This window comes from Rahnella sp. ChDrAdgB13 (genome assembly GCF_017655185.1).
GTDB lineage: Bacteria > Pseudomonadota > Gammaproteobacteria > Enterobacterales > Enterobacteriaceae > Rahnella > Rahnella contaminans.
Map to the genome: position 1 here is coordinate 57672 of NZ_JAEMGT010000012.1, position 83501 is coordinate 141172.

73 protein-coding genes and 2 pseudogenes (1 of these 75 only partly in view) are annotated in these 83501 nt (G+C 53.5%); 42 read left to right on the forward strand and 33 right to left on the reverse strand.

Annotated features, from left to right (window positions below; all coding sequences use genetic code 11):
* Positions 1 to 4827: pseudogene (locus J8X26_RS04920) on the forward strand (MG2 domain-containing protein) (it extends 1214 nt beyond the left edge of the window).
* Positions 4828 to 4886: 59 nt separating this feature from the next.
* Complete coding sequence (gene pbpC, locus J8X26_RS04925) at positions 4887 to 7256, forward strand: penicillin-binding protein 1C (RefSeq protein WP_244370344.1); 2370 nt, start codon at positions 4887 to 4889, stop codon at positions 7254 to 7256.
* A gap of 38 nt (positions 7257 to 7294) precedes the next feature.
* On the opposite strand, the gene J8X26_RS04930 is transcribed toward pbpC, so the two are convergent.
* The 4 genes from J8X26_RS04930 to J8X26_RS04945 all read right to left on the reverse strand — a co-directional run bounded on the left by J8X26_RS04930 (position 7295) and on the right by J8X26_RS04945 (position 12329).
* A complete protein-coding gene (locus J8X26_RS04930; protein WP_152327531.1) occupies positions 7295 to 8386 on the reverse strand; it encodes a fimbrial protein in 1092 nt (363 codons plus the stop codon).
* Positions 8387 to 8396: 10 nt separating this feature from the next.
* On the reverse strand, positions 8397 to 10928 hold the full coding sequence (locus J8X26_RS04935) for a fimbria/pilus outer membrane usher protein (protein ID WP_208950325.1): 2532 nt from the start codon (positions 10926 to 10928) through the stop codon (positions 8397 to 8399).
* Positions 10929 to 10990: 62 nt separating this feature from the next.
* Positions 10991 to 11677, reverse strand: a complete 687-nt coding sequence (locus tag J8X26_RS04940; protein ID WP_165061006.1) for a molecular chaperone — start codon at positions 11675 to 11677, stop codon at positions 10991 to 10993.
* A 97-nt stretch (positions 11678 to 11774) separates the two neighbouring features.
* Positions 11775 to 12329, reverse strand: a complete 555-nt coding sequence (locus J8X26_RS04945) for a fimbrial protein (protein WP_152327528.1) — start codon at positions 12327 to 12329, stop codon at positions 11775 to 11777.
* A 652-nt stretch (positions 12330 to 12981) separates the two neighbouring features.
* On the opposite strand from J8X26_RS04945, the gene ompR reads away from it, so the two are divergent.
* Together ompR and envZ are read left to right on the forward strand one after the other, a co-directional pair.
* Positions 12982 to 13701, forward strand: a complete 720-nt coding sequence (gene ompR, locus J8X26_RS04950) for a two-component system response regulator OmpR (protein ID WP_009635740.1) — start codon at positions 12982 to 12984, stop codon at positions 13699 to 13701.
* On the forward strand, positions 13698 to 15059 hold the full coding sequence (gene envZ, locus J8X26_RS04955; RefSeq protein WP_152327527.1) for a two-component system sensor histidine kinase EnvZ: 1362 nt from the start codon (positions 13698 to 13700) through the stop codon (positions 15057 to 15059). The genes ompR and envZ overlap by 4 nt, the downstream gene beginning before the upstream one ends.
* A gap of 353 nt (positions 15060 to 15412) precedes the next feature.
* On the opposite strand, the gene J8X26_RS04960 is transcribed toward envZ, so the two are convergent.
* From J8X26_RS04960 to J8X26_RS04990, 7 genes are all read right to left on the reverse strand, one after another.
* Positions 15413 to 15892 (reverse strand): type II toxin-antitoxin system VapC family toxin, encoded by a 480-nt coding sequence (locus J8X26_RS04960; RefSeq protein ID WP_208950297.1) that lies wholly within the window; start codon positions 15890 to 15892, stop codon positions 15413 to 15415.
* Positions 15889 to 16101 carry a plasmid stabilization protein gene (locus J8X26_RS04965; RefSeq protein ID WP_152327525.1) on the reverse strand — a complete coding sequence of 71 codons (213 nt, stop codon included), beginning with the start codon at positions 16099 to 16101 and terminating at the stop codon, positions 15889 to 15891. Before J8X26_RS04965 ends, J8X26_RS04960 begins: the two co-directional genes overlap by 4 nt.
* 113 nt (positions 16102 to 16214) lie before the next feature.
* On the reverse strand, positions 16215 to 17837 hold the full coding sequence (pckA, locus tag J8X26_RS04970) for a phosphoenolpyruvate carboxykinase (ATP) (RefSeq protein WP_208950298.1): 1623 nt from the start codon (positions 17835 to 17837) through the stop codon (positions 16215 to 16217).
* A 239-nt stretch (positions 17838 to 18076) separates the two neighbouring features.
* Positions 18077 to 18961, reverse strand: coding sequence for an Hsp33 family molecular chaperone HslO (gene hslO, locus J8X26_RS04975; RefSeq protein ID WP_152327523.1), 885 nt, complete (start codon positions 18959 to 18961; stop codon positions 18077 to 18079).
* Positions 18962 to 18982: 21 nt separating this feature from the next.
* Entirely contained in the window at positions 18983 to 19387 is a 405-nt protein-coding gene (gene hslR / locus J8X26_RS04980; RefSeq protein ID WP_152327522.1) for a ribosome-associated heat shock protein Hsp15, read from the reverse strand.
* A gap of 24 nt (positions 19388 to 19411) precedes the next feature.
* Positions 19412 to 20101 carry a GMP/IMP nucleotidase gene (yrfG, locus tag J8X26_RS04985; RefSeq protein ID WP_152327521.1) on the reverse strand — a complete coding sequence of 230 codons (690 nt, stop codon included), beginning with the start codon at positions 20099 to 20101 and terminating at the stop codon, positions 19412 to 19414.
* A gap of 122 nt (positions 20102 to 20223) precedes the next feature.
* Positions 20224 to 22365 (reverse strand): intracellular growth attenuator family protein, encoded by a 2142-nt coding sequence (locus tag J8X26_RS04990; protein ID WP_208950299.1) that lies wholly within the window; start codon positions 22363 to 22365, stop codon positions 20224 to 20226.
* A 442-nt stretch (positions 22366 to 22807) separates the two neighbouring features.
* Between J8X26_RS04990 and nudE the strand changes: the two genes are divergently transcribed.
* The gene (nudE, locus tag J8X26_RS04995; protein ID WP_152327520.1) at positions 22808 to 23365 is read left to right on the forward strand and encodes an ADP compounds hydrolase NudE; all 558 of its coding nucleotides are present in this window, start codon (positions 22808 to 22810) and stop codon (positions 23363 to 23365) included.
* Between the two features lie 97 nt (positions 23366 to 23462).
* Here the strand turns inward: nudE and mrcA are convergent, their stop codons facing one another.
* On the reverse strand, positions 23463 to 26021 hold the full coding sequence (gene mrcA, locus J8X26_RS05000) for a peptidoglycan glycosyltransferase/peptidoglycan DD-transpeptidase MrcA (RefSeq protein WP_208950300.1): 2559 nt from the start codon (positions 26019 to 26021) through the stop codon (positions 23463 to 23465).
* Between the two features lie 121 nt (positions 26022 to 26142).
* On the opposite strand from mrcA, the gene pilM reads away from it, so the two are divergent.
* From pilM to trpS, 11 genes are all read left to right on the forward strand, one after another.
* A complete protein-coding gene (pilM, locus tag J8X26_RS05005) occupies positions 26143 to 26982 on the forward strand; it encodes a pilus assembly protein PilM (RefSeq protein ID WP_208950301.1) in 840 nt (279 codons plus the stop codon).
* Positions 26982 to 27545 (forward strand): PilN domain-containing protein, encoded by a 564-nt coding sequence (locus J8X26_RS05010; protein ID WP_208950302.1) that lies wholly within the window; start codon positions 26982 to 26984, stop codon positions 27543 to 27545. The genes pilM and J8X26_RS05010 overlap by 1 nt, the downstream gene beginning before the upstream one ends.
* Positions 27542 to 28399 (forward strand): DNA utilization family protein, encoded by an 858-nt coding sequence (locus J8X26_RS05015; RefSeq protein ID WP_208950303.1) that lies wholly within the window; start codon positions 27542 to 27544, stop codon positions 28397 to 28399. Before J8X26_RS05010 ends, J8X26_RS05015 begins: the two co-directional genes overlap by 4 nt.
* A gap of 32 nt (positions 28400 to 28431) precedes the next feature.
* Complete coding sequence (hofQ, locus tag J8X26_RS05020; RefSeq protein WP_374101267.1) at positions 28432 to 29655, forward strand: DNA uptake porin HofQ; 1224 nt, start codon at positions 28432 to 28434, stop codon at positions 29653 to 29655.
* Between the two features lie 348 nt (positions 29656 to 30003).
* Positions 30004 to 30525 carry a shikimate kinase AroK gene (aroK, locus tag J8X26_RS05025; protein WP_104923635.1) on the forward strand — a complete coding sequence of 174 codons (522 nt, stop codon included), beginning with the start codon at positions 30004 to 30006 and terminating at the stop codon, positions 30523 to 30525.
* Positions 30526 to 30581: 56 nt separating this feature from the next.
* Positions 30582 to 31664, forward strand: coding sequence for a 3-dehydroquinate synthase (gene aroB / locus J8X26_RS05030; RefSeq protein ID WP_152327514.1), 1083 nt, complete (start codon positions 30582 to 30584; stop codon positions 31662 to 31664).
* A gap of 129 nt (positions 31665 to 31793) precedes the next feature.
* A complete protein-coding gene (locus tag J8X26_RS05035; protein ID WP_208950305.1) occupies positions 31794 to 32843 on the forward strand; it encodes an SPOR domain-containing protein in 1050 nt (349 codons plus the stop codon).
* Between the two features lie 80 nt (positions 32844 to 32923).
* A complete protein-coding gene (dam, locus tag J8X26_RS05040) occupies positions 32924 to 33739 on the forward strand; it encodes an adenine-specific DNA-methyltransferase (protein WP_152327512.1) in 816 nt (271 codons plus the stop codon).
* Positions 33740 to 33788: 49 nt separating this feature from the next.
* Positions 33789 to 34466: a ribulose-phosphate 3-epimerase gene (rpe, locus tag J8X26_RS05045; protein ID WP_208950306.1), complete on the forward strand. Its 678-nt coding sequence runs from the start codon at positions 33789 to 33791 to the stop codon at positions 34464 to 34466.
* Positions 34459 to 35157, forward strand: coding sequence for a phosphoglycolate phosphatase (locus J8X26_RS05050; RefSeq protein WP_165061035.1), 699 nt, complete (start codon positions 34459 to 34461; stop codon positions 35155 to 35157). The genes rpe and J8X26_RS05050 overlap by 8 nt, the downstream gene beginning before the upstream one ends.
* 1 nt (position 35158) lies before the next feature.
* Positions 35159 to 36175: a tryptophan--tRNA ligase gene (gene trpS / locus J8X26_RS05055; RefSeq protein ID WP_152327509.1), complete on the forward strand. Its 1017-nt coding sequence runs from the start codon at positions 35159 to 35161 to the stop codon at positions 36173 to 36175.
* 81 nt (positions 36176 to 36256) lie between these two features.
* Here trpS and J8X26_RS05060 read toward each other — a convergent pair whose 3' ends face one another.
* From J8X26_RS05060 to nirB, 5 genes are all read right to left on the reverse strand, one after another.
* Positions 36257 to 37975, reverse strand: coding sequence for a ShlB/FhaC/HecB family hemolysin secretion/activation protein (locus J8X26_RS05060; RefSeq protein WP_374101266.1), 1719 nt, complete (start codon positions 37973 to 37975; stop codon positions 36257 to 36259).
* A gap of 88 nt (positions 37976 to 38063) precedes the next feature.
* Positions 38064 to 39221, reverse strand: coding sequence for a collagen-like triple helix repeat-containing protein (locus tag J8X26_RS05065; RefSeq protein ID WP_208950308.1), 1158 nt, complete (start codon positions 39219 to 39221; stop codon positions 38064 to 38066).
* 239 nt (positions 39222 to 39460) lie between these two features.
* Entirely contained in the window at positions 39461 to 40843 is a 1383-nt protein-coding gene (gene cysG, locus J8X26_RS05070) for a siroheme synthase CysG (protein WP_208950309.1), read from the reverse strand.
* A 60-nt stretch (positions 40844 to 40903) separates the two neighbouring features.
* Positions 40904 to 41254: a nitrite reductase small subunit NirD gene (nirD, locus tag J8X26_RS05075; RefSeq protein WP_152327505.1), complete on the reverse strand. Its 351-nt coding sequence runs from the start codon at positions 41252 to 41254 to the stop codon at positions 40904 to 40906.
* On the reverse strand, positions 41251 to 43803 hold the full coding sequence (gene nirB, locus J8X26_RS05080; RefSeq protein ID WP_165061048.1) for a nitrite reductase large subunit NirB: 2553 nt from the start codon (positions 43801 to 43803) through the stop codon (positions 41251 to 41253). The genes nirD and nirB overlap by 4 nt, the downstream gene beginning before the upstream one ends.
* 222 nt (positions 43804 to 44025) lie before the next feature.
* Between nirB and J8X26_RS05085 the strand changes: the two genes are divergently transcribed.
* From J8X26_RS05085 to J8X26_RS05120, 8 genes are all read left to right on the forward strand, one after another.
* Positions 44026 to 45309: a cytosine deaminase gene (locus J8X26_RS05085; RefSeq protein ID WP_165061051.1), complete on the forward strand. Its 1284-nt coding sequence runs from the start codon at positions 44026 to 44028 to the stop codon at positions 45307 to 45309.
* 145 nt (positions 45310 to 45454) lie between these two features.
* Complete coding sequence (gene ppiA, locus J8X26_RS05090) at positions 45455 to 46021, forward strand: peptidylprolyl isomerase A (protein WP_152327502.1); 567 nt, start codon at positions 45455 to 45457, stop codon at positions 46019 to 46021.
* Positions 46022 to 46161: 140 nt separating this feature from the next.
* A complete protein-coding gene (locus J8X26_RS05095; protein WP_208950310.1) occupies positions 46162 to 47685 on the forward strand; it encodes a helicase HerA-like domain-containing protein in 1524 nt (507 codons plus the stop codon).
* A 241-nt stretch (positions 47686 to 47926) separates the two neighbouring features.
* On the forward strand, positions 47927 to 49132 hold the full coding sequence (locus J8X26_RS05100) for an aldose 1-epimerase family protein (RefSeq protein ID WP_208950311.1): 1206 nt from the start codon (positions 47927 to 47929) through the stop codon (positions 49130 to 49132).
* Between the two features lie 96 nt (positions 49133 to 49228).
* A complete protein-coding gene (locus J8X26_RS05105; protein WP_152327499.1) occupies positions 49229 to 49399 on the forward strand; it encodes a YhfG family protein in 171 nt (56 codons plus the stop codon).
* A complete protein-coding gene (locus J8X26_RS05110) occupies positions 49389 to 49991 on the forward strand; it encodes a putative adenosine monophosphate-protein transferase Fic (protein ID WP_152327498.1) in 603 nt (200 codons plus the stop codon). The genes J8X26_RS05105 and J8X26_RS05110 overlap by 11 nt, the downstream gene beginning before the upstream one ends.
* A gap of 92 nt (positions 49992 to 50083) precedes the next feature.
* Positions 50084 to 50659 carry an aminodeoxychorismate synthase component II gene (locus J8X26_RS05115; RefSeq protein WP_152327497.1) on the forward strand — a complete coding sequence of 192 codons (576 nt, stop codon included), beginning with the start codon at positions 50084 to 50086 and terminating at the stop codon, positions 50657 to 50659.
* A gap of 122 nt (positions 50660 to 50781) precedes the next feature.
* On the forward strand, positions 50782 to 51996 hold the full coding sequence (locus tag J8X26_RS05120) for an aspartate aminotransferase family protein (protein ID WP_165061078.1): 1215 nt from the start codon (positions 50782 to 50784) through the stop codon (positions 51994 to 51996).
* A gap of 188 nt (positions 51997 to 52184) precedes the next feature.
* Here the strand turns inward: J8X26_RS05120 and J8X26_RS05125 are convergent, their stop codons facing one another.
* Positions 52185 to 54260, reverse strand: a complete 2076-nt coding sequence (locus J8X26_RS05125) for a YccS/YhfK family putative transporter (RefSeq protein WP_208950312.1) — start codon at positions 54258 to 54260, stop codon at positions 52185 to 52187.
* A 61-nt stretch (positions 54261 to 54321) separates the two neighbouring features.
* Positions 54322 to 54954 carry a cAMP-activated global transcriptional regulator CRP gene (gene crp / locus J8X26_RS05130; protein ID WP_013573634.1) on the reverse strand — a complete coding sequence of 211 codons (633 nt, stop codon included), beginning with the start codon at positions 54952 to 54954 and terminating at the stop codon, positions 54322 to 54324.
* A gap of 362 nt (positions 54955 to 55316) precedes the next feature.
* Here crp and J8X26_RS05135 point away from each other — a divergent pair, with 362 nt between their 5' ends.
* Positions 55317 to 55724, forward strand: a complete 408-nt coding sequence (locus J8X26_RS05135) for an OsmC family protein (protein ID WP_101077441.1) — start codon at positions 55317 to 55319, stop codon at positions 55722 to 55724.
* 1 nt (position 55725) lies between these two features.
* On the opposite strand, the gene J8X26_RS05140 is transcribed toward J8X26_RS05135, so the two are convergent.
* Positions 55726 to 56637, reverse strand: coding sequence for a LysR substrate-binding domain-containing protein (locus J8X26_RS05140; protein ID WP_208950313.1), 912 nt, complete (start codon positions 56635 to 56637; stop codon positions 55726 to 55728).
* A gap of 204 nt (positions 56638 to 56841) precedes the next feature.
* Between J8X26_RS05140 and J8X26_RS05145 the strand changes: the two genes are divergently transcribed.
* Together J8X26_RS05145 and J8X26_RS05150 are read left to right on the forward strand one after the other, a co-directional pair.
* Positions 56842 to 58032 (forward strand): MFS transporter, encoded by a 1191-nt coding sequence (locus tag J8X26_RS05145; RefSeq protein WP_208950314.1) that lies wholly within the window; start codon positions 56842 to 56844, stop codon positions 58030 to 58032.
* A 15-nt stretch (positions 58033 to 58047) separates the two neighbouring features.
* Entirely contained in the window at positions 58048 to 59232 is a 1185-nt protein-coding gene (locus tag J8X26_RS05150; protein WP_208950315.1) for an amidohydrolase, read from the forward strand.
* A gap of 5 nt (positions 59233 to 59237) precedes the next feature.
* On the opposite strand, the gene J8X26_RS05155 is transcribed toward J8X26_RS05150, so the two are convergent.
* The 9 genes and pseudogenes from J8X26_RS05155 to yiaK form a co-directional block, all read right to left on the reverse strand.
* Positions 59238 to 60107, reverse strand: coding sequence for a phosphoribulokinase (locus J8X26_RS05155; RefSeq protein WP_013573636.1), 870 nt, complete (start codon positions 60105 to 60107; stop codon positions 59238 to 59240).
* A gap of 137 nt (positions 60108 to 60244) precedes the next feature.
* Positions 60245 to 60946 (reverse strand): L-ribulose-5-phosphate 4-epimerase, encoded by a 702-nt coding sequence (gene araD / locus J8X26_RS05160; protein WP_152327491.1) that lies wholly within the window; start codon positions 60944 to 60946, stop codon positions 60245 to 60247.
* Positions 60940 to 61800, reverse strand: coding sequence for an L-ribulose-5-phosphate 3-epimerase (locus J8X26_RS05165; RefSeq protein WP_165061092.1), 861 nt, complete (start codon positions 61798 to 61800; stop codon positions 60940 to 60942). Before J8X26_RS05165 ends, araD begins: the two co-directional genes overlap by 7 nt.
* On the reverse strand, positions 61797 to 62456 hold the full coding sequence (gene ulaD / locus J8X26_RS05170) for a 3-keto-L-gulonate-6-phosphate decarboxylase UlaD (RefSeq protein ID WP_208950316.1): 660 nt from the start codon (positions 62454 to 62456) through the stop codon (positions 61797 to 61799). Before ulaD ends, J8X26_RS05165 begins: the two co-directional genes overlap by 4 nt.
* On the reverse strand, positions 62449 to 63978 hold the full coding sequence (locus tag J8X26_RS05175) for an FGGY-family carbohydrate kinase (protein ID WP_208950317.1): 1530 nt from the start codon (positions 63976 to 63978) through the stop codon (positions 62449 to 62451). The genes ulaD and J8X26_RS05175 overlap by 8 nt, the downstream gene beginning before the upstream one ends.
* A gap of 9 nt (positions 63979 to 63987) precedes the next feature.
* On the reverse strand, positions 63988 to 65325 hold the full coding sequence (locus tag J8X26_RS05180; protein WP_165061100.1) for an MFS transporter: 1338 nt from the start codon (positions 65323 to 65325) through the stop codon (positions 63988 to 63990).
* A 108-nt stretch (positions 65326 to 65433) separates the two neighbouring features.
* Positions 65434 to 66407 (reverse strand): annotated as a pseudogene (locus J8X26_RS05185) (DUF4862 family protein).
* Positions 66408 to 66459: 52 nt separating this feature from the next.
* Positions 66460 to 66927, reverse strand: coding sequence for a YhcH/YjgK/YiaL family protein (locus tag J8X26_RS05190; RefSeq protein WP_208950318.1), 468 nt, complete (start codon positions 66925 to 66927; stop codon positions 66460 to 66462).
* Positions 66928 to 66938: 11 nt separating this feature from the next.
* Positions 66939 to 67937: a 3-dehydro-L-gulonate 2-dehydrogenase gene (gene yiaK, locus J8X26_RS05195; protein WP_152327484.1), complete on the reverse strand. Its 999-nt coding sequence runs from the start codon at positions 67935 to 67937 to the stop codon at positions 66939 to 66941.
* A gap of 300 nt (positions 67938 to 68237) precedes the next feature.
* Here yiaK and J8X26_RS05200 point away from each other — a divergent pair, with 300 nt between their 5' ends.
* A complete protein-coding gene (locus J8X26_RS05200; protein WP_152327483.1) occupies positions 68238 to 69044 on the forward strand; it encodes an IclR family transcriptional regulator in 807 nt (268 codons plus the stop codon).
* A gap of 2 nt (positions 69045 to 69046) precedes the next feature.
* On the opposite strand, the gene J8X26_RS05205 is transcribed toward J8X26_RS05200, so the two are convergent.
* Together J8X26_RS05205 and J8X26_RS05210 are read right to left on the reverse strand one after the other, a co-directional pair.
* On the reverse strand, positions 69047 to 69292 hold the full coding sequence (locus J8X26_RS05205) for a YheU family protein (RefSeq protein ID WP_165061109.1): 246 nt from the start codon (positions 69290 to 69292) through the stop codon (positions 69047 to 69049).
* On the reverse strand, positions 69289 to 70284 hold the full coding sequence (locus tag J8X26_RS05210) for a hydrolase (RefSeq protein ID WP_208950319.1): 996 nt from the start codon (positions 70282 to 70284) through the stop codon (positions 69289 to 69291). The genes J8X26_RS05205 and J8X26_RS05210 overlap by 4 nt, the downstream gene beginning before the upstream one ends.
* A 100-nt stretch (positions 70285 to 70384) precedes the next feature.
* On the opposite strand from J8X26_RS05210, the gene J8X26_RS05215 reads away from it, so the two are divergent.
* Entirely contained in the window at positions 70385 to 70987 is a 603-nt protein-coding gene (locus J8X26_RS05215) for a LysE family translocator (RefSeq protein WP_152327480.1), read from the forward strand.
* Positions 70988 to 71047: 60 nt separating this feature from the next.
* Here the strand turns inward: J8X26_RS05215 and J8X26_RS05220 are convergent, their stop codons facing one another.
* A complete protein-coding gene (locus tag J8X26_RS05220; protein ID WP_208950320.1) occupies positions 71048 to 72964 on the reverse strand; it encodes an ABC transporter ATP-binding protein in 1917 nt (638 codons plus the stop codon).
* Positions 72965 to 73093: 129 nt separating this feature from the next.
* Between J8X26_RS05220 and kefG the strand changes: the two genes are divergently transcribed.
* From kefG to slyD, 4 genes are all read left to right on the forward strand, one after another.
* Positions 73094 to 73648, forward strand: a complete 555-nt coding sequence (gene kefG, locus J8X26_RS05225; RefSeq protein ID WP_101077422.1) for a glutathione-regulated potassium-efflux system ancillary protein KefG — start codon at positions 73094 to 73096, stop codon at positions 73646 to 73648.
* Positions 73648 to 75456, forward strand: coding sequence for a glutathione-regulated potassium-efflux system protein KefB (gene kefB / locus J8X26_RS05230; protein ID WP_152327478.1), 1809 nt, complete (start codon positions 73648 to 73650; stop codon positions 75454 to 75456). The genes kefG and kefB overlap by 1 nt, the downstream gene beginning before the upstream one ends.
* 78 nt (positions 75457 to 75534) lie before the next feature.
* Positions 75535 to 75738 (forward strand): YheV family putative zinc ribbon protein, encoded by a 204-nt coding sequence (locus tag J8X26_RS05235; RefSeq protein ID WP_104923594.1) that lies wholly within the window; start codon positions 75535 to 75537, stop codon positions 75736 to 75738.
* Between the two features lie 200 nt (positions 75739 to 75938).
* Positions 75939 to 76544, forward strand: a complete 606-nt coding sequence (slyD, locus tag J8X26_RS05240) for a peptidylprolyl isomerase (protein ID WP_152327477.1) — start codon at positions 75939 to 75941, stop codon at positions 76542 to 76544.
* A 70-nt stretch (positions 76545 to 76614) separates the two neighbouring features.
* Here slyD and J8X26_RS05245 read toward each other — a convergent pair whose 3' ends face one another.
* A complete protein-coding gene (locus J8X26_RS05245; protein WP_112288598.1) occupies positions 76615 to 76833 on the reverse strand; it encodes a protein SlyX in 219 nt (72 codons plus the stop codon).
* Positions 76834 to 77124: 291 nt separating this feature from the next.
* Between J8X26_RS05245 and fkpA the strand changes: the two genes are divergently transcribed.
* The 9 genes from fkpA to J8X26_RS05290 form a co-directional block, all read left to right on the forward strand.
* Positions 77125 to 77988 carry an FKBP-type peptidyl-prolyl cis-trans isomerase gene (gene fkpA, locus J8X26_RS05250; protein WP_208950321.1) on the forward strand — a complete coding sequence of 288 codons (864 nt, stop codon included), beginning with the start codon at positions 77125 to 77127 and terminating at the stop codon, positions 77986 to 77988.
* A gap of 264 nt (positions 77989 to 78252) precedes the next feature.
* A complete protein-coding gene (locus J8X26_RS05255; protein ID WP_165061123.1) occupies positions 78253 to 78975 on the forward strand; it encodes a transcriptional regulator in 723 nt (240 codons plus the stop codon).
* Positions 78972 to 79364 carry a sulfurtransferase complex subunit TusD gene (gene tusD, locus J8X26_RS05260; protein WP_208950322.1) on the forward strand — a complete coding sequence of 131 codons (393 nt, stop codon included), beginning with the start codon at positions 78972 to 78974 and terminating at the stop codon, positions 79362 to 79364. The genes J8X26_RS05255 and tusD overlap by 4 nt, the downstream gene beginning before the upstream one ends.
* Before the next feature lie 22 nt (positions 79365 to 79386).
* Positions 79387 to 79746, forward strand: coding sequence for a sulfurtransferase complex subunit TusC (gene tusC / locus J8X26_RS05265; protein ID WP_152327475.1), 360 nt, complete (start codon positions 79387 to 79389; stop codon positions 79744 to 79746).
* Between the two features lie 13 nt (positions 79747 to 79759).
* Complete coding sequence (tusB, locus tag J8X26_RS05270; RefSeq protein WP_208950323.1) at positions 79760 to 80047, forward strand: sulfurtransferase complex subunit TusB; 288 nt, start codon at positions 79760 to 79762, stop codon at positions 80045 to 80047.
* 143 nt (positions 80048 to 80190) lie between these two features.
* Positions 80191 to 80565 (forward strand): 30S ribosomal protein S12, encoded by a 375-nt coding sequence (gene rpsL / locus J8X26_RS05275; protein WP_013573668.1) that lies wholly within the window; start codon positions 80191 to 80193, stop codon positions 80563 to 80565.
* Between the two features lie 96 nt (positions 80566 to 80661).
* Positions 80662 to 81132 carry a 30S ribosomal protein S7 gene (gene rpsG / locus J8X26_RS05280; protein WP_005969574.1) on the forward strand — a complete coding sequence of 157 codons (471 nt, stop codon included), beginning with the start codon at positions 80662 to 80664 and terminating at the stop codon, positions 81130 to 81132.
* A 96-nt stretch (positions 81133 to 81228) separates the two neighbouring features.
* The gene (gene fusA / locus J8X26_RS05285; protein WP_152327473.1) at positions 81229 to 83343 is read left to right on the forward strand and encodes an elongation factor G; all 2115 of its coding nucleotides are present in this window, start codon (positions 81229 to 81231) and stop codon (positions 83341 to 83343) included.
* 71 nt (positions 83344 to 83414) lie between these two features.
* A partial coding sequence (locus tag J8X26_RS05290) for a GTP-binding protein (RefSeq protein WP_002436303.1) occupies positions 83415 to 83501 on the forward strand: 87 nt, incomplete at its 3' end.

Consider the following 83501-nt stretch of genomic DNA (forward strand, 5'->3'; position numbering starts at 1 on the left):
GGCGCAATCCACGCCGCTGAATATTCAGCTGAACGAAGCCGAAAGCGACTATCAGCCGCAGTTCAGTTTCCGCTTCGATGCACCGGCGCACCGCGCCATGCTGGTGGAGATCGACAATGTGCTGACGTCTTCCGGCGGCTATAAAATGCCGGAAAAAGTCTACCGCATTGTTGAAGTCCCGGATTATCCAAAGTCTCTGCAATTTATGTCGCAGGGTTCGCTGCTGTCGGTGAACGGTGACAAACAAATCAGCGTGGCCGCGCGTAACGTGCCGGGAATGCGTCTGGATATCAAACGCGTAATCCCGAGCCAGCTGCAACACATCGTGTCATTTAAAAGCCGTGAATATTCGTCGGCGGAATTTAACCGTCTGAATGACGAGTATTTTACCGAGCATTTCAAATATCAGACGGCGGTAAATAACGACAAGCCGGGTGAAGTGAATTATCAGGGCGTCGATCTTTCCCGTTATCTGTCCACCGATCCGAGTTCGCATCGCGGCGTATTCCTGCTGACGCTGTCGGAATGGGATCCGAAGAAGAAAGAAGAAAAACCTGCGACCGATGACGACGGTTATCAGTATCAGGATGACGATCAGAGCGAAGACGAAGCGCCGGTCGGCGATTCCCGCTTTGTGGTGGTTACCGATCTGGGGATTATTGCCAAGCGTTCGCAGGATAAAACCCGCGACGTATTTGTGCAGTCAATTCATAGCGGTACGCCGGTCAGCAACGCCAAAGTGTCGGTTATCGCGAAAAACGGCGTCACGCTGCTGACGCAAACCACCGGCGCTGACGGACATGTGCGTTTCCCGGCGCTGGATGTTTATACCAGCGAACGCCAGCCGGTGATGTTCCTGGTCGAAAAAGAGGGCGACGTATCCTGCCTGCCGACCGCAATAATGACCGCGGCCTCGATTTCTCGCGGTTCGACGTGGATGGCGAAGAAACCCCGAACGACCCGCGCACGCTGAGCAGTTATCTGTTCTCCGATCGTGGTGTTTATCGTCCGGGTGACACTTTCAACATCGGTCTGATCACCCGCGCCGCTGACTGGAGTATGGGCCTGGCCGGTGTTCCGGTGCGCGCTGAAATTCATGACCCTCGCGATAAGCTGATGAGCACAGTTCCGCTGACGCTTGGTGCCAGCGGTTTCAACGAACTGAGTTATACCACCGACGACAATTCACCGACCGGCGAATGGAACGTTTATCTGTACCTGATCGGCAAAGACAACGAATCTTCCGTGCTGCTGGGCCACACCTCAGTCAACGTGAAAGAGTTCGAGCCGGACCAGTTGAAAGTGAAACTGCAACTGACGCCGGAACGTAACCAGGGCTGGGTGAAACCGACGGAATTGCAGGCCAATATCGACGTGCAAAACCTGTTTGGTACACCAGCGCAGGATCGCCGCGTGACGTCGAAACTGACGCTGCGCCCGATGTATCCGAGTTTCGACGCGTTCCCGGACTATGCGTTTTACGAGAATCGCCAGAACAGCGACGGGTTTGAAACCAATCTGGAAGACCGCACGACTGGCGAAAAAGGCACGGCGAATATTCCGCTGGATCTGAAATCTTATGCCGATGCGACGTATCAGCTGCAACTGCTGTCAGAAGCCTTTGTGGCCGGTGGCGGGCGTTCAGTCTCTGCGACCGCACGGGTTCTGGTTTCGCCGTACGATTATCTGATTGGTGTGAAACCGGACGGCGATTTGGGGTACATCAACCGCGGCGCGGTTCGTCATCTGAACGTGATTGCCGTTGATCCGACCCTGAAACAGATTGCCCTGCCTGCGCTGAAAGTGGCGCTGATTGAACAGAAATACATTTCGGTTCTGACTAAGCAGGATTCCGGCGTTTATAAATATCAGTCGAAAATGAAGGAAGTGCAGCTTTCGGAACAACCGCTTTCGCTCACCGCGCAGGGCAACGACCTGACGCTGGCAACCGACAAACCGGGGGATTTCGTGCTGGTGGTAGAAGACGCGCAGGGCAAAGTGCTTAACCGTATTGCGTATACCGTCGCGGGCAACGCCAACCTCAGCCGTTCGCTGGATCGCAACGCCGAACTGAAGCTGAAACTCAATCAGGCGGAATATCAGCCGGGTGAGGAAATCGAGGTTTCCATCAACGCGCCTTATACCGGCAGCGGGCTGATCACCATCGAGAAAGATAAAGTTTACAGCTGGCAGTGGTTCCACACGGATACCACCAGTTCCGTGCAGAAAATTCGTGTGCCTGCGGGCATGGAAGGGAACGGCTACATCAACGTGCAATTTGTGCGTGATGTGAATTCCAATGAAATCTTTATGAGCCCGCTGAGTTACGGCGTGATGCCGTTTAAGATCAGCACCAAAGCGCGCCAGAACTATCTGGAAGTGGATGCGCCGGAAGTTATTAAGCCGGGCGAAAACCTGGCGATGACCGTCATGACTGATGGCCCGCAGCAGGTAGCATTGTTTGCCGTGGACGAAGGCATTTTGCAGGTGGCGCGTTATCGCCTGAAAGATCCGCTGGAGTATTTCTTCCGCAAACGTGAGCTGGGCGTGGAAAGTTCGCAAATCCTCGACCTGATCCTGCCGGAGTTCAGCAAGCTGATGCAGCTGGCGGCAGCGCCGGGCGGTGACGGCGGTGAAGGGCTGGATCTGAACGTCAATCCGTTCAAACGCAAGCGCGACAAACCCGTGGCGTACTGGTCGGGTATTACCGAAGTGAACGGCGAGAAGCAGTTTGATTATCAGGTGCCGGATTACTTCAACGGTAAAATCCGCGTGATGGCGATTTCCGTCACACCGGACAAAATCGGCAAAGCGCAAACCTCGGCGACAGTGCGCGATAACTTCATCATGACGCCAAACGTGCCCGCAATGGTCGCGCCGGGCGATGAGTTTGATGTCAGCGTCGGCGTGAGCAATAACCTCGAAGGACTGAACGGCAAGAGCGTGGCCATCTCCGTGCATCTGGCGGTGCCGCCGCAGCTGGAAGTGGTCGGTAAAGCGGATCAGAACCTGTCTCTGGCTGAAAAACGTGAAGGCGTGATTAATTTCCGTCTGCGCGCCAAAGCCGTGCCGGGCGATGCGCCGCTGGTCTTTGAAGCAACGTATGCCGATAAAACCAGTCGCCGCACCATCAGCACATCGGTTCGCCCGGCCATGCCGTTCCGCACGCAGTCAGTGATGGGGCGTATGAGCGGCAGCAGCCAGAACGTCGATAACCTGCGTCAGATGTTTGATGCCTATGCGGTGCGCAAAGCTGCGGTTTCCAACTCTCCGCTGGTGCTGACCAACTCTCCGCTGGTGCTGACCAACGGGCTTTCACAGTATCTGGCGGATTATCCGTATTACTGTTCTGAGCAGATTGTCAGCCGTTCGATTCCGATGATCCTCGAAGGTCAGCATCCGGAAATGAAAGGTTCGCTGAGTCAGGCGGATACAAGCAAAAAACTGAAAGACATGCTGGCGATCCTGCGTTCACGTCAGAACGACAGCGGCGCGATTGGCCTGTGGCGTTCGTCGCCGCAAACTGATCCGTTCGTCACACCTTACGTGGTGCAATATCTGCTGGAAGCCAAAGTTGCGGGCGTTGCATTACCGGCCGGTATGCTCGATGAAGCCAATGCGGCACTGCGCGAGCTGGCGGCCAGTCAGAGTGATGATTTGTACTCGCTGCGTCTGCGTCTGCGTGCCTGGGCAGTTTATCTGCTGACGCGTCAGGGTGAAATCACCACAAGTTCGCTGGCGTCGGTGCAGGACACGTTGCAACAACGCTATCCGGACACCTGGAAAACCGATCTCAGCGCGCTATATCTGGCCTCGTCCTATCGCATGCTGAAAATGGATGATGAAGCCAATACCTTGTTGCAGCCTACGTGGAAGCAGCTGAGTAAGGCGTATGACAAAGCCTGGTGGACGCAGAGTTACTTTGATCCGCTGGTTCAGGACGCGACGCGTTTGTATCTCATCACGCGCCACTTCCCGGAAAAAGTCTCCGCCATTCCGCCGCAGGTACTGGAAAATATGGTTAAAGCGCTGAAAGAGGAGCGTTATACGACCTATTCTTCGGCGATGAGCATTCTGGCGCTGGAGAGTTATTCGGCCGAAGTTGCGGCGCAGGCTACGGCACCGGACGCGCTGAAAATCACGCAGATCAGCAAAACCAAAAATGTTGAACCTCAGCTGATTTCCAGCGTTCAGGGGCTGTTTGCGAAAGCCAATTTCACGGCCGATGCGAAGGCATTACGCGTGGAAAATGGTAACGACGCACCGGCGTGGTACGTGGTGACGCAGGCCGGTTATGACCTCGCCGCGCCGAAGAAAGCCATTTCGCGCGGGCTGGAAATTACCCGTGATTACACCGATGAACAGGGTAAACCGGTCACACAAATTACGCTGGGACAGAAAATCAACGTACACCTGAAAATCCGCGCCAATTCGAAAGAAGGGCAGGATAATCTGGCGATTGTCGATTTGCTGCCGGGCGGATTTGAAGTGGTACAGCAATCGGCACCGGAACCGGAATCTGACAGCAGCGATGAGAGCAGCGATGCAGAAGCTTCTGCATCCTGGCAGTCACCGCTGGCAGCCTCTGGCTCGACGTGGGCACCGGATTACAGCGACATTCGCGAAGACCGCGTGGTCATTTACGGCAGCGCCAGCACCGATGTGCAGGAGTTTGTGTATCAGATCAAAGCCACCAACACCGGCAGTTTCATCATCCCACCGGCGTATGGCGAAGCGATGTATGACCGCGAAGTTCAGGCGCTGTCCGTCAGTGATCAAAAACTGGTGGTCGTCCCGGCAGATGAACCGGCTGTAGCTAAAAAATAATAGACCGCAGACTACGCCCCCGCTGTTTTGGCGGGGCGTAACTGACGCTGAGTAGCAAGATGAACACCACTCCTCCTTTTTTCAAAACAGCCAAACGCCTTCTGCAAAATATCGCCATGGCGGTTTTCTTACTGGCGCTGCTGCTTCTTGCGTGCCGCCTCTGGCCGCATCCGCCGCTTTCTCAGGGGCAACCTTTTTCATCCGTCTATTATGACCGGCAGGGTACGCTGATGCGCATCACGCTGGCGAATGACGATCGTTATCGCGTCTGGACGCCGCTGGAACAGGTTTCGCCGCTGGCGGTAAAAGGCCTGTTGCTGCACGAAGATCGCTGGTTTTACGTCAATCCGGGTTTCAATCCGTTCAGCCTGATGCGGGGTTTCTGGCGCAGTTATGTGGCGGGCGGAAAAATGCAGGGCGGTTCGACCATCACCATGCAACTGGCGCGGATGCACTGGCATCTCAATACCCGAACGCCGTCGGGCAAAATCATGCAGGTTTTACGCGCGATCCAGCTGGAACTGAGTTACTCCAAGCACGATATCCTCGAAGCCTATCTGAACTACGCGCCCTATGGCCGCAACATTGAAAGCATCGGCGCGGCCAGCCTGATTTATTTCGACAAAGCCCCGAAAGACCTGACATTGCCGGAAGCGCTGACGCTGGCCGTTTTGCCGCAATCTCCCAGTTACCGCATCGACGCCAAAACCGGCGTGCTGGGCACGGCACTGACGCAGGCGCGTAACCGGCTGTTTGGCCGCTGGCAGGCGCATTACGCGACCGACAGCAGCCAGATTTCATTGTTCAAACTGCCGCTGGCGCTGCGTCAGCCGGAGCAGATGCCGTACATCGCCCCGCACTTTATCGAGCAGCTTCGCCAGCAAAATCAGCAGATGGTTCAGACCGATAACCGCGTGGACACCACGCTGGACGCCGGTTTACAGCGGTTGATCGAGCGGCAGGTCAACGCCTTTATCACGCGCAATGAAAGCCGCGGGATCCATAATGCCGCCGCCCTGCTGGTGGATACCCGCGACATGGGCGTGCGGGCACTGGTGGGATCGGCGGATTATTATAACCGTGAAATTCAGGGGCAGGTGAACGGCACGAACGCCAAACGTTCGCCGGGCTCGGCGCTTAAGCCTTTTATTTACGCGCTGGGAATGGAGCAGGGCGTGTTGCATCCGATGACCATCCTGAAAGATGTGCCTTCGGCGTTTGGGGCTTATGCGCCGGAGAACTTTGACCGCCGTTTTCTCGGGCCGGTGACGGCGACCGACGCCCTGAACTTCAGCCGCAATATTCCGGCGGTGTACGTCGCTTCACAGCTGCGGCAGCCGACGTTCTACCAGTTTCTGCGGTTGTCCGGCATCGCGGATATGTCGAGCGAAAACCATTACGGCCTCTCGCTGGTGCTGGGCGGCGGTGAAGTGACGATGCAGGAACTGGCAAAACTGTATGCGCTGCTGGCGAACCGTGGTGTGCTGCAACCGCTGCGGATGCAAAAGAGCGATCAGGCTGTCGCGACGCCGGTCAGATTGCTCAGTGAGGAGGCCAGCTTTATGACGCTGGACATGCTGCGTCAGCACCGTCGCCCCGGTGATACGCTGGCTCAGCAGCCTTCCTCGTTGCCGGTTTACTGGAAAACCGGCACCTCGTGGGGGTTCCGAGATGCCTGGAGCGTGGGGATTTTCGGGCCGTACGTTCTGGTGGTCTGGGAAGGTAATTTCGACAGCAAAGGCAACAACGTCTTTGTGGGCGCTGAAGCCGCTGCACCGCTGTTCTTCAATATCATCGACAGTATTAATGCCAGCTATCCCGCTTTGCAGGAACCCCGGCATCCGTTCCCGAAACAGCTAAAACGGGTAGACATCTGTCTCGCCAGTGGGGATTTACCGACGCCGTGGTGCCAGCAAAAAGGCAAAACCTGGTTTATTCCCGGAAAATCACCGATCAAGGTCGATACGGTTTATCGCCCTGTCAGGCTGGATAAGCTGACCGGTGAAGTCGCGTGTCCGCCTTATGAAGAAAACGAAACCCGTACGGAAGTGTTCGAGTTCTGGCCGTCAGATCTGGCCAATGTGTTCGCTCAGGCGGGGCTGCCAAAGCGCAAACCACCGGTGAACCACTGTAAAGATGAGGGCGTGGAGGTCAGCGGAAATCCGCCACGCATTACGTCTCCCCTCAAAAATACGGTCTACACCCTGCGGCAATCGCAGCAAGGACGCGACAGGATTTCGTTTAACGCGGTGACGGATGCGGACAGCAAGACGGTCTACTGGTTTGTCGATGATATTTACCTCGGTAGTTCCGCCAGTAAATCGGCCATCGACTGGCGGCCCATCAACAACGGGCAATATCGAATCCGCGCCGTCGACGATCATGGCCGCGCCGACAGCCGGTTAATCAGTATTGAGATTTTGAATTAAGAAAGGAAAACAGGCAGCGGGGACGCTGCCTGATTTAATTAACGGATATCGACTTTTAGCGTCGCCGTCGCTTCGAATTCGCCGGTATCGAGTTCACCGCCCACCAGATTGATTGGGAATGCGGTGAGGGTGACTTTACCCAACCCATTCTGATTCATGGGTAAAACGCCTTGTGCGAAGGGCATGTAGGTTCCACCGGCATCCTGCACCACAATCCCAATATCTGCCTTGTTATCGGAAGGGCGGCGGCGTGCAATCAGGTAATATTGATTCTCAACGTCCTGCCCCTCCAGAATCATCTCTAACTTATCGTTGTTGGGGATGACCGGTAACCCGCTTTTTGTGCAGTCATATTTGATATCAAAAGTTACAGGCCGGAAACCGTCAGGTGGCGTATTTATCTTAGTAAAACGACTAGCCTGAATTGTGCCAAACCTGACGGAGATAATTTCTCCCTGATTGATCTCACAGTTTTGTGGCACCGTAATTGTTCCGCTGAGATATAAAACTGCTACTGGCGATCCCAGCGGGGGAGCCGTTGTGTTTACCGTTGCCGAAGAGGCATAAACCCGGGCAATTTCAATGCGTGGAATAGTGAGTTCGCCAATAAAAGGTGTCGTAATGTAAAGGTCTACTTTGCCCTGCGAACCGGTGTTCAGGTTATCTTGTGTGCTTTGTTGAGCACAGATACCGGTGTTTTCCTTATCCCAATGATGTGTCCCGTCACTGACGGCTTTGCTGGTAGGAACGGTAACATTGCCATTTTTAGGGATGGCGACTTGGGTCATAACGTCAAGATGATCATTGATTTTGAAGTAGTCAGTGGTGTGACCTAGTGGCAACGAGGTTTGCAGACTGTACATTATCAGCACGCCATTCGCGCCTGATGCATCTGCCGCTGAACAGTTACAGCTAATTTGGTAGTTCTCCTGACTGCTGTTCATTGGCTCAGTGATAATGCTGCCTCGTGCATTCTCATTGCTACTCAGGTCACGCAGAATAGAATTTTCATAAGTTGCCGCACTGCCATTCCTGGGATCGCAGGTTGCCGATCCGGCGAATGCGGACAATCCATAGAGGCCTGAGAACCCCAGTATCAGTGCAAACAAAACGTTTTTTCTGTGGTTCATGTTTTTATCCTTAAATGCATGAGGCCGTGACGGATTGCACCGATGACGCAACGGACTTCAAATTTATGCTGGCTTTGCACTGCTGGTTTGCCGCAATACCCCACTTCACATGTAAATCCACCTGTTCGCCCGTTTTTATTCCGGAGAGATAAAGGACGCCGCCATCATCTACGATGTTTTCCAGCGATTGATCTTCACTGACTGCGACGGCACCGAAAGGAACCGTCGTGCCGTCATTGCGTACCAGTTTGATTAAGGCGCGCACACCTATGTGGGCATCAAAATGTGCCACAACCATTGCACCTTTATTGGGAATGACTAATTCAGATGTGTTAGTCACATCGACTTCATCAGGGAGGGTCGTTGTGTCGAGAACGATGCGATTTTCGGTATAAGACGTGAGATATGGAACGACCGCGTAGCCACGCCAGTCTGTTCTGAGGCCAGGAAGATTTTGTACTCTTGCCCCACTTGCCCCATTAGCATCAATCAGGGCAAAAGAATCGCCCAAAGGTTGGGATAGCGTAACGCCATGGGCATGGGCAACGACGCCACCGGCAATGCCGTAACTGATTTGCTGCGAATCGTTGTCGTAATAATAACCGGTGTTCAGCGTGCCGTATGATGAACGATAGGAAGCATTAATATTGCTGCTGTCGGTTTCTCCCTGCTGGGTATGACTCTGCTGCAGTGAGTAACTGAGACGATGATCGTCCAGAGCGGTGCCGCTGAGTCCGATTTGCTGGCGTGTTTCACCCTCTTTATCGTGCGTAATATTATAAGTTGCCCAGCTTTGTGGCAGCCACCGGCTTAACGGAACGCGAATATTCAACGCTATCTGTTGATCGTTATCTTCTCCGTCAAGCTGGCTGTAGGAATAGGACAGGTTATAGCTGATTCCGTTAAAGGTAGAGTTCATTCCGAGGGAAATATTTTTCTCTTTGTTGCTATCACGCCAGTAGTCCTGCTGGTAGGCCGATGCATACATACTTGCGCCTTCCCACAGCGCCTGATTAACACTGACCTGATATTTGCTGCGCTTATGGCTATCTTGCGTTGCGTTATCCTGAGACTGATTCGCTTCATCAAAATCGTAGAAACCACTGGTGGAATAGCGGTAACTGGCAACGGAGAAGTTCGTATCCGTCGTCTCGATATTTTTAGAATATTGAATACGATAAGACTGGCCGCTGCTGTTTTGATTGTTATCCAGCGTAGTTTGAGCCTGCGTGATATCGACAGAAACTGAACCTAAAGACAGTAAGCTGAATCCGACCCCCGCCATCCCGGAAAGATAATCTGGTGATAATAACGAACCGGCATACGTGGTGATCTCATTTGACACTCCGTAAATCGCCGTGCCCTGAGCAAAGTCCGGCTTTTTGTCGCCATTATTATTTGAACGATAGCGCCCTGCGGTGCCGCTGTATTTTAGGCGTCCCGGACGTTGCATTACCGGTACGGCTGAAAAAGGCAGATTAAATCTGCGCTCAGTTCCGTCGGCTTCTGTAATTGTGACTTCCAAATCGCCGCTGTAAGAAGACGGATAAAGGTCGTTAATTTCAAATGCACCAGGCGCGACATAGCTTTGATAAATAATATATCCATCCTGACGGATGGTGACTTCAGCGTTAGAGTTCGCAATCCCCCGGATCGTGGGTGCAAAACCTCTCTGACTGTCCGGCAGCATATTGTCATCGGAAGCGAGCTGAACACCGGTGAATTGCAGGCTGGGGAACAGATCGCCGGGCGTGGAGCTTTCGCCGATCAGGAACTGGGATTTAAGGCTTTTGATATCACGCTGAGCATAAGTGGAAATGGCATCCCAACTTTGCTGGCCGTCACTATTGCTGTAAGTGCTGTAATTTCGAAAGCGCCATGGCCCCAGATTTACTCCGTTTTGCATATTCAGGTATTGGCTGGAATCATCGCTGCCATTTTTATTTTTTCGCTGAGCCCCTGAAAAGGCATAGTTAGAAAATAAAACGGGAACACCGTCATCCCATCTTTTGGGATCGACATACCCGCTGGCTTTCTGATCCATTGCGGCTTGCGGAATACTGACATCAAGCCGCATCCGGTTAAAATCGAATTTAGCCGCTGCTGCTGGAATGTACTGTGCCAGAGGAGCCAGAGGCGCATCATGTTGATGATTGACCAGTGAAGGAAATGCATCCACCCTGACGTTCAGGGCTCTTAGTAAATCGGGGGTGATTTCCGGCGACAATGAGCCATCGGGCATCTGGTCATAACGAATTTCTTGCTGGAGTGCCTGCTCAAGGTTTACGTAAATAACAGTGTTGTAAACACCTGCCACCTGGGCCTTATCGCTTTTGGCAAAAATCGAGAGGTCCACGTCGTCAGTCTGTTGCCCGTTATGTTCGAGTAGTTGCGGGTCAAAATAGACATCCTCTGCCCGTGCAGCATCAATAATCAACGCCGTCATCGGGAAAGTACAGCCCACGAATAACGTGAAGATATGACGTTGCAGGCGGGCGCAGTTTCCCAGTTTTTTTGCAGTCGGAGAACTATCCATTGTCATTGTCACTGAGTCCCTGAAGAGATTTCTGAAGCAGTTAAAATGTCAGGTGAAACGTTAAGTAATCAGAGCGTTCTCTTTTCGGGAGTTGTATCGCCGCCGTAATCATTAATTGCGCTCCACTCAACGGTATTGCCGGTGTTATTCGCGGGTAGTGTCACGTTGAGTTGGCCTCCAGGGGCAATCATGTCTGTATCCTTTAATACGGTATTGCCAACGGTCAGGTAGCTGAACACGACGTAATAAGGTGAAGGGTTAGTGATTAGAAGCTGACCGCCGGAACGTGCGAACGTCAGCAACTTGTAGGCGTCATAAGGCTTTCCCTGTAATTTTTCTGGGCGGTAAAAAAGTTTTATTCTGGTCTTAATAACTAATCTTAATTCGTTAGTGTCATTTTTTGGGGTAGAGGGAATAGCGCGTACATTAATATAAAATATGGATTCTTTATCTTGCGGTAATTCCCCTCCTGTATATGAAATACGAAGGTTGTTTTCATCATTGGCATTCAGGCGAAAAAGCGGAGGGGTGACAACAAACGGGCCGCGTGTTTTACCGTCTCCATTATCAATCCATGACTGAATCAGAAACGGTTTGTTTTCCGATTTGTTGCTAAGGGGCAATGAAGCTTCTTTTTTATTGGCATCATAAATAACCCGGGTGCGCCCGACAAGAATCCCACCACCATAACTTAGCTGAATAGAAAGGAAAAATAGAAGAGTTAACTGAATTAGCCGTTTGATTGCATTGCGCATGTGATTAATCGATCCAGTAATGAATAGGCGTTACATTTTTTTTCATAATAATTAATCTGGCAGGCTCACTGACTGAGCCTGCCAGTTTCATAGCGGATTAACGATAATCGAGGGTGACGTTGACACTGGCATCAGCCGGGCCCGGAATGATGTCATCCGGACTTTTGAAAGACTGATAGTTTGCGAGCAAATTGACATCCATTGTTGCTGTTTTTATATCGTAAGTGATCGTCGGTAATGTATTCAGCAGCATAACAGCTTTAGTATTAGCATCCATAATTTGAATACCTACACCATCTGCCATCGTATCGCCGAAGCTATTGCCTAATTTCACAAGGTTAGGATGAGTTGCATCAACAGCTTCAGCTTCAAGCCATATGCGGAAATGTGGAAGAGGGTCACCCTCTTTTTGTGCTACAGGACAGTTAGCCAGCGGAAGAGTGAATGGAATATTTGGGGAGGTATCGCCAATCTCCCTAAATTGAGCAGCTGAATATGTCCCTAACGGAACGTCAACGTCATTGCCCCCATTAATAACACATGCAGTTTTAATAATTGCGCCAGAGAAGTTGATTCGCCCATCAATTGCATAGCTATTCCCGGCTAATGCCAGAAGTAACCCACCTACCATGAGTTTGTATGTCGTTTTCATTGTTGCGTCCATTCTGAAATAAAACGTTGAAGGTTATTCTGCGGAGTTTATCAGGATTTGCGTAATATTACTGATCAAATTTACGCAGAAAAACATTCTATCAAGTGTTTTATGTATTGGGTAGTACGCATTACTCAGTTGAATTACACGCTGTTTTAAAATCGATCAATTATATTCATATGGATGATCGTTAGTGCTTTCTAATTCAATTAATTTATTGTTTGTTTTAACGATAAATACGCTGTGTATATATTCTAAAGAAACAATTAATATGTTCTCTTTAAACAAATAATTTAATCATATTCCAATGGTCTTGAGACGGTTTAAAGTAAACCGGGGAGCATTAATAGCGTTTTTTACAGATCTTTTTAAGAATGAAATCTTTCATTAAAATCTCACGTTTTTTCGATACAGAAAGCAGATCGGGTGGTTTTTAACCATAAGACAGAAGGGAAGGAGGGATTCACTTCTGCCTTGCCCAGGGAAAACCCAACTCAGGAGGCAGAAGATTGCTCTGATATTGTTGATAAATTAGGAAAACCATATCCATTGTTACAATTTCGTCTAGAATATATACCAATAAACGCTGTCTGTTTTGATTGATATTTCTAACAATACAAGCTTCAGGCATTCACGCCTTTGGGAGAGTTACATGCAAGAAAATCACAAGATTCTGGTGGTCGATGACGATATGCGCCTGCGCGCACTTTTGGAGCGTTATCTGACTGAACAGGGCTTCCAGGTGCGTAGCGTTGCCAATGCTGAACAGATGGACCGTTTGCTGACCCGTGAGTCATTCCATCTGATGGTTCTGGACTTGATGTTGCCTGGCGAAGATGGTTTGTCTATCTGCCGCCGCCTGCGCAGCCAGAGTAACCCGATGCCGATCATTATGGTCACGGCAAAAGGCGAAGAAGTTGACCGTATCGTGGGCCTCGAAATTGGTGCCGACGACTATATTCCTAAGCCGTTTAACCCACGTGAATTGCTGGCCCGTATCCGTGCGGTACTGCGTCGTCAGGCGAACGAGCTGCCGGGCGCGCCTTCTCAGGAAGAAGCCGTGATTTCCTTTGGTAAGTTCAAGCTGAACCTCGGTACCCGCGAGATGTTCCGTGAAGATGAGCCTATGCCGCTGACCAGCGGTGAATTCGCCGTACTTAAAGCGCTGGTGAGCCATCCGCGTGAGCCGCTGTCCCGTGACAAGCTGATGAATCTGGCACGTGGACGCGAATACAGCGCGATGGAGCGTTCTATCGATGTGCAGATTTCCCGTCTGCGTCGCATGGTAGAAGAAGATCCGGCGCATCCGCGTTATATCCAGACCGTCTGGGGCCTGGGCTACGTATTTGTGCCGGACGGCAGTAAGGCATGAGACGAATACGCTTTTCACCGCGTAGCTCGTTTGCCCGAACACTGTTATTAATCGTCACCTTGCTGTTCGTCAGCCTGGTGACGACCTATCTGGTGGTGCTGAACTTCGCCATTCTGCCAAGCTTGCAGCAGTTCAATAAAGTCCTGGCGTATGAAGTCCGTATGCTGATGACCGACCGGCTGCAACTGGAAGATGGCACGTTGCTGGCCGTGCCGCCTGCGTTTCGTCGCGAGATTTACCGCGAACTGGGCATTTCGCTTTACACCAACTCTGCGGCTGAGGAGAGCGGCCTGCGCTGGGCGCAGCACTACGAATTCCTCAGCCAGCAGATGGCGCAACAGCTTGGTGGCCCGACGGATGTGCGCGTTGAGGTCAACAAAAATACCCCGGTTGTGTGGCTGAAAACCTGGTTGTCGCCTGACATCTGGGTACGCGTTCCTCTTACCGAAATCCATCAGGGCGATTTCTCCCCGTTGTTCCGCTATACGCTGGCGATTATGTTGCTGGCCATTGGTGGTGCGTGGCTGTTTATCCGCATCCAGAACCGACCCCTTGTCGAACTGGAGCATGCGGCTTTACAGGTCGGGAAAGGCATTATTCCGCCGCCATTGCGGGAATACGGCGCTTCCGAAGTGCGTTCCGTGACGCGTGCCTTTAACCAGATGGCTGCCGGTGTGAAGTTGCTGGCTGATGACCGCACGCTGCTGATGGCCGGTGTAAGCCATGACCTGCGTACGCCGCTGACGCGTATCCGCTTAGCAACAGAAATGATGAGTGATGGTGACGGTTATCTCGCCGAGTCGATAAATAAAGACATCGAAGAGTGCAACGCCATCATCGAACAGTTCATTGATTATCTGCGCACCGGGCAGGAGATGCCGACGGAGATCACCGATCTCAACGGTATTTTGGGTGAAGTGATTGCCACCGAAAGCGGCTACGAACGTGAAATTGATTCCGATCTGGCCGACGGTGAATTGCTGGTGAATGCGCATCCGTTGTCCATCAAACGCGCCGTAGTGAATATGGTGGTGAACGCCGCCCGTTACGGGAATGGTTGGATCAAAGTCAGCAGCGGACGTGAACTACAGCGCGCATGGTTCCAGGTAGAGGATGATGGCCCGGGGATTGAGCCGGACCAACTCAAACATCTGTTCCAGCCCTTCGTGCGTGGCGAAAGTGCCCGTACTACCAGCGGAACCGGCCTGGGGCTGGCGATTGTGCAGCGTATTATTGATGCACATTCCGGGACTCTGGATATCGGCCGCAGTGACCGCGGTGGATTGAGGATCAGGGCGTATCTGCCATTACCGGTGGAGATGCTGCAGAAAGCTGCCGTAACCGTTACGGGTTCTTAAATTGGAAGAGTGGACGTTTCGGTTTTTCACTTGCAGTGATCGCTTGACGCACTGCGCCGAAACCGACAAGAGTGGGCCAGGACGGCCCCTCTCTTGACTCTCCGCGTCTTTTTACAACCCGCGCTGTCGCTCGCAAAGTCTGTTTCAGCAACTTCGGTTATTGCCGCAGCGGCAAGCTTTCGCGGCAATCGCAGGAGTTTCTGAAACATAGCCAGCGAGCGATAGCGCGCAGTGAAAGAACCGATGATTCTGAAGAGGCGCGGCGATAGGCGCCTTTTGAGGCCGGTGTCTTGACCTAAAGGCCCGTTTGGGAGCCAGCCCTGGTTATTGCGGGATAAAACGCCTGCCTGCGTTTAACTTTTCCGACTCATCACATAATATTCCGCGGCTTCCTCCCGCCATCTTGGCGTCTCCGCCACATCCCACGGATTCACCAGCATAATGCCGGTATGCGCAAACCGGTCATGGTGGTCTGTTGCCAGGCTGGCCTGGTGTTGCAGGCAAATCGCTGCCAGTTGCATCTCGCGTTCAGTCATCGCCACGTGCGCTTGTTTTGATAAAGCCGCTACGCGCACGTAATGCAGTGCGCTGGCGGCATCGAATGACAACAGGCGACCCTTAAAATCCTGATTCAGCATGCCGAGCAACGCATCGGCAAACGCGGTTTTCGGGGCGTCTTCGGGTAAATTTTCCACCCAGGTAAAAAGTTCGGCGACCGTGAGGCTGGTCAGGTAAAGCTGAATGGCATCCTGTGCATCGAGCCACTGGAGAACGGTCTTCTGTGGTTTGCGGCTGATTATCTCAAGGATGATGGCAGTATTGAGAATAATCATTTGGGCGGCAGCTCCAGCGGCGTTGTATTCAGCGTGGCAAAACGCTGGCGGAGCTGGCTGCCGAGGCCAAAATCAGGGGGCGTGCTGGTCAGTGCCTGCTTCAGAATTAAACGCGCCTCCTCTTCCATTGAATGGCCTTTTTTGGCGGCGGCAATGCGCAGCAATTCCTTCACTTCGTCATCCAGATTGCGGACAGTCAGGGTAGCCATGTGAAATTCCTGTGAGAGCAGTGGAAGCATTGCTGTCATTCTGGAATGTGGCCGGGAGGGATGCAATAAAAAAAGGCGCGGAAGCCCGCGCCTGTGAAAGCAGAGATTATCGCTTAACGTTGCGGGCCTGCGCTCACCAGCGCTGCGCCTGCCGGTGTGTCCGTATATTTATCAAAGTTATCGATAAACAGCTGGGCCAGATGTTCGGCTTTTTCCTGCCACTGCTCGCGGCTGCCGTAAGTATTACGCGGATCCAGAATATGGCTGTCGACGCCCGGCAGTTCGGTTGGCACTGCCAGATTGAACAACGGCAGCGTGAAGGTTTCGGCGTCGTCGATAGTCCCGTTCAGAATCGCATCGATGATGGCGCGCGTGTTTTTCAGGGAAATACGTTTACCCGTGCCGTTCCAGCCGGTATTGACCAGATAGGCCTGTGCGCCCGCCGCTTCCATGCGTTTTACCAGCACTTCGGAATATTGCGTCGGATGCAGCATCAGGAACGCAGCGCCAAAGCAGGCAGAAAACGTTGGCGTCGGTTCATTGACGCCACGCTCGGTGCCCGCCAGTTTCGCCGTAAAGCCGGAGAGGAAATGGTATTGCGTCTGGGATGCGGTCAGCCGCGAAACTGGCGGTAATACGCCAAACGCATCAGCCGTCAGGAAAATCACTTTACTGGCATGCCCGGCTTTCGATACCGGTTTCACAATGTTCTCAATGTGATATAGCGGGTAGGAAACGCGGGTATTCTCGGTTTTACTGTTGTCATCAAAATCGATTTTGCCGTCGGCGCTGACCACCACGTTTTCCAGAAGCGCATCACGTCTGATGGCACCAAAGATTTCCGGCTCCGCTTCTTTGCTCAGTTTAATGGTTTTAGCGTAACAGCCACCTTCGAAGTTGAAGACGCCGTCGTCGTCCCAGCCATGTTCGTCATCACCGATAAGTTTACGTTTTGGATCGGTGGATAACGTGGTTTTACCTGTGCCGGAAAGGCCAAAGAAGACGGCCACATCGCCTTTTTCACCCACATTGGCAGAGCAGTGCATCGACGCGATCCCCTGCAAAGGCAGCAGGTAGTTCATGACGGCAAACATGCCTTTCTTCATTTCGCCGCCGTACCAGGATCCGCCGATAAGCTGGAGACGTTCGGTCAGGTTGAAAGCGATGAAGTTTTCGGAGTTCAGGCCCTGTTTCTGCCAGTCCGGGTTGGTGCATTTCGCGCCGTTCATCACGATAAAGTCAGGCTCGAAACCTTCCAGTTCACTGTCCGTCGGGCGGATAAACATGTTTTTGACGAAATGCGCCTGCCAGGCCACTTCCGTAATGAAGCGGACTTTCAGTCGGAAATTGGCGTTCGCACCGCAGAATGCGTCGACGATAAACAGGCGTTTTCCTGAAAGCTGATGGGTGACCAGCGATTTCAGTGAAGCCCAGATTTCCTGAGAAAGCGGTTTGTTATCGTTCTTTCCTTTGCCCTGATCGGCCCACCACAGCGTGTCACGGGTGGTGTCATCGCGGACAATGTATTTATCTTTCGGCGAGCGGCCGGTAAAAATGCCGGTATCGACATTCACGGCGCCCAGCTCCGTCACCTGCCCGCGTTCAAAGCCTTCCAGACCAGGCGCTGTCTCTTCTTTGAAAAGAAGATCGTAATCAGGGTTATAGACGATTTCGCTGTTCTGATGGATCCCGTAACGGGCGAGTGTTTCGGCGGTGACCCCGATAGTGGTAGGCATTTCCCTGCTCCTTGGCCTGAATTAGAAACCCCAAAGCCTGAAGCATTAGGGATAAACTAGTTGTAATTGTAGGTATTTATCGCTTTTGAACCGCGATAGAACTCAAAGAATAACGGGAGATGTGAATATTTTTCCATAATTGTGATGAAAAACTCGAAATATGTGCAACGTTGGTTATATATAAGCAATAAAAAAGGGACTTTTCGGTGAAAAGTCCCTCAGATAGCGTGGGTTAACAATCAGTGAATATGATCATTTCCCGGATGAACGTCGCCGTCCGCTTTCAGGGTAGCCAGATCCATCGCGTCAAACTCGTAGTCTGATCCGCAATAATCACAGTGCATTTCGATTTTCCCGTCAGCTTCCAGCATTTCCAGAATTTCTTCATCAGGCAGCGTCAGCAGGGCGCCGGCGCAGCGTTCGCGCGAGCAGGTGCAGCGGAAACAAACGTCCTGCGGCTCATACAGGGTGACTTCTTCCTGATGATAAAGACGATAAAGCACTTCGTTGGCCGGCAGGGTGAACAGCTCTTCTGCTTTGATCGTAGTGGTCAGCTGAGCAAGATGGCTGAATTCTTCCGGATCAGTATCTTCGGCTGGCAGCACCTGCAACAGCATGCCGCCTGCGGCTGGCTGGCCTTCAATTTCACCGGTACGGATAAAAATGCGGGTCGGCAGCTGTTCGGACTGCATGAAGTAGTTTTCCAGACACTCCGCCAGATTTTCGCCTTCCAGGCCGACGACGCCCTGATAGCGCTCGCCCACGCTTGGGGAAATGGTGATCACCATGTAGCCGTTGCCAATCATCTCTTTCAGCGAGCTGCCTTCAGCGATATCACCTTGCAGGCGCGCAATACCGCGCAGTTCCTGACGGTTGTTCCCGTTGATCACCGCCAGTTTCAGCGGGCCATCGCCTTGCAGCTGAACGGTAATGTCGCCGTCAAATTTCAGCGTGGCAGTCAGCAAGCTGGTAGCAACCAGCATTTCGCCCAGAAGATTACGGACTTCTGCCGGGTAATCGTGACCGGCAACGATCTGCTGGAAGGTTTCATTGAGCGCGACCAGTTCACCGCGGACGGCGTGGTTATTGAACAGGTAACGGTGCAGTTGGTCATGATTGGACATAGTTTTCTCTCTCAGTGGCGATCACTCTTGATCGCCATATTTAAATTTGATCAGGTTGCGGCGTTCCTTTTTATCCGGACGTCTGTCCGGATGCGGCATCGCATTCATTTTCCGCGCTTCCGAGATTTTCTCCCGGCTGACGATGCTCGCGTCGGTTTCCTGATAAAGCGTCTGTGCTTCTTCCGCACTGCGGCGCTGAGTCGTCAGCCCCAGCACAATGATCGTTTTGGTGTCATTTCCCTGACGAAGGGTGATTTCGGCATTCAGTTCCATCAGCTTGCTGGGTTTTCCCCGCTGGCCGTTGTAATGCACTTTGCCGCCGTCAATCATCTCGCGTGCCAGCGCGCGGGTCTTATAAAAACGAGCCGCCCAAAGCCATTTATCGAGACGTACTGCATTAGCGTCTTCTTCCGTTTTGCCTTTCATTTTTCTCCCCTGAACATGCCGGTATTACCTGGCCGGGCCTGCCACGGGGTCAATCGAAGGCAACAGGCTGCGGAAGTCATTAATCGAGGGATAATCCTGAAATGACTTGTTTGCCAGGGTGGAATCCGGATTTTCTATACCCAGACAATAGCGGATACCGAAGGTTTTTGCCGCTTTCAGGATAGGTTCGCCGTCGTCGACAAATAATGTTCTCTCAGGATTAAAACCGGTCTGTTGTTGCACCGCGGACCACAACCGCTGATCTTCCTTCGGATAACCAAATGTGTGGGTGGAAAGTAATAAATCAAGGTGCTGATCCAGACCGGTATGTTCAATTTTAACCGAAAGGCTGTGCGGATGCGCATTGGTCAGCAAAATGGTGTGGCGTCCGGACTGTCGCAAATGGGTCAGAAAAGGCACCGTATCGTCGCGTAAACGTGCGTTTTTGCCGATGTTAGTGGTCATCTGGTAGATATCAAGATCTAACCGTTCGCTCCAGTAATCAAAGCAATACCAGTTCATGGTGTGCTGAACGGCGAGGTATTCGTCATGAATAATCCGGCGCGCATTCTCCAGCGGAATGGCGCGTTGCTGGCTGAGCGCCAGCGGCACATCCTGCAACCAGAACTGGCTGTCGAAGGCCAGATCCAGCAGCGTGCCGTCCATATCAAGTAAAACGGTGTCGATGTTGTTCCAGTCAAAATCAGGGGGCATGACAACTCCATGTCCTGGCGGCTGGATGCAAATCGGGCGGCGCAGGAACGAATGATGAAAAGCAGGGAAGGGTGTCAGGGTAACATAATCACTCACGGTGGCGCAGCGCCACCGTGTGTTTTTCAGCCGGGATTATGGACCGGCATCGGCATCAGCGTGGGGTGAAAGCAAGAGTTGTAATATTGCTGAATGTCGTCGATACGGCGTTTATCTTTCACGAAGCGGCGGACAAACAGCAGGGTATTCACCAGCAGGATCCCGATGAGCAGGAACAGCAGTAAACTGGTGCCCAGATAGCGCCATAGCGTCGAAATATCCGGCTCGCTGTGCAGTGAAATATGGCGGGTGCCGTTTGCATCAATGCTGATACTGGTAATCACGCCCTGCGCGCTGAACGGTGTATGCAGCAGCAGTGACGAGAGATGTTGCAGCTGTTTCCACTGATCCTGCGCCGGATTTCCGGATAACCCGGCTGGGGGCACCGGCATTTCAATAAGCTGGTGTCCTTCATCATTGCTGATCAAAAAGCCTCCCGGCGGCGGGCTGTTCAGGCTGTCAGCGGAGCGGCGGGTTTCCTGAATGAAGAACGAAGACGTTGCGTTGTTAACCAGCTCACTCAGCGACTGCGCGCTGACCGGGCGCAGCAGGACATTAATCCCCTGCAAAGAACCGGCTTTCGCGCGTTTGACTAATGCGTTCCAGTTACTGGAGTTACCCAGATTGACCAGCGCATTTTTCAGACGCACACAGTCATTGCTCTTGCCGCACAGCGTTTCGGTTTTCAGAACGATATCCGCGAAATCATCGAGCAGGATCATGCCGGATTTTTCAATGGCAGTCGCCAGTTGCGGGTTGATGTTCTGCTCCGGGCTTTCTCCCGGATGCATCTGGTTATTGACCGTGGTCTGCAACGCGGTAGCGGCATCAATAATTTCGGACTGCGGAACCGGCAACGGCGTCGCGGTATTCCAGTAAATCCCGGAGCAGTCAAAAGGCATATAACCGGAGGCTGTCCGGTTGGCGGACGGCGGCACATAGCACATGCCGGTTCCCTGAACTTTCAGGGTATCGCCGACGCGCAATGCGGTTTTTTCCAGTTCCTGCACGCTGTTGACCTGAGAGCTTTGTGCGCCCTGAAGCCACGCGACGCTGAGCTTTAAAGGCAATCCGAGCGGGACATAAACCAGTAAAACCAGCAGCAGGAGGAAAGCGCAGGTGGCCAGCACCAGATTTTTACCCCAAAGCTGGAGCGGAAATTTTTTCACTTCTTCATGCAGCGACAGATAGCTTCCCTGTCGGACAACCTGGCTGTTCATATACACTTCTACGTCGGTCGGTTGCCCTAAGTCACGGCCGATATAAGGCTGCCAGTGCGGCGGATAAACCAGATCGACAGCGCCCAGTGAAATGTTACTGATATCGCCCTGTTTGGATTCACCAAACAGACCCCAGCGTTTAGGTAAGCCGCGCAGGCAATGGATTTCCTTACGGTTTTTACCTAAACGTTCGGACACCAGCCGCCAGATGACCCATGCCACCAGACAGGCAGTAAGCGTCAATAACCAGGGCAGCAACATGACCGGGCTTTGCAGCGTGATAAATAACAGAAGAAGCGCGCCGGAGATAGCCAGCGCTTCTTTCACGCCGTTCGAACGGGTCAGCGCGTGCTCTTCCCGCGTTTCCCGTCGCACTTTCACCAACTCGATATGTTCGCTTTCTTCATGACGAATCGAAGCATTTTGCGGTTGTGAGGGGATAACGGCAGAAACCGGCGTGGAGCCTTCGTAAACGTGATCAGCCAGCGTGTGACCATTGAGCGAGATCACCAGCGGCATGGTTTGGGTTTTGATGAGCTCGACCTGATTTTCCTGGGCAATATATTGTTCCCAGAAAGGCGGAAGATGGATTTCAGTGGCGTCCAGAAAGTAACGCCACTTGTTGGGATCTTCGCTGGCGACGCCATAACGTGTAATCGCCCGCGTCAGGCTGTAGACGTTTTCACTTTTGGTGGTCAGCGTGAGTTTATCGCGCAGGATAATCAGATTATTGCGGTGGGTAATCGGCGTCTGGCCGAGCCCTTCATTCTGACGAAGATAGCGTTCGACGGCATCGCGCTCTTTCTGTGAAAGTTTCCGCTGGCTGGGTGTGGGGAATCGCACGACGGACTCGTCGCGTTGGCGACGACGCATTAAAAGCCAAAAATAAGACCCTGTGGCAATGATTGCGATACACAACAAAACCAGTGTCACGACTACTGTGCTCATCCGATCCCCGTTCAGACGTGGGTGACTTACGTCAACTCTGTGAAAGTATTATACATAAACGAAATGCACATTCTGCGCGCAGCGGCCTTTTTGGTAGGAATTTTATTATTATTTGCCTGAATGGTGTGCACAAAAACACCAATGTAAAGGATACCGGCAATTGTGAAGTTCAGGGTATCGGTATAATCCTATTTTGATGTGGGTGTGTTTTTGTTAAAGCAAAAGTGTGACACCGGTAAGTCAACGCGTCTTTTTTAAACCGGGCGGGCGTGCTTTTTAAACAAAAATTCTTGCTAAAGGGATCGGAGGCACGGATGTTATTCTGTAAATATTGCGATTCTGACCCGCATTAACGCACAATGACTTCTGCAAGCGGCTTTTTAATCGTAAAACGAACCCATTAGAACGCCTCTGGTCAGGTGAATAATAAGCTGGGGATGAAATGACACAACACCTGCAAAAACCGAAAATCCTGAAGGTGGAAACCGTTGCCCGTTCGCGTTTGTTCACCATTGAATCCGTCGAACTGGCTTTCAGCAATGGCGCCGGGCGTGTCTATGAGCGCATGCGCCCTTCAGAACGTGAAGCGGTGATGATTATCCCGGTCATTGACGATGAACTGGTGCTTATCCACGAATATGCCGTGGGCATCGAAAGTTACGAACTGGGATTTCCGAAAGGGCTCATTGATGCCGGTGAAGGCGTGCTTGAAGCGGCGAACCGCGAACTGATGGAAGAGGTGGGCTTTGGCGCGCGGCACTTTGATGTGCTGGCAAAACTGACCATGGCTCCGTCGTATTTCTCGAGCCGCATGAATATCGTCATCGCCAAAGATTTGTATCTGCAAAGCCTCGAAGGTGATGAGCCGGAACCTTTGCCGCAAACCCGCTGGCCGGTTTCGCGCATGATGGAACTGCTGCAACATCCTGATTTTTGCGAGGCACGTAACGTCAGTGCGCTATTCCTCGCGCATGATTTCCTGACGCGTAACGCGCGCTAAACGGGAACTGCATCCAAAAAAAAAGCCGGTCGTGCATTATGCAGACCGGCTTTTTATTATCCGGCGGTTTATGCCGGACAACTTATCTTTCACGCCATCAGAACAGTTCGTGTTCCTGACCATTATCCATAATGGTTGTCCCGACCTCATGAACCGCATGTTCCGTCGGCTGCGTTCCGTCGATGAAGTATTCCGGACGGCTGTTACCACCGCCGTCGGACAACTTACCGGTGCTCTTATCGATGGTCACCGTGACAATGCCCGGAGGCGGCGTCTGCGGTTGTTCAGGTACGCCTTCCAGCACGGATTTCATGTAATCATCCCACGCTGGCTGGGCGCTCTTCGCACCACCTTCATAGCCTGAAATCTGATCCGGGATCGCGCCGGAAGCCGTCGTGCGGCCTAAATCACGGCGATGATCGTCAAAACCAATCCAGACAGACGTTACTACTTCAGGGCCACCGTATCCGGAGAACCAGGCATCTTTCGAGCTGTTGGTCGTACCGGTTTTGCCGCCGATATCATGACGTTTCAAATCACGGCCTGCGCGCCAGCCTGTCCCCATCCAGCCCGGTTCCCCGAAGATGTTGGAGTTCAGGGCGTCGCTGATCAGGAATGACAGTGGTGCGCTGATAACGTGTGGTGCGTATTGCTGCGCGGCATCAACCTGCGGCGAGTTCGGCGGAACCTGTTCCAGCTGCGGCGTTGGTACACTAGCATTGTTGTTGGACGTAGACGTTGCCACGTTTTCAACATTGTCATCCGACAGCACGGCAGATTTCTGCGTTTCGCCGTAAATCACCGGAATATTACAGGTGCGGCAGGCAATTTTCGGTTTCGCTTCAAACTGCACCTGACCGGATTCATCCACAATTTTGGTGATGAAATACGGATCAACCAGGAAGCCGCCGTTGGTCAGCGTCGCATAACCACGCACAACCTGGAGCGGTGTGAATGAAGCCGAGCCCAGCGCCAGTGATTCAGAATGAACGATGTTCGCCGCCGGGAAGCCGAAACGTTGCAGATATTCTGCCGCGTAATCCACACCCATCGCACGCATCGCACGCACCATTACCACGTTCTTGGATTCACCCAGACCCTGACGTAAACGGATCGGGCCGTAATACGTAGGCGGTGAGTTTTTCGGACGCCAGTCCGTGCCTGCACCGGCATCCCAGCGGGTAATCGGCATGTCGTTGAGGATAGTTGCCAGTGTCAGGCCCTTATCCATCGCGGCGGTATACAGGAACGGTTTGATGTTTGAACCGAGCTGACGCACCGCCTGATTAGCACGGTTAAATTTGCTCTGGTTGAAGTCAAAACCGCCGACCAGCGCTTCGATTGCACCGTCCGTTGAGTTCAGGGAAACAATGGCCGAGTTGACGTCAGGAACCTGTGCCAGCCACCAGTCATCACCCACTTTACGTGCCCAGACTTGCTGACCGGGCTGAACCACGTCGGAAACGCGTTTCGGCGTCGGGCCCTGCGCGGTGTCACTGCGGTAAGGACGCGCCCAGCGCATGCCGCTAAATGGCAGGCTGATCACGGCGCGATTCGACATCGTGGCAGTGGCCTGAGCGTCATCCGTTGCCGTGATAACCGCCGGGAACAGCGGGCCATAAACCGGCAGCGTTTTCAGAGACTGAACAATCTTGTTCTCATCCCACGCGGGCTCGCCGACTTTCCACAGCTGATTTGACGCACCGCGGTAACCATGGCGCATGTCGTAGTTCATCACGTTGGTGCGCAAAGCTTCCTGCGCGGCCAGCTGCGTTTTTTTGGTGATGGTGGTGTAGACCATATAACCGTCGTTATAGGCGTTGTCGCCATAACGTTTCACCATTTCCTGACGCACCATTTCCGTCAGATACGGCGCGGAGAATTCAATGTGCGGGGCATGATAGTTCGCCACCAGCGGCTCTGCGCGTGCCTGATCGTACTGCGCCTGCGTGATGTATTTCTCATCAAGCATACGTGCCAGCACGGTATTGCGGCGTGCCAGAGAACGGTCATGGGAATAAAGCGGGTTGAAGGTTGACGGCGCTTTTGGCAGGCCAGCAATCACCGCCATTTCACTGAGCGTCAGTTGGTCGACGTTTTTACCGAAGTAAACCTGCGCTGCGGCACCGACGCCATAGGCGCGATAACCGAGGTAGATCTTGTTCAGATACAGCTCAAGGATTTCATCTTTGGACATCATCTGTTCGATACGGATGGCCAGAAAAGCTTCCTTGATTTTACGGGTCAGCGTGCGTTCGGGGCTGAGGAAGAAGTTACGGGCTAACTGCTGAGTAATAGTACTCGCGCCCTGTGAGGCGTGACCAGACACCAGCGCAACGGAAGCCGCACGGAAAATACCGATCGGGTCCACGCCGTGATGCTCATAGAAACGACTGTCTTCTGTTGCGATAAACGCATGCACCATCTCCGGTGGGATTTGGTCAAGTTTCAGTGGGATACGGCGTTTTTCACCGTACTGGGCGATCAAATCACCTTCAGCACTAAAAACCTGCATCGGTGTTTGCAAGCGCACGTCTTTAAGCGTGGCGACGTCGGGAAGCTGAGGCTCGATATATTTATACAAACCGAAGATCGAGGCCGCTCCCAGCAAAATGCAACACACTGCAAGAATCAATAAATACTTTACGAACTTCACCTGAGATTTCCCATTAAGTGTCAATTGGGCAGTTTATAAACAACCGCGCGGTAGTATAAAGGCAAGCCAGCAACATGGATACGTTCTTTTATTTACCTGACAATATGGAGATTGAACGAAAATGCGACTACAAGCATGGCAGGTAGGTCTGGATATTCAAGCCGGTTTCGCCCGTGCGATTGCCGTTCAGCGGCGGCGGCATGGCTGGCAATTACGTCACTGGTGGCAACATCCCTTGCCCGATTTCACATTGCGGGAGGGGATATTACATGAGAGCGCGCCGCTGATCGCCATTTTATCGTGCTGGCGAAAAACTCTGCCGGCATTGATTTCGTTGCGAATAAGTCTTCCGGCACAACGGATTATGCAACAGCGGCTGGCCGTGCCGGACAGCCGTTTACGCGAACCCGCCCGCAGTGCATTTATCTTTGCCAGTGCCGCAAAGCAGTTCCCGCTGAGCATAGAACACCTGGTAATGGATTACCGCGCAGACCCTCAGGGTGATAATCAGATTGTGGTGACGGCGGCCCGGCAGCAGGAAATTGAGCAGTGGATAGCCTGCATGGCCCAGGCGCGTCTGTTTCCCGATATCATCGAACTCGCACCTTGTGCGCTGCACGTTGCCGCGCATGCCGCCGGGCTTCCGGGTGATGCGTTGCTCGTCCATCCGATGGACGACGCTTTTCTGTGGGCTTCTCCGCACAGCCTGCCTTTTCAGTTTGGCCTGTTTTCTCACGGAGAAATCGAAACTGAATCCTCCCTGTTAGAAAAAGTACGTGCTCAATATCGCGCAGCCTCATTGTGCAGCCGTGACGTGTTTTTCAGTGGTGAATCACCGCAACCACTGATGCAGAACTGGTCGCCACTGAGTGCCATCGGCCAGCTCTCTGCGCCGCTTCCGGCCAACCCGGGTGCATTTGCCCCCGCCGTCGGGCTGGCGCTCAGGCAGGCTGATTACTGATGCTGCAAGTTAACTTCATGCCGTGGCGCCAATTGCGCCGTCAGCGTCTTTTGCGCTACTGGCTCAGGTTTTTCGTTTGCGTACCCGTCTGTGTGATGTGCGGCGTTTTTGGTCTGTCGCTTTTTATCCTTCAGGAGCGAACCCTGTTGCAGATGCATTTATCTGCTCTGACTTCCTGCGCGCAAAAATTGTCTGTTCAGCAACGCCGCGTGACCTTGGCGCTGGCTGAGCACAAAGTCATCGCCGAAAAACGTGCCGCGAGCCAGCAGCGCCGACAGGCCAGTCTGAACGATCTGCAACTTCTGGTGCTGCTGTCGGCACAGATCCCGGCGGAAGTCTGGCTAAGCGAGCTGACAGAGCATCAGGGGCAACTGACGTTAAAAGGAGAGGGGCGTTTTTATCACGATATTCTGGCCTTCAGCGAAGCGCTGACCGCCAGCCCGTTGCTGAGGGATGTTCATCTGTCGAACGTTGAGCAGCAACCGAACCATACGCTGAGTTTTGTGCTGACAACCCGTTTTCAGCCGCAGAATGCTGCGCCGGTTGGTGGGGCGTTGCCATGATGATGACATTCTCCGCGCGCCTCGAACCGCTGATGGAAAAACCGGGCTGGCAACGTCTTATTGCACTGGCAGGATGCACACTGGTGCCCGTTCTGATGTGTTATCAGTTTTTGCTCCGGGGTTTATGGCTGGAGCAAACAGAATTAAAGCAGCAAACCGACGCGCAGCAACTGACGGTTTCGCGGGCGCAGGCGGCATTATTACGCGCTCCGGCGCTGGACAGCATTGAGCCTTCGCTAAAGGAAAATACGCCGGAGCAAAAGCAAAGCTTGCCGCTAGAGCAGCAATTTTCGCAGCCGCTAAAAGATGCACAGGCCACGCTGATCCGCTGGCAACCTGCGGCAGAAATGTCAGCAGCGCCACAGGGAGAATTGCAGCTCAAATTATCCTTCAGCGGCCTGATGAATTTTCTGTCAGCACTCCAGCAGCAGCCGGAACAGCCCGCATTCAGTGAACTGATTTTGCAGTCTGCCGGAGGTGAAATGACAGCGTCCGTTTTACTGACACAAACGACGGGTCTGGAATCTCTTCCTGAAAATGCAATCACTGCGGTAACGCAGCGAGATCCTTTCGCTGCGGCCGTTTCATCGTCCTGCACAACCGCCGTTCAACCGCTTTTGTGGCGGTTAAGCGGCATCTCTTATGCCGGTGAGCAGCTTTCCGGCTGGCTGCTTTCGCCGGAGGGGCGATGGATACGTGTTGAAACGGGCACACAGCTCGGCACGCCTGCGTGGACCATCGACAATCTGGACAACTCACACGCTGAGCTCAGCATGGCGGATCCCCGCTGTGGCGAGCAGCGGCAGACACTTTGGCTTGGCAAAAACACGAATTCTCCAGGGAAAGGAAATTAATGAAAAACATCGGTTATCTCTTCGCAGGGTTAATGCTCTGTTTCAGTGGGGTGAAAGCGGCAACGCTGCCACCGGTTTCGCTCGAATTTCAGGCCTCTCCGGTTGCGATGGTATTGCAGGCACTTGCGGAAACGCGGGAGTTAAATCTGGTGATAGCGCCTGGTGTCGACAGCCAGATCAGCGTGAAGCTGAAAAATGTCCCCTGGCAGCAGGCGCTGGACATCATTTTGCAAATGAGCCATCTCACCAGTCAGTTACAGGGGAATGTTTTACTTGTGTCACCGGTTATCGATCCGCTTGTGCAACAGCAGCAGCGTCAGGACGCCGCAGATCAAAGGGCGCAGCAAAGCCCCGTTATCAGCCTGACAGTGCCGTTGAAATATGCCGATGCAAAAGAAGTTGCGCTCAGCCTGAACGCGCAAAAAGGCTCACTGCTTTCCGCCAAAGGCAGCGCCACCGCCGATCCCCGCACCAACACACTTTTATTACGTGATACCCGCGAAGCGCTGGATGTCGCAGAACCTTGGGTCAGGGAGATGGATTTGCCGCTACAGCAGGTGCAGCTGGCTGCGCATATTGTCACGATGAACAGCGAGAGACTGCGTGAGCTGGGCGTTCGCTGGGGGTTCAACGGTGAGGAAGCCATCACCAAAGCGGTACGTGTCAATAATTTCAATATGGGACTGCCGGTGGAGAACCCGATGTTTGCCGCAGGTTTTAATCTGGCGCACATCAGTGGCCGAATTCTGGATCTGGAACTCACGGCGCTTGAGCAGGAAGATAAGGTGGATATCATCGCCAGCCCGCGCCTGCTGACCGCGCACATGCAAACCGCCAGCATCAAACAGGGCACTGAGATTCCGTATCAGGTTTCAAGCGGCGCAAGCGGCAGTACTTCGGTTGAATTTAAAGAGGCGGTACTCGGCATGGAAGTGACACCGAAGATTCTTCGCGACGGGCGTATCGAGCTGGCGCTGCAAATCAGCCAAAATATGCCGGGGCGAAGCATCAAACAGGCCGAAGGCGAAGCGCTGGCAATTGATAAGCAGGAAATTAAAACGCAGGTGACGGTCAGAGATGGGGAGACCCTTGTTCTTGGCGGGATTTTTCAGCGAAAAAACCAAAAAACAGACACCAAAGTGCCGGTGCTGGGCGACATTCCCGTCGTCGGTTCCTTGTTTAAACACCAGTACACGAATGAACAGCGGCGCGAGTTGGTGATTTTTATCACTCCGACCTTAATCCGCACCCAATAAACGGGTATTCTGACTTAACTGAAATTGCACAATAACGTTGAGCGCATGCAACTTTTTGTGTCGTGAGAGACTTCTGAGTTTGACGCTGCGGTCGATTTAGCTTACAAGGGTTACCGAATTGAGCACCGTGATCTTTTTATTACGACAGACACGCCGATAAAAACGTACGGTTTCCCTCCTGCGGCGTGCAAAGTGATTTATTCGGTTGCCAAACTACCAAGAGTGTTGAGATAATTTTTTTCTGATCTCGCACTATATCGCTCATGAGGTTTCAGTTTAGGTCCCGCCGCTAATTTGATTGGCGGGGCGGGTTATCATCAACGAATTGTCTTAGTAATACCGAAAAACATGGCAGAGAAACGCAATATCTTTCTGGTTGGGCCTATGGGTGCCGGCAAAAGCACTATTGGTCGACAGTTAGCTCAGCAACTCAATATGGAGTTTTTCGACTCCGATCACGAAATTGAGCGACGTACCGGAGCTGATGTGGGCTGGGTATTTGATTTAGAAGGCGAAGACGGATTCCGCGACCGCGAAGAAAAAGTGATCAACGAACTGACAGAAAAACAGGGCATTGTTCTGGCAACTGGTGGGGGTTCCGTTAAATCACGTGAAACCCGTAACCGTTTGTCAGCGCGTGGCGTTGTCGTCTATCTTGAAACTACCATCGAAAAACAACTGGCGCGTACACAACGCGACAAAAAACGTCCATTATTACAAGTGAGTGCTCCGCCACGTGAAGTGCTTGAAGCACTGGCGAAGGAACGCAATCCTTTGTATGAAGAGATTGCCGACGTCACTATTCGTACCGATGATCAAAGCGCCAAAGTCGTTGCTAACCAGATTATTAACATGCTGGAAAGTAACTGATTATTGGTTCCGGTCATTGCCTGAGGGTGTCAGCTAAAAAGGTTACAAAGCACGACATGGAGAGGATTACCGTAACGTTAGGGGAGCGAAGCTACCCCATTACGATTGCTGCCGGATTGTTCCACGATCCGGCTTCTTTTATGCCGGTAAAGGCAGGCGATCAGGTCATGATAGTGACCAATGAAACGCTTGCTCCTCTCTATCTGGACGCTATCCGTTCAGTTCTGGAGCAGGCAGGCGTTCGTGTTGATCAGGTGATACTGCCTGATGGTGAACAATACAAATCCCTGACTGTTCTGAATGACGTGTTTTCCGCGCTGCTCGAGAAGCCGCACGGACGTGATACCACGCTTGTCGCCCTTGGTGGCGGCGTAGTCGGTGATTTGACCGGCTTCGCTGCTGCCAGTTATCAACGCGGTGTGCGCTTTATTCAGGTGCCAACCACATTGCTGTCTCAGGTTGATTCTTCCGTCGGCGGTAAAACGGCGGTAAACCATCCACTCGGAAAAAACATGATCGGCGCGTTTTATCAACCTGCGTCGGTGGTGGTTGATCTCGACTGTCTGCGAACGCTGCCTGCCCGTGAAATGTCATCGGGTCTCGCGGAAGTTATCAAATACGGCATTATTTTGGATGCCGATTTCTTTGTCTGGCTCGAAGACAACATGGACGCATTACTGGCGCTGAATATGAACGCGCTGGCATATTGCATCCGTCGTTGCTGCGAGCTGAAAGCTGAGGTTGTGGCTGCCGATGAACGCGAAAACGGTATGCGCGCCTTACTGAATCTGGGCCATACTTATGGCCATGCTATTGAAGCAGAAATGGGTTATGGCAACTGGCTGCACGGCGAAGCCGTCGCGGCAGGTATGGTGATGGCGTGTTATACCGCGCATCGCCTCGGGCAATTTAGCCTGGGGGACATCGCGCGGGTCAAGGCGTTGTTAATCCGCGCGGGATTACCGGTTGCAGGCCCGCAGGTCATGGAAGCGCAGTCTTATCTGCCGCACATGATGCGTGATAAGAAAGTACTGGCTGGCGAGCTGCGTCTGGTTTTACCTAAAGCAATTGGTCAGTCTGAAGTGCGCTCCGGCGTATCGCATGAAATGGTGCTGGCTTCGATTGAAGATTGCCGTTAAGACTGCGGCCATGCTTTTGGCCAGATAACGACCGATTTTACCAATGCCCAGCAAAGCTTTATTTTTTAGTCAGGATAGTTGCTCCGCGTAAAACCTGTTTCAGGTTTTTAGCCGGGTTGGAGGTTTTAGATGGATGATTTAACACCGGAAGACGATCTCAAACCAGACACCAGCGATCGCCGCCCACCGCGCGCGCGCAAACCGTCTCCTTCCATTCCAAAGGTTCCTGTGAATCGTCAGTACGTGATGATCGGCATTGGTATTGTGGTGCTGATATTACTGATTGTCGGCATTGGTTCCGCCATGAAGTCGCCAGCGACTACCTCATCCGCGCAGCAGAACAACGGGCCTAAAGACATCAATCTTGCGGGCAACGACCTTGCGGGCAACAATGCGGCCGCACCGGCTCAGCCTTCGGCGCAAGCACAGGCGAATACGGCGCAGGCGGCTAACGGCCAGCAACCTCAGAGCATTGGTTTACCGCCAGTTTCTTCTACACCGACTGAAGCGCAGCCTCTGCCAGATAACGGGCAGAAAGAGCGTGTCGATCTGCCAGGCGATATGGGCGATGCTTTATCTTCCCAGCAGAATCAGGTGGATGGCGTAGCGCAAGGCAGCATGACACCCGCTGCCCAGTCACTGACCTCTTTACCGACAGCCCCGGCTACGGTGAACGGTTCGGCGCGGACTCAGATGCCTGCTGCCTCTCAGTCTTCAGCAACGCATACTCGCCCTGCACAATCTGCGCGTAATACTCAGCCTGCACATACCGCGAAACCGGCTGAACACAAACCGGCGTCGCAGACCGCGAAGTCTCAGCCTCAGGCGACGAAATCTCCTGCGACACATCCGTCAGCAGCACCGGCTGTCTCAGCCCCTGTTGTTGCTTCCGGCAGCGCATCGATGATTAAGTCTGCTCCGGGTTCGCACTTTACCCTGCAATTGAGCGGCGCTTCTCAGTCCAGCACGTTGAATGCATTCGCAAGACAGCAGGGCCTGAAAAATTATCTGGTTTATCAGACAGCCCGCGACGGGAAGCCGTGGTTTGTGCTGGTCAGTGGTAACTACGCTTCTTCCGCTGAAGCTAAACGTGCCATTTCCAGCTTGCCTGCGGAAGTTCAGGCGAAAAAACCGTGGGTCAAACCTGTACATCAGGTACAGCAAGACCTGAAAAAATGAATCTGATCTCAACGCGATTTGCTGTCTAAAAACAGGATACAATCCGCGGCTGTGAATTGTATAAGTAGCTAACTGACGGCATGAAGAAGAACCGCGCGTTTTTGAAGTGGGCTGGCGGCAAATACCCGCTGATTGATGACATCAGACGTCATCTACCAGCGGGAGATTGTTTGATAGAGCCTTTTGTTGGCGCGGGTTCGGTATTTTTGAATACCGAGTATGACGCTTATATTCTGGCGGACATCAACAGCGACCTGATCAATCTCTATAACATCGTGAAAATGCGTACCGAAGAATTCGTACGCGACGCCCGTGTGCTTTTCACGCCTGAGTTTAATGAATCAGATCGTTTTTACGCACTGAGGGCTGAGTTTAATGCCAGCAGCGATCCTTATCGTCGTTCGGTACTTTTCCTCTATCTCAACCGCCATTGTTACAACGGTCTTTGTCGTTATAACCTCAGTGGTGCGTTTAATGTCCCGTTCGGACGCTATAAAAAGCCGTATTTCCCTGAAGAAGAGCTCCACTGGTTTGCGGAAAAAGCCCGCAATGCGGTGTTTGTTTGCGAGCATTATCAGGACACTTTGCTGAAAGCGCAGTCTGGCTCGGTGGTGTATTGTGATCCCCCTTATGCACCGCTTTCGGCGACGGCCAATTTTACGGCGTACCACACCAACAGTTTTAGTATGGAAGATCAGCGCAATCTGGCGCGGCTGGCGTATCAGCTTTCCCATGAGAATAATGTGCCGGTGCTGATTTCCAACCATGAAACACCGCTGACGCTGGAATGGTATGCAGAGGCGAAACAGCTGCACCGCGTCTCGGCGCGCCGGACGATCAGCAGCAAAGTGGCTCAACGCAGCATGGTAAATGAACTTTTAGCGTTATATCGCTGATTACCGGCTAGCCGGTGATTTTCGGGAACCTTATCGTTTGGAGAAGCGGATGAAACAGTTTTTGATTGCACCGTCCATTCTATCGGCTGACTTTGCCCGCCTGGGTGAAGACACGGCGAAAGCATTGGAAGCTGGCGGAGATGTCGTCCATTTTGATGTGATGGACAATCATTACGTCCCGAATTTAACGATGGGGCCGATGGTCCTCAAATCATTACGCAATTACGGCATCACGGCGCCTATCGACGTGCATCTGATGGTGAAACCGGTCGATCGTTTGATCCCGGATTTCTCAGAAGCCGGGGCGTCTTACATCACTTTCCACCCTGAAGCCTCCGAGCACGTTGACCGCTCGCTGCAACTGATTAAAAGCCACGGCTGTAAAGCAGGTCTGGTTTTCAATCCTGCTACGTCCCTAAGTTATCTGGATTATGTTCTGGATAAACTTGATGTGATCTTGCTGATGTCCGTCAACCCGGGCTTTGGCGGTCAGTCATTTATTCCCGGAACGCTTGATAAATTGCGTCAGGTTCGCAAAATTATCGATGACAGCGGTTACGACATTCGCCTTGAAATTGATGGCGGCGTGAAAGCCGAGAATATCCGCGAAATCGCCGCAGCCGGTGCAGACATGTTCGTCGCCGGTTCCGCCATCTTTAACCAGCCTGATTATCGCACCGTGATTGACCATATGCGCAGTGAACTGGCTAAGGTCTCCCATGACTGAGCCTCTTGTTGCACGCGGCATTGCGTTCGATTTAGACGGCACGCTGGTCGACAGCGCGCCGGGCCTTTCCGAAGCGATTGATCTGGCGCTGCGTGATTTTGGCTTACCGGCCGCAGGCGTTGAGCGCCTGAGCACCTGGATTGGTAACGGTGCCGACGTGATGGTTGAACGCGCGGTTCGCTGGGCAGAAGGTGATTTGTCACCAGAGTTCCTGCAAAAAGTGCGCGATAAGTTTGACCACTACTACGCCGATACCGCCGCTTCAGGCAGCCGTTTATACCCGCAGGTGAAAGAAACGCTGGCTGCGCTGGCGGCTCTGGATCTGCCATTAGGGCTGGTCACCAACAAACCCACGCCGTTTATCGCGCCTCTGCTTGCCTCACTGGGCATCGACAGCTATTTCTCGCTGGTGATTGGCGGCGATGACGTCGTGGTGAAAAAACCGCATCCGGCACCGGTCTATCTGATGCTGGGAAAACTCGGTCTGCGTGCCAGTGAAATGGTATTTGTTGGCGATTCCCGCAACGATATTCAGTGCGCTCAGGCGGCGGGCTGCCCGTGTGTGGGCATGACTTACGGCTATAACTACGGTGAATCTATCGCGCTGACGAAACCCGATCGCGTGCTGGATCATTTCGCCGACCTTTTGCCCACTCTGGGGCTGTCATCTTTAAAAGATCAGGAAGCATAAAATGAGTAAACCCATCGTATTTAGTGGCGCACAGCCTTCCGGTGAACTGACCATTGGCAACTACATGGGTGCGCTGCGTCAATGGGTTCATATGCAGGACGATTACGAATGCATTTACTGCATCGTCGATTTGCATGCGATCACCGTACGCCAGGATCCCGCTCAGCTGCGTAAAGCGACGCTTGATACGCTGGCGCTGTATCTGGCTGTCGGCATTGATCCGAAGAAAAGTACCATCTTTGTGCAGTCTCATGTTCCTGAGCATTCCCAGCTGAGCTGGGCGCTGAACTGTTATACCTATTTCGGCGAGCTGGGTCGTATGACGCAATTCAAAGACAAATCAGCGCGCTACGAAACGTCTAACAGCGAAAGCATCACCGCGGGTCTGTTTGATTACCCGGTGCTGATGGCCGCCGATATTCTCCTGTACCAGACTAACCAGGTGCCGGTCGGTGAAGACCAGAAACAACATCTGGAGCTGAGCCGCGATATCGCCAGCCGCTTCAATGCCCTGTACGGTGATGTGTTTACCGTGCCTGAGCCGTTTATTCCGAAATCTGGTGCGCGCGTGATGTCGTTGCAGGAACCGACTAAAAAGATGTCCAAGTCCGATGACAACCGTAAAAACGTGATCGGCCTGCTGGAAGATCCGAAAGCGGTGTCCAAAAAAATCAAAAGTGCGATGACCGACTCCGAAGAGCCGCCTGTCGTACGTTATGACGTGAAAAACAAGCCGGGCGTTTCTAACTTGCTTGATATTCTGTCCGGCGTGACCGGCAAACCGATTCCGGAACTGGAAGCCCAGTTCGAAGGCCAGATGTATGGTCATCTGAAAGGCGCTGTCGCTGAAGCGGTTGCCGGTATGCTGACCGAAGTGCAGGAACGTTATCACCGTTTCCGTAACGACGAAGCTTACCTGCAGGAAGTGATGCGTGAAGGCGCTGAGAAAGCCCGCGCGCGTGCAAAAGTGACGCTGGCAAAAGCCTATGAAGCTATCGGTTTTGTGACCGCGCCTTAATCGCTGAGTCTGTTTGAAAATGAAAAGCCACGCCTTTCGGGACGTGGCTTTTTTGTTTGGGGTTGCCGGGTGAAGAACGCGTTAAGAACCGGCGCTGAAGTTGTAGGTAAACGTTGCGTTGTAGCGCCAGTCGCGGGAATGGCTGTCGAGCGGTACATCACCAATGGCCCGTGCGGCTTCGACCGATAACGTGTAGTGACGGTTATCGCCAAACATCACGTCAATCGCATAAGACGACAGATTCTGTTTCGGTAATCCGGCCTGATTGAATTCGGTGTGCGCACCGTCGATCACCGTGTAAGGCTGAATGGTTTTCAGCCAGATTCCCTGTTCCAGATTGTGGATATAGCGCAGCTCCACCTGGCCGCCGACGCCGTAATCGCCTTGCGCATCGCTGTCCGGATAGCCGCGCCCGTAATGCAGCGCGCCGAAATTCACCCGTTCCGGCTCCGGCAAATCATTGTCTGACCAGTCTCCTTCAACTGACGTACTGAGCCGCCATTTTTTGTCGAACAGATACGCTGCATCGCCGTTGAATTTCCAGCGGGTAAACGACAGATCGGCATTTGGCGTGGAATTCGTCGCGCCCAGCCCGTCGATCCCCTGGCGGACGTTAAATTTCGTGCTCCAGTAGGACTGGTCATATTCGCGATAACCGGCCAGTGTGATTTCTGCCGCCGGGTAGCGTATGCGCTGATTCACTTCCGGCAGCCGCACGCGCTGGTTTCCCAGACTTGCCTGCAAATCGTAATCATATTTTTTGTCAAGATAATCCAGCCCGCCGCTGATCGTCCACTGTTTTTTCCGTGTCAGCTCTAACGGATAACTGAACACGACGCCGCCGTTGTATTGCGTCTGAGTATTCTGCGAACCGACGTTGATGCCGTTCGGCAGCGATAAAATGGTGTTGTAGTCTTTGTCTTTCTGCTGGTAATAACTGCCTTTGAGCTGCATCAGCAGCCCGTCGTCACCGAGATATTGCTGATAGTTCAGACCGGCATAGGTTTTCCGCGTGTCGCTTTCCAGCGGAATTAATGTCGCAATTCCCAACTGTTCGCCGTAAGTGCTCAGCCCGCTGAGTGTGGCGTTGACCACTGCGGAACTGTCCCCTTTGCGCGTATCGACCGCAGTCTGAATGTTCCAGTTGCGCGGGCGCAAAGCCTGTACATTGAGCACGGTCGCGCCGTAGATATTGTCCGGATTATTGGCGGAGGCGGTCACTTTGGTGTCTGGCGTGCGCTCCATCAGGAGGGTGTAGCGTTCGAACGTATCCTGCGTCAGCGGTTTATCCGCCATGATGTGTTGCGACAGTTTGCTCAGCCAGCGACCGACCTGCTGATTATCGCTGTGGATCTGGGTGCCGGAAATATACCCTTCGACCAGCCCGATTTTCACCACACCATCTTTGAAATTATCCGCCGGAAGGTAGGCATAAGAGAGTACGAATCCGTCCTGATGATAACGCCGGGTAATTCCGTCCGCGGCCGCCAGTAGCTGCGACAGCGGCACTTTCTTGCCGACAAAAGGAGCGAAAGGCGCAGCCAGAGAATCCAGCGGATATTGCGTGCCGCCGACAAACTGAATGTGCTTCACCTCTATCAGCGTCTGAGGCGTCAGACTGGGGGCGGTTTTTTGTGCGGGCAGTTCGATTTTTTGTGTTTTAGCCGGAGGTTGTGAAATCGGCTGAGCCAGTTTGGCCGGGTTATTCGGGTCAATCAACGTAGGGAACATGTCTGCCGAACTGTAACCAACGACAGAGCCCAGTAACGCCACTATGCAGGATTTTATTCTCATAAACATTCCTTTGAACGCACAGGCAAATGTGGGAACCCGGAGGGAGAAGCCCGCTCCCCGGATGTCCGGACAACGGGCTTTTTACAACAATGTACTATGGTGTTTTATTCACCTTCAGGCCCAGCCCGCCGGTGACCGTCCCCAGCGTGGTCCCGACGCCCGCAATCAGGCCGCCTGATTGTGTGAGCGAAGCGCCTGCGCCAGCAGAAATACCACCGGAATTACTGGCGGTGGTCGTCGTTGTGCTGCTGGCCGGAACCAGAAGCGTACCGGTTTTAGACACTGCCTGGCCGGTATCTGTAACTGCGGTGCCCAGACCCGCCAGCGCCGGTGTGCTGGTAGAAACCTGTGTCCCGACGGAGCTGACCGCGCCGCCCACCTGATTCAGCAAACCGTTAACAGGCGTACCTAAACCGGTCGCGCCGCCCACGGCTTGGGTGGTGGTTTGTACATTGGCGACAACCGGCGTCACGATGCCCGTCGCTGCCGTCGTGACGCCGGAAAGCGCGCCGCTCTGTACATTTTGCGCCAGACCGTTACCGGTCGTGGTGACCAGTGATCCGACGTTATTCACCAGACCGCCCGTCGCACCGGTTATGCCACCCAGCGGCGTGCCGGCGGTGTTAGCGGCAATGGACGTTCCAAGACCGGATACGCCGGTGCCTAAATCAGCCACGGCTTTTGGCACGCCTGCGACCGTGGTGCCGATGGCATTAGGATTGGTGCCAAACTGGCCGACACCGTTTTGAATACCGCTACCCACGGACGTCACCGCATTCCCGGCGCTGTCGACAATGGTCACAACGCCTGAACCTGCGACCGGAATATTACTGATAGGTGTCTGGCTGGCGATACTGCTGACTTGTGTCCCCAGGCCACTGACTGCGCCACCCGCACTGCTCAGGATGGTGCCGGTAGTGAGTGTGGTGGATGTCGATCCGGTCCCTGTCCCTGTTCCGGTACCCGTTCCCGTCCCGGTCCCTGTCCCCGTACCCGTTCCGGTTCCATTACCTGCGGTGGTGGTTCCGTCACCGGTCGTTGTGGTGCCTGTTCCGGTTCCATTTCCGGCGGTCGTGGTGCCGTCACTGCCTGTTGTTGTCCCGTCTCCGGTCGTTGCCGAGCCGGTGGTGGACGTTTTTGCCGTATGAGAAGAACCGCCGCCGCCACTGCCGCTACAGGCAGCCAGTGACAGGGCGACTAAGATTGCCAAAGCAACCTTGTTAACATGACCAACATGAATGGTATGGCGCATGATTTGACCCTCCACGGGAGATTACGCCACAGTCGGCGTACTTAAAGTCTAAGTTGAAGATTCTGAATATTCCATTTGTGTGGGGTGAATATTTTGGTTTTAAGAGAGAGATTCCCGAAATTCAGGAATTTTATTCTGTTATAAGAATTCTCTTATAATTTAACGTAGAGAAGTGAAAGTCATATCACTTCTCTGAATTGATTAAAAAAATAAATGGAGTTTTCGGGCGGGGAGGGGTATTACTGCGGTGTTTCGCTGGCAAACCAGTTGAGTTTATGGCGCAGGCTGACCACGCTGCCGACGATAATCAGGCTCGGGCTTTGCACCTGTTTAGCCAGATTTTCGAGGTCAGTCAGGTTTCCGGTGACCACGCGCTGCTGCTGGCTGGTACCGTTTTCGACCAGCGCGACAGGCGTTTGTGCTGCCAGACCGTTTTCCAGCAGACGCCGTTGGATCTCGCCCGCCTGCGTCAGCCCCATATAAAACACCAGCGTTTGCTGACCCTGCGCCAGACATGCCCAGTCGAGTGCGCCGTCCTGTTTGGCGTGGCCGGTGATTAGCCGTACGCTTTGCGCATGATCGCGGTGCGTCAGCGGAATGCCGCTGTAGGCGGAACAACCCGAGGCGGCCGTGATGCCTGGCACAACGGAAAACGCGATGCCCGCGGCTTTCAGTGCTTCCAGCTCTTCGCCGCCGCGACCAAAGATAAACGGATCGCCACCTTTCAGGCGCACAACGCGTTTACCCATTTGCGCCTGTTCCAGCAGAATTTCGTTGATGCGCTCCTGGGCAACACAATGATGCCCGGCGCGCTTGCCGACGAAAATGCGCTCGGCGTCGCGGCGCACCAGATTCAGCACGCCGTCGGAAACCAGCCGGTCATAAACCACCACGTCGGCCAGCTGCATTTGCTGCAAACCCTTGAGCGTCAGCAGACCGGCATCGCCCGGCCCGGCACCAACCAGAATCACTTCACCGTGTTTATCCACCGGCTCGCTGAATAATTCTTCGAGATATTGCCCGCTTTGCGCGTCGTCATTATTGGCCAGTGATTGCGCCAGACGATGATGATTAAACAGCTTTTCCCACCAGCGGCGGCGGTCGGACATTTCGCTGAACTGCGCTTTGACCCGTGCGCGTAATCCGCCCGCTACCTGCGCCAGTTTGCCCAGATGTTGCGGCAAAATGGATTCCAGACGTTCGCGTAACAGGCGCGCCAGAACCGGCGCATTGCCGCCGGAAGAGACGGCGATCATCAGTGGTGAACGGTCGATAATCGACGGCATGATCACGCTCGCGCTTTCCGGTGCATCCACCACGTTACAGAAAACGCGGCGTTGCTCGGCGGCTTCGCTGACTTCCTGATTCACTAAATCAGAATCCGTCGCGGCAATGACCAGCCACTTTTCATCGACCAGCAGCGGCGAGAATTCGCCTTTCAGCAGGCGGACTTTGCCTTCGTCTGCCCAAATCTCAAATTGCGACGTGAAGGTGAGGGCGTTGACCGTCAGTTTCGCACCGGCATCGAGCAGCAAACGGGCTTTGCGTTCGGCAACGTCACCGGCGCCCACCAGCAGACAGGCTCTGTTTTTTAACTGACAAAAGAGGGGCAAATAATCCATGACGACGTTCCCGAAAGCAGATAACAACGCCGCCCGAAGGCGGCGTGAAAGGCGCGGAGTTTAGCAGGTTTCTGCGTGAAGGCTGGTGGTATTGATTTCCACGCTGCCGCCCTGAACACGAACCTCAAAGGCCGGAATCGAATGCGTATCGTCTTCCATACACAAACCATCCGTCAGGCGAAAATGCTGTTTTTTCAGCGGGCTGGCGACCCACAATTCGCCCTGATGTTCGGCAATAATCCCGCGTGACAGCACGCTTGATTTTGCGAAGGGATCGATATTCGACAGCGCGAAAATCTGCTCATCAGCGTAAGGACGGAACAGCGCAACTTGCTGATCGCCCGCCAGCGCGCAAACGCCGCAGCCCGGCAGGATTTGCTCAACAGAACAAAGCGTTAACCACTGGCTCATAATACTTCCTCCCCGTCGGCGATCATTTTCACCGGAATGCGTTCGTCCGGGCGCGCCGGACGGTGCTGTTCGCGTTCTGACACGAACTGGACGTTCGGGTCGCGCTGCGCGCTGTTGATAAAGTGCGTGAAGCGGGTCTGCGCCGCCGGGTCGTTCAGCGTTTCCTGCCATTCGCAAACCGCAGATTCACGCAGACGTGCCAGTTCGGCTTCCAGCTGATCGTTCAGGCCGAGTTTGTTATCGATAATCACTTTGCGCAGATAGTCGATGCCGCCTTCGAGGTTGTCCATCCAGACCGAGGTGCGTTGAAGCTTATCGGCGGTGCGGATGTAGAACATCATGAAGCGGTCGAGATAGCGCAGCAGCGTTTCGTTATCCAGATCGGCGGCCAGCAGATCGCCGTGACGCGGTTTCATACCGCCGTTGCCGCAGACATACAGGTTCCAGCCGTTTTCGGTGGCGATAATCCCGACGTCTTTGCCCTGAGCTTCCGAACATTCACGGGTACAACCGGAGACGCCGAACTTCATTTTGTGTGGTGTGCGGATGCCTTTGTAGCGGTTTTCCAGACTGATGCCGAAACCGAGACTGTCGCCAACGCCGTAGCGACACCAGGTGCTGCCGACGCAGGTTTTCGCCATGCGCAGCGCTTTCGCATACGCCTGACCGGTTTCGAAACCGGCGTTAATCAGTTTCTGCCAGATAGCCGGTAAATCGTCTTTCTGCGCGCCGAACATCCCGATGCGCTGGGAGCCGGTAATTTTGGTGTAGAGGTTATATTCCGCTGCAATTTCGCCAATCGCCATCAGGCCTTGTGGCGTGATTTCGCCGCCCGGTGAGCGCGGGATAACAGAATACGTGCCATCTTTTTGCATGTTGGCGAGGAAGACGTCATTGGTGTCCTGAAGCGGCGTGTGCTGTGCTTTCAGCACATAATCATTCCAGCAGGAGGCGAGCAGCGAACCGACAGTCGGTTTACACACTTCGCAGCCATAACCTTTGCCGTATTTATTGAGCAGATCGTCAAACGAACGGATGCCTTCGACGCGGATCAGGTGATACAGCTCCTGACGCGAATACGCAAAGTGCTCGCACAGGTGATGATTCACCTCGATGCCCTGTTTGCTCAGCTCAGCGTTCAGCACTTGTGTGACCAGCGGAATACAACCGCCACAGCCGGTCCCGGCTTTGGTTGCGGATTTCAGCGCCGCGACGGTGTGGCAGCCGCCCTGAACCGCTTTGATGATGTCGCCTTTGGTGACGTCAAAACAGGAGCAGATTTGCGCGCTTTCCGGCAAGGCGTCGGTGCCGATCACTGCGCCGCCGCTGCCCGCGTGGGCAGGCAGGATAAGTGCATCCGGGTTTTCCGGCAGTTCGATGCTGTTAAGCACCAGTTGCAACAGATTGCCATAATCGCTGGTGTCGCCGACCAGAACCGCGCCTAGCAACGTTTTGTTGTCTTCGCTGACGACCAGACGTTTGTATAACGCTTTGCTTTCATCCAGATAGACGTAGCTGCGGGCGCCCGGTGTGCGTGCGTGTGCATCGCCGATACCCGCAACGTCAACGCCGAGCAGTTTCAGCTTGGCGCTCATGTCTGCGCCGGTGAAGGTATTTTCGCGGCCAAGAAGATGGTCTGCGGTGACCTGCGCCATTTTGTAGCCCGGTGCGACCAGACCGAAGGTACGCTGATTCCACGACGCACATTCGCCGATGGCGTAAACGTCCGGATCGCTGGTCTGGCACTGGTCGTTAATGACGATGCCGCCGCGCGGTGCAATTTCGAGATCACACTGGCGTGCCAGTTTGTCCTGAGGACGGATGCCGGTAGAGAACACGATAAAATCGACTTCCAGCGCGGTGCCGTCAGCGAATTCCATGGTTTTGCGGGCAGAGCTTCCGCCCTGAACGATTTGTCTGGTGTTTTTCGCGGTGTGAACCTGCACGCCCATGCTTTCGATTTTCTGGCGCAGCTGGCTGCCGCCCATCACATCAAGCTGTTCCGCCATCAGACCGGGTGCGAATTCAACCACATGCGTTTCAACACCGAGGTTTTTCAGGGCACCCGCCGCTTCCAGCCCGAGCAAACCGCCGCCGACGACGGCACCGCGTTTGCTGCGACGGGCGCAGGATTCGATGGCGTGCAAATCTTCAATGGTGCGGTAAACGAAACAGTCCTGGCCGTCAGAACCCAGGATCGGGGGTACCCACGGGTAGGAACCGGTCGCGATAATCAGTTTGTCGTAGTACACCGTGCGGCCGCTGCTGGAGTGGATCACTTTTTCTTTGCGGTTCAGCGTGATGGCGCGTTCGCCGATCAGTACGTTGACGTTGTGCTTTTCGTAAAATCCTTCGCGAACCAGCGACAGTTCTTCGGCGGTATGGTGTGAAAAGTAAGAGGAAAGATGGACGCGGTCATAGGCCACGCGCGGCTCTTCACATAATACCGTGATATCGAACTGATCCGGCTCCGCTTTATCCAGCAAATCCTCGATAAAGCGATGGCCGACCATGCCGTTACCAATAATCGCGAGTCTGACTTTGCTCATAATTGCCTCAATTTTGATTTTATGAGGCTAAACATAACCCGCGCGTAACAGGGGGTATTGATACAAATCAAGCCGCTTCCAATATACCCCTTAGTAGGTATTTAGCTGATTTCATTGGGGTTTTGTGTAACCTTTCGATTTATAAACACTTTCAGGCTATTGTTCTTAGATTGGCCTTACAATCACTGACGACGCAGTCTTTCTAAAACGATGAGGTAACGCGTGACGAAAACTCCTTTGCGTACCATTAAAAATGTCCGTCTGCCTGATCGGGAAGGGTTGTGGCAGATAGAAATCGAAGACGGTGTGATCCGCCATATCGTTTCGCAGCTGGATAATGCCGATTACGGCGATCACATCCTGGATGCGGAAGGCGGGCTGGCGATCCCGCCTTTTATCGAACCGCATATTCACCTTGATACGACGCAAACCGCCGGTCAGCCCGCGTGGAACCAGTCCGGTACGCTGTTTGAAGGCATTGAACGCTGGGCAGAACGCAAGGCCGTGCTCACGCATGAGGATGTAAAACAGCGCGCGTGGAAGACGCTGAAATGGCAGATTGCCAACGGCATTCAGCACGTCCGTACGCACGTTGATGTCTCCGACCCGACGCTGACCGCGCTGAAAGCCATGCTGGAAGTGAAAGCCGAAGTCGCGCCGTGGGTTACGCTGCAAATCGTGGCGTTTCCGCAGGAAGGGATTATGTCGTATCCCGACGGCGAAGCCCTGCTGGAAGAGGCGCTGAAGCTGGGTGCTGACGTTGTCGGCGCGATTCCGCATTTTGAATTTACCCGCGAATATGGCGTGGAGTCGCTGCACAAAACCTTTGCGCTGGCGCAGAAATACAACAGGCTCATCGACGTGCATTGCGATGAAATCGATGATGAACAATCGCGTTTTGTGGAAACCGTGGCGGCGCTGGCGCTGCGTGAAAACATGGGCCAGCGCGTTACCGCCAGCCATACCACCGCGATGCACTCATATAACGGTGCGTATACTTCGCGGCTGTTCCGTCTGCTGAAAATGTCGGGCATCAATTTTGTCGCCAATCCGCTGGTAAACATTCATCTGCAAGGGCGCTTTGATACCTACCCGAAACGTCGCGGTATTACGCGTGTGAAAGAAATGCTGGAGGCGGGGATTAACGTCTGCTTCGGTCACGATGACGTTTTTGATCCGTGGTATCCGCTGGGCACCGCCAATATGTTGCAGGTTTTGCACATGGGGCTGCATGTTTGCCAGCTGATGGGATATCAGCAAATTGACGATGGCCTGAAGCTGATTACCACGTACAGCGCGCGAACAATGAATCTGACGGATTACGCGCTGCAAGATGGCAATCCGGCGAACCTGGTGATCCTGCCTGCACAGAATGGTTTTGATGCTGTCCGCCGTCAGACGCCGGTGCGATATTCCATCCGTCAGGGACGTCTTATCGCGCAAACCGAACCGGCAAAAACGGTCATCCATCTTGATAAAGATTATCCGGTAGATTTCAACAGCTAACGCTAAGATAAATACCGTGTAATATTATGAAATATCTGAATAATTTAGTTTTAAGCGTAAATAAAGGTAAAGGTCTGGCGCTGAGCCTAAAGCCTCTTTAGAATCAGTGGGATCTGTTGTTTGTATTCTGAAGAAAGGAACCGTCATGTTTAAACGTACTTTAGTGGCCTTAACTGCGCTGCTATCCCTGACTGCAATGTCACCGGTTTTCGCCGCCGGTCAAACCCACGTAATGCTGACCACTTCAGCAGGGAATATCGAATTGGAACTCGACAGTGCGAAGGCACCGGTTTCTGTGAAGAATTTCGTCGATTACGCGCAGAGCGGCTATTACAACAACACCATTTTTCATCGCGTGATCCCGGGCTTCATGGTTCAGGGCGGTGGCTTTACGACTGACATGCAGCAGAAAGCGACCAAAGAACCGATTAAGAACGAAGCTGACAACGGCCTGCGTAACCTGCGCGGCACCGTTGCTATGGCGCGTACTGCCGATAAAGACAGCGCGACCAGCCAGTTCTTCATCAACGTGGCAGACAATGCTTTCCTGGATCACGGTCAGCGTGATTTTGGCTATGCCGTTTTCGGTAAAGTCATCAAAGGCATGGACGTGGTCGACAAAATGTCTTCCGTGAAAACCGATAACGTCGGGCCATACCAGAACGTTCCGACCACGCCGATTGTTATCCTCTCTGCGAAAGTCTTGCCATAACATTCAGCTTTCCGGTTCCTTTCTGCAAAGAATCTAAGCCTCCTTTCGGGAGGCTTTTTGTTGGGTGTTTCTTGACGCCCCTTGTCCTGACTAATAGGTTTTAAAGAGCGTTACCGCGTCCCACTTTCAAGGAAAAAGAAATGAGCGAACCCCGCCTTATTGCCAAAGCCATGAATGAAGGCCAGCCGGTTCAGGATCTGGTGGTCCTGCCTGCTCTGGCGAACCGGCATGGATTAATAACTGGCGCGACCGGCACAGGTAAAACGGTCACGCTGCAACGCATGGCTGAACAGTTTTCGCGTATCGGTATTCCTGTTTTTCTGGCCGATGTAAAAGGGGATTTATCGGGGATTGGCGCAGAAGGCGTGCCTTCGGAAAAACTCGCCGCGCGCCTGAAGAATATCGGCGTCACTGACTGGCAGCCGCAGGCGTGCAGCATTATCCCGTGGGATATTTTCGGTGAAAAAGGTCATCCGATCCGCGCCACGATTTCCGATCTCGGGCCGTTATTGCTGGCGCGGTTGCTGGATCTGAATGACGTGCAAAGCGGCGTGTTGCAGCTGGTTTTCAAGATTGCCGATGACAACGGACTTTTGCTGCTCGACATGAAAGATTTGCGCGCGATGGTGCAGTTTACCGGCGAAAACGCGAAGCAGTTCCAGACGCAGTACGGCAATATTTCCACGGCGTCTATCGGGGCGATTCAGCGCGGCCTGATGACGCTGGAAGGTCAGGGCGCGAATCAGTTCTTCGGCGAGCCGATGCTGGATATCAACGATCTGATGCGCACCGATAAAAACGGTCATGGGATCATCAATCTGCTGGCCGCAGATAAGCTGATTAATCAGCCCAAACTCTATTCTGTTTTCCTGCTCTGGCTGCTGGCGGAACTGTTCGAACAACTGCCGGAAGTGGGTGACCCGGAACAGCCGAAGTTGGTGTTTTTCTTTGATGAAGCGCATCTGTTGTTCAATGACGCGCCTGAAGCGTTACTGACGAAAATCGAACAGGTGGTGCGCCTCATCCGTTCTAAAGGCGTCGGGATTTACTTCGTCACACAGAACCCGCTGGATATTCCTGACAGCGTGCTCGGACAGCTTGGCAACCGGGTTCAGCACGCTTTGCGCGCCTTTACGCCACGCGACCAGAAAGCGGTAAAAGCCGCGGCGCAGACCATGCGCGCCAATCCGGCGTTCGATGCGGAAGCGGTGATTAGCGAGCTGGGCGTCGGCGAAGCGCTGGTGTCTTTCCTCGACGTAAAAGGGCGGCCGGAAATTGTGCAGCGTGCCATGGTCATCGCCCCCGAATCAAAAATGGGCATGCTGGCGGAAGATGAACGCAATAAAGCCATCAATCAGTCGCCGTTGTATGGCCGCTACGAAGACAGCGTGGATCGCGAATCCGCGTATGAAAAAATCACCGCACAGGGCTTCGGTACCGTGGCAGCCCCGCAACCGGGCGGCGCGGCTAAACCCACGGCGGAAGCCGGATCCGGCGGCGGGTTGATGGGGGGGCTCAATGAAATCCTGTTCGGCAGCACCGGCCCGCGTGGCGGCAAACGCGACGGTGTGGTGCAGGTTGCCGCCAAAAGTATGGCCCGCGATTTAGGGCGACAGATTCTGCGCGGCGTTTTGGGCTCAATTATGGGTGGCCGTAAAAAGTAATCTCTTCTGTTCAACACACGAAGCTGAAACGCGTCAGCTTTGTGTGTGTTTTCTCTGCCTGACTTCTCACTATTTCCTGTAACAAATCCCGTTTCATTCTTCTTTTGCCACCCTGAGCACGTTGTGGCGGGTGGTTTTACGGCAAAACCTATCAAGGTGAAGACTGTCACGTTTTTCATCCTGCGGGATTTGTAGGCTGAATTGCTTTTGGGCTAAATCAATTCAGCAAAAAGGAGTGGATGTGAAAAAATTACTCGTAACCGGGATCGTCATGGGGCTTTTTTCGTGGCAGGCTGCCGCACAAACTATCGTGCTGACGGATGCTGAAGCCGGTACTGAACTGGGAAACTGGAAAACTGACAGCAAAAAGCTGAATATCACCGGTGCAGATTTCAGCATCGAACAAAAAGTTTTGCACGGCGGTAAACAGGAAGGGTCGAAAGTCATTACGATCACCAGCAAAGGGCTGACCATCGCCCTGAGCCCGACGCGCGGCATGGATTTACTGCATGTCACCGGCGATAACATCCGGCTGGGCTGGGATTCGCCGGTGCAGGAAGTGGTGAATCCGGCGTACATCAATCTGGAAAGCCGCAACGGCGTAGGCTGGCTGGAAGGTTTCAACGAAATGATGGTGCGCTGCGGCTTTGAATGGACCGGCCATCCGGTGACCGCGGACGGCATGATTTATACGCTGCATGGCCGCGCAGGCAACACGCCAGCGTCGAAAGTCGTGGTGGAGATTGCAGAAAAAGCGCCGTACGAAATCACCGTGCGCGGGCTGCTCAAAGAAGATACCTTCAAGAAAGCCAGGTTGGAAACCTGGACTGAGCTGCGCTACGTGCCGGGCAGCCAGTCCTGGACCATTCACGATGAACTCACCAACTCGTCGGACTATCCGCACGACTACCAGATTATTTATCACAGCAACTTTGGTCAGCCAATCCTTGAGCAGGGCGCTCGCTTTATTGCACCACTAAAATCCATTTCTCCGTTCAACGATTACGCCAAAAAAGGCCTGACCGACTGGCCGACTTACGCAGGGCCAACCAAAGGCTTCGATGAAATGGTCTTCAACATGGTGCCGCTGGCGGATGCGCAGGGTAAAACCGTCGCGGGCGTTGTCAACAAAGCCGGTGATAAAGGCGCGTCAATCGAGTTCGATACCCATCAGCTTCCGCTGCTGACGCTGTGGAAAAACACCGACACGCTGAAACAGGGATATGTCACCGGTATTGAACCGGGCACCAACTATGCTTATCCGGTGACGATTGAGCGTAAACAAGGCCGCGTGAAACAACTGCAACCCGGCCAGAGCACCGTGTTCGAGCTGAAATACTCGCTGTTGCCAGACGCGCAGGCGGTTAAGCAGCTCGAAGACCGGGTGAAAACGTTGCAGGGTGAGCATAAAACTGACGTCATCAGCCAGCCGATCGCTGTTGAATAATCCGAGTTTGGGGCACTCAGCCGGGTGCCCTTTTTTCTCTGTCTATACTTACCTTCACAAGGTATGCGCCCGAATGGCCATATCCGGGGAGGAAATATGGCGAAAAAAATGACCCTCAGACAGCAGGAAAAACTCTTTCGCGAACGTCAGCGGGAGAACTTTCAGGCCAGCAGTCTGCTTGATGGTTTGCAGGTTGAAGCCGTCACGCTGGATAACGAACAAATTTCGCAGCGCTTGTCCGAGCTGAGGAGGCACTATGAACGATAAACTCGTGGCAGGTGCCGATCCTTACTACTATCCCGGCATCAACGTTCTGAAAAACAGCCTCGGGATCCGGGAGGAACATCGTCTGTTGCAGGCCGAACTGGCTTTCACCGCACTGCGCGCCGCCGCCATGCCGCTCGGCCCGGCCACCATGGGCTTACCGCATCTGTGCGCTATCCATCTTTCCCTGTTCCAGGACATCTATCCGTGGGCGGGCAAGTTCCGCGAAATCGATATTTATAAAGACGATACGCAGTTTTGCCATTTCGAATACATCGAAAATGAAGGCAACGCGCTGATGCAGGAACTCGAGGAAGAGGAGTTTCTGGTCGGATGGCCGCACGATAATCTGGCAGAACGGCTGGCGCACTATTACACCGGCCTGAACCTGTTGCATCCATTCCGGGAAGGTAACGGGCGCGCGCTGAGAATATTCATCGAGCAGCTGGTTATCCACGCCGGTTATGACATTGAGTGGGCCAAAGTCGGGCGTGAGCGCTGGCTGGCCGCCAACAAAACGGCGGTTTTTGGCGATGAAACAGACCTGGTGGCGATTTTTAATCAGGTGATCAGTGAAATCGATGAGGCACATTGACCGGCGCACCTTGATCGACAAAAAGGCTGAAGCCTGCGGATAAAAATGCGTAGAATTACCCGGTAAATTTTTCGACTTTACCGGGATTGACCATGCTGCTGCTGATCGACAACTACGACTCGTTTACCTACAACCTCTACCAATATTTTTGCGAGCTGGGGGCAAAAGTCAGCGTGGTGCGTAACGATCAGCTGACGATTGCGGATATCGAACAGCTTTCCCCGTCACATCTGGTGATTTCGCCCGGCCCGTGTACGCCCGATCAGGCGGGAATTTCCCTGCAAGCCATCACCCATTTTGCCGGTAAACTGCCGGTTCTCGGCGTCTGCCTCGGGCATCAGGCAATGGCGCAGGCATTCGGCGCAAAGATTGTCCGCGCCCGCCAGGCCATTCATGGCAAAACTTCTCCCATCTGCCATACCGGCAACAGCGTTTTTACCGGGCTGAATAATCCGCTGACGGTGACGCGCTACCATTCCCTGGTGATTGCGCCCGAAACGCTGCCCGATTGTTTTGACGTCACCGCGTGGACTGAGCGCGAAGGCCAGCGCGACGAAATTATGGGCATCATGCACAAAACCTTACCGCTGCATGGCGTTCAGTTTCATCCGGAAAGCATTCTGAGTGAACAGGGGCATCAGCTTCTGGATAATTTCCTTAAAATCTAATCAGTTAATCTTGCTGATAAAATTACTTACCCATCAGGTGTGATTTCTGTTTGCCTGTGCGTGATTTTTTATGCATATTTTGTGATTATATTTTCATATTACTTCAGTAAGGGAAAACGGTTATGGCAGAAAAATCAGCGGTAGATCGGGGTACGTTCGACAAAGTGATTTTGCCGGTTTATTCACCTGCGAAATTCATTCCGGTGAAGGGCAAAGGCAGCCGCGTGTGGGACCAGCAGGGCACCGAATACGTTGATTTCGCTGGCGGTATCGCGGTTACGGCGCTCGGACATTGTCATCCGGCACTGGTTAAAGCCTTGCATGAACAGGGTGAAACTCTGTGGCATGTCAGTAACGTATTTACCAACGAACCCGCTCTGCGACTGGCTCAGAAGTTGATCGACGCCACTTTTGCCGACCGCGTATTTTTTGCCAACTCCGGCGCTGAAGCTAATGAGGCCGCATTCAAACTTGCGCGCTATTATGCTTCCCACCGCCACAGCCCGTACAAAAGTAAGATCATCGCTTTCCATAACGCTTTCCATGGCCGCACGTTGTTTACCGTTTCAGTCGGCGGACAGCCGAAATATTCCGACGGCTTCGGCCCGAAACCTGCTGACATCGTACATGTGCCCTTCAACGATCTGGACGCGGTAAAAGCGGTGATCGACGACCATACCTGCGCAATTGTGGTCGAACCCGTTCAGGGCGAAGGCGGGGTGACACCGGCCACCAAAGAATTCCTGCAAGGGCTGCGTGAACTTTGCGACAAACATCAGGCACTGCTGGTGCTCGATGAAGTGCAAAGCGGTATGGGGCGTAGCGGTAAGTTGTTCAGCTACATGCATTACGGCGTGACGCCGGACATTCTGACCACAGCCAAAGCGCTGGGCGGCGGTTTCCCTGTCAGCGCCATGCTGGCAACGGAAGACGTTGCATCGGTGATGGAGCCGGGCAAACATGGCACCACCTACGGCGGTAACCCGCTGGCCTGTGCCGTCGCCGAAGCCGCACTGGATATTATCAATACGCCAGACGTGCTGGCCGGTATCAATGAACGCCGCGAGAAATTCATCAGCGCGCTGGATGCCATCAACCAGAAATATTCTGTCTTCAGCGAATTCCGCGGGCAGGGGTTGCTGATTGGCGCCGAGCTGTCGGATGCCTTCAAAAACCGCGCCGGAGAGTTTCATGCCGCCGCCGCTGAGTTCGGGTTGATGATGCTGGTGGCGGGCCCGAATGTGATCCGGTTTGCACCATCACTGGTTATCGACTTCGCGGATATTGAAGAAGGGATGGGGCGCTTTGAGAAAGCTGTGGCAAAAGTTACAGGCTGACTGCTCCCCCCTTGCGAAGGGGAGATCGACGTTTTACTTCTATCCTGCAATAGCTGAACGGTTTTACTTTTGCTCCTTCCCCTTTCACGAGGGGAAGGCTGGGATGGGGTGTGGTTTGAGGGCAACTCAGACAATTAAGCCGACCTTAATACCCCACCCCTCCCTTTCGCAGGGGAGGGAGTTATAAATTACGCCCGCCGCGTTAACCAGATCCCATGATGTGGTCTCTGCTTCCACGCCAGTGACGAAATAGTATGCATCACACTCAGATGCGATATCACCCTCCGCAGGTGGCGTTCCATTTCGGTCAGCGGCATATCCGGATGCAGCTCCGGCGCATTAAACAAGGTGTTCTCACCACCGGGCCCGTCGTAAAGCAACCGTTGCTGACAGCTTTGCAGCGCGATTTCGCAGGTCTGCAAATACTCCGTCGCCAGTTTCTCCGGCAGCATGTAGTGCTCGCGGGCGAGAATAGTCATCGCATTGATGTGCTCGACAATAAACTGACTGTGCGTCACCCACAGACGCATATCCGCCAGATAATGCGAGTTAAAGCCCGGTTCCTGCATTGCCTGATTCAGTGAGGTGAACAGTTTATTATGCGCCTGATTGACCTGCATTCGGGTGTAAGCGAGTTTCGCGGCATCCGGATTTTCCTCAAGCAGTAACCGGATTGCGTTCTGATAGGTTTCCAGCGCCTGATGCGCATTCTGGCGCAGCAAACCGCTTTGCCATTGCGGCCACAACCAGATGGTGCCGCCGAAAGCCAGCGCACAGCCGATCAGCGTATCTATCAGCCGTGGTACGAGAAAGTGTACGCCATTCATCGCCAGCAGTTGCAGGGTATACACGGCTGTCACTGTCATACCTACCATTGCCAGCCCGTAGTTTTTGCGTAAAACCGTGTAGGACAACAAAGTAATCAGCAGCATGCAGAGCAACGTGGTGCTTTCGGGTAATTCCAGCTTCAGCAATCCGGATGCAATCAGTAATCCGGCCAGCGTCCCCAGCGCACGGTGCTGGATACGTACGCGCGTGGCGTTATAGCCGTTCTGGCTGACCAGCATGATGGTCAGCAAAATCCAGTAGGGCTTGGGCAGATTGAAAAACAGACCAAGGCTGCTGCCAATCGCCAGGATGATGCCAAGCCGGGCAGCATTGCGCAGCGCGACCGATTTAAAGGAAAGATAACTTTTCAACGCCGGCCAGAAAGGTAAGCGGGGCTGAGTGTTCATCAGATCGCGTCGGTACAGCGGACGTTGTGTCCGCAATAAACGCGCAATGCGGCTGAAATGGTAATAGCAAAATTGACCGACCGGATTCTCCGGATTGCGCGCGGCTATTTTCTCCAGCGCGGCCAGTTCGTTGGCCATCGTAAATCGCCCGGATAAACGGTGATAAAGAATGTCATCAGCGATGACCCGCAGACGGGCGGAGATCACCTGCGCATTACGTCGTATAACCGCTTCGGCGTGGCTTTCTTCCACCAGCTTTTGCACTTCTTCCGGCTGATGCAGGCTCACCGTGATGTGTTCCTGCAAATCGAGTGCGACCTGAAAACGCTGGAACAGTCGCTTATGGTGATGATGATGTCCGTGTTGCGGCAGCATGTGCAGTTGCTGATAAAGCAGGGCAATCAGATCGATAACCTGTTGCTGACGCGCCAGCAGTGGCGGTAGCGCGGTTTCAGGATCGGTGTGTTGCGTCAGCAGGCTGTATTTCGCCTCGAAGTAATCTGCCAGTTGCAGATAGAGCTGGCTGAGGGTTTCGCGCATCGGTTGTTCTTTTGAAATACGAAACCACGCCCAGTTAAAGATACCGTACCAGGCGGTGCCTGCGGCGAACAGCGCCGGAGCTTGCCACATCGGGCGCAGACCCACCATGCTCAGCGTGAAGATGGTCGCCACCAGCGCACCGGGCAACAGACGCGCATGCAGCGGGCTGATTTCACCGGTCACGCCCAGCAGTAACGCCAGCGACAGCATGATGAGCGGCAGGGGAATGTGCCAGCTTTCCAGCATCACTTGCAGCAGAATGCTGCTCAGGGCAAAAAGCGTGCCGCCGACCATCAGACGTTTGAAAAAGCGTTTGTGTGGCGTATCCAGACCCGCGACATTGCAGCAGGCCGGGCACAGGGAAAACAGCAGACCCATTTGCAGATTGCCAAAAAGCCAGCAAATGCCAACAGGCAGGCACAACACCAGCGTCTGGCGCAGCGCGTAGTTAACTTCGGGATGATAGAACAGTCTTCGCCATAGCGTCATGGATAAAGCTTAGCCCATAAAAAAGGCGCGACAGTTAGCTGTCGCGCCAATTTCTGAGGGATTAACGTGTGCCGTAAACGACAATCGTTTTACCGTGTGCGGAGATCAGGCTTTGATCTTCCAACATTTTGAGAATACGTCCGACTGTTTCACGTGAACAACCGACGATTTGGCCGATTTCCTGACGGGTGATCTTGATTTGCATCCCGTCCGGATGGGTCATTGCATCAGGCTGTTTAGCCAGATTAAGCAAAGTTTGCGCGATACGGCCTGTTACGTCGAGGAAGGCAAGATTGCCGACTTTCTCTGACGTCACTTGCAGACGGTTTGCCATCTGCGCGGAAAGACGCATCAGAATATCCGGGTTTACCTGAATCAGCTGGCGGAATTTTTTATAAGAAATTTCAGCCACTTCGCAGGCAGTTTTAGCACGCACCCAGGCACTGCGTTCCTGCCCTTCTTCGAAGAGTCCCAGCTCGCCGATGAAGTCACCTTGGTTAAGGTATGACAGTATCATTTCTTTGCCTTCTTCATCTTTAATCAGGACGGCAACCGACCCTTTCACGATGTAGTACAGCGTTTCGGCTTTTTCACCTTGGTGAATCAGCGTACTTTTAGAAGGATACTTATGTATATGACAGTGAGACAGGAACCATTCGAGAGTCGGGTCTGTTTGTGGCTTGCCGAGAACCATTTGCTATTATCCTCTGTTGTTATCGCTGCCCAAAATCACAGGGCTCAGAGTTCCCTGTACGGCACTTACTTTAAAAAGCGCCCTTTCAGCATATAACTCCCCAGAAATGCTGCAAGCGGATGTCGGAGTGAAACAGCCTGATTATTGCTGTTAACACCGTGGGTTCTGTTCTTAAACCGCAAAAACCGTCACCGCAATTTACTGGAAAGTATGTTTCGGCTTTGTTTGTAACACAGGTTTGCAATGCTGTCTTCTGTTGTCTCGCTTCAGCATGATGGCGATCGGGTTACGTTGCCAGTTTTTGGGTGAAAGGGTAGTCTGAGGGGAAAATTTGACGAATTTATCCACCGGGAGAAGAGCACATGCACGCACGCGTAAAATGGGTAGAAGGGCTGACGTTTTTAGGTGAGTCAGCGTCGGGCCATCAGATCACAATGGATGGTAATGCGGGCGACAAAGCCCCGAGCCCGATGGAAATGTTGCTGATGTCGGCGGGCGGTTGCAGCGCGATTGATGTAGTGTCTATTTTGCAAAAAGGCCGCAACGACGTGCGTGACTGCGAAGTGAAACTGACGTCTCAGCGCCGCGAAGAAGCACCGCGTCTGTTCACGCACATCAACCTGCATTTCATCGTCACCGGCAAAGACCTGACGGATAAAATTGTGGAACGCGCAGTCAGCCTGTCTGCGGAAAAATATTGCTCCGTTTCCCTGATGCTGGGCAAAGCCGCGACAATCACCCACAGTTTTGAAGTAGTGAACGCCGAATAAGTCACGACCAGTGATACGACTGGCACTGACTTCGCAGTAAATCCAGAAATCGCCGCGCGGCAAACGTCAGCGGCGATTTCTGCGAATAGAGCACGCAATATTCCGCTTCCGGCAGCGTATCGATATTGAGCAGGCAAAGCCTGTCCTGTAAGCCGAACGGCGCGCGCATGGCCTTCGCCACAATCGTCAGATAATCCGACTGCAACACCATATTCAGCCCGCACACTACCGAATCCGTTCTTACCGGCGTTTCCCCGGCTGGTGCGTTAAAGCCGTTCATCGAAAGCTGAATCTGCTGGTAGTAACCCATATCCGTTTCCGGCAACACCCAGCGCGCGCACTGCAATTCGTCGAGCGTGGTGGCATCTGCCAGCGGATGGCCTTGCCGCGCAATCACACCAAAAGGGGCGCTAAACAGCGGCTCACGCACCAAATCTTCCAGCGGAAAACCCGGCCCGGCGGTCCCGACGGCAAAATCGAGTTTCCCTTCACGCAGCGCCGGTAACAGCGTCGAAAGCTGGCCTTCTTTAATCAGCAGTTTGGACTGGGGAAATTGCGTTTTGAACGCTTCACTAAGGGCCGGAAATACCGTCAGCGCCAGCAGTGATGAAAACCCGATAGCCACCGAACCCTGCGAATACTGATTAATCTGCCGGATCTCATCCGCCGCGCGTTCAAGTTCTTCGAGAATAAACTGCATGCGCTGCGCAAAGGCACGGCCGGTTTCCGTCAGCGCCATGCCCTGATTGCCGCGCACGATAAGCTGAGTTTCAAGCGTTTGTTCCAGTTCCCGCAAGGTTCTACTGACCGCGGGCTGCGACTGATTCATCGCCCGCGCCGCGCCGCGAATACTGCCGCTGCGGATAACCTGCTGGAAAACCTTGAGTTGCTGCAATTTCGGTAAATAACGCATGTCGCCTCGCTTGAAAGCCCTATCAGTAAAAAGCATCACCCGCCCAAAAATTGCATCTTATGGCAAACCTGTAAAGCTGATAGCTTCAGATTTGGAATAAATAATACGTTGTTATTCAGTTGATTACGTGATGCATGTCGCATTTTACTTTTCGCCCGACAGTGAGAACTTCTGACGCGGTGATAACAAAAAGGGATATCCGCTATGAAAAGTCGTTCCCTGATGATCTTCCTGCTGTTCGTCGGTTATGCGGTGGTGTATATCGACAAAACAGTAATGGGGTTCGCGCTGCTGCCGATTGAGCGCGAATTTAACCTGCAACCAGAGCAGCTGGGTTACATCACCGGCATTTTCTTCCTGGCCTATTCGCTGTTTCAGATCCCCGCTGGCTGGATGAATGACCGCTTCGGCTACAAAAAAGTACTTGGTATCTCGCTGTTTTTGCTCGGCGGGTTCGCGCTCTGCTTCGGTTTGCTGGGATTCAGCCTCGGTTTTCTGGTGACGTTTCGCTTTCTCTCCGGCGTCGGACATTCCGGTTATCCGTGTTCCTGCGCCAAAGCGGTGGTCTCGAATTTTGATGTCGGGCAGCGCACTTTCGCGCAGTCCGTATTGCTGTCATCCGCCGGTCTGGCGATGACAGCCGGGCCGCTGATTGCGGTGTACGCACTCGATACGCTCGGCTGGCGCGGATCATTCTCTATTCTCGGCCTTCTGGCGTTTGCGATTGCCGTTGCGATTATCATTTTTGTGCCGAACCCTCCGAAAGCAGAAGCCCGTAACGGCGTAGCGACCGGCTACCGTGAGCTTCTTAAAAATCCGATTGTCGTGCTGCTGTTCGTGTCGATTTTCTGCATCAACATTCCGTCTTACGGCCTGATGGCGTGGCTGCCTAAATATCTGGTTCAACAGCGCGGAATGTCGCTGGACGTTTCCGGGCTGGTGGTCGCCACCGGCGGAATGGGGATCTGGATTTCCTCGCTCGCGACCGGCTGGCTGGTCGGCCGTTATATGCAGGGCAAAGAGCCGAAAGTGATTTTTTGCAGCGCACTGCTCAGCGCGCTGTGCATCTGGCTGGTCTACACCTCCGGGTCGGCGGTGACCGCCGGGCTGTTCCTGTTCCTCGGCTATATCTTCCTGATGGCGGCATTTGTCACGGTGTTTACGCTGCCGATGAAACGCCTGCCGCCGGAAGTGATGGGTGCCGCAATGGGGATTATCAATACCGGCGGAACGCTCGGCGGATTCGTGGCGCCGATTGCAATGGGCTATCTGATCACCGTGACGCACGGGTATTTTTCGACATTTGTTTTTCTGGCGCTGGCGATGGTGGTTGCCGGGCTGGCGATTTTGCCGCTGACCCTGAAACCGCGCGCAGCGTTGCGCGACATGGCATAACTGAGGAGAAGTCTGATGACATTTAATTTTGAAGCGATGCTGGCGGAAGTCAAAACGGATGTTTTGCGCTGGCGCAGACATATTCATGCGCATCCTGAGCTCTCATTTCAGGAACATAAAACGGCGGATTACATTGCGGAACAGCTGGAAAGTTTTGGCGGTCTGACCCTGACGCGGCTGACGCCCAACAGCGTGGTTGCCGATCTTAAAGGCGCTTATCCGGGGCCGATGTATGCGCTGCGGGCGGATATCGACGCCCTGCCGATTCAGGAAGAAAACGATGAGCCGTTTTGTTCGACGGTGCCGGGCGTCATGCATGCCTGTGGCCATGACGCGCACACCGCGATGTTATTGGGTGCGGCGAAAGTGCTGACGCCATGTCAGTCCGCGCTGCACGGCTCGGTGCGGTTTATCTTCCAGCATGCGGAAGAGTTGCCGCCGGGCGGGGCGCAGGAACTGGTGGATTTAGGCGTGCTCGACGGCGTGGAGAAAATCTTCGGCCTGCACGTTATGCCGAATTCTCCGACGGGCGAGGTTGGCCTGAAAGAGGGCGTGTTCTGCGCGTCCACCGATAACTTCGACATCACGATTACCGGCAAAGGCGGACACGGTTCGATGCCGCATTTGTGCATTGATCCGGTGGTGATTGGCGCGGAAGTGGTGACGGCGCTGCAAAACGTCGTGGCGCGCCGCATCGATCCGCTTCAGGTGCCGGTGCTGACCATCGCCACCTTCCAGAGCGGGGAGAGTTATAACGTCATTCCGGAACGCGTGAAACTCGCCGGAACATTGCGCACCCATCACAGCAGTGTGCGCGAGCAGGTTCCGTTGCTGATGGAACAGATTATTTCGGGGATTACGGCGGCGCACGGTGCGACATACGAACTGCGCTGGACGCGCGGCTATGTGAACGGTGATAACCATCCTGAGGCCTGTGCGATTGCGCGTCAGGTGATCGAAAAAACGCTGGGGCCACAGGCGCTGCGCGAAGTCACTCAGCCGCTGTTCGGTGGTGAGGATTTCTCTTCCTATCAGCAAAAAGTACCGGGTTGCTTCCTGTTTATTGGCAGCGGGAATGAAAAAATTGGCGCGACTTACGGTGTGCATAATCCGCGTTTTCGCCTCGATGAAGAGGCGTTACAGATTGGCGTCGCACTGCATGTCGGGTTTATCCGTCAGTTGCTGATGAACGACGCCTGAGTTCGTTACTCGATTTTTTTACCTTCCATCAGGCGCTGCACCAGCGGCGCCATAATCAGCTCCATCGCCAGTCCCATTTTCCCGCCCGGTACGACCAGTGTTTTAATGTGCGAGATAAACGAGCCCTGCAACATCGCCAGCAGATACGGGAAATCAATGTCGTCCAGCCCCTGGAAGTGGATCACCACAAAGCTTTCATCCAGTGACGGAATGGCTTTGGCAGCGAACGGGTTGGAAGTATCGATAGTCGGTACGCGCTGGAAGTTAATGTGCGTGCGGGAAAACTGCGGCGTGATGTAGTTGATGTAGTCGTCCATCGAACGCACTACGGAATCCATCACCGCCTCACGGGAATGCCCGCGCTCGCCGGTATCACGCACCAGTTTCTGGATCCACTCAAGGTTAACGATGGGCACCACGCCGACCAGCAGATCGACCTGGGCGGCGACGTCAATTTTGTCCGCAACCACGCCGCCGTGCAGGCCTTCGTAAAACAGGATATCGGTCGGTTCCGGGAGCGCCTGCCATGGCGTAAAGGTACCCGGCACCTGATTGTAGGGAACGGCTTCATCATAAGTATGCAGATATTTGCGCGAACGGCCTGTGCCGGTTTTGCCGTATTCGATAAAGCTTTTTTCCAGCAGGCCAAAGTCATTGGCTTCCGGCCCGAAGTAACTGATGTGGCGCCCGAGGTCACGGGCTTTGCGGATCGCCGCATCCATTTCAGGACGGGTGAAATGGTGAAAACTGTCCCCTTCCAGCTCCGCGGCACGCAGGCCAAGTTGTTGAAATATTTTACGAAAGGCCACGCTGGTGGTGGTGGTGCCTGCACCGCTCGAACCGGTCACTGCAATAACAGGATGTTTGGCTGACATAATGCGCTGTTCTCCATAAAGGTGAGGCAGGCAGGCGTACCGCGGTCTTTTCTGTGGTCGAAGACCTGGCGGCATCGCTGCGCATAATTAAGCCTATTGTTACCATATTTATTCGAGAAGTGACAGGCGACGACCGGTTATTTCAGCTGTCCGTAATAGGCATTTTTCCCGTGTTTTCGCAGGTAATGTTTGTCCATCAGCGTCTGTTGCATATCGCCAAGTGCGGGCGTCAGCTGGCGGGAGAATATGCCCATGTAGGCGCATTCCTCCAGCACGACGGCGTTATGCACGGCGTCGGTGGCATTTTTCCCCCAGGCGAATGGCCCGTGAGAATGTACTAAAACCGCCGGAACCTGCATGGCGTCCAGACCCCGCTCCAGGAAGGTTTCGATTATGACGTTGCCGGTTTCCAGTTCGTACGCGCCGTTGATTTCTGCTTCGGTCATCCGGCGCGTGCAGGGAATATTGCCGTAGAAGTAATCAGCGTGCGTGGTGCCCCATGCCGGTAAATCCAGCCCGGCCTGCGACCAGATTGTCGCGTGTCGGGAATGCGTATGCACAATGCCGCCGATTTCCGGAAACTGCCGGTAAAGCGCCAGATGCGTGGCGGTATCCGACGACGGATTTTTGTCGCCTTCGATGCGCTCGCCGGTATGCAGATCGACGATGACCATGTCGCTGGCGCACATGTCGGTATATTCCACGCCCGACGGTTTGATCACCACCCGCCCCTTTTCGCGGTCAACCGCGCTGACGTTGCCCCAGGTAAACGTCACCAGATGATGCGCAGGCAGCGCCAGATTGGCCTCCAGTACGGCCTGTTTCAGCTGTTCTAACATGCGAATTCTCCTTCCTGCATTTTGGCTTCAATCCACTGACGGGCTTTGATGATTTCCAGTACCGGCTCGGCGGCGGTTTCCGTCCACATTTCGATGAGGAATGCGCCGCGATAATTCAGCGCGCCCAGCGTGCGGAAAAAGCCGGTGAAATCGACACAGCCGTCGCCGAACGGCACATCGCGGAACTGGCCTTTAGAGGTCGCGGTGACCGGGTAGGTATCTTTCAGGTGGATAGCGGCGATGCGGTCAATGCCCAGCGCCAGCTCCGACGGAATGTCGTTTCCCCACGCGCTGAGATTGCCGATGTCCGGGTACACGCTGAACCACGGTGAATTCAGGCGCTCATCCCATGCTTTCCATTTGGTTATCGAATTCATGAATTCGGTGTCCATGATTTCGACCGCCAGCGTGACCTGCGCGGCGGCGGCCTGTTCGACTGCCCACGCCAGCCCTTCGGCAAATCGTTCGCGGGTACCGGCGTCGGACGCTTCGTAATACACGTCATAACCGGCCAGCTGTAAGGTGCGGATCCCTAGGTCGCGCGCCAGTTTGATGGCTTTGGTCATCACTTCCCGTGCACGTTCGCGGACGCTTTCATCGTGGCTGCCGAACGGAAAACGGCGGTGTGCGGAAAGGCACATCGACGGAATGGAGACACCGATTTCCATCATCGCTTCGACCAGCGCGACGCGTTGCGTGATGCTCCAGTCGAGGCGCGACAGGCGCTCATCGGTTTCATCCACCGACATTTCAACAAAATCAAAGCCGCAGCTTTTCGCCAGCGCCAGTCGTTCCGGCCAGCTCAGATGTTTGGGCAGCGCTTTTTCATAGATGCCCAGCGGATGTTTTCTCATGCCGTTGCTCCCCAGATTGCGCTGATTTGCTGGTGAAAAGCCTGCGCGACCTGCGCAGGTTGCGTTGCGTCGGATAACGCGCGTCCGGCGATGAACGCCTGCACGTCGATATCGCGGAACAGTGGTAAATCCGCAGGCGTGATGCCGCCGGTGACGGAAAGGCGCAGGCCGATATCCGACAGCTGTTTCATGCGATCCAGATCCTGCTGGCCCCAGGTTTGTCCGCTGGCCTGCGCGTCGCGTCCGCGGTGGTAAATCGCCTGACGGATCCCCGCCGCGTGCCATTCGCGCGCATCCTGCATCGTCCAGTTGCCGAAAAGTTCTATCTGGATTTCACCCTGATACGTTTTCGCCACGTCGTGCGCTTTGATAACCGTCGCCAGTGGTGCGGCGCAAATCACCGTCATCCAGTTAGCCCCGGCTTGAAATGCCTCCAGCGCCAGCGTTTCACCGGCGTCGGCCACTTTCAGGTCGGCCACCAGAATCTTATACGGGCAAAGTTCACGCAGCATTTCTACGGCCTGCAATCCTTCGCAGAGACACAAAATGGTGCCCGCCTCGATGATGTCGACGTGATTTTTCAGCGCCTTCGCGGTGCGCAGCGCGGCCGGAAGGTCGGTATGATCCAGCGCCAGCTGGAGCAGAGGTTTAGTCATGATGAGTTTTTTCCTGTGAGTCAGCCGCCGCGCATCGGGCGTGGTAACCGCCCAGTGCGTCGATCAGGAACTGGTAACGTTGTGATTTTTTCTGATAGGCCATCTGCGCACCGACGTCGGGTTCCAGGCGCCTCACGGCAAAATGCAGATGGCGCTGGGCCTGCGCGAAAGTGGGATACACGCCGGTGCCGACCATCGCCGCCAGCGCCGCGCCCAGACAGCCGGTTTCTTCGATCTGAGGGAGTTCCACCGGCATGCCGCTGACGTCGGCCAGCATCTGCATCCAGACCTCTGAACGCGCCGGACCGCCGGTGACGCGCAGGGTTTTCGCCTGCGGAAAGCGTTCGAGCATGCGGTTAAGGTGCGTCATATGGCTGAACACCACGCCTTCGTAAACCGCCTGCAACAAATGGCCGCGATGGTGCAGTGATTGCAGGCCATAGAATCCGGCGGTCATTTCCACACCCTGATTGCTGCCATAAAGGAAGGGCAGGAACAGAACGTCGGTTGCGGCTTTCGGCAGGGCGCTGACGGCGCGGTTAATCTCGTCAAACGCCATGCCGCCGGTTTGCTGGTTGAGCCATTCGAGATTAGCGGAGGACGTCGGGCTGGCTTCGTGGATGAGATAGCCTTCGCCGCCAGCGTAGCGGCCATAAACGTACGGATGATTTTCCTGCGCGCCCATTTCCGCTGATATTCCGCTGGTGACCGCCCACGTGCCCATCACCGCATTCAGGGTGAATTCGTCGTGAAGTCCAGCGCAAAGCGCGGTAGAGACCACATCGAATAATCCGCCAGCCACCGGCGTGCCTGCGGTTAATCCGGTCAGCGCCGCGACGTCTGGCGTCACGGTTCCGCAGATTTCCGCCGAACCCACCACCGGCGGCAGCGCTGCGCTGATATCGGCAATCCCTAACATTTCAGCCAGCCGGGCGTCGTAACCGCCATTCGCCATGTGGTACAGATTGGATTCGGAGATGTTGGTTTCTTCGCAACCGCGCACGCCGGTCAGGCAATAACGCAGATAATCGTGCGCCATCATTACCGTGCCAATTTGCTGATAACGCTCCGGCTGATGCAGTTTTATCCAGCGCAGCAATGACACCGGATGCCCGGCCCACAGCGCCTGATGGGTCAGCGGATAGATTTGCTGATGCAAGCCGTCACGCTGCCAGGCGCTGATCACATCACCGGCGCGGCGGTCAGAGGACAAAATCCCCCGGCCCAGCGGATTTCCGGCTTTATCCAGCAGGAATAAGCCTTTGCCCTGCGCCGAAATGCCGATGCCTTTCACCTGATTGCCGCTGACGTTTTGCTGGCGCAGCAGCGCGGCAATACAGCTGACGCACGACGCCCACAGCGCAGGCATGTCACGCTCGGCCCAGCCGGGATGGTCGCTCAGAACCGGCAGGGACTGGCGGCAAACGCCAGACTCCTGCCCCGTGTGATCGTACAATCCTGCCTTGAGGTAGGTGCCGCCGCAGTCGATCCCTAACCAGTATTCTCCGGATGAAGCGTTCATCGTATTTCCTCAGGCTGCTGTCGGACGGCTGTCGGGTAATTGGTTCGCCGATTGCGCCGGAACGTCACACCGTGCGGGCAACAGCAATGCCATCAGTGCCGCCAGCGTGAGCGAGATCGCCAGACAATAAACACCGGCATCTTTGCTGTAGAACGTGATGAGCAAACCGACGGCATACGGCCCGCAGAATCCGCCCAGATTGCCCAGCGCGTTAATCACACCGCGTGCTCCACCGGCCATTTCCGCGCTGAAAAGCTTGGCGGGAATGGTCCAGAAAACACCGGCGGCGGATTGCAGGAAGAAACCGCAGCCAACCAGCGCGGCATACGAAAGCCAGACGGTGTTTTTCAGCATCACCGACAGGAACATGCAGGCCGCAAAGCCCAGGAGGGGCAGGAACACGTACAATTTGCGTTTGCCGGTGCGGTCAGACAGCGAGGAGAACAGCAGCATGCCCGCCACGGCGCCGATGTAAGGCAGGATCGCGAGGACGCCGACCTGGCCCATAGTGGAATGTGTCAGCTCTTTCAGGATGGTCGGCAGCCACAGGGTGTAGCCGTAAATGCCGGTCTGATAGAAGAAATTCAGGGCGATAAGCTGCCACATCGTCCGGTTGGCCAGCACTGCGCCGAGCGAGGCGTTTCTGACTTCTTTCCCCGCAATGGCTTTCTGTTCGGCGGCCAGCGTCGATATCAGCCAGTTTTTTTCTTCGGGCGAAATCCAGCGCGCCTCCTGCGGGCGGTCACAAACGGTCAGCACCCACATCGCCAGAACGGCGGCGGAAAGCAACCCTTCAATGATGAACAGCCAGCGCCAGTCGAGTGCGCTGATGATCCAGCCGGAGAGCGGAGCGGTGATGATCCCGGCGATGGGCACGAACATGATCACAATCGCGTTCGCCCTGCCGCGTTCGGCATCGGGGAACCAGTTGCTGATCATCGTCAGTACGACCGGCAACATGCCGCCTTCTGCAACGCCCAGCGAGAAGCGCAGGAAGAGCAGCTGATACTGATTGGTGACCAGGCCGGTGAGAATCGAAATAATGACCCACGCAACCAGTGACCAGCCGATGAATTTCTTACCACTGCCGTGAACCGCGATTTTCCCGCCTGGTACCTGAAGGAATAAATACCCGAGGAAGAATATGCCGCCAGCCAGCCCGGCCATTGATGCGGTAATGCCTAATTCAGCGTCCATTCCGCCCGGCATGGCAAAGGCAATATTTACCCTGTCCATATAAGAGATAATACAGGCAATCAGGATTGGTGGAATAATTCTAAGCCAGCGCTGTTTGGGTATTTCTTTTAATGAACGATTGCTTTGCAGAGTGTCAGAGTTCTTATTCATAACTTATTACCTTAATAATGAGTTACAGAGCCCGTTTAACAGACGAGCGGGTTTCCCCTCAGAAAAAAGGGATGTGGTGTAAAATAAGATGTCGCTATTTTATGATTGTTATTTTTTATTGATTGCCAGATTCATGGCCTTAATGCCGTCCTGCAAAATAGCAATACGATGATCCACGCCGGCGCTGGCATTAATTTCCAGTAATTTAATTCCCGAGAAGTTCAGGGATTCCGGTGGTGCGTGCCGGAACATTTCGGCGGCAATATCGACGGTCATCAGGCTTTCCTGACATTCCGCTTCACTGCCTGCGAACGGCGCAAACGGTGCGTGCAGACTTGCCAGTCGCCATAAACACCTTCGCGGGTGGTGCCCGAGAACATCAGCGCCTGAAGAACACCGGCCTGCTGGCTGATTTGCAGATGTTCCAGCGGCAGGGACGTATTGCGGCCTTCAATGGCGGAACGCGCCCAGTTGATACACACTCCGGCCGTTTTCCCGGTGTAAGCTTTGGCCTCAGCAATCGCCGTCAGTTCGTGCACCAGCGGCAGAAAACCTTTGCGTGAAGCCGGTTTATCCAGCGCATCGCAATGCTCGATAACCAGCCCGCACGGCCAGTCCCAGCTCAGGATTTCCTTCAGGGACTCCGTAAAACAGCGCGCGGCAAGACTGACATTTTGTGTGCCAGCCAGCGGCGCGGACTGCAACTCCACGGCCAGCACTTTGTTTCTGCCAACGCGCGTATTGGTCTGATCAACCTTTTCGAAAATGTGGCGGTAATAGCCGATACAGGCGCGGCGTTGTTCAACGTCTTCGGACGCCAGCCCGAAGCCCGGCAAGGTTCCGCGCCTGCGCATGGTTTCCATCACCCCGGTCACCACGATGTCCCACTCGTCAGGCAGATGGCGGAATAACCATTCATCGCCATACGGATGTAACGTTTCAAGACAAGGTTGTTCTATTCCACGGATCCCCGGAATATCGGCCAGCTTGCGCCAGAATTCGCTTTCTTCATTTTCATTTCGCTGATGAAAAGAGGGCGCGCAAGGATAAGCGCCGACAATAAAGCCTGCATGCTTTTGCATAGATATTTCCCCATTGAATTAACTGTCTTCCCGAACTGTTTTATCCTGACGGTTACCCGAGTTTATCCATTTTTACTTTGACGACAATTTTTCGGATATTACTGACGGTATGATGAATACACGCCGGGCGGTGAACATCCTGCGGGAAGAATATGGCGTAGGTTCCCGGTGTCATGATGATTTCGGATTCGTTTTCCATGTCGTGATAAAAAATAATGTCTCGTTCTTCAAGCAATGACTGAGATATTAGATTATTCCCCCGGTCGGCGGCATAACCAATAATTTCATTGCCCCAGGCTAAAAATTGAATATCAATATAACGGCGGTGAACTTCGGGCTGATTTTCCGTTTTCTCTTTGGTCGTCAGATCGAGGATCTGCGCATAAATATCCCTGCCTTCAATTTCGACGACGCCGGTTTCCAGAGCGCGAAAATCCGTGGTGCGTAGAAAATTCAGTGCCTTCTCAATCGCTGCGGGAAACGTACAGGGATTCGGGTTGCTGATATGTCCGGATATCATGAGCCAGCTCCTTATAAGGCCTGAATTTTCGCCCAAACGCTGTCATCGACGGTGATCCCGTTGCGGCGGTTTTCTGCCAGCAGGCGGGTGAATTCGTGGCCCGGCAGGCGCACGGCTTCGTCCGGATTATTACGTTCGGCGGTGGTGACGTAATCCATAATGCGCCGGAGTTTTGCATCGCGGGTCGCGCCGTCAATCAGGCGGTCAACTTCGATGGCGATGAAAATCTGCGAAATCCCGTATTCATCCGAGTTGTCTTCGGTGACTTCCGCCACGGACGCGCCGTCGGAAAGCAGGGTGGCAATCATGTCCAGCACAATGGATAAACCGGAACCTTTCCAGTAGCCCATCGGCAAAATGCGCCGGTTCTTTTCTATAACGCCGGGCTCGCGGGTCAGCTGGCCGTTGTCGTCGAAGCCGCCGTCGACCGGCAGTTCACGGCCTGCGAGACGGTTCACTTCCAGCATGCCGTAGGAGAACATCGACATCGACATATCCACCATGGTGATCGGCGAGCCGGGGATGGCGACGATCAGCGGGTTCGTGCCGATGCGGCATTCTTTTGCGCCCCACGGTGGCATAACCGCGATGGAGTTCGTCCAGCAAATCCCGATGTAACCTTTTTCTGCCGCCTGCCAGCCGTAACTTCCGCCGCGCATCCAGTGGTTGGCATTGCGTAACGCCACCAGCCCGATGCCGTGGTCGGAGGCCAGAGAGATGGCGCGATCCATCATTTTTTTCGCCGTCAGATTGCCGATTGAGCGCTGCGCATCCCACTGTTCAATGGCGCCCAGCGACAGGATTTTTTTCGCCACGGCGTCCGGGTGAATGTCACCCTGATCCAGCTGCTGAATGAAGCGCGGGAAACGGTTTACGCCGTGGGAATACACGCCGGACTCTGTGGTTTGGGCAAACATCGTGGCGCATTCATCTGCGACGTCAGGTTTGACGTGGCGCGCGATAAGCACCCTTTTGAACTCCTTTTGCAACGTTTCAAAGCTCAGTTTCATACCCTTCTCCGGTGAGATTGTTAAATATTTGGTTGTTTTTAGATCTCTATATTTCACTATGTGGAATATGATTTCAAAAATCTACTCTTGTCCGGTACGGATCACAATCCATCCGGGTGTTTTTAAAACGCTTTAATATCAGTTGGATAAAAAATTCATGTCCGGTTCGTGATGAAGGACACATTTTAGGCAGGGCAAAAAGCAGGCAGGGAAAAGGAGTTATTTCGCGTGCGAAGGAAGTTTGCTATACCATCGGTTCAGGATTGAAACGCCATCGGCACAACGGGAATTCTTCAAGGTATGAAAGACGCAGAGAACGAACAGGGCAAAGATAAACCGGCAGGAAGTCAGAGCCTGTTCCGTGGGTTACAGCTGATCGAAATCCTCAGCAATTACCCGAACGGCTGCCCGCTGGCGCATCTTTCTGAACTGGCGGAACTGAATAAAAGCACGGTTCACCGTTTACTTCAGGGGCTGCAATCCTGCGGTTATGTCACGCCTGCTCCGGCGGCAGGAAGTTATCGCTTAACCACCAAATTTATTTCTGTCGGCCAGAAGTCACTGTCTTCCCTGAATATTATCCACGTCGCCGCGCCCCATCTTGAAGCACTGAATATCGCGACTGGCGAAACCGTTAATTTCTCCAGCCGGGAAGACGACCACGCCATTCTGATTTACAAGCTGGAACCGACCACCGGAATGCTGCGAACCCGCGCCTACATTGGCCAGCATATGCCGCTGTATTGCTCGGCGATGGGCAAAATCTACATGGCATACGGGCATCAGGATTACGTGCCGGCTTACTGGGAAAGTCACAGCGAACAGATCCAGCCGCTGACCCGCAATACGATTGTCAGCCTGAAAGAGATGGACAAAGAGCTGGCACAGATCCGCGAACAGGGCCTGGCGATGGACAGGGAAGAAAATGAGCTTGGCGTATCCTGTCTGGCGGTGCCTGTGTTTGATATCCACCGGCGCGTGACGTACGCCGTCTCGATTTCACTCTCGACGGCAAAACTCGGCGTGATCGGCGAAGAAGCCCTGCTGAAACCGCTGAAGGAAACCGCGGCCGCGATTTCCGGTGAGCTTGGGCTGAAAGTGGGGTGAGATCACCAGTCCTGCGGCATTTCTTCATGCCCGGCGCGGAACTGGCCCCGGGGCATGATATTTAACGTTTCATGCAATTCTGACCAGACCAGCACAATCTCGCCGCTTTTCAGCTGGCGTTTAACATCATCGACTTTTTGCTCCAGAGAACGTTCCTGCTCACCGTAATCGGTGCCTTCGCGCAATACGAAAGACTCCACCACACTGGTGAGCAGTTCGGCGTCCAGTTCCTGCCAGGGGATAATCACTTTATTGCTTCCTTTGTCTTTGATTCTAAATACGGGGCGATCCAGGCCGGAATGCGTTGTTCCAGCCACATTTTCGGGTGTCGCAGGCTGCCGGAAACAAAGCCGACATGCCCGCCATGTTCTGTTAACTGATATTCCACGCAAGCCGGTAAATCTTCTGCTTTCGGGATGACGTCCGGCGTCATAAACGGATCGTCTTTGGCGTGGATAATCAGCAACGGCGTTCTGACCTGCGCCAGCAGCGGCATACCGCTGCACCGGCGGTAATAATCCAGCGCGTCGGTAAAACCGTGCGCTTTTGAGGTGATGGCATCATCGAAATCACGGATACGGCGCATGGCTTTCAACTGCGACAGCGTGACGGGCAGTGTTCCCGGATATTTTGCCAGTTTGCGCGAGGCATTACCTTTGAGCTGGTCGAGTAAATATCGTTGATAAATCCTTGATGAACCTTGTTCCAGCCGGTAGGCGCAAGGCTCCAGCATCAGTGGTGCAGATACCACAACCGCCGCCTGGAGAGTGCAATTTTCGCCTTCCTGCCCGAGATAACACGCCAGCATATTGCCGCCGAGCGAAACGCCCACGGCACCGGTCGGCACTTCGCCATAAGTTTTATTGAGCCAGCGGATGAAAAAACGGGCATCTTCGGTTTCGCCGGAATGATAAATCCGCTGAAGTTTATTGGGTTCGCCGCTGCATCCGCGAAAATGCATCACGACGCCGAGCCAGCCTTTGTCTTTCCACGCCTGTAATAATCCGTGAGCGTACGGGCTGTAAAAACTGCCTTCCAGCCCGTGAAACAAGATCATGCGTGGTTTATGCCGCGCTTTTTCCGGATCTTCACTCCACGCGAGATCCAGAAAATCGCCGTCCGGCGTATCCAGTCTTTGCCAGTGAGGTTTGAGCTTTGCATGACGGCGCACCAGACGCGGTAACAGCGTCTGGATGTGCGGATTACTGGCCCCGCGCAGGGGACGAAAGGATTCAACCATAAGATGAATAAATTTCTCTTAAGAGGCTCTTGTGCGATCAATATCACGCTGTTAGCTTCAATGCTATCGCACATCTTTCGGGTCGGAGTACCCAAATTAAATGGAACTCGGTTTATTTTTCTCAATGCTCGGATTTTTATGGGTCGCTGCTATCACCCCAGGCCCGAACAATATGTTGTTAACCACGTCTGGCGCTAACTTCGGTTTTTTCCGCTCAATCTGGCTGATGGTGGGCATTATGCTCGGCATGCAAAGTATTTTGCTGCTGGTGGCCTTCGGTGTCGGCGGGCTGATTACGGTTTATCCGGCGTTACACCTTTTCCTCAAAATTGCCGGGAGCCTGTATCTGCTGTGGCTGGCGTGGAAAATTGCCACGTCTGCCTATGAAACGCTGGAAACCGGCGCACCGCCACCGAAGCCAATCCGTTTATATCAGGGCTGGCTGTTGCAATTCCTCAACCCGAAAGCCTGGCTGATGGGACTTGGCGCGGTTGCCAGTTTCAGTCTGGCGGGCGAGGCATACAACCATTCGATTGCCGGTATCAGCCTCGGGATGTTCCTGGTGAATCTGGTTTCCGGGATTATCTGGCTCGGATTCGGTACGGTGATTGGGCGCCTGCTGCGCAGTAAGCGCGCGTGGTACACCTTTAACATCGCGATGGGTATTCTCACCGCGGCCTGCGTATTGTTGATCTGGCACTGAGATGCAATGCAAAAAGGAGCCTCGCGGCTCCTTTTTCATAAATGATGGTTTACAAAACAACTAGTCGAGATCAAGTGCTTTCGACATTTCTTCCAGTTGCTCCTGCGCATCGAGCCAGGTCATTTCGGTTTCTTCCAGCGCGCCTTTGACTTTGGTCTGCTGTTGCAGACATTCGGTCAGTTCGACTTTACGGCTGTTGTCATAAATCGCGGAATCGGCCAGACGCTCTTCAATGGTCGCCAGCTCAGTACTGAGTTTTTCCATCTGCGCTTCAAGTTTGGTGATTTGCTTACGCAGCGGCTGAGTCTGGTTGCGGAAATCGGCTTCGCGGCGCTTCTGATCTTTACGCGACTGCGCGCTGTTCACGCCCCCGTCTTTGGCCGGTGCATCCTGCTGGCTTTCCTGACGCTGAATATCCACCAGCCATTGCTGATAATCCTCCAGATCGCCGTCGAACTGTTCCACTTTGCCGCCGTGAACCAGATACAAATCGTCGGTAGTCGAACGCAGTAAGTGACGGTCATGCGAGACAACAACCATCGCGCCTTCGAAGTCGATTAATGCTTCGGTCAGCGCCTGCCGCATGTCGAGATCCAGGTGGTTGGTCGGTTCATCGAGCAGCAGCAGGTTAGGGCGCTGCCAGACGATGAGCGCCAGCACCAGACGCGCCTTTTCGCCGCCGGAGAAACGTCCGGTCGGATCAGTGACTTTGTCGCCGTGGAAACCAAATCCGCCGAGATAATCGCGCAACTGCTGTTCGGTTTCTTTGTTCGCCAGACGCACCAGATGTTGCAACGGTGAATCTTCAGCACGTAAAAACTCCAGCTGATGCTGGGCGAAGTAACCGAGCTTAACGCCTTTCGCCAGACCGATATCGCCCTGAAGCGGCGGCATGGTACCGGCCAGTAGTTTGATCAGCGTCGATTTACCGGCACCGTTACGGCCCAGTAAGCCGATACGCGATCCCGGCACCAGATTCAGTTTGATCGACTCCAGAATGGTGGTGTCACCATAACCGGCGCTGACTTTTTCCATACGCAGCAGCGGATCGGGCAAACTTTCCGGCGAACGGAAGCTAAAATGAAAAGGATTGTCGACGTGTGCCGGTGCAATCAGTTCCATGCGTTCCAGCATTTTGATACGGCTTTGCGCCTGCTTGGCTTTGGTCGCCTGCGCACGGAAACGGTCGATATAATTTTGCAGATGCGCCACTTTTTCCTGCTGACTTTCAAACAATGCCTGCTGTTGCGACAATTTGGTCGCACGCTGACGTTCGAAAGACGAGTAGTTGCCGGTGTATTCGTTCAGCGATTGCTGTTCGATATGCAGGATTTTATCGACAATCGGATCCAGAAAATCGCGGTCATGGGAAATCAGGACCAGCGTCCCGGTATAGCCTTTCAGCCATTTTTCCAGCCAGATGACGGCGTCTAAATCCAGGTGGTTGGTCGGTTCATCAAGCAGCAGTAAATCAGAACGACAAATCAGCGCCTGCGCCAGGTTCAGGCGCATACGCCAACCACCGGAGAAGGATTTCACCGGCTGCTGCAACTGATTCTGGGTAAAGCCTAAACCGCTGAGCAGGCTGGCGGCACGCGCCGGGATCGTCCAGGCATTAATCGCATCGAGCTTGCCGTGCAGTGTGGCGATAGCGTGGCCATCATCACGCTCATTGGCGTGCTGTAATTCGGATTCTAACTGACGAAATTCGCGATCGCCGTCGATAACATACTCTATCGCCGGTTCGTCAAGCGCTGGCGTTTCCTGATTCACCCAGGCCAGCGCCCAGTTAGACGGAAACGTCAGGTTGCCGGCATCGGCGCTCATTTCACCTTTTAACAGGGAAATCAGGGTGGATTTACCGCAGCCATTTTTGCCCACCAATCCGACTTTCTGGCCGGGATTGATAGTCGCAGACGCGTTGTCCAGCAGCACATTGGTGCCGCGTCGGATTTGTAAGGAGGAGAAAACAATCATAAAGCGCCGTGTTGAGAGTATGTTAAATTGTCATGATAATGATTTAAACAAGACGTATCGCGTCCCATTTAGTCTTTGCGAAGCATGGTAACGGAAAAACCGCACCCTGACGACGCTTTGGAGGTATTGATGTCGCAGCCACCAAAGGTTTTGCTGCTTTACGCTCACCCGGAATCACCCGATTCGGTCGCCAACCGCGTTTTACTGCAACAAGCCCAGCAGCTCGAACATGTCACTGTGCATGATTTGTACGCTCACTATCCTGATTTTTTTATTGATATTCATCGCGAGCAGCAATTGCTCCGCGACCACAAAGTGATTGTTTTCCAACATCCTCTTTATACCTACAGTTGCCCGGCGCTGCTGAAAGAGTGGATGGATCGCGTTCTGGCGCGTGGTTTTGCCAGTGGTGCTGGCGGGAATGCGCTGAACGGAAAATACTGGCGTTCGGTTGTGACCACCGGCGAGCCGGAAGGGGCGTATAAAGCGGGCGGATATAACCGTTACCCGATGTCCGACATTATGCGTCCGTTCGAGCTGACGTCGGCGATGTGCCATATGCACTGGATGACGCCGATTATCATTTACTGGGCGCGCCGTCAGAAACCTGATGTGCTGCAAAGCCACGCCGAAGCTTATGGCGAATGGCTGAAATCCCCGCTGCCGAACGGAGGGATTGCCTGATGGACGGTTCAAATTTACCCGCCGCGATCTTGCTGTTTTTATTCGCGGCCGTGGTTGCAGTTCCTGTTGCCCAGCGTTTAGGGATTGGCGCGGTGCTCGGTTATTTGCTGGCCGGGATCGCCATCGGCCCGTGGGGGCTGGGCTTTATCCGCGACGTCGATGAAATTCTGCATTTCTCCGAGCTGGGCGTAGTGTTCCTGATGTTTATCATCGGGCTGGAGCTGAATCCGGGAAAACTGTGGGCGCTGCGGCGGCAAATTTTTGGCGTCGGCGCCGGGCAGGTGATTCTGACCGCGCTGGTGCTCGGCGGTTTATTGTGGCTGACGAAATTCTCCTGGCAGGCGGCGGTGATCGGCGGCATCGGGCTGGCGATGTCATCAACGGCGATGGCGTTGCAGCTGATGCGCGACAAGGGCATGACGCGTAATGAAGGTGGTCAGCTGGGTTTTGCCGTGCTGCTGTTTCAGGATATCGCGGTGATCCCAGCTTTGGCGCTGATCCCCATTCTTGCGGGCGGTTCTGAAGGCAGCAATAACTGGGAAATGATCGGCATGAAAGTGCTGGCTTTCGGCGGCATGTTGATCGGCGGGCGCTATCTGCTGCGGCCAATCTTCCGGCTGATTGTGGCCTCCGGCGTGCGCGAAGTTTTTACGGCGGCGGCGCTTCTCGTGGTCCTCGGTTCCGCGCTGTTTATGGATACGCTGGGCTTTTCGATGGCGCTCGGAACGTTCATCGCCGGTATTTTACTGGCCGAAAGTGAATATCAGCACGAACTGGAAATCGCGATAGAGCCGTTTAAGGGTTTACTGCTCGGACTGTTCTTTATTTCCGTCGGCATGGCGCTCAATCTCGGCGTGCTTTACACCCATATTCTGCTGGTGCTGGCGGGCGTCATTATTCTCGTGACCGTCAAAGGCGCTGTGCTTTACGCGCTTTCGCGGATTTTTGGATTGCGGACGTCGGTTAGGTTGCAGTTTTCTGCCGTTCTCAGTCAGGGCGGGGAGTTTGCCTTCGTACTGTTCTCGGCTGCGGGGGCGCAGAAAGTCATTTCTTCCTCGCAGCTTTCGCTGTTGCTGGTGGTGGTGACGTTATCAATGATGACCACGCCGCTGCTGATGCAGTGGGTGGATCGCATTCTGGTTCGCCGCTACAACGACGGTGAAGAAAGCGATGAAAAACACTTTGTGCAGGATGATGAACCGCAGGTGATTATTGTCGGGTTCGGGCGTTTCGGGCAGGTGATTGGCCGTCTGCTTATGGCGAACAAAATGCGGATTACCGTGCTGGAGCGCGATATCAGCGCTGTCGGGCTGATGCGGACTTATGGCTACAAAGTGTATTACGGCGATGCAACTGAACTGGAATTGCTCAGGGCGTCTGGCGCGGAAAAAGCGAAGTCGATCGTGATTACCTGCGATGAGCCGGAAGATACGATGACCATCGTGCATCTTTGCCAGCAGCATTTTCCGCATCTGAATATTCTTGCCCGCGCCCGGGGGCGTGTTGAAGCACATGAGTTGTTGCAGGCCGGTGTGGCGAACTTCTCCCGCGAGACGTTTTCCAGTGCGCTGGAGTTAGGGAAAAAGGCGCTGGTGACGTTGGGCATGCATCCGCACAGCGCCTACCGTGCTCAGCAGCATTTCCGCCGTCTTGATATGCGGATGCTGCGTGAACTGGTGCCGCAAAACCGCGGCGACGTGGCGCAGATTTCCCGCGTGAAAGAAGCGCGGCGTGAGCTGGAAGATATCTTCCAGAGCGAAATGCACAACGAACGGCGTCAGCTTGACGGCTGGGACGATGATGAATAGTCCGGCAGACGAAAATTTTTTGTGCCGTCCGAATGAAAAATGACCGGAAGCAATGTCGAAAATTTCAGGAGAATTAACATGGCGTCTACCCGTAAACGTTTCATCGCTGGTGCGGTGTGTCCGAAATGTAAGGCGATGGATACACTGGCTTTATGGCAGGAAGATCAGGTCGAAGTGGTGGAGTGCGTGAAGTGCGGACACCACCAGCGGCAGACCGACGCGCAGGTCAGTAAGAAGCTGCGCCCGGAAGAGCAGGTGATTGGTATTTTCGATCCGAAGTAGCGTTATCGCTCGCGTTTTTTTATGCTGTTCAGTACAGAGACGCGGATTTCCGCTACACTCTTCGCCAAATTTATCCGGCGGTGATTTTCAGGATGATCTCATCCAAAAGACGCCGTCACTGAATTAGCCTTAAGCGAAGTAGCGATCGTTCCCGAAACGTTCGCAGACAACAAATTGAGTATCCAACGGTAGGAGTTATCATGAAAGTAGCAAAAGACCTGGTCATCAGTGTGGCATATCAGGTACGTACAGAAGACGGTGTGTTGGTTGACGAATCTCCGGTGAGCGCACCGTTGGATTACCTGCACGGCCATGGTTCCCTGATCTCCGGTCTGGAAACTGCACTTGATGGTCATGCTGTTGGTGATGTGTTCGATGTGCATGTAGGCGCAAACGACGCTTACGGAAACTACGATGAAAACCTGGTTCAGCGCGTACCGAAAGACGTCTTCATGGGCGTTGACGAGCTGGAAGTTGGCATGCGTTTTCTGGCTGACACCGATCAGGGCCCGGTTCCTGTCGAAATCACTGAAGTTGACGGCGACCACGTTGTGGTTGACGGTAACCACATGCTGGCGGGTCAGGATCTGAACTTCCACGTTGAAGTTGTTGCTATCCGCGAAGCGACTGAAGAAGAACTGGCTCACGGCCACGTTCACGGCGAACACGGCCATGATCATGGTCACGACCATGAACACGGTGACGGTTGCTGCGGTGGTCACGGCCACGACCATGATCACGACCACGGTCATGATCACGGTAAAAAAGGCGGTTGTGGCGGCAACGGCGGCTGTGGTTGCCACTGATCACTTTGCCTGCAAAGCGATAAAAACGAAAGGCGCCGGAAGGGCGCCTTTTTGTTGCGTCGAAACAGCATCAATAATGCGGCGGCGGCGTTTCTTCCGACTGATCGGCAATCATTGACGGCTGACTGGCGCGAAGCTTGTCTGTCAGCAGGCGCAGGTGATCATGCAATCTGCTCATTTCCAGCTGATGCTGGGTGACGATCAGATTGAGCTCTTCGATAGTAATTTCCTGAAAAGCCAGCTTGTTCTCCAGCATCTCCAGACGTTGTTCAACGGTGTTTGAGTCCATCATCATTCCCTCATTGTGCGTCTCAAGCCTCTCAGATTGAGCGCTGACCGGAACCTCATTCTGTATTGTAGACCGGCGATTCTACCCGTAAACCCGCCTGATTGCCTGACCTGCGGCGCTTTATCTGTACGCCCTGATAATTTTAGGAAACTAATTGATGCAAAAAAGGTCGGAATAAGACGCTAATGGCGTGTATAGAGATTGTTTTGTCGTGAGACGGACAGTTATAGTAACCGCCGAACTTTCGTAATTATTACCAGAGGTCACACACTTCTGGTCTTGGAGAAATGGATGAAATCACTGTTTAAAGTAACTCTGCTGGCAACCACCATGGCGATCGCCCTGAATGCCACTCAGGTTATGGCTGCTGAAGCCACAGCACCGGCCGCTGCTGCCCCTGCGCCAGCCGCTGCAGCTGCACCGGCAGCAACAGATAAGACCAAGTTCAAAAGTGATGACGAGCAGGCAGCGTATGCACTGGGTGCATCTCTGGGCCGTTACATGGACAATTCACTGAAAGAACAAGAAAAACTGGGCATCAAACTCGATAAAGACCAGCTGATCGCCGGTGTTCAGGACGCGTTTGCAAACAAAAGCAAACTGTCTGACCAGGAAATCGAGCAAACTCTGCAAACCTTCGAAGGCCGTGTGAAAGCATCTGCACAGGCTAAAATGGAGCAGGACGCTAAAGCTAACGCTGACAAAGGCGACAAATTCCGTGCTGATTTCGCCAAAGAAAAAGGCGTGAAGAAAACTGAATCTGGTTTGCTGTATCAGGTAGAGAAACCAGGTACCGGCGCAGCGCCCAAAGACAGTGATACCGTTGTTGTTAACTACAAAGGCACCCTGACCGACGGGACTGAGTTCGATAACTCTTATACTCGTGGTGAGCCACTGTCCTTCCGTCTTGACGGTGTTATCCCAGGCTGGACCGAAGGCCTGAAACACATCAAGAAAGGCGGCAAAATCAAGCTGGTCATCCCACCAGAACTGGCTTACGGCAAAACTGGCGTCCCGGGGATCCCGGCTAACTCCACTCTGGTGTTCGATGTTGAACTGCTGGACGTGAAAGCAGCGCCAAAAGCTGATCCAAAAGCTGATCCAAAAGCTGCTGAAAAACCTGCTGAAGCCGAAGCTGCGCCGAAAGCTAACTAAGCTACCGCACAGTTGCTGCATGAAACCGTCGCTTAATGCGGCGGTTTTTTTTCGTCAGTAACTTTTATTTGAACCAGCCCCTCATTTTATTGCGGTTACTCTATGATGATAACTTGACGCTTTTGTCTGCCCGGCATAACGTCACAGATCCATATACTCGCAAGGCCGTTTTTTCTGTACTTTTGATACAGTAACGACCCTGGAACGATGAATAATGCGCTCTGACTCCCGTTGGAAGGCGCGATATAGAGGGTGGTAGCTTCGATGTCTAATTCGCTTATAACTGGCGAAACCGGCGATCTGGATTTGCTGGACCAACGTCCTTTCAGCCAGGTCGACCATGAAATTTTGTCTTCATACGAGGCCGTGGTGGACGGGCTTGCTATGCTGATTGGTGAGCACTGCGAAATTGTTCTTCATTCACTGGAAGATCTGAAATGCTCTGCGGTTCGCATCGCCAATGGCGAACATACCGGCCGCAAAATCGGCTCACCGATTACGGATCTCGCGCTGCGCATGTTACATGACATGACCGGTGCTGACAGCAATGTCTCCAAAGCCTATTTCACCCGTGCTAAAAGCGGTGTGCTGATGAAGTCGGTGACTATCGCCATCCGCAACCGTGAGCAGCGTGTCATCGGGCTGCTGTGCATCAACATGAATCTTGATGTGCCTTTCTCGCAGATCATTCAGACCTTCATGCCGCCGGAAACGCAGGAAGTCGCTTCTTCGGTGAACTTCGCGTCGTCGGTTGACGATCTGGTCGCTCAGACGCTGGAATTCACCATTGAAGAAGTGAATGCGGACCGCAATGTTTCTAACAATGCGAAGAACCGCCAGGTTGTGTTGAATCTCTATGAAAAAGGTATTTTTGATATTAAAGATGCCATTAATCAGGTGGCTGACCGTCTGAATATTTCTAAGCACACTGTATATCTATATATCCGCCAGTTTAAAAGTGGTGACCTGGTGGGGAACGAACGTTGAAGCTCCGCTACTGCCTTTTGGTAACCGGTCCGGCGTATGGAACTCAGCAAGCCAGTGCGGCGTATCAGTTCGCACTGGCGCTCATTGCGAGCGGGCATCAGCTCAACAGCGTTTTTTTCTATCGCGAAGGCGTACTGAACGGCAACCTGCTTTCTGCGCCAGCCTCCGATGAATTCGATTTAGTGAGATCCTGGCAGAGAATGGCAGCCGATCATCAGGTGGTGCTGAATGTTTGTGTTGCTGCGGCTTTGCGTCGCGGTGTGATTGACGAAACGGAAGCCCATAATCAGGGGCACGGTCAGACTAACCTGCAACCGGGTTTCCATCTGACCGGCCTGGGCAGCCTTGCTGAAGCTTCGCTGACCTGTGATCGTATGGTGCAGTTCTGATGTGCTATTGCAGAGAACAATAATGAAGAAGGTAGCGTTTATATTCACGCAAGGGCCGCACGGTTCTTCCGCCGGGCGCGAAGGTCTCGATGCGCTGCTTGCCACCTCAGCGCTTACCGAAGATATCGGCGTCTTTTTTATGGCAGACGGCGTTTTTCAGCTGATGCCTGCGCAGCAGCCTGAAAAAATTCTGGCCCGTAATTATATCGCCACGTTCGGTGTGCTGCCCCTTTATGATGTCGACCAGTGCTTTATCTGCACCGAGTCGCTGAAGGCTCGCGGTTTATCTGCCGGGCATGAATGGGTGCTGGACGTTGAGCCGCTGTCTGTGGCTGAAATCCGCGACCGGCTGGCGAGTTACGATGTGGTGATGACGTTTTAAATCAGGAAATCCCATGCTTTTTACCCTTTCCAGTTCTCCGCAACATTGTGATTTTTCATTGCTTCTTAAGATGATTGCATCGGATGACGCGCTTTTGCTGATGCAGGATGGAGTACTCGCGGCGCTCCATGACAGTGAAGCCTGTGATCTGCTGAGTCAGCATGTTCAGTCAGTCTATGTCCTCAGCGAGGATCTGGCGGCCAGAGGATTGGTTGGTCAAATTTCGCACAAAATAACGTTGATCGACTATACTGGATTCGTCGCGCTGACTGAGAAACACACCCAGCAAACAGCATGGTGAATCAACGATGTGCTGTATATTTCTTGACACCCTCTTAGGTCAGCCCTAAAATTCTGCGTCCCCATATTAGCTAATGCTTTTTGTGGGGCGATTTATCACGCGTTTACAAAGTAGTTTATGAACCAAAATCCAGGAGCTTTTTAATGGCAACAATTAATCAGCTGGTACGCAAACCACGCTCTACGAAGGTTGCTAAAAGCAACGTTCCAGCGCTGGAAGCTTGCCCGCAGAAACGTGGCGTATGTACTCGTGTATATACTACCACCCCTAAAAAACCAAACTCCGCACTGCGTAAAGTCTGCCGTGTGCGTTTGACTAACGGTTTTGAAGTTACCTCCTACATCGGCGGTGAAGGTCATAACCTGCAGGAACACTCCGTGATCCTGATCCGTGGCGGTCGTGTAAAAGACTTGCCAGGTGTGCGTTATCACACCGTCCGTGGCGCGCTGGACTGTTCAGGCGTTAAGGATCGTAAGCAATCTCGTTCTAAATACGGCGTTAAAAAGCCGAAGTCTTAATGGTTCTCCGTTAAGTAAGGCCAAACATTTTCACTTTACTGTCAAAATAAACTCTTAGAGTTTTGGACAATCCTGAATTAACAACGGAGTATTTCCATGCCACGTCGTCGCGTCATTGGTCAACGTAAAATCCTGCCAGATCCTAAGTTCGGATCCGAACTGCTGGCAAAATTCGTAAACATTCTGATGGTAGATGGTAAAAAATCTACTGCAGAAGCAATCGTCTACACTGCTCTTGAGACCCTGGCTCAACGTAGCGGTAAAGGCCACCTGGAAGCTTTCGAAGTCGCTCTGGACAACGTTCGTCCGACTGTCGAAGTTAAGTCCCGCCGCGTAGGTGGTTCTACTTATCAGGTTCCAGTTGAAGTCCGTCCGGTTCGTCGTAATGCTCTGGCAATGCGTTGGATCGTTGAAGCTGCTCGTAAACGCGGTGATAAATCCATGGCTCTCCGCCTGGCGAACGAACTTTCTGATGCTGCAGAGAACAAAGGTACTGCAGTTAAGAAACGTGAAGACGTTCACCGTATGGCTGAAGCCAACAAGGCGTTCGCCCACTACCGCTGGTAATCACTTCGCTGTAGTTATGCTAACCAAGCGGGCGCTTCAAGAAGCCAACCCGCTTGGGTTAACTGAACTTGAACGTCCTAGTTATAGAGGAATCAAATGGCTCGTAAAACACCCATTGAGCGCTACCGTAACATTGGTATCAGTGCTCACATCGACGCCGGTAAGACAACCACTACCGAACGTGTTCTGTTCTACACCGGTGTAAACCACAAAATCGGTGAAGTGCATGATGGCGCAGCCACCATGGACTGGATGGAACAGGAGCAGGAACGTGGTATTACCATCACGTCCGCTGCGACCACCTGTTTCTGGTCAGGTATGGCTAAGCAGTTCGAACCACACCACATCAACATCATCGACACCCCAGGGCACGTTGACTTCACCATCGAAGTTGAACGTTCCATGCGTGTTCTTGATGGCGCGGTAATGGTTTACTGTGCTGTTGGTGGTGTTCAGCCACAGTCTGAGACCGTATGGCGTCAGGCAAACAAATATAAAGTTCCTCGTATCGCGTTCGTTAACAAAATGGACCGTATGGGTGCTAACTTCCTGAAAGTTGTTGACCAGATTGAAAAACGTCTGGGCGCAACTCCGGTGCCACTGCAATTGGCAATCGGCGCGGAAGAGAAATTCACCGGTGTTGTTGACCTGGTGAAGATGAAAGCTATCAACTGGAACGAAGCTGATCAGGGCGTTACCTTCGAATACGAAGAAATCCCTGCCAACATGCAAGAACTGGCTGAAGAATGGCGTCAGAAACTGGTTGAGTCCGCAGCTGAAGGCTCTGATGAGCTGATGGAGAAATTCTTTGGTGGCGAAGAGCTGACTGAAGAAGAGATCAAAACTTCTCTGCGTAAGCGCGTTCTGAACAACGAAATCATCTTGGTTACCTGTGGTTCTGCGTTTAAAAACAAAGGCGTACAGGCAATGCTGGATGCTGTTGTTGAGTATCTGCCAGCACCGACTGACGTTGAAGCTATCAACGGTCTGTTGGACGACGGTAAAGACACTCCGGCAGTTCGCCATTCTGACGATTCAGAGCCGTTCTCTGCTCTGGCGTTCAAAATCGCTACTGACCCATTCGTGGGTAACTTGACGTTCTTCCGTGTTTATTCCGGTCTCGTCAATTCAGGTGACACTGTATTTAACCCAGTGAAATCTCAGCGTGAACGTCTGGGTCGTATCGTTCAGATGCACGCTAACAAGCGTGAAGAAATCAAAGAAGTTCGTGCGGGCGATATCGCTGCTGCGATCGGTCTGAAAGACGTGACTACAGGTGATACCCTGTGTGATCCGGATAATGTGATTATCCTGGAACGCATGGAATTCCCTGAGCCGGTAATCTCCGTTGCGGTAGAACCAAAAACCAAAGCTGACCAGGAAAAAATGGGTCTGGCTCTGGGCCGTCTGGCAAAAGAAGACCCATCATTCCGCGTTTGGACTGATGAAGAATCTGGCCAGACAATCATCGCAGGTATGGGTGAGCTTCACCTGGATATCCTGGTTGACCGTATGCGTCGTGAATTTAACGTTGAAGCTAACGTCGGTAAGCCGCAGGTTGCATACCGTGAAGCTATCCGCGCGAAAGTTACCGATGTTGAAGGTAAACACGCTAAGCAGTCTGGTGGTCGTGGTCAGTATGGTCACGTTGTGATCGACATGTACCCATTAGAACCTGGAACGAATCCGAAAGGATACGAGTTTGTCAACGAAATCAAAGGCGGTGTAATTCCTGGTGAATTCATCGGCGCGATTGACAAAGGCATCCAGGAACAGCTGAAGTCTGGTCCACTGGCGGGTTATCCGGTAGTCGATCTGGGCGTGCGTCTGCACTTCGGTTCTTACCATGATGTCGACTCCTCCGAGCTGGCGTTTAAACTGGCCGCTTCTATCGCCTTCAAAGATGGCTTTAAGAAAGCGAAACCAGTTCTGCTTGAGCCGATCATGAAGGTTGAAGTAGAAACTCCGGAAGAGAACACCGGTGACGTCATCGGTGACCTTAGCCGTCGTCGTGGTATGCTGAAAGGCCAAGAATCTAACGCTACTGGCGTTGTGATTCATGCTGAAGTTCCGCTTTCCGAAATGTTCGGTTATGCAACTCAGCTGCGTTCACTGACCAAAGGCCGTGCATCTTACTCCATGGAATTCCTGAAGTATGATGATGCGCCAAATAACGTGGCCCTGGCCGTTATTGAAGCTCGTGGCAAATAAGCCACTGGTTTAAACACAATGATCCCGTGCTCTCTCTATGAAGGGAGAGCACAAGAGTAAGGAATATAGCCGTGTCTAAAGAAAAATTTGAACGTACAAAACCGCACGTTAACGTTGGTACTATCGGCCACGTTGACCACGGTAAAACTACCCTGACT

Bases quoted from the DNA above. Each gene is read 5' to 3' on its own strand.
- J8X26_RS05120 (WP_165061078.1), top strand. From the start codon at position 50,782: ATGGCAGAAAAATCAGCGGTAGATCGGGGTACGTTCGACAAAGTGATT.
- dam (WP_152327512.1), top strand. From the start codon at position 32,924: ATGAAGAAGAACCGCGCGTTTTTGAAGTGGGCTGGCGGCAAATACCCG.
- J8X26_RS05125 (WP_208950312.1), bottom strand. From the start codon at position 54,260: ATGACGCTATGGCGAAGACTGTTCTATCATCCCGAAGTTAACTACGCG.
- J8X26_RS05190 (WP_208950318.1), bottom strand. From the start codon at position 66,927: ATGATATCCGGACATATCAGCAACCCGAATCCCTGTACGTTTCCCGCA.
- J8X26_RS05035 (WP_208950305.1), top strand. From the start codon at position 31,794: ATGGATGATTTAACACCGGAAGACGATCTCAAACCAGACACCAGCGAT.
- hofQ (WP_374101267.1), top strand. From the start codon at position 28,432: ATGCTCTGTTTCAGTGGGGTGAAAGCGGCAACGCTGCCACCGGTTTCG.
- J8X26_RS05150 (WP_208950315.1), top strand. From the start codon at position 58,048: ATGACATTTAATTTTGAAGCGATGCTGGCGGAAGTCAAAACGGATGTT.
- J8X26_RS05115 (WP_152327497.1), top strand. From the start codon at position 50,084: ATGCTGCTGCTGATCGACAACTACGACTCGTTTACCTACAACCTCTAC.
- trpS (WP_152327509.1), top strand. From the start codon at position 35,159: ATGAGTAAACCCATCGTATTTAGTGGCGCACAGCCTTCCGGTGAACTG.
- nudE (WP_152327520.1), top strand. From the start codon at position 22,808: ATGACACAACACCTGCAAAAACCGAAAATCCTGAAGGTGGAAACCGTT.
- J8X26_RS05135 (WP_101077441.1), top strand. From the start codon at position 55,317: ATGCACGCACGCGTAAAATGGGTAGAAGGGCTGACGTTTTTAGGTGAG.
- J8X26_RS04940 (WP_165061006.1), bottom strand. From the start codon at position 11,677: ATGCGCAATGCAATCAAACGGCTAATTCAGTTAACTCTTCTATTTTTC.
- hslO (WP_152327523.1), bottom strand. From the start codon at position 18,961: ATGTCCAATCATGACCAACTGCACCGTTACCTGTTCAATAACCACGCC.
- hslR (WP_152327522.1), bottom strand. From the start codon at position 19,387: ATGAAAGGCAAAACGGAAGAAGACGCTAATGCAGTACGTCTCGATAAA.
- J8X26_RS04960 (WP_208950297.1), bottom strand. From the start codon at position 15,892: ATGATTATTCTCAATACTGCCATCATCCTTGAGATAATCAGCCGCAAA.
- J8X26_RS05050 (WP_165061035.1), top strand. From the start codon at position 34,459: ATGACTGAGCCTCTTGTTGCACGCGGCATTGCGTTCGATTTAGACGGC.
- envZ (WP_152327527.1), top strand. From the start codon at position 13,698: ATGAGACGAATACGCTTTTCACCGCGTAGCTCGTTTGCCCGAACACTG.
- J8X26_RS05060 (WP_374101266.1), bottom strand. From the start codon at position 37,975: ATGTTTATGAGAATAAAATCCTGCATAGTGGCGTTACTGGGCTCTGTC.
- J8X26_RS04990 (WP_208950299.1), bottom strand. From the start codon at position 22,365: ATGAGCACAGTAGTCGTGACACTGGTTTTGTTGTGTATCGCAATCATT.
- J8X26_RS05065 (WP_208950308.1), bottom strand. From the start codon at position 39,221: ATGCGCCATACCATTCATGTTGGTCATGTTAACAAGGTTGCTTTGGCA.
- aroB (WP_152327514.1), top strand. From the start codon at position 30,582: ATGGAGAGGATTACCGTAACGTTAGGGGAGCGAAGCTACCCCATTACG.
- J8X26_RS05200 (WP_152327483.1), top strand. From the start codon at position 68,238: ATGAAAGACGCAGAGAACGAACAGGGCAAAGATAAACCGGCAGGAAGT.
- J8X26_RS04965 (WP_152327525.1), bottom strand. From the start codon at position 16,101: ATGGCTACCCTGACTGTCCGCAATCTGGATGACGAAGTGAAGGAATTG.
- slyD (WP_152327477.1), top strand. From the start codon at position 75,939: ATGAAAGTAGCAAAAGACCTGGTCATCAGTGTGGCATATCAGGTACGT.
- J8X26_RS05215 (WP_152327480.1), top strand. From the start codon at position 70,385: ATGGAACTCGGTTTATTTTTCTCAATGCTCGGATTTTTATGGGTCGCT.
- aroK (WP_104923635.1), top strand. From the start codon at position 30,004: ATGGCAGAGAAACGCAATATCTTTCTGGTTGGGCCTATGGGTGCCGGC.
- J8X26_RS05245 (WP_112288598.1), bottom strand. From the start codon at position 76,833: ATGGACTCAAACACCGTTGAACAACGTCTGGAGATGCTGGAGAACAAG.
- fkpA (WP_208950321.1), top strand. From the start codon at position 77,125: ATGAAATCACTGTTTAAAGTAACTCTGCTGGCAACCACCATGGCGATC.
- kefG (WP_101077422.1), top strand. From the start codon at position 73,094: ATGTCGCAGCCACCAAAGGTTTTGCTGCTTTACGCTCACCCGGAATCA.
- J8X26_RS05180 (WP_165061100.1), bottom strand. From the start codon at position 65,325: ATGAATAAGAACTCTGACACTCTGCAAAGCAATCGTTCATTAAAAGAA.
- J8X26_RS04935 (WP_208950325.1), bottom strand. From the start codon at position 10,928: ATGACAATGGATAGTTCTCCGACTGCAAAAAAACTGGGAAACTGCGCC.
- nirD (WP_152327505.1), bottom strand. From the start codon at position 41,254: ATGAGCCAGTGGTTAACGCTTTGTTCTGTTGAGCAAATCCTGCCGGGC.
- J8X26_RS05145 (WP_208950314.1), top strand. From the start codon at position 56,842: ATGAAAAGTCGTTCCCTGATGATCTTCCTGCTGTTCGTCGGTTATGCG.
- rpsG (WP_005969574.1), top strand. From the start codon at position 80,662: ATGCCACGTCGTCGCGTCATTGGTCAACGTAAAATCCTGCCAGATCCT.
- J8X26_RS05220 (WP_208950320.1), bottom strand. From the start codon at position 72,964: ATGATTGTTTTCTCCTCCTTACAAATCCGACGCGGCACCAATGTGCTG.
- J8X26_RS05140 (WP_208950313.1), bottom strand. From the start codon at position 56,637: ATGCGTTATTTACCGAAATTGCAGCAACTCAAGGTTTTCCAGCAGGTT.
- J8X26_RS05015 (WP_208950303.1), top strand. From the start codon at position 27,542: ATGATGATGACATTCTCCGCGCGCCTCGAACCGCTGATGGAAAAACCG.
- J8X26_RS05175 (WP_208950317.1), bottom strand. From the start codon at position 63,978: ATGAACGCTTCATCCGGAGAATACTGGTTAGGGATCGACTGCGGCGGC.
- ulaD (WP_208950316.1), bottom strand. From the start codon at position 62,456: ATGACTAAACCTCTGCTCCAGCTGGCGCTGGATCATACCGACCTTCCG.
- yrfG (WP_152327521.1), bottom strand. From the start codon at position 20,101: ATGCCCCCTGATTTTGACTGGAACAACATCGACACCGTTTTACTTGAT.
- ompR (WP_009635740.1), top strand. From the start codon at position 12,982: ATGCAAGAAAATCACAAGATTCTGGTGGTCGATGACGATATGCGCCTG.
- J8X26_RS05110 (WP_152327498.1), top strand. From the start codon at position 49,389: ATGAACGATAAACTCGTGGCAGGTGCCGATCCTTACTACTATCCCGGC.
- rpe (WP_208950306.1), top strand. From the start codon at position 33,789: ATGAAACAGTTTTTGATTGCACCGTCCATTCTATCGGCTGACTTTGCC.
- tusC (WP_152327475.1), top strand. From the start codon at position 79,387: ATGAAGAAGGTAGCGTTTATATTCACGCAAGGGCCGCACGGTTCTTCC.
- ppiA (WP_152327502.1), top strand. From the start codon at position 45,455: ATGTTTAAACGTACTTTAGTGGCCTTAACTGCGCTGCTATCCCTGACT.
- rpsL (WP_013573668.1), top strand. From the start codon at position 80,191: ATGGCAACAATTAATCAGCTGGTACGCAAACCACGCTCTACGAAGGTT.
- J8X26_RS05095 (WP_208950310.1), top strand. From the start codon at position 46,162: ATGAGCGAACCCCGCCTTATTGCCAAAGCCATGAATGAAGGCCAGCCG.
- yiaK (WP_152327484.1), bottom strand. From the start codon at position 67,937: ATGAAACTGAGCTTTGAAACGTTGCAAAAGGAGTTCAAAAGGGTGCTT.
- pilM (WP_208950301.1), top strand. From the start codon at position 26,143: ATGCGACTACAAGCATGGCAGGTAGGTCTGGATATTCAAGCCGGTTTC.
- J8X26_RS05235 (WP_104923594.1), top strand. From the start codon at position 75,535: ATGGCGTCTACCCGTAAACGTTTCATCGCTGGTGCGGTGTGTCCGAAA.
- crp (WP_013573634.1), bottom strand. From the start codon at position 54,954: ATGGTTCTCGGCAAGCCACAAACAGACCCGACTCTCGAATGGTTCCTG.
- J8X26_RS04945 (WP_152327528.1), bottom strand. From the start codon at position 12,329: ATGAAAACGACATACAAACTCATGGTAGGTGGGTTACTTCTGGCATTA.
- J8X26_RS04930 (WP_152327531.1), bottom strand. From the start codon at position 8,386: ATGAACCACAGAAAAAACGTTTTGTTTGCACTGATACTGGGGTTCTCA.
- J8X26_RS05255 (WP_165061123.1), top strand. From the start codon at position 78,253: ATGTCTAATTCGCTTATAACTGGCGAAACCGGCGATCTGGATTTGCTG.
- pckA (WP_208950298.1), bottom strand. From the start codon at position 17,837: ATGCCTACCACTATCGGGGTCACCGCCGAAACACTCGCCCGTTACGGG.
- kefB (WP_152327478.1), top strand. From the start codon at position 73,648: ATGGACGGTTCAAATTTACCCGCCGCGATCTTGCTGTTTTTATTCGCG.
- cysG (WP_208950309.1), bottom strand. From the start codon at position 40,843: ATGGATTATTTGCCCCTCTTTTGTCAGTTAAAAAACAGAGCCTGTCTG.
- pbpC (WP_244370344.1), top strand. From the start codon at position 4,887: ATGAACACCACTCCTCCTTTTTTCAAAACAGCCAAACGCCTTCTGCAA.
- J8X26_RS05165 (WP_165061092.1), bottom strand. From the start codon at position 61,800: ATGAGAAAACATCCGCTGGGCATCTATGAAAAAGCGCTGCCCAAACAT.
- araD (WP_152327491.1), bottom strand. From the start codon at position 60,946: ATGTTAGAACAGCTGAAACAGGCCGTACTGGAGGCCAATCTGGCGCTG.
- fusA (WP_152327473.1), top strand. From the start codon at position 81,229: ATGGCTCGTAAAACACCCATTGAGCGCTACCGTAACATTGGTATCAGT.
- J8X26_RS05010 (WP_208950302.1), top strand. From the start codon at position 26,982: ATGCTGCAAGTTAACTTCATGCCGTGGCGCCAATTGCGCCGTCAGCGT.
- nirB (WP_165061048.1), bottom strand. From the start codon at position 43,803: ATGAGCAAAGTCAGACTCGCGATTATTGGTAACGGCATGGTCGGCCAT.
- J8X26_RS05105 (WP_152327499.1), top strand. From the start codon at position 49,229: ATGGCGAAAAAAATGACCCTCAGACAGCAGGAAAAACTCTTTCGCGAA.
- J8X26_RS05210 (WP_208950319.1), bottom strand. From the start codon at position 70,284: ATGGTTGAATCCTTTCGTCCCCTGCGCGGGGCCAGTAATCCGCACATC.
- tusB (WP_208950323.1), top strand. From the start codon at position 79,760: ATGCTTTTTACCCTTTCCAGTTCTCCGCAACATTGTGATTTTTCATTG.
- J8X26_RS05155 (WP_013573636.1), bottom strand. From the start codon at position 60,107: ATGTCAGCCAAACATCCTGTTATTGCAGTGACCGGTTCGAGCGGTGCA.